The sequence below is a fragment of the Rahnella inusitata genome, assembly GCF_003263515.1.
Taxonomy (GTDB): domain Bacteria; phylum Pseudomonadota; class Gammaproteobacteria; order Enterobacterales; family Enterobacteriaceae; genus Rahnella; species Rahnella inusitata.
In genome coordinates this window covers 173,015-286,940 of the sequence record NZ_JYDE01000017.1, presented here as the reverse complement: position 1 = coordinate 286,940, position 113,926 = coordinate 173,015, and the positions used below count along the sequence as shown (strand labels likewise).

Genomic DNA, 113,926 nt, shown 5'->3' with positions numbered 1-113,926 from the left:
CCAGCTCAGCGATCAACGCGTTATCGACAATGAAAACTTCCGCGACCAGCTGGCTTGTGCGGATGTGATCGTCGCCAATAAAGCCGACGTGGCACAGCCGCAGGATCAGCAGGCGCTGGAGACGTGGTATCGGCTGAACGGCGGCGGACGTCAGTTGGTGATTGCGTCACAGGGTGCTGTCGACCCTGCCCTGCTCGATTTGCCGCGCCTTAATCAGGCACAACTGCCGGATGGCAAACATCATCATGCACACGCGGAAAAACGCGGACTGGCAGCACTGAGCCTGCCGGGAACGCAGCGCTGGCGTCGCGCAGTGAATCAGGGTGACGGCTATACCAGCTGTGGCTGGATTTTTGATGGCGACACGCAGTTTGATACCGCAGGCATTCTCGACTGGGCGCGTATGGCACCGGTTGACCGGGTGAAAGGCATTTTGCGCATAAAGGAAGGGACGCTGTTGATTAACCGCCAGGGAAACGATCTGCATATTGAGACAAAACCGGTGGCACCCTTGGACAGCAGAATCGAGCTGATTACACGAGATGTTGCGCAATGGAATGAACTCCAATCACTCTTGTTGAAGGTTCGTTTAAGTTGTAAGGATTAAGTTAACGCTGACTAATTTATTCATTACCCTGCTAAGTATAGGTTTTCATTTATGTGGCGCCGAAATATACCCGCAATCCTAATACTCAATGTATTAGGCGTTGCCCTGTTTTTATCCTATTACCTGCCAGCGAATCACGGTTTCTGGTTCCCGATTGATAAGTCGATTTTCTTCTTCTTCAATCAGCATCTGGCAACGGACCACTGGTTCCTGCATCTGGTAGCCGTGACCAATAACCGGGCTTTTGACAGCATTTCACTGCTGGCGATGGGTGCGCTGTATTTGTGTTTCTTCCTCAAACAAGATTCGCTGGGGCGCCGTCGTCTGGTCATTATTGGTTTTGTCATGCTGCTGACCGCTGTGGTGCTTAACCAACTCGGCCATTTACTGCCCGTTAGTCATAAAAGCCCGTCGCTGAGTTTCCCGGATGTTAACCGCGTGAGTAAACTGACCGGCATTCCGACCAAAGATGCGTCTTCGGACAGTTTCCCAGGCGACCACGGCATGATGCTGATTATTTTCTCGTGCTTTATGCTGCGCTATTTAAGCAAAGGCGCGTTTGCCGTTGCGGTGCTTATTACGATTATCTTCTCGTTGCCACGCGTGATGATTGGTGCGCACTGGTTCACGGATATCGCGGTCGGTTCAATGTCCGTTGTGCTGGTCGGCGCCAGCTGGTGGCTGATGACACCCGCCAGCGACATGCTGATTAACTGGCTGGAAAGAAAATTACCCGGTAATAAAAATCCCATTCAGAAAGCGTGATCTACTGATACATATCATTTTATTATGACCCGTCGACGTTTTGCTGTCTGGCGGGTCTTTTTTTAAGACAAATCCCAGATATACTTAGCTGAAATGTTAATCAGAAACCCGCCTGCGATGCGGTTTTAATCCAAATTAGCATAAAAATAAACCATCTTTTTTACATCTTTACTTACATAAGCTTACATCACAATTTCTTATAAAAAATCTCATAATACCTCTCGCAATCCCCTATTCATTACGGTAATCTCCAATTCGCCTGCATAGAAATGTGGCAAAAACACCCGGTTTGACGATAAAAACGTGCTCTGACGCACATTTTATCATTCAGGTGTTTGTCCCAACTGTGCGCGGCGGGTAGTCTCGCTTCGTTTGGCAATTTTAGTAACGATTTCATCGTTAAGGACAGCAAGGGATAACAACAATAATGGTCAAGTCTCAACCGTTTCTGAGATATATCACGCGGATAATTCCCGCGATTGGCGCAGCAATTATTCTCACTGCGTGTAGTGGTACACATTCTTCGAACACAGAAAACGCGCAAACTGATATGCGTGCAGTAAATGACAAAGACGGTCTTCTACTGCAAGCCTCTCAGGATGAATTCGAAGCAATGGTTCGCAGCGTCAACGTAAAATCCAAAATTATGGATCAGTATGCTGACTGGAAAGGCGTTCGTTATCGTTTAGGTGGTGACAGCAAGCGTGGTATCGATTGCTCAGCCTTCGTTCAGGTAACATTCCGCGAACAATTTGGTATGGATTTGCCTCGTTCAACGTATGAACAGGAAGAAAAGGGCAAGAAAATCCAGCGCACGAAACTGCGTCCGGGTGATCTGGTTCTGTTCCGCGCCGGCTCAACAGGCCGTCACGTCGGCATTTATTTAGGTAACGATCAGTTTGTTCATGCCTCCACCAGCAATGGTGTGATGATTTCAAATCTGAAAGAAACTTACTGGAATGCACGTTATCGTGAAGCAAGACGCGTATTGGCTAACGGTTAACCGTTACCCCATGATTTAGCTCTTGTTGTTCTATGCCAAGCGAATAAAAAAACGTCATCTTCGGATGGCGTTTTTTTATGCTCCGATTTTCCCTTTATCACTGCCCGTAATAAAAGACTGATGTTTTTTTGGCTGAGTTATACTTTGATTTCATCAGTCAGATAAAGGTTAACTCCCATGGGTTTAAAAGCGGCGCTGACGCACAGCGTATTGCCCAAACGCCGTTATTTAAAAAGAAGCCTTTTTTTCTCCGTCTTATTTTTTATTTTATTTACCCTCATCACTCTCAGCGTCATCAAAGCCAATAATATCCGCGAACAAAATGAGATTGCTAAAAGAACAGAGCAATTCAGCGCCCGCTATTTTCATCAGTTAACCGACAGTATGCGCAGGCTGGGCTTGCTCACCGCCGAACCCTGCGCGTCCGTTGCCCGCGAAATTAACCGGGACGCAGCGTTCAGCGTCGGTGTGCGGGACTTCCAGCTGGTGCGTGATGGCATGGTGTTCTGCTCGTCAGCCTCAGGTAATCAGAACGTTCCAGCCAATACCACGCTGCGTGAAATAGATTTCACCCAACCGATGGCCGTCAGTTTGCAGATGGGGACGGCCGCGGTGCCGAACCGCCCGGTGATCATCGTCTGGCAACGTAATCCTGGCTCCCCTGACGACGGCGTGATCGCCACGCTCGAACTGACGTTATCGCCATACATGCTATTTTCCCAGCCCGGTACGGGATATCGCGGATTTGCCCTGCTGGTCGGCAACGCGGCGCTGTTATCGACAGAAGAAGGATTAGTCTCACTCAACGAGTTGCCGCGCAGCAATTACACCGAGATCAAAGCAGGCGACTATCCTTTTACCATCCGCCTCTACTCCCCTTCCCTCACCGCCGACAATCTTCGTTTTACGCTGCTGGGCGGTCTGCTGCTGAGCATATTCGTCTGCACGCTGATTTATCACAGTTACCTCAATCGCCACAACGTGGAAAAAGAGATCCTGCGCGGGCTGAAAAACAAAGAATTTTTTGTGGAATATCAGCCGGTGATTGAATCACGCAGCATGAAGATTACCGGCGTCGAGGCATTGTTACGCTGGCAGCATCCGATTGAAGGTCGCATTCCTCCTGACCTGTTTATTGCCTATGCGGAAACCCAGGGGCTGATAGTCCAGCTGACCCAACATATGATGGCGTTAGTGGCTGCCGATGCGCATGAGCTGCAACGCGCATTTTCCGATAAAGCCAAGCTGAGCATCAATATTTCCCCGCATCACATGAACAAAGTCAGCTTTCATGATGATGTCCTGAACTTTGTCGAAGCGCTGCCGGAAAACGCGTTTCAGGTGGTTTTCGAAATCACCGAACGGGGAATGATTGATACCGAGGCGGCGATACGCGAGTTTAACTGGCTGCGTCGGCATAAAATTGAAATCGCCATTGATGATTTTGGCACCGGCCACAGCGCGTTAATTTATCTGGAAAAATTCACGCTCGATTATCTCAAAATCGACCGGGGTTTCGTCATGTCGATTGACCAGAAAACCCTGATCGCACCCGTACTGGATACCGTTCTCAGGCTGACCGAAGAGCTGAAGCTGAAAACCGTGGCCGAAGGCGTGGAAACGCACCAACAGGCCGACTATCTGCGCAATCACGGCGTCACCTACCTCCAGGGTTTTTTGTACAGCAAACCGCTGGGCATCACCGTTCTGATGGACTTCATTCGCGACTTCAACGAAAAAGAGGCGTGCTATCACATCTGAGCCGCCAACTGCTGCCCTTTGCGGCGCTATTTTTCTTTTAGGCGTCTGCAGCTGAATATGATAAAAAGGCCGAAATCAGGGAAGTCGCCGAAAACGGGCGCGTTACAAGGCCTTAGCCATAATTTATTCATCACTGAACGACAGCCCGCGCCTAAGCCGCAACTTGCTGTTGTCATCACAGGAGTGCAGATTCAGGATGTTTTCTCGCGTGATTGCCGCAGCATTGTGCCTGCTGAGCCTCGGGGCTCAGGCTGAAGTTATTCAGGACAGCTATGCGTTCGCGATTTTAGGCGAACCGAAATACGTGTCCAACTTCAGTAGTTTTGACTACGTCAATCCTGCCGCGCCTAAGGGCGGCCAGGTGACTCTCGCGGCCATCGGCACCTATGACAACTTCAACCGCTTCGCCTCCCGCGGCAATCCGGCCGTGCGTAGCGGATCGCTCTACGACAGCCTTTTCACCACCTCCAGCGATGAGATTGGCAGTTATTATCCGCTGATCGCCGATTCTGCGCGTTACGACAGCCAGTACCGCTGGGTGGAAGTGGATATCAATCCGCGTGCCCGTTTTAACGACAACAGCCCGATCACCGCCAGCGATGTTGCCTTCTCGTTTAAAAAATTCATGACCGAAGGCGTATCGCAGTTTCGCGTGGTGTACAAAGGCGTCGAAGTGAAAGCCATTTCGCGCCTCACCGTGCGCATCGAACTGCCGAAGCCGGACAAAGACATGATGCTCGGGCTGCTCGGTTTGCCGATCCTGCCGCAGGCGTTTTGGGAAAAACACAAATTCAACGAACCGCTCAATACCCCACCGTTGGGCAGCGGGCCTTATCGCATCAGCGATTACAAACTTGGCCAGTACATTACCTATTCCCGCGTGCCCGATTACTGGGCAGCTAATTTGCCGGTCAACCGTGGCCGGTATAATTTCGATACCATCCGCTACGACTATTACCTCGACGACAATGTGGCGCTTGAAGCCTTTAAGTCCGGCGCGTTTGATTTCCGCATGGAAACCTCACCGAAGAACTGGTCAACGCAGTATCAGGGCGGTAATTTCAGCAAAAACTTTATTGTGAAGGCCGATGAGGAAAATCAGGCAGCACAGGATACCCGCTGGCTGGCGTTCAATTTGCATCGTCCGCAGTTTGCCGACCGCAAAGTCCGCGAGGCCATAACGCTGGCTTTCGATTTTGACTGGATGAACAAAGCACTCTATTTCGGCGCCTATCAGCGCGTTGACAGTTATTTCCAAAACACGCAGTACGCCGCGAAAGACTACCCTGACTCAGCCGAACTGGCGTGGCTGGGGCCGCTGAAAGGTAAAGTACCGGCTGAAGTGTTCAGCAAACTGTATCAGCCGCCGCGCTCCGACGGCAGCGGTAACGACCGGATTAATCTGTTAAAAGCGACGCAACTTCTCAAAGAAGCAGGCTGGGAAGTGAAAAATCAGGTGCTGGTGAACGGTAAAACCGGCAAGCCTTTTACCTTCGAACTGCTGCTACCCAGTGGTGGAAATTCGCAGTACGTTCTGCCGTTCCAGCATAATCTGCAACGTCTGGGCATTAAAATGTCGATTCGCGAAGTCGACAGTTCCCAGTTCGTACGCCGTATGCGCCAGCGCGATTACGACATGATCCCGGCTGTTTATCCTGCCAATTCTTATCCGAGCAGCGATTTACAGATTTACTGGAACACCAAATATCTCGATTCGACCTACAACAAATCGGGTATCAGCGATCCGGCCATCGACAAACTGACCGAAGAGATCGCCGCTAATCAGGGCAATCCTGATGCACTGCTTTCCCTTGGCCATGCGCTTGATCGCGTACTGACGTGGAATATGGTGATGATCCCGATGTGGTACACCAACCACGAGCGTTATGCTTATTGGGATAAATTCTCGATGCCTGCCGTTGCGCCGTCTAACGGGATGGAGCTGGATACCTGGTGGTATGACATGAACCGGGCCGCCCGCTTACCTGCGGAACGCCGCTGAGGAGAACGCCGTGGCCGCCTATTTATTACGACGACTGCTTCTGGTGATCCCGACCCTGTGGGCTATCATCACCATCAACTTTTTTATCGTGCAGATAGCACCCGGTGGCCCGGTTGATCAGGCCATTGCGGCCATTGAGATGGGACATTCCAGCGGCCTGCCCGGCGCGGGCGGTAACTCTGGTAACGGCAAAGCCTCGCCGGGCGTTGCACAGTTTGGTGAAGGCCAGTACCGCGGCGCTCGCGGCCTGGATCCGGAAGTCATTGCTGAAATAACCCATCGCTTCGGTTTCGATAAACCGCTCCACGTCCGCTATTTCGAGATGCTGTCGAGCTATGTGCGCTTTGATTTTGGCGACAGTCTGTTTCGTGGCTCGTCGGTGATGGGGCTGGTGAAAAGCGCGCTGCCGGTGTCGGTAAGCATCGGCTTATGGAGCACGCTTATCATCTATCTGGTGTCGATCCCACTGGGTATCCGCAAAGCGGTGCGAAACGGCACCAAATTTGATATGTGGAGCAGCACCTTCATCATTATCGGCTATGCCGTGCCGTCATTCCTGTTCGCCATTTTACTGATCGTGTTATTCACCGGCGGCAGCTACCTCGATTGGTTCCCGCTGCGCGGCCTCACATCACCCAATTTCGATACCCTGCCGTGGTACGGTAAAGTCACCGATTATCTCTGGCATATCACGCTGCCAGTGCTGGCCACGGTGATTGGCGGCTTCGCGACGCTCACCATGCTGACCAAAAACTCGTTTATGGATGAAGTCGGCAAACAGTACGTAGTGACGGCGCGCGCCAAAGGCCTCAACGAGAAACAGATTCTGTACCGCCACGTTTTCCGTAACGCCATGCTGTTGGTAATCGCCGGTTTTCCGGCCACGTTTATCAGCATGTTTTTCACCGGTTCGTTGCTGATTGAAGTGATGTTCTCCTTGCAGGGCCTGGGATTGCTAGGCTACGACGCCATTGTGCAGCGCGATTTCCCGGTGATGTTTGGCACGTTATATGTCTTCACGCTGATTGGCCTGCTGCTCAACATCATCAGCGATATCACCTACACGCTGGTTGACCCGCGTATCGACTTCGAGGGACGCCACTGATGCCCTTACTTAAAGTAAGCACTGTGAATCAGGCGCGCTGGGCGCGTTTTTGCCATAACCGGCGCGGTTTCTGGTCGCTGTGGATTTTCCTGGTGATCTTCGTTCTGGCGCTGCTCTCCAACGTACTGGCCAACGATAAGCCGATTCTGGCACGCTATCAGGGCCACTGGTTTGTGCCTTTCATGGTTAACTACAGCGAAACCACCTTTGGCGGCGAACTGGAAACGCCTGCCGATTATCAGGATCCCTTTGTGCTCAACCAGCTGGAAGACCACGGCTGGGTTCTTTGGGCACCGATTCGCAGCAGCTTTAACTCCATCAACTTTGCCACCACGCAGCCCTTCCCCTCTCCACCTTCCGCGCAAAACTGGCTGGGCACCGACAGCAACGGGCACGACGTGCTGGCACAAATCCTTTACGGCCTGCGGATCTCGCTGTTTTTCGGCATTTTGCTGACGTTATTCTCATCGCTGATTGGTGTGACGGCCGGTGCCGCGCAGGGCTATTACGGCGGGCGAATTGATCTCATTGGACAGCGCTTTATCGAAGTGTGGTCAGGCATGCCTACGCTGTTTCTCATCATCATGCTGGCGAGCGTCGTGCAGCCCAATTTCTGGTGGTTGTTGCTGATAAGCGTACTTTCCGGCTGGATGATTCTGGTCGGCGTGGTGCGCGCGGAGTTCCTGCGTACCCGAAACTTTGATTACATCCGCGCGGCGCAGGCAATGGGCGTCAGCGATCGCGCCATTATGCTGCGACATATGCTGCCGAACGCGATGGTCGCCACGCTGACCTATCTGCCGTTTATTTTGTGCGGCTCGATTACCACGCTTGCCTCGCTGGATTTCCTCGGCTTTGGACTGCCGCTCGGTTCGCCTTCGCTCGGCACGTTGCTGATGGAAGGTAAAAACAATTTGCAGGCGCCGTGGCTGGGCATCAGCGCCTTTGTGGTGCTGGCCTCGCTGCTGTCACTGCTGATTTTCATTGGTGAAGCGGTTCGCGACGCCTTTAATCCGTCGGCTCAACACCATGAGGCGCGCTGAAATGACAGACACTCCTCTTTTACAGATCAAAAATCTCAGCGTGGCTTTCCGCCAGGGAAATCAGCTGCGCGAGGTGGTGAGCGACGTCACGCTGGATATCCGCGCCGGGGAAACACTGGCGCTGGTGGGTGAATCCGGCTCAGGCAAAAGTGTCACCGCGCTGTCGGTGCTGCGCCTGCTGCCCTCGCCGCCGGTGAGTTATCCGCAGGGCGAAATTCTGTTCAACGGAAAATCCTTGCTGCACGCCGATGAAACCACGCTGCGCGGTATTCGCGGCAACCAGATTTCGATGATATTTCAGGAGCCGATGGTTTCACTGAACCCGCTGCACACTCTTGAAAAACAGCTGGCCGAAGTGCTGATGTTACACCGCGGTCTGCGCGGTGAGGCGGCGCGCGGCGAGATTATCCGCTGTCTCGATCGCGTGGGTATTCGCCAGGCTGCCGCGCGGCTGAAAGATTTTCCGCATCAGCTCTCCGGCGGAGAACGCCAGCGCGTGATGATCGCCATGGCCGTCCTGACCCAACCCAAACTGCTGATTGCCGACGAGCCTACCACCGCGCTGGATGTTTCAGTGCAGGCGCAGATCCTCTCCTTGCTCGACGAACTGAAGCAGGAGATGGGCATGGCAATGCTGTTTATCACTCACAACCTGCGCATCGTGCGCCGTCTGGCAGATAATGTCGCGGTGATGCAGCACGGGCGTCTGGTGGAGCAGCAACCGCGCACCACGCTGTTTAGCCAGCCGCAGCACCCGTATACGCGCCAGTTATTGCTGGCCGAGCCACAGGGGCGTCCGCAGCCGCTTACGGGCGAACCGCCGATATTGCTTGAAGTGAAGAATCTGAACGTCGGGTTTCCGGTCAGACGCGGCTTTCTGCGCCGCACGGTCAGCGTCAAACACGCGGTGAATCAGATGAGTTTCCAGCTGCGTCGCGGGGAAAGCCTCGGCGTGGTAGGGGAATCCGGTTCGGGGAAAAGCACTACCGGGCTGGCGTTGCTGCGCCTGCTGAAATCACAAGGCGAAATCTGGTTTGACGGCCAGCCGTTGCACACTTTTTCACGCCAGCAAATGCTGCCCTTCCGCAGCCGGATTCAGGTGGTGTTTCAGGATCCGTTCTCGGCGCTGAACCCGCGATTTACCGTCGAACAAATCATCGCCGAAGGCCTGCTGGTTCATCGTAAAGTGACGCAAAAAGAGCGCGAACAGGCGGTGATCCGCGCCATGCAGGACGTGGGGTTGGATCCGCAAACCCGGCAGCGTTATCCGACCGAGTTTTCAGGCGGCCAGCGTCAGCGCATCGCCATCGCCCGCGCCCTGATTTTAGAGCCGGAAATGCTGATCCTTGATGAGCCGACGTCGTCGCTGGATAAATCGGTGCAAGCGCAAATTCTGGCGATCCTGAGCGAACTGCAACAACGTCGCAGCCTGACCTATTTGTTTATCAGTCATGATTTGCACGTCGTGCGGGCGCTGTGCCACCAGCTGATGGTGTTACAAAACGGAGAAGTCGTTGAACAAGGGGATTGTGAGCAAATTTTCACCGCGCCGCAACAGGCTTACACCCGCGAATTACTGGCCGCGTCTGATGCATTTGATACGCAGAAGGAATGAAACGAGACGCCTGACGCAGTGATCGTCAGGCTGTCAGAACGGATAAAGCGCGGTGATCGATTCGGCAATGGCCGCCCCGATATTCTTCAGGCAGCAGAGCGTGGCGCTTTCATCTTCGCGACGCACAAACAGACAAGGCTCGCCGTCGATTTCGACGATCGCCGCTTTCACCTGGATATCTTCCAGCGCGTTGGTCAGCTGATGCATCACCTGCCAGGCAAACTCACCCTCATGGCTCAACAATTTCAGGCCAATCAGATTGTTATCTTCTTCGTTGCCAGGCAGCGGAATCGGTTCAACTTTGATACCGGCAAAACCTGACATCCAGCGATAACTTTGCGGCAAACGATGTACTACCGAAAGTTGGATATTATTCACGGGATTCCCCAGACAATGATTCAAACAAATCATCTACAAATTCGTTACATCTATACCAGTTATAGACGACGGAATGTGCTTTTCCCAATTTACGCTCAAATAATTAACATTAAATTAACGCAATCAGTCATACATCCGTAATCTGTAACCCTTTTTAGTCCGCTCCCAATGGTTCTGAGAGCCAGATCTCATTTTGGCTTCTTTGTAACCTTTTCAGCCTTATTTAACAACCATTTTCATCATTAGCGGCTACTTTTTAACTTCTATTTCTTTACAATTAATATACAAATTACAGGGGGGTGAAAAAACCTTCACACCTAAAAACCCATAAAAATCAGGAAAGTGCTCCTTTTAACCGACGGCATATCCCCTGACCGCGTCACTAATTTCATAGTGAAATGAACCGGTTGGTTACACTTTTTATCGCGCCGCATCATACGTTAAAATCTGGATCTAATGTTAATAAATCCGCACAATTTGTTTGCACAAAACCCTCATTTTTGGCTTATCATCCGCATCGTTATTACTGATATAACCTGTCAGGATGAAAGACACCCGCCTTAACCTTCTGATAAATATCATAATGAGTCGTTGAATTACGCATTCCTGAGTCATTTGGCTCACACCCAACCCAGCGAGAAATGAGATGGAAAACGATCCTTCAATCAATGGAAACAATGCGACCGCGAATGGAACCGGTTTCAGTCGTCGCGAACTGCTGAAAGGTTTAACCTCAGCGATGGTCGCCACCACCCTGCTCGGCTTTCCCTTCCTGAGTCAGGCCGAAAAAGAAACCGCCACGCAGTCGCCGGTGATCTTCGGGCAGTTCTATCTGGTCTCACAGGCCATCACCGAACATAAAAATATCAGCGAAGGCTCTTCAGCCCAGATTTTTAACGCATTCCACCGCTCGCAGCCGGATTTCGCCGCACAGGTCAGTAAACTCCACGCGCTGGTCAGGCCGGGGCAATCCGCCAAAGCCTTGCAGGAAGCCGCGAAGCAAAACGGCCTGGGTGAACTGGTGACCAGCATCGTCACCGCGTGGTACACCGGCACTGTCGGTCATGGTACCGATTCCATTCTAATTTCTTATAAAGATGCCCTGATGTACCGCCCGGTAAGCGACGGCCTGATTGTGCCGACCTACTGCGGCAACGGTCCGCTGTACTTCACCGCCGCGCCACCCGACGCCGCGATGCCTGAATCAATGAACGCTGACCGTTTCACCAATACTTCTGAATCTGCTGATGTGAGCAAAGCCTGATGAAAAAACCCGAATTTACCGCAGACGGCGATGCGTCTGCTGATGTGATCGTTGTCGGTTCCGGCGTCGTGGGCGGCATGATTGCCGATCAACTGGTCAGCCAGGGATATTCTGTATTGGTGCTGGAAGCAGGTTTGCGTATCGAACGCGCGCAGGCAGTAGAAAACTGGCGCAATATGCCGTTTGAAAACCGCGCCGGCTCTGATTTTCAGGGGCTTTATCCGCAGTCAGAGAACGCCCCCGCACCGTTGTACTTCCCTGAAAATAACTATGTGCATCTGACAGGCCCGAGCGCGAGCAGCTTTAAACAGGGTTATCTGCGCACCGTCGGCGGCACCACCTGGCACTGGGCGGCGTCCTGCTGGCGTCACGTCCCTAACGATTTCAAAATGAAGACGTTGTACGGCGTGGGTCGAGACTGGCCGATTTCCTACGAGGAACTCGAACCCTATTACTGTCGCGCGGAAGAAGAAATCGGCGTAGCAGGTCCGAACGATCCTGCATTGCAATCCCCCGTGGAGCGCAGCAAACCTTACCCGATGGAACAGGTGCCTTACGGTTACGGCGATACCCGCTTTGCCGAAATCGTTAACCCGCATGGTTACCGCTCGGTGCCGATCCCGCAGGGCCGCAGCACGCGTCCGTGGAACGGTCGCCCGACCTGTTGTGGTAACAATAACTGCCAGCCAATTTGCCCGATCGGTGCGATGTATAATGGTATCGCCCACGTCGAACGTGCCGAAAACAAAGGCGCCGTGGTACTGGCCGAAGCCGTGGTTTACAAGATTGATACCGACGAAAACAACAATGTGACGGCGGTTCACTGGCTGGATAATCAGAAGAAATCACATAAGGCGACCGGCAAAGTCTTTGCACTGGCCTGTAACGGCATCGAAACCCCGCGTCTGCTGCTAATGGCTGCTAACGAAAAGAACCCGAACGGTATCGCCAACTCATCCGATCACGTTGGCCGTAACATGATGGATCACTCCGGCTTTCACTGTACTTTCATCGCTAAAGAGCCGCTGTGGATTGGCCGTGGCCCGGCGCAGAGCAGCTGTCTGGTCGGCCCGCGCGACGGGGATTTCCGCAAGGATTATTCCGCCAACAAGATGATCCTCAACAACATAAGCCGCGTGATCCCGGCAACGTCCAAAGCGTTGCAGATGGGTCTGGTGGGCAAAGAGCTGGATGAAGAAATCCGCCGCCGTTCTATCTTCGGCGTGGATTTATCCATCAGCCTGGAGCCTTTGCCGGATCCAAACAACCGCCTGACGCTTAGCACCACGCGCAAAGATCCACACGGCCTGCCGTGCCCGGATATTCATTACGACGTCGGCGATTATGTACGTAAAGGTGCGGAAGCGGCGCACAAGCAGCTGGAACATATCGGCTCGCTGTTTATGGCAGAAGAATTCAACATCACCACCAGCCTGAACGCCAACAACCACATCATGGGCGGCACCATCATGGGCAATGATCCAAAGGATTCCGTGGTCAACGGCGAATGCCGTGCGCACGACCATGCCAACCTGTGGCTGCCGGGCGGCGGGGCGATCCCGTCCTCCAGCGTGGTGAACAGTACGCTGACCATGGCCGCGCTCGGTCTGAAAGCAGCGGATGATATGGCGAAAAAACTGGCGGGTGCAGCATGAAGAAAATCCTTGTTGCCTGCCTGTTAAGTGCCTCACTGAGCGGATTCGCACTCGCGCAGGATAATCAGGCGGAGCTTATCCGCCAAGGGCAAGAGGTGGCGACTGCGGCCGACTGTCAGGCCTGTCACACCGCGCCGGAAGGCGGTAAAGCCTTTGCCGGTGGGTATGAAATCCACTCTCCGATGGGCACGATTTACACCACCAATATCACGCCGTCGAAACAGTTTGGTATCGGTAACTACACCGAAGAGCAGTTTGTCCGTGCGGTGCGCGAAGGGGTGCGTCCGGACGGCGCAAACCTCTATCCTGCCATGCCTTACACCTCTTACAGCCATATGAGCGATGCCGACATGCATGCGCTCTATGTCTATTTCAAAGAAGGTGTGAAGCCGGTCGAGCAGCCAAATACTGAAACCGCCCTGCCGTTCCCGTTCAACATGCGTATTGCGATGGCCGGCTGGAACATGATGTATCTCGACAGCACGCCGTTTAAACCGGATCCGACCAAAAGCGAGCAATGGAACCGTGGTGCGTATCTGGTGAACGGCGCCGGTCACTGTGATACCTGCCACACTCCGCGTAACCTGATGATGGGTTCCGTGACGGATAAACCACTGGCGGGCGGCATGGTCGGTCCGTGGTATGCACCGAACATCAGTTCTGATCCGGTGAGCGGCATCGGTAACTGGTCGCAGCCGCAGCTGGTGGAATACCTGAAAACCGGCAAAACTGCCGGGAAAAATCAGGCCGCCGGTGGCATGGCAGAAGCCGTGCAAAACAGTCTGCAATATATGTCTGATACCGATCTCAATGCCATCGCCTTCTACCTGAAAAACAGCACGCCGGTACGTGACCCGCGTGATACGCAGGCAGCGGATACCTTTGGTAAACCGGTCAATGTGGAAGACGGTCTGCGCGGCGCGCATCCGTACAACGCCAATCACACCATTGATAACGGTGCCGCGTTGTTTAGCGGCTACTGCGCCAGTTGCCACCAGCCGGACGGCTCAGGCAGCAAAAATCAGGCGTATCCGTCGTTGTTCAACAACACCGCCACCGGCATGGGTAATGCCTCCAACCTGATTTCCGCCATCCTTTACGGCGTAGATCGTCAGGTCGGTGACCATCACGTGCTGATGCCGAAATTTGGTGTGGGTTCGTACGTCGGCCAGCTCGACGATCAGCAAATCGCTGACATCTCCAACTATGTGTTGAAGAATTACGGCAACCCGACCATTGAGGTCAACGCGCAGGATGTCGCGGTGTTACGTGCAGGGGGACCGGTCACCCTGCTGGCACAGCTGCAACCGTTCATGGCTCCGGCGATGGTCGCGGGCGTAGTGATTCTGTTGGTGCTGATTTTCTGGCTCGGCAGAAGGCGTAAACACAAAGCGGCGTAATCTTCCGCCGCTGTGAAATGCAATGCAAAACGGCCCTGTCTGGGCCGTTTTTCTTAGTTTTCTACGTTTATTCAAGATACTGAGTCACCTGACCACTAAAGGGGACTTCCAGGCCATCAATACTTATTGATTGATTAAACTCAAACGTCACTTCTTCAGTATTTTCAGGAATAGCAGACCAGATAATCTGGCCATTATTATATATCCCTCCATTACTGACAGAGGTGACAGGAATTGGCGAACCATCAACATTTATCACAGGATCATTAAGGGTAAGTGAACCGGTATTTGGCACAGGGTCTATCTGTACATCCTGTGAATTTACATCCAAAAATGTTAAAGACTTCATTCCAGATAATGCAGATAAATCACTAATGCCATTATCCGATAACTCAAGTTGCTCTAACTGCATAAGACCCGAAAAGTTCGATATATCTGTCATTCTCGAACCCTGAAGATATAGATTTTTTAAGATTACCAAATTTTCAATGCCGGGACATGTGCGGATATTATTACTGCTCAGATTAAGGCTTTCTAAAGAAGTCATTTCTGAAATGAAATCACCGTAGGTTAAACTATTATTATTCAGATCCAGATCGTTAAGATGAGTAAGATTTTTCAGAGGAGAGCCCGTGGTAATGTGGTTTCCTCCTGCAGCAAGGCGCGTAAGTTGCGTCATGTTCACCAAAGGCTGTAAAGACGTTAACTGATTATATTCAACATTTAAATAAGTGACATTAATAAGATTTTCTGCACCTGTAATATCCGCAATACCCATTTCCGCACAGCTAATCTGACCCGTTAAACCCGCGAGCTCGGTATCTGTCAGAGGCATAGCAGGGAGTTTACCAAGATGATCATTCAGGCAAGCACGAAATTTATCATCGGGGACATTCACCACTTCAGTGGCCAGACTCCAACATGAATACAGTGAACTGCTGATAGTTAAAAGTAAAAAAGGCAGTAGTTTATTTTTAATGAACATATTAACCCTCCGGTTGACTTAAGTTATTTCACATCTAACAGCGCGTTCTCTGTTAGATTTTCAAAGTAACATAATCAAAAAGAGGAATAATTAGGTCAGAGACGTGTCATTACTGAGACAAAACCATTTGAAATAAATATATTTTAATAATTTTCATTCATTCAATAAATATATAACTGAACGGGAATGATATATAAACCATCAATCCCCGTTTCCAGTCATTATCCCCGTCCGACCAGTGGCATGGCACTCGCCATTACGGTCATTGTCAGAACGTTGGTATCGAGCGGTAATCCGCCCATAAACGCCACCGCTTCCCCGACGCGTTCCACCGGGATCACCGGCTCCTCAGCGATTTGCCCGTCGGCCTGCATTCTGCCCGCCAACGCCTTGTTACCCATGTCAGTCGCCGCATTTCCCACGTCGATTTGACCGCAGGCGATATTAAACGCGCGGCCATCAAGCGCCGTGGATTTGGTCAAGCCAGTGATCGCATGTTTGCTGGCGGTGTATGGGGCAGAATTCGGGCGCGGAGACTGCGCCGAAATCGATCCATTATTGATAATGCGCCCTCCCTGCGGCGACTGCTGTTTCATCAGTTTTACCGCCGCCTGAGTACACAAAAAAGTGCCTGTCAGATTGGTATTAATCACTGACAGCCAGTCTTCTACCGCAAGCTCTTCGATTGGCACATCTTTCACGTTATTACCGGCGTTATTGAACAACAGATCCAGCCTGCCGAAAGTTTGCTGAATTTCCGTAAACAGCGCCGCCACGGACTGCGGGTTGGTAACGTCAAGCTGCCGCGCCACCGCCTGCCCTTGCGCGAACTGTGCGACGGCCTGCTCCAGTTTTTGGATATTCCGTCCGGCCAGGATCACTGTGAATCCGGTGGCGGCCAGCGCCTTCGCGGCGCTTAACCCGATGCCGCTGCCACCGCCGGTGATGAGTGCAGTCTTATTCATCGTAACTCCTTATTAAACAGCCGCTAACATGCCGCCATCAATGAAAAGAAGATGCCCATTGACGAAGTCCGAGGCCTTGGAAGACAGATACACCGCACCGCCTACCAGCTCTTCCGGATTTCCCCAGCGCGCAGCCGGCGTACGTTTGCACAGCCAGTCGGAGAACTCTTTGTTATCCACCAGCGCCTGCGTCATGTCGGTTTTGAAATAGCCCGGCGCAATGCCGTTCACCTGAATATTGTAGCGCGCCAGCTCCACGCACATCCCGCGCGTCAGCATTTTCACCGCGCCTTTAGACGCAGCGTAAGGCGTGATGGTGTCGCGGCCCAACTCACTTTGCATTGAACCGATGTTGATGATTTTGCCACGCTCACGTTGGATCATATACCGCGCCACGGCCTGCGAAACGAGGAACACTGATTTCTGGTTCACGGCGATCACGTCGTCCCAGTCTTTTTCCGGAAACTCGGTAAACTTGTGACGGCGCTGGATCCCGGCGTTATTAATCAGCACGTCAATCGGTCCGATTTTGCTTTCGATATGGTCAATCGCCTGATTTACCGCCTGACTGTTGGTGACATCAAACGAGACGGCGTGAGCGATAAATCCTTCGGCGCGCAGTGCTTCCGCCGCTTTCTGTGTAGATTCAGTCTGTGTGCCGTTGACGATAATTTCGGCACCGTGCTGCGCCAGCCCTTTCGCCAGCAGGAAACCCAGACCGCGCGTGGAGCCGGTAACCAGTATCTTTTTATTATCCAGTGAGAAGAGATTTGTCATAGCGTTGGCCTTATGAGGGAAGCGGTTCCAGGAAGTTAGCCACACTACAACGTTTTAGGCGCGGGCAAACCGTGATGCAGATCACTTTGAAGGATGTTAAAAAACCCTGTTACCCCTGATGTGATCATCATCATTTTGATAACAATCTCCGGCGCTTTCTGTTTCAATATTCAGGTAACGTTATTGAGCAAAGCAGTCAGGAAAACCAGGACAAAAAGCATGAGAAACCAGCGCGTGACACTACAGGACATCGCCCAACTGGCGGATGTTACCAAGATGACGGTCAGCCGTTTTCTGCGCACGCCGGAAAAAGTGTCTCCTGAAACCCGCGAACGCATCACCAAAGTCATGGAAGAAGTCGGGTATCCGCTGGAAGAAGCGCGCGGGCCTGCCAAAGCGCCGCGCATCGGCATCCTGGTACCCTCGTTCAATAACCAGATTTTTTCCGATTTGCTGGCCGGTATTGAATCCGTCACCGCCGCGCAGGGCTACCAGACGCTGGTCGTTAATTACGATTACAGTAAAGAGCGCGAAGAAGAACACATCATCAACCTGCTGGGTTATCAGCTGGCGGGGCTGATCCTCACCGATTGCGTCCACACGCTGAAAGCCGATAAATACCTCAATGCCGCCGAAATTCCCGTCGCGCAGGTGATGGATCTGGATGATACACATGGCCGCATCGCCGTCGGTTTTGACAATCAGCAGGCCGGTTACGATATGGCAAATACCCTGCTCGCCAGCGGCAAAGAACATGTGGTGTATTTCGGGTCGATGTCTGACGCGCGCGACCAGAAACGCTATCAGGGTTACCGCCGTGCGATGGATGAACGCGGACTCACGCCGCTGCACATCACACCCAATAAAGTCTCTTCAGTGTCGATTGGCGCAGGCATGTTAGCGATGGCGCGTCAGCTGGATCCGCAGACTAACGCGATTTTATGTACCAACGATGATATTGCGGTAGGCGTGTTACAGGAATGCCTAAAACTCGGGATCCGTGTCCCGCAGGATATGGCAATTTCCGGCTTCCACGGGCTGGATATCGGCCTGGCGACCACGCCACTGCTGGCCAGTGTTATTACCCCGCGCTTCGAAATGGGCAAAGTGGTGGCCGAGATATTGCTTAAGAAAATCAAAAACCTGCCGACCATCGAACGCGTCGATTTACATTACCGGATCTCTCTTGGCGGCACCATTTAACGCGGCCTGCGCCCTTCTCTTCAGGGGTAAACATCCCTTGTCCCCTGCCCGAAGTGTGGCGCAGGATCACGTTACGGGTAACACCTTTTCTTAACATAATTCAACGTGACTCATGTCACGAAATACTTTCCTCAAAATGCTTTTATTAGGTCATCGCCGGATACAAGTACACAGAGGAAAGAATATGAATAATAAGATTCCTAAGGCCCGCTGGTTACGCGTCATTGCTCCCATTCTTATCGCCTGCATTATTTCGTTCATGGACAGGGTGAATATTAGTTTCGCCATGCCCGGCGGAATGGATGCCGAATTAGGCATTACCGCCTCGATGGCCGGACTGGCTGCGGGTATTTTCTTTATCGGTTATTTATTCCTGCAAGTCCCCGGCGGCAGCCTCGCCGTTCACGGCAGCGGTCGCAAATTTATCGCCTGCTCGCTGATTGCCTGGGCAATCATTTCCATCCTCACCGGCTTTATCACTAACCAGTACCAGCTGCTGTTCCTGCGCTTTGCGCTGGGCGTGGCGGAAGGCGGGATGCTGCCGGTGGTGCTGACCATGGTCAGCAACTGGTTCCCGGACAAAGAACGTGGCCGCGCCAATGCCTATGTACTGATGTTCGCACCGTTGGGCGGGATGATCACGGCTCCGCTGTCTGGCCTGATTCTGGACACGCTCGACTGGCGCTGGTTATTCATCATCGAAGGAGCATTGTCCTTTGTAGTGATGCTGTTCTGGTGGTTCACCATCAGCGATCGTCCTGAAGAAGCCAAATGGCTGTCTGAACGCGAACGCGATTATCTGGTGACGGAGCTGAACCGCGAACGCGACGCCCTGCGCGCACTGGCGCCGGTGAATAATGCGCCGCTGAAAGAGGTATTTCGCAACGGTTCTATCGTCAAACTGATCATCATTAACTTCTTCTATCAGACCGGGATTTACGGCTACACGCTGTGGCTGCCCACCATCCTGAAAAACCTGACCGGCGGCGACATGAGTTCAGTCGGCATGCTGGCCATCATTCCTTACGTGGGCACGATGCTGGGGATCCTGGCGATGTCGGTGTTGTCCGATAAAACCGGTAAACGCCGCATGTTCATCGCCCTGCCGCTGTGTGGATTCGCGGCCTGTCTGGCGGCGTCGGTGGCTTTTGGCCACAACATCATGGCGGCCTACGGTTTCCTGGTCGGTGCCGGTTTCTTCCTGCAGGCCGCCACCAGCGCCTTCTGGACCATTCCGGGCAAAGTCACCACGCCGGAAGTGGCCGGCAGTGCGCGCGGTGTGATTAACGGTCTGGGAAATCTGGGCGGTTTCTGCGGCCCATATCTGGTCGGCGTGCTGGTCAGTCTGTACGGTCAGAGCACGGCGATTTACGCCCTGGTCGCCTCGCTGCTGATTGCAGCTGCGGTCACCACGCTACTGCCGAAAGAGTGTGATATGGCGCTGATCCCCGGCGCTAAAGCCAAAGCGATGGCCGATGAATATGCCAGAGCCAAAGCGGCACGCAGGGTTCAGGGAGTTAAAGCGGAGATAGTGGGTTAACTATTAACGCATCCCTCTGCGATGGGAGAGGTCGGGAGGGGCAGAGCAGGCAAAATCTGAGTTAACGCCCCTCCCCTTCGCAGGGAGGGGCTGTACGGGCTCAGTTAACCGTCACTTTCGCCGGACGGCTGGCATACAGATACAGCAAGGTGGCCGCAATCACGCAAAACGCCATCGAGCCCACCATCGGCCAGGCGCTTTTCGCGGTAAACAACGAGAGGATTGAACCGATCGCCGCACCTGTACCGAAACGAATCGTTCCCGCCAGCGACGCTGCGGTGCCTGCCATATGCGGGAAATCATCCATGATCACCGCCATCGCATTGGACGTCACCATCGCAATTACGCCGACGTAACCTGCCACGCCCATCACCATCGCCCAGAACGGTAACCCGAGCAAACAGACCACCACCAGCCAGATGCCCATCACCAGCTGTACGAACAGGCCGAAGCGGAACATTTTCACCGCGCCCGCGCGGCGGACGTTGCGGCTGTTTATGATAGTCAGGATAACCAGCGCCACGATGTTCAGCGCAAAGTAAAAGCCGAAGTGCTGCGGCGAAACACCGTTAAGTTCGATATACACGAACGGACCGGCGCTGAGGAAGGAGAACATCCCGGCGAACGAGAAACCACTCGCCAGCATATAACTCAGCACGCGCTTATGGCGAAACAGCGACACGAAGTTGCCGATACTGGTGCGCAGATGGAATTTTTGTCTTCGCTCTTTGGGCAACGTTTCTTTGATGTATACCGCCACCAACGTAGCGGCAATCAGGGCAGCAATGGCCATCGCCCAGAAAATCGCGTGCCAGCTAAACAGCACCATCAGCACGCCGCCCAGCATTGGAGCGAGCAACGGCGCGACGGTCATCACCAGCACCACGAAAGACATCATTCGCGAGAACTCGTCTTTGGTGAACATATCGCGCATCAGCGCGTTGATCACCACGCTGGCAGCCGCAGCAGCTAACCCGTGCAGGAAGCGCATCCAGACCAGTTGCTCGACCGACTGCGCCATCGCACAGGCACCGGCCGCTACCGCAAAGATCATTACGCCCCAGAAAATGACCGGCTTACGTCCGAGGCTGTCCGCCATCGGCCCGTAAAACAGCTGCCCTATCGCAAAACCCAGCACGTACGCGCTGAGGGTCATTTGCACACTGCCCGCCGGAACACCATATTCCTGCGCGATCACGGGCATACTTGGCAGATACATATCGATAGCTAAAGGCATCAGCATCGATATCAATCCCAGAATGAAAATCAATCCAATATGGGATACCGGTTTTTCCTGCACGTTCACCACCCAATTAATAAGACAAAGTAAAACTATCGCCCAGGCATGCCAACGCTGGCAATTTCCTGCTCAGTTAAACGACGGTACTGACCCGGCTCTAAATCTTCATCCATCACGATCTCGCCGATACGCTCACGATGCAGCGCCACCACGTGGTTGCCCACCGCAGCAAACATGCGTTTCACCTGATGGTAACGGCCTTCGCTGATGGTCAGTCGCACAACACGCTCATCGATTTGCTCGAGCTGCGCCGGTTTGGTCAGAGAATCTTCGTTGTGCAGTTGCACGCCCGCTTCGAACTGCGCGGCGGTGTCATCAGCCAGCGGATTCTCGAGCGTCACCAGATAGGTTTTTTCGCACTGATGGCGAGGCGAGGTAACACGGTGCGACCACTGGCCGTCGTCGGTCATCAACACCAGACCAGTGGTGTCGATATCCAGGCGTCCTGCCGCATGCAGTTTGTACGCTACTGGCTCTTCGAGAAAATACAGCACGGTCGGATGATCGGGATCGTCCGTAGAACATACGTAGCCCTGCGGTTTGTTGAGCATGAAATAACGTGGACCGGTGATTTGATCCAGCACATTGCCGTCGAAGGCGACGACCTGCTCGGGGCTGATTTTCATCGCGCCGGTTTTGACGATGTCACCGTCAACGGTGACACGTTTATTGCGAAGCTCGCGCAGCACGAGCGCGCGGCTTACACCTAATTGCTGAGATAGAAACTTGTCCAGACGCATTGGATCGGCTTGCCTTACATGGCGATCTGAGTGACCGCGTTACTGATAAAACACAAGACCCCGCCGCCGCATTTAAGCAACTGACAGGGTTCAGGGTTGTTCGGTTCGTAATACTTTCAATTCGCAATAACTGCAAAACGTGATTATTACTTCGAGGGGGCAGACGCACTGCCGCATTGAGACAGAGAGTATAGCCGCGCTTAGCGGAGCATCCTAGAAGGAAAACATAAAAATAAGCAGGCTAAACATTCACGTCGGGTGATTTGATTGCTCATCGCCATCCGGCGGATTTCTTGGCATACTTCACCACTGTGGTTATTTACAGGAAAAAACCAAAAGGTGACTGGTAAACCGTGACTGCTTTTACACTCCGCCCCTATCAGCAAGATGCCGTGGATGCCACGCTGCGTCATTTCCGTCAGCACGATGAACCGGCGGTGATTGTGCTGCCCACAGGCGCCGGAAAAAGTCTGGTGATTGCCGAACTGGCCCGCGTGGCGCGTGGCCGCGTGCTGGTGCTGGCGCACGTCAAAGAACTGGTCGCGCAAAATCACAGCAAATATCTTTCCTACGGTCTGGAGGCGGACATCTTCGCCGCCGGGCTGAATCTTAAACAAAGCAGCGGCAAAGTGGTGTTTGGTAGCGTGCAGTCCGTCGCCCCCAATCTGGCGGCATTCAGCGGCGAGTTTTCCCTGCTGATTGTCGATGAATGCCACCGGATTTCCGACGACGATACCAGCCAGTACCAGCAAATCATCACCCACCTGAAAGCGCAGAACCCGCGCCTGCGGCTGCTCGGGCTGACGGCCACGCCCTATCGTCTCGGCAAAGGCTGGATTTATCAGTATCACCATCAGGGCATTGTGCGCGGCGACGCCAACAGCCTGTTCCGCGACTGTATTTATGAACTCCCGCTGCGTTACATGATCAAAAATGGCTTTCTGGTGCCGCCGGAGCGGCTGGACATGCCGGTGGTCAGCTACGATTTCAGCCGTTTACAGGCCAACAACAACGGGCTGTTCAGTGAAGCGGATCTCAACAACGAACTGCGCCAGCAAAAACGCATCACGCCGCACATCATCAGCCAGATTGTCGAATTCTCGCAGGATCGCAAAGGCGTCATGATCTTTGCCTCCACTGTCGAACACGCAGGGGAGATTTTCGGTCTGCTGCCAAAAGGCGAAGCGGCGCTTATCAGCGCACAAACCCATGCGGTCGAGCGTGACCGGCTGATCACCGCCTTTAAACAGCAGCAGTTACGCTATCTGGTGAACGTTTCAGTGCTGACCACCGGCTTCGATGCGCCGCACGTCGACCTGATAGCCATTTTGCGGCCAACCGAATCCGTCAGCCTGTACCAGCAAATTGTCGGACGCGGGCTGCGTCTCGCGCCGGGAAAAACTGACTGTCTGATCCTCGATTACGCCGGAAATCCGCATGACCTCTTTACACCGGAAGTCGGCAGCCATAAGCCTGCGGGCGATAACAAACCGGTGCAGGTGTTCTGCCCGGCCTGCGGCTTCGCCAATATCTTTTGGGGGAAAACCACTGAAGACGGCACGATTATCGAGCATTTTGGCCGCCGCTGTCAGGGTGTGCTGGAAGATGACGACGGCAACCGCGAGCAGTGTGATTTCCGCTTTCGCTTCAAAAGCTGCCCGCACTGCGGCGCAGAGAACGACATCGCCGCGCGCCGCTGCCATCAGTGTCAGGAAATTCTGGTCGATCCTGACGATATGCTCAAAGCCGCACTGCGCCTGAAGGATGCACTGGTACTACGCTGCGGCGGCATGAATCTTGAACACGGGCGCGACGATAAAGGCGAATGGCTGAAAATCACCTACTACGATGAAGATGGCGCAGACGTGTCCGAACGTTACCGGCTTAGCACGCCTGCCCAGCGAATGGCGTTTTTGCATAATTTCCTGCGACCGCATCAGCGCGCGCCGGGTGTACCGCTCGAATGGAACACCGCGGCGGATATCGTCGCGCAGCTGGTTTTGTTGCGGCACCCGGATTTTGTGGTTGCACGCATGAAAGGTCAGTTCTGGCAGGTGCGGGAAAAGATGTTTGATTACGAGGGGCGATACCGGCGTGCCAACGAGCTGCGCGGATAATATCCAGATAGGACTTTTAGTCCCACGGGTATTCCGGTATCATACCGCCCGCTTTCGCCATGTGTGGGAGCAGCAATACTCAACTCGTCACTCGGTCGCAGGTGGCGGGGCAAATTTATAAAGAAGTATTTCTTATAGAGAAACATACAATGTTCACTATCAATGTTGAATTACGTCCAGAAGCAGAGCAGGGCAAAGGTGCGAGCCGCCGCCTGCGTACAGAAAACAAATTCCCAGCTATCGTTTACGGTGGCTCAGCTGCTCCAGTTTCCATCAAACTGGACCATGATTCTGTAAAGAACATGGAAGTTAAAGCGGAGTTCTACTCTGAAACTATTACTTTGGTTATCGACGGTAAAGATACCCTGGTTAAAGTTCAGGCTGTACAGCGTCACCCGTTCAAGCCAAAACTGGCTCACATCGACTTCGTTCGCGTTTAATCGCTGATCGGGTTGTTGCGCATCGGGACGCCGTGCGAGAACAAATAAAAAACACCGCCCAGGCGGTGTTTTTTATTGGCTGCGATCCAGGTTCGCGCTGTGCTCCTCCCCTTCGCAGAGGAGGGAGTCGACCTGGCTATTTTCTCATTATTTATTTGCCGGATTTTCGCTGCAACTGATCCCGCAGATTCGGCGGTGTGCCTTTGATGGTCAGTGTGTCGGTCGCCGGATCCCAGAAAATACGTTCGCCCATCAGCATCGCATCAAAGTTGATAGTAAGACCGCCGCCGCTGCCAGCGAATTTGGTCAGCTGACGCAGCGTACTGCGATCTGCCGGGAAAGTTTCTTCCAGCTGATAGCCCTGCTCCTGGGTAAATTCTTTGAATTTCTTGTCATTCCACGGCGGCAGTTCTTCAGACAAATCATCCAGCGCGATCTCTTCGCCCGCCTGCAACTGCTCGTTGCAATAGGTATAAACCTGCTGACGGTAATTCTGACGCTCGTTTTTATCGAGCTGCGCTTCCGTACAGAAATCATCGACCGCCTGCAATAAGCCACGGTTCTGCGCTTTGGTGTCAAGCCCGACCCCGGCGCCAAGGAAATCCATGAAGAAATCAGAGACCTTGCGCCCTACCCGGCCTTTCAGGAAGGTCAGATAGCGGGTGGATTCCGGATTGGTTTCCCATTCGGTCAAATCGATACGCGCCACGATATCCGCATGGTTGATGTCGAGATAATGAATGCTGCTAACGTCCAGCTGTTCGTTGACGCGCATACTGCTGCGGCTGCTGAGCACTGCGACCAGCAAATATTCAACGGCTAAGAAGCGATAATGGCAGAACAGCACCACGCCGCCTTCGGCGAACGGATACTTCGCCAGTTCATCACGCAGGCGGCCGGTGGCGGCGCGGCTGAATGACAGGAAATCATCGTCCCCTTTGCGGCAGCTGCGTAACGCCTCTTTCAGCTCGCTGTCTTCGTTGAACAGACCATAGGCTTTGCTTTTTGCGCTATAAACGCGGTGCAGTTCAGCCATCATTTCGTCAACGGCAGCATTAGGCGTCAAAAGCGTATCGCGCAGCACAACATCCAGCGTTTGCTCATCGCGCTTGTTCAACTGGTGCAGAGCGATCTGCTCGATATCCAGACTCATGGGGACTTTCTCCTGTTTGAAATGCAGCCGTGTAAGAGGGGTTTGCCTGCGGAGCGTATTCAAACACTGAAGCGCCAAAGCCGCAACCACTCCCACTGCGGAAATACCGATTAATAGATGCGATCAATAACGCAACGTTATCTTCGTTATAAAAATGCGGAAAATGGGGGCGCGTTACGTTAAGATATTGGACTTTGTCAGATCAAGAAGCACATTACTCTATGGCACAATCATCCCGTTACAGTGACGAACACGTTGAACAACTCCTTTCCGAGCTGGCAACTGTTCTGGAAAAGCACCGCGCCCCAACCGATCTTTCTTTGATGGTTCTGGGCAATATGGTGACTAACCTTATCAATACCAGCGTCGCTCCTGCACAGCGCAAAGCGTTATCTCAGTCTTTCGCCAGTGCTCTGCAAGCGTCGATAAGAGAAGATAAAGCCCATTAATCCTTTACTTGCCCAAACCCTCTCATGGTGACAAATAGTCAGCGCTATCGCGAAAAAGTTTCCCAGATGATCAGCTGGGGCCACTGGTTCGCCCTGTTTAATATCCTGCTCATTCTTGGGCTAGGCAGCCGCTACCTGTTTGTTTCTGACTGGCCTTCCTCGCTGCAAGGTCGCATTTACGCGTTCGTCAGCTGGCTTGGGCATTTCAGTTTTATCGGTTTCTCCGCCTATCTGCTGATCATCTTCCCACTGACCTTTGTGGTGATGTCGCAACGTTTGTTGCGATTCCTTTCAGCGATACTGGCAACCGCCGGGCTCACGCTCCTGCTGGTTGATACCGAAGTCTTTACCCGCTTCCACCTGCACATTAATCCTGTGGTGTGGGAGCTGGTCGTCAATCCCGGACAGGGTGAGATGGCGCGCGACTGGCAGCTGATGTTTATCGCCTTGCCGGTGATTTTCCTGCTTGAAATGCTCTTTGGTACCTGGGCGTGGCAGAAGTTGCGCAGCCTGAACCGCCGCAATTTCGCCAAACCCATCGTCGTACTGTTTATCGTCAGCTTCTTTGCTTCGCACCTGATGTATATCTGGGCGGATGCCAATTTTTATCGTCCGATCACCATGCAGCGCTCGAATCTGCCACTGTCTTATCCAATGACGGCGCGTAAATTCCTTGAGAAGCACGGTCTGCTAAATGCTGCGGAGTACCAGAAGCGTCTTGTTGAGCAAGGGAATCCGGAAGCACTGGCCGTAGAGTATCCGCTGAACAACATCACGTTCAACGCCACCGGTACCAAATACAACCTGCTGATGGTCGTACTCGACGGCGTTCACACGTCCACGCTAAACCAGGATATGCCTGCGCTGACAGAATTCGCCAGAGAGAATGTCCGTTTCGGCCAGCATTTCAGTTCCGGCAACCGTGAAGATACCGGCCAGTTTGGTCTGTTCTACGGTATATCTCCGACTTATATGCCGGGCATTCTGGCGGCGCGAAAACCTTCGGCGCTGGTCACTTCTCTGGAACATCAGGGCTACGAATTTGGTTTGTTTGCCTCTGACGGCTTTGATAATCCGCTGTATCGTCAGGCACTGCTGACCGACTTTACGCTGCCCGCACCGGTCAAACAGACTGATGAACAGACGGTCGCCCAGTGGAGGCAGTGGTTGAACGTACGCGGCAACGGCCCGTGGTTCTCTTACGTCAATCTCAACGGTATCAGTTCCGCGCTGCGTCAGAACGGCGACAGCGTTCCGGTGGGCAACACCTTTATTCATCGTTATCAGCGCGGCGCGCAAAACGTTGATCAGCAAATCACGACTATCCTGCAATCGCTGAAAGAGCGCGGAGAACTGGATAAAACCGTGGTGGTCATCACCGCCTCGCACGGCATTGAATTCAACGAGAACGGCACATGGGGTTCAGGCAACACAATGAACCGCCAGCAAATGCAGGTTCCGCTGATCATTCACTGGCCGGGCACCCCGGCGCAGAATATTGACAAGCTGACGGCGCATGCGGATGTGATGACCACGCTCATGCAACGCCTGCTCCACGTGACAACCTCCCCCGCAGATTACTCGCAGGGCGAAGATTTGTTTGCCGCCAAACGCCGTCACAACTGGGTCACCACCAGCGATGAGGGTACGCTGGTCATCACCACGCCAACTCAGACGCTGGAACTGGAAAGCGACGGCGATTACCGTGCGTTCGATGAGAACGGTAAGCGCATTAAAGATCAAAAACCTGAGCTGAGCCTTCTGCTTCAGGTGCTGACCGACGAGAAACGCTTCCTCGCCAACTGATTTTTTTGCATAAAGTACATCGTTAAAAAAGGCCTTCACCGATCTGTCAGTGAAGGCCTTTTTGTTTTGTCAGTATGTGGATTAGAACCCCGCCCACCACAGCCTGGCTTTCATCCCCCAGTACGATGTCCAGCCGGTGGTCGTGCTGACCACTCTGCCTTTATCAATAATGACGAACGTCGGCGTCACGCCAACGTCCCACTGGGCGGAAAGCTCGCCGAGCGGGTCATTCACCACCGGCATCGCGATATTTTTCGCCGCCAGATACTGCCGGATTTTCACTTCATCGCCAGAACGCAGCGCCACGGAGAGAACGTTACCACCCTCTTCTGCCAGCGCCGCCACGTCTGGCGTGGTCATTTTGCATACCCCGCACCACGTTGCCCAGAAGTACACCAGCAGCGGTCGCTGCTGGCTTTGTTCAAGCAAAGTGATTTTCTGACCTTCGAGTAATTGTAATGGCTGACTGCCGAAATTAGCCGGTGCCTGAGGTCCGCGCAGGAAATCCATGGCGAACATTACGGCCACAATAATCAGCACCAGAATGCCCAGCTCACGCGCCCAGCGTTTAAGCTTTGTCATGCTTCACCTTTGCCAGCTGCTCCTTCACAAGTTTATTGAGATCGTCCCAGCTGATCGCGCCTGCCACCAGCTGATCGCCAATAATGGTGGCCGGTGTGCCCTGAATACCCAGCACTTCGGCGATTTCCACATTGGTTTTCAGTTCAAGATAACTGGCGGGCGTGACCGTGATTGGCGCAAGTCCCACGCTTTTCACTGCTTCCACCGCGCTGGCCTCGTCATGTGGCCCCTTTTTGGACATAAGACGCTGATGCACCGCCTGAAACTTTTCGGGATGCTGCTCCCAGACGGTCATCGCCGCGCGACCGGCAATGATCGAACTGGCCCCGCGAAACGGCAGCAGTTTGATGACCACGGATACGTCCGGATTTTCCTTCACCACCCGCTCCAGCAGCGGGTCGAACTGTTTGCAATACGGGCAGTTATAATCGGTAAACGACACAATGGTCAGCCGCGGATTTTTCGCGCCAAAGTGCGGCGTAGCGGGGTTGTTGAACAGCGTTTCCTCCGGCGTCATCGCCAGCACAGCCGGGGAAATTACCATCATTAATATCAGCATTAACATTTTCATTATTCAGCTCCGCGGGCTTTTTTCAGCCCTTGTAAAACGGCTTCACGGGTCAGCAGTGGCGATAAAATTTCGCCTTCCGGCTGGGACGGGCCATAAATTTGATTGAAAGGCACAGCGACGCTGCCGCGTTTTTGCAGAAATTCGGTGATGTTTCTCGACGGCAAACTCCAGTCACCGCGCAGGGCGACAACGTGATTTTCCGTTAGCGCTTTTTGCACGTCTTCACGCATCAGAACGTTATATTTATTGGCTTTACAGGTGACACACCAGTCAGCGGTGACATCCACAAATACCACTTTGTTCTGCGCCAGCGCGTCCTCAATTGCCTGTTCGGACAACGGTTGCCAGCGAATTTCATCCCGGCCAGATGGCTTGCCTGAGCTGAAAGTCAGACCAAAGAAAATGATCACCGCGACAATAAGCCCGCCCCCGGTCACCGCGGCCGTGCTGCGCACACCGTAGTGACGGGCAGAAGCAACTGTCAGTACCAGCAATAATAAGGCGGCGATGATAATAACCGTCTGAACAGAAAGGTGATTTTGCATCAAGCTAAGCAACCACAGGCAGGCGGCGAGCATCAGGAACCCGAGCGTCAGCCGTAGTCGCAGCATCCAGCGGCCAGGGCGCGGCAGACGCAGCGCCAGACCCGGCCACAGCGCAATCATCAGCCACGGCAGGCTCATGCCTGCCCCTAACATCAGGAAGACGCCCCACAGCACCGGCAGTGAAGCCGCCAGCGCAAAGGCCACGGCGGTACCGAGAAACGGCGCAGAGCAGGGCGTCGCCAGCAGGGTCGCAAACGCGCCCTCGGCAAAGTGACCGGCTAATCCGCCGCGTTTTTGCGTCGCTAAGCGGGTAGTCATGCGAGAAGGCAGATTGATTTCAAACAGGCCAAGCAAATTGGCGGTAAACAGCGCGGTGACCAGCACCATCAGCCCGATAAACCACGGGTTCTGAAACTGAATTCCCCATCCCAGCGTCTGATGAGTCAGGCGTAATACCGTCATCAGCAAAGCCAGCGCGAGTAACGAGGTAATAATTCCGGCGGAAGATGCCAGAAATTGTACGCGGACGCGTTGCCGGTCACGCTCTGCCACCTGCAAAATACTACCAAGTTTCATACCCAGGACCGGCAGCACGCACGGCATCAGATTGAGAATAAATCCTCCCGCCAGCGCCATCAGCGCAACCTGCCACAACGCGATCCCCTTTACGGACTGCGCAGGAAGTGCGCCGACCTTCAGGCTCATCTGCTGCGCAAGACCATTGTCGCTCAGCACGACACTGACGGTTTTACCGCTGAGTTCACCGGCATCATCGCCCCACTCATCGGTCACCGGCAGCGTCACCCGCAGCTGCTCACCCTCAACCTTCACCACCGGTTTACCAAACGCGCTGCCTTCCAGCGTATCAATAAACAGTTCAGGTTTTTGCCAGCCCTGAGCGCGGTGAGCGTCAATCTGCAAACTTCCGCTGCGATAACCCGCTGAAGCCTTATCCGTCAGCCCCTGCGCAATCGGTACCTTGCCCATCGCCACAGCAAACTCACGGGAAAAATCCTCGCTTTCCGTGGATTTACGCAGATCCAGACTGAAAGGATAATCGGTCAGGATGCAGACGTTGCTGCACACCGGTAACGTCAGCGTGCCGGAGAGCGTTTCCGGCGTTTTACCAGCGAACACCAGCGGCAAACTCACTTCGTCGTGATAGCCCTGGGTGGTGATACCGGCGACATCAAACCGCGACGGCGTCGGCCAGAACCAGGTGGCTGATTTGCCCACGGCGGCATTCTGCCAGCTGATCGAGGGTGCAATACCGCCCTCGCCCGGCGATCGCCAGTAGGTTTTCCAGCCCTTTTCCAGACTGACAGACAGCAGCAGCCGGGTGTGTTGCGCATTAGCGTCCGCAGGCTGAGCCTGCAAACGCACCTTCGCATGGGTATTTTGCGGACTTTGCAGCCAGCCGGAATCGGCCGCTGTCCCGGTATTCAGCCAGAGCATCAGAAAGCAGCCGAACGCCGCCCTGAATAAACTTCGCATAGATTTTCTCCAAAAATAAAAGATCACGTCCTGTTGAACAACGCAGACGTATTTTTATTCCCGGAAAACGCACAGCCGCAGATGTACCCGCAATCGCGGTACAGGCACGGCCTCGGGCAGAAGACAGCGAATGGCCGCCATGTTGCCCCGTGACAAAAAGGCCAGCAGCAGGCTCAGCGCCAGAAATGCAAATTCTAAGAGTAATGGCGGCACAGACAGCAGCGATTTGCTGGCCAGTTCGCAGGGGGTGGGAATAGACGAGAGGTCAGAAGGCAGTTCATTGAGCGCGGGTGAACCTGATTGCGTCACAGCGTCCTGCTTCAAAATGGCAGTCAACGCGTTCAGCCCGGCGATGCGCTGCGTCATACAAGTTAGTATGACAAGACATGCCAGGCAGAAAAAAATCAGTGCTGAACGCCGTTGTGTATTCACAGTTCCCTCATCTATATCCGCGCCATTCTAACTGGCAACAAAACATTCACAAGAGCCAGGGGCCGCGAATTACATGAATTTACGCTCAAAAAGGTGAAACTGATTCCAGTCCATCGGTGAAAAACAGCTAGAGCGCCCCGGTCAGTTACTGTATATTTAGCCAGTTAATAACATTGATAATAACGAGGAAAGTTATGCGGGTTGAACTGATTTTTGACAAACGGAACGTGTCCGGCATCCCTAATGCCAGTGAAAAAATTGAAGCCGAGCTGGCCAAACGCGTTCACCGGATGTTCCCGGATGCTGACGTGAAAGTGAAGCCGATGCAGGCTAACGGGCTGAACACCCACGGTGCCAGCAAGCAGGAACGTTCACAATTAAACCAAATGCTAGAGGAAATGTTCGAAGAAGCCGACGAATGGCTGTCAGTCGAATAAAAAACGGCGTTGTGGTTGCACTTGCTTACAAAGCGCAATTGAAATAAACAATCCATAGCTTGGGCTTAATATAAGATATTGGTGATATACGAAATTCATTATCAATCAGAGCGATGAGTCGCAATATAATGGGTACACACTGGATTGATTTTGTCCGGTTTTAGTGTTCCCGCGCACCTTCGCTTTTCGCTTCAAATGCGTCAATGACTTTGCGAAACCGCCATGCCACCGAGCTCAAAAAAATCCAGCGCCCAACCCCATTTTTACGCCAAGCGCTTTGCGCTGATTTGCCTCGGCATTGTCTGTTGCATGGCGCTTTTGCTTGGCCGGGTGGGCTATTTGCAACTGCTCAATCAGCCGATGCTGGAAAAAGAAGCCGACTCGCGCTCGCTGCGTTCCAACGTTATTCCCGCCGTGCGCGGGACGATATCCGACCGTAACGGCCATCCGCTGGCGTTAAGCGTCGCTTCCAAAGATATTGTCGCCGACCCCTTTCGCATTCTCGAATTGCACAGCGATCTGAACAGCCCGAAATGGCAGTATCTGGCCTCCGCGCTAAATATGCCGCTGTCACAATTACAGCAAACCATTAACAGCGATCCGCAGCGCCGCTTTGTGTATCTGGGCCGAAAAATTGAAGAAGGCATTGCCGATGATATCGGTCAGTTGCATCTGGGTGGCATCAGCAGCATCCATGACGACAGCCGTTACTATCCGATGAGCGAAGCGGCGGCCAATCTGGTCGGCGTGGTGGGCACCGATAACGAAGGTCTGAACGGTATCGAAAAAGGCTTCAACGCGCTGCTAGAAGGTAAACCGGGCATGCGCGAATACCGTCAGGATCGCCACGGTAACGTCATCGGCGTATTGAAAGAAGTCGCGCCACAGCAGCCACCGACCATCAACCTGAGCATCGACAGCTTTATGCAGTACGTTTTGTACTCGCGACTGCGCACCGGCGTATTGCTCAATCAGGCTGAATCTGGCGCAGCGGTACTGGTGGATGTGAACACCGGTGAAATTTTAGGCATGGCGTCGTTCCCGTCCTATAACCCGAACAACTACGCTGGCGTGGCGGTCAAAGACATGCGCAACGTCGCCATCAGCGACAGCTTCGAGCCGGGTTCAACCGTGAAACCGCTGGTGGTGATGGCCGGTCTGGCACGTAAGATGATCCGTCCTGACTCCGTACTTGATACCCATCCGTACACCGTCAACGGGCACCTGATAAGAGACGTCGGCCACTGGCCTGCGTTAACCATCACCGGCATTTTGCAGAAATCCAGTGATATTGCCGTCTCGCACATCGCGCTGGCGATGCCAGCCAACGTGCTGGTGCAGCTCTATCAGTCCTTCGGTTTAGGCAAAGCCACAGATTTAGGCATCGGCGGCGAGAGCAGCGGTTACTTCCCGGCGCACCGTGAGCGCTGGGCGGATATCGAACGCGCCACGTTCTCCTTCGGCTACGGCCTGCGCGTCACGCCGCTGCAAATCGCCCGCGAATACGCCACCATCGGTTCTGAAGGTATTTATCGCCCGCTGTCGATCACCAAAGTGACGCCTCCGGTTCTCGGCACCCGCATTATGTCCGCTGATGTAGTGCGCACCGTGATTCACATGATGGAAAGTGACGCCCTGCCCGGCGGCTCTGGCCTGAGTGCGGCGGTTCCCGGTTATCGGCTGGCTATCAAAACCGGTACCGCAGAAAAAATGGGCGCCAGCGGCAAATACGACGGCGGTTATATCAACTACACGGCTGGCGTCGCACCGGCGAGTAATCCGCGCGTGGCGCTGGTGGTCATGGTCAACAATCCGCAGGCAGGTAAACACTTCGGTGGCTCGGTGGCAGGCCCTATCTTCGGACAAATCATGGGTGAAGTGCTCAACCACATGAACATCGCCCCTGACGCGCTGGTGCCTGAAACGCCGCCAACCACCATCATCAACGGCGGGCAGAAGACCGATCTGGTGAGGCGTCCGGCGACTGAAGGGTAGATCTGCGTCACAAGTTCACTGGATTTGTGGGGGAAATAGGGTTAACGTTCGCGTGATTTGATTCCTGAAACTCAGTTTCAGGAAACTTGCAGATGATTTCCCTATGCTGGAGGAAGAGCTCAGGCTCTGATAAAAAACAATGAAACGCCTTTTTATCGTTTTGCTGGTCTTTGTTGTGGTGTGTCTGGCTGTTATTGCACTGAATATGCAGGGCAGTGGCCCCTGGTAACTGAGGTAGCTTATGCCAACGCGTAAGAACTTTATCATTCTGATCGTTCTTATTCTCGCCGGAATGGTACTTCTGGACGATGGCATTGCCCGGTTAATTCACTGGATCCTGTTACGCTAAATCATGGCCCCCCAGGCTGCACGCGCAGTTCTGCTCTGCGGGCCATTTTGTTCCCCACTTTCCTGAGCAACACCTGCAACGCCATCAGAGCGAAGTCGTGTATAATAGCGATATTCGACATTAATACAGACTGGTTATGGCTCAAGACATTCATCTCGCAATCGTCAGCGCACTCAGCAAATGGATCGAAGGCCACCTTGGCCGCGTGATCCACCTCGAAGAACTGGCTGAGTACTCAGGCTATTCGCTCTGGCACATGCAAAAACTGTTCAAGGAATCGACAGGCATTTCTCTGGGGAAGTACATCAGAGAACGTCGTCTGGCGAGCGCTGTCTATCAGCTGAGCAGCAGTGAAACACCGATTTTTGATATTGCGATGGATTTCGGATTCGGCTCGCAGTCGCATTTCACCTACATGTTCCGCAAGCGTTTCAACATTACGCCCCATGAATTCCGCCAAAACCCCGACATCAAACTCGATGTTTCTCCCCCGCTGCATTTGATCCACCAGAAATCAGCCTGAGGCTGTCAGAACCCCATGTCACTCAGGCCGGGATGCGTATCCGGCCTGCGCCCCAGCGGCCAGTGGAACTGGCGTTCACTTTCCTGAATCGGTAAATCGTTGATACAGGCGTGACGCGCAAACATCTGCCCCTGTTCGTTAAACTCCCAGTTTTCGTTACCAAAGCTGCGGAACCAGTTGCCGGAATCATCTTTCCATTCATAGGCAAAGCGCACCGCAATCCGCGCGCCGTCAAAGGCCCAAAGTTCTTTAATCAAACGGTATTCCAGTTCTTTCGCCCATTTGCGTTGTAAAAATGCGACGACGGCTTCCTGCCCCTCAACGAATTCGCTGCGGTTGCGCCAGCGGGTATCGGCTGAATAAACCTGACTGACCCGCTGTGGATCGCGGCTGTTCCACGCATCTTCGGCCAGACGGATTTTTTCGATGGCGCTTTCGCGGGTGAATGGCGGTAACGGTGGTTTGATTGACATACTGACCTCGGCTGTAGAAGAAAATACTCCCGACACAATAGCGGCGTTTAGCGGGGTTCTCACGCCAAATCGTGCCCATAAAAAAACGCGGCCACTGATGGCCGCGCTCTTTTACTGCTCATTCTTTACTGCACAATTCTAAACGCATTCTGTGTCTGAGAAAGGCACGCTTAGAACTGGTAAACCAGACCCACCGCCGTCACGTCATCGGTATTGATACCAGCGTTGTCGGTGAAGGTGCTGCTGTCGATCAGGTTGATTTTGTAGTCAACGTAGGCCGACATGTTTTTGTTGAAGTAATAGGTCGCACCCAGATCGACGAATTTGACCAGATCCTGATCCTGGTAGTTATTACCCAGACGGTCTGTGCCTAAATCTTTACCGCGAGTCTGGTTATACGCCACGAACGGACGCAGACCGAAGTCGAACTGGTAGCTGGCGTAGGCTTCGAATGCCTGAGACTCATTCGCATAACCGTAAGCTTCTGAATCGGTAGAACCGAAGCGGGAAGCGTTGTACGCCTGAGTGAACATTGCGGCCAGATAGACGTTGTTGGCGTCATATTTCAGGCCACCGGTATAGCCTTCGGCTTTTTTGCCGTCGCCCATGATCCCCGGTGCAGAGTTTTGCTCGTCAGTACGGTCAGAGTTGAAGAAGGCACCCGCCACGCTGACGCCAGCGCCAATATCGTAGCTCAGGGACATCCCGTAACCATCACCGTTCTGGGTCAGCACATCACGCGTACCCGGTTCACCGCCGCCGCTGTCGTTTTTACCCTGATATTGCAGGGCAAAGTGCAGGCCATCAACCATGCCGAAGAAGTTATCGTTACGGTAGGTCGCTACGCCGTTGGTACGCTGGAAGAGGAACTGGTCCGCGCCATAAGTGGATCCATCGAACTCTGGCTGCATGTCGGTCCACGCCGCGACGTCGTACAGCACGCCGTTGTTACGACCATAGTCAAATGAGCCCATATCACCAAATTTCAGACCGGCAAACCCATAACGGGTGAAGGCGCGATCGCCGTCGTCAGAGCTCTCAGCCTGGTTGGCCTGAACCTGATATTCCCACTGTCCATAGCCGGTCAGTTGGTCGGTTATCTGCGTTTCACCTTTGAAACCTAAACGAATGTAGCTCTGATCGCCGTCAGAACCGGCGTTGTTGGAAAAATAGTGTAAACCGTCAACCAGACCGTAAAGGTCCAGTTTGTTGCCATCTTTATTATAGACTTCTGCCGCACTTGCTGAGCCCGCCACTACTAATGCTGGGATCATGAGCGAGAGAACACGGAGTTTCATTTTATTTATCCTCGATAGGTGTCGAGCCGTGCCACTGAATGTAAAGTATCTTTTTTACTTTTTTACTGAGGTAAAACTTTTTTAATTTTTGGCCCGACATGGCAAATTCATTCTCTGGTTATAATTACTATTAATCCAGAGAGAAAATGCTACCAAGTTAGTTAAGACATTTCCTATATACAGTAAGATGTAACAAGATATTTAAAAACAGTAAATTTACCTCTATTTATCTATGTTAAAATAAAGCACGCAAAGCTAATTTTATACAATTACGTTTAAAATCAATAAAATAACTCAGATAGTTACCGCACTAACTGATAAAGCAAATCCTCAGCATTAATATATACTTCATCTCGCTATCATCATTATTTGTTATTGAATTACCCTCATTCCCCGTTTTGTGGAAACAACAGCCGACCCATTGTGGTCGGTTTTTTTTTGCTTTTTAAAATATGATTACGACAGGTGATATTACTTCGCAGTGGTTATTACACATATCGACATTACTCCTCCACAATTAATTCACGCTTTCTCCTTATTTCACACCCGCATTTTATTAATATCTGATATCTAAATGGCGGAATTAGAAAGGAAATAAAGCCTGATTATTAACCGATAAATTATGCAGGGTTTGTTCGTCACTCAGGAACGGATCCGGTAGTATAAGCAAAGTCAGAGCAATCTCGCTGATCTGCGCACTCAACAACGTTAGACTGCGTTGCCACGTTATACCTTCATTATCCGACAGTTCAGGCTTCATAACCGTTCAGGGAAACTCATGCCACAACAGGATCAGTCCGACAACATATCCAAAGCCAGAATGCTGCTGGCAACCCGCCGTTTTCTAAAACTCGACGAGTGGCTGTTGTCACTGATGCGTGGCTGGCAGAACCAGACTGACGATCTCAGCGTTTACGGCCTGCTGATGCACCCGGCGACGCTGTTTACCGGTACCGAATCCCCTCCGCTCAATCCGCTGGAAATTCTCAGCGACTGGGCGCAGCAATGCCCGCAGAGTTATCACGCCCACGTCTTACTCGGTATGGTCTGGCATGAAAATGCATGGCTTATCCGCCAGACGCAGGCCGGTCGGGAAGTGGAGGATCACCAGTGGCTGGGCGCGCAGTTGTGCTGCGACTACGCCGTTCTGGCTTTTTTACGCGCAATTAAATTGCATCAGCGCCCGACACACGCCTACCGCCATATGATGAATCTCAGCGGCGGCTTCGGCGAACCCTACTGGCTGAAATCCCTGTTCGCCGGTGAAATCCCATTACCCTTGCATGAAAAGTTTTCGATTCAGGGCAGTGAAATCTGGCAGGCTGGTGTCGCTCACCTCCACGCCCTCGGGTTTGAACCCGCCACGCACTGGCCGCAAAACTTGCCCGCCGCTTTACACGATACCCGCAAAGCCGGTGAAGAAGCGGTGGATCACTGGCTGCGCATGGCGATGTCGGTACGTCATGCCGACGTCGGCACCATGGAATCCTATTTGTTGTTCCATTCCGCCTTCTGGGGCGGCAGCGACGAGCAACAGATGCTGATTATCGACAGCCCGCTGTGTGCGGAATTCAGCGAAGAAGAACGCAATCAGTTTCGCGCGAATGCCCTTTGCGATGCGCTGTCTGGCGATATTGCCGATCGTGAATCGCCGCGTGCCCTCGAATTACAACAACGTCTGGCTGATTTACTCTCGCAATCTCTCGACCCCGACACACGCATCCGTTTGCTGGATCTGGCAGGTATTTGCATCGCCTACTGGCAGGATGACGATCAGGCCGGATTAGCCGTTTATCACGATCTGTTTGCCGTTTCAGCGCAGGCCATGCCGGGGCATTTCGCCACGATGTTTATCTCCCGCGCGGTGCTGGCGAACGGTAATGAAGAAGGTTTGCCGGTTCTTACGCAGCTTCTCACCCGCGCGCTCAGTCAGGCCAATAACCCGACGCTGGTGGCCTTTGCCGCCGCTGCGCTTCACTCGGGTTTATATGGATTACCGGCAAAACCGGAGTTGTGCAGCGGATTGATGGATCACGCGTGGTCGCTGATGCAGCAATCCGGCGACGAAAAACCCGCTAAAGATCTGGTCACGCTGGCGCACGATATGGCGATCAATGACGATCTGGACGCTGCGCATTTTCTGATGACCGAGATGGCCCGCCACGGCAGCGCCATCCATTGTTATGAGCTGTACTTTTTCTACCGCAATACCTGGCATCAGGACGTTCCGGCTCAGTATCACAATGATAGCAATGCGATGGATTGCGTGCTGAGCGCCGCGCGCTCCGGAATGGTGCCGGCGATGTTCACCTGTGCCAACGCCCTGCGTGAAGGTCTTGGCGGAGAGCCAGATTACGAACAGGCGATGCAGTGGTATCAGCGCGCGATGGACGCAGGGCATTTATCCGCCGCCTACTGGCGCGCCAGCTGCGCGCTGGATAACGGATCTGACGCCGAAAAACGTCAGGCTGCCGAACACTGGCTGCCGGAGATTTTGCACAACGCCGAACATCCGGATCGCGCCGAAGCCGCCTACACGCTGGGCATGGCCTGGCTGACCGGCACCGGTGTGAAGAAAAACCGCTACATCGCAGATCAGTTTATGGCGTTCGTACTGGAAATGAATCCCGAATCGGAGGCGGCCAGAAAGGTTCATGAAGAGCTTAACGGGTCGCTGAGAGCGCGGATGAATTTGTGGCAGGATAAGAGAAAAAGTGAGGGAAGCGATCCCACTCAGGTGTTTCGGCAGGAGCTGCTGCACTAGCGGCTTTAAAATCGACTTCAAGGTCAAAACCTTGGGTTGCCACCCAAACCGGCCTTAAGGACGGCTTATCGCCGCCGCCCTTAAGAATCCCGGACTCTTCAAAACACGTGCCATGCATCCCGGCTCTGTTTCAGCAGCCACAGTCATTGCCGCAGGGTTTTGCGCCACACGCGGGAGCTACAGAACACGTCCTTCGTTCCAGCGGCAGTGCATGTTTTAAAACACGTGGAGATTCCAAAGAGGGCCCGTCCTGGCCCTCTTTGGGCGGTTTCAGCACAGTAGGGTAAGTGATCGCTGTTCGTGAGAAACCGAAATATTTTCGATCCGACTTAGGCATCCAGGGTGCAGCGTTCTGCTGCACTCAAATCAATACCTTATACATCACACTCGTTGACTCCAGAATTCCCCCGGTCGACATCGCGTAATGCGGAATCATGCCACTCAGCGTAAAACCCTGATTTTCATAAAGTGTCTGCGCAGGGCTGCCGGTGACCGTGTCCAGCACCAGCAGCGTTTTGCCTGCTTCGCGCGCCAGCGTTTCAACCCGCTCCATCAACAGACGGGCGATGCCTTTACGGCGGCCATCCGGGTGCACCATCAGTTTCACCACATCCCCGCGATGTTCACCGTTAGCAGGCTGATCGACCACCAGTTGCACCGTTCCCACGATAATCCCGTCAAGGCGCGCCACCAGCAAACGCCGTTCTCCGCGCTCGAAAGCGGGCAACAGCTTTTGCCAGAACGCCTGCGCCTGCACAAATCCAAACGGCAGCACGAAACCAATACTCGCACCCAGCGCGACTGACTGCATCAGCGTCTCCGCCAGGGCATCGAGATCGGCTGCCGGTAGCACACCGCCCTGCACTTCACTGATCACTATTTCACTGCCGCTTTGCATAGCGTTACACCTTATTTCTGACTGAGATTAAGGACGGGAGATGACGATCGCATAACGCGCATCGGCCGGGCCCGGAACATAAAAGGAGGATGCGCCGTGAAGATGAAATCGCAGGCAATCGCCCGGTTCGAGCCGATAACAGCGCGAATCCAGCGTGAAATCCAGCAGGCCTTCCAACATCCAGATGTGCTGCTCCAGGCCGACAACCGGCGGGGAATCATAAACAATGGTGGCACCGGCTTTTAACCGGCCGGAAATCAGTTCAGCGCGAAAACCCGGTGCAGGCGCGGATACCGAGCGACGTTCGAAACCGGTTTCGCGATCATGCCAGACCGGTTGCAGGGCGGCGCGAATCAGCTCCGGCGGATTGTCTTCCAGCGCCATCAGCAGTCTTGACGTGGTCAGGCCATACGTTGCGCTCAGCTTTCCCAGTACCGACGCGGTCGGGCTGGTTTCCGCCCGTTCGATGCGCGACAGCGTGGCCCGGCTGATGCCGGTCCGCTGCGCCAGCTGTTCAAGCGACCAACCCTGCCCAATGCGTAATTCCGCCAGCCGTTCTGCCAGCCGTAAATCGTGGCTGTCCTGTTCGTCTTCCATTCCCGTTCCCTTACCCGAATTCTCAATACAGGGAAATTATCTCTAATCAGGGAAACTGGCAAGTTAAAATAATGTAATCCGTTAGTATTAGCTAAGTTGTACAAAAATAATAAAGTTGTACAACTTTGAGCCAAGACGCTAGAGTTAACATTAGTCTTATGAATATTTGGGTAGCGAATGTCACTTTACAGCATCGGCGAGGTTGCTCGCATTTGTGGTATCAATCCGGTCACGCTCCGTGCGTGGCAACGCCGTTACGGCCTGCTTAAACCGCAGCGCACAGAAGGCGGCCACCGGCTGTTTAATGACGACGATCTCGACACCATCCGCACCATTCTTGGCTGGATAGAACGCGGTATCCCGGTCGGTCAGGTCAAATCGCTGCTCGAAGGCAAAGTCGAGGCATTATCCGGCGACTGGTCAGAATCCGAGCACCGGCTGCTGACCGCGCTGCAAAAAGGCCAGAATCAGAAAGTGCGTCAGGTGATAACCGAACTGGGTCGCGAATATCCGGCCGCAGCGCTGGTCGATAATGTCTTCCGCCCGCTGCGTGCGCGCCTTAACCCCGGCGATCACCGCCTGCGTACCTTGCGCAGCCTGTTCGATGGCCTGGTGATTGAGCACGCGGTGATGTGCATGAACGCCGCCCGCAAACGGCCTGGCCTTCGGGCTGTGGTGCTGGGCTGGGGCGTCATTGACACCGCCGAACTGTGGCTGGAAGCGATAGTTCGTTGTGAAGAAGGGATGCAGGTGGAAGTTCTGCCCGCGCCGCTCGAAGATCCACATTTAGAAAATCTGTTGTGCGATCGGATTTATGTCTGGGCGGAAGGAAAACTGACGCAGATTGAGCGTTTACGTATGGCTCAGTGGGTGGAGCAAGGGCTCACGATCATTTTGCTTGGCAGCGCCTCGGTGTTGCTGGCAGCGGAGGCAGGTAGTCACGAGGAGGCAGAAGACGTTCCTTTCGATGATCCGACCATCGTCCCGTTACACAAATTTAAGGAAAAATAATGATTAAACATTTTCCTGAACCTCCCCTGCCCGCCGACGTATTGACACGACTCTGTGACTTTTATCGTCATCTGGACATGAGCCTGCTCCCGCAGCTGTCGCGCATCTATCATCCGCACGTGGTGTTTATCGATCCGGTATCACATTACGACGGCGTCGACGCGCTGGAGCGTTACTTCGCGCAGCTGCTCAAAAAAGTTAACTACTGCCGCTTTGATATTCAGCCTGCGCTGGTTCAGGGCGATGAAGCATCGTTATTCTGGCGGATGGAGTATTCCCATCCGTCATTGAAAAAAGGCCACGCGATGTCACTTAACGGCGCCAGCCATTTACGTCTGGCGGAAAACCGTATCATCTACCAGCGTGATTATTACGATCTCGGCGCGATGATTTACGAGCACGTCCCGATGCTCGGCGGTGCCGTCCGCGCCATTAAAGCCAGGTTGAAATAATGCGCCGCGTACTGATTACCGGTGCCAGTTCGGGTATCGGTCAGCAACTGGCGCAGGATTACGCCGATGAAGGCTGGGAAGTGACCGCCTGCGGGCGCGACGCCGCCAAACTTGACGCCGTGGCCGCGCACAGTCCTTTGATTATTCCGCTGCGTTTTGATATTACGGATTTGGATGAAACACGTCAGGCATTGCAGGGCGTGACAGCAGATTTAGTCATCCTCTGCGCCGGAACCTGTGAGTATCTGGATAATGGCGTGGTTGAGGCTGAAAAAGTCGCGCGGGTCATTAGTACCAATTTTATGGGGCCGGTGAACTGTCTCGATGCCCTGCTGCCGGGTTTAGCGGCGGGCAGCCGCGTCGCGCTGGTCGGTTCCACCGCCTCCTTGCTGCCGTTCCCGCGCGCTGAAGCTTACGGGGCATCCAAAGCGGCGCTGGCGTATTTCGCCCGTTCGCTGTCGGTCGACCTGATAGCGCGGGACATCCACGTTTCGCTGATCCAGCCGGGCTTTGTCGATACGCCCCTCACTTCACGCAATGACTTCCCGATGCCGATGATGGTGACCGTCAATCAGGCCTCGGCACATATTCGTAAAAAGCTGGCGCACGGTGCCAGTGAAATTGCCTTCCCGCCACTTTTTGCCCGCTTACTGAAGGTCGCCTCGCTGCTGCCGGTCAGCATTCAAAAATGGTTAAGCCGAAAAATGGTGAGATAAGATGACAACAAAAGTGGCTATCGTCGGCAGCGGTATTTCCGGTCTGAGCTGTGCGTGGTTACTGGCACAACGCCAGCCTGATGCAGAAATTACCGTATTTGAATCTGCGGAGACGCTGGGCGGACATACCGCCACGCAGGACGTGGTTTGCGACGGTAAAACGTACGCCATCGACACCGGTTTTATTGTCTATAACACCCGCACCTATCCCGGTTTCATCGCGTTGCTCAAAGAGCTGGGCATTGAAGGCACGCCGACTGAAATGAGTTTCTCGGTGCGCAACCCGGTGAGCGGGCTGGAGTATAACGGCCACTCGCTCAACAGCCTGTTTGCTCAGCGACGTAATTTCTTCAAACCGCAGTTCTGGCGGTTTATTAGGGAAATTTTGCGCTTTAACAAACTGTGCAAAGCGCGTCTGCTCAATGCGCACAATGACGAAGATACGCTGGCCGATTTGCTCGATCAGAACGGTTTCACGCCGTTTTTCGCCCTGCACTATGTATTACCGATGGGTGCGGCGATCTGGTCTTCTTCCCTGAGCGATATGGCGAATTTCCCTCTGTCGATGTTTCTGCGATTTTTCGACAACCATGGTCTGCTCGATGTGACGAACCGTCCGCAGTGGATGGTGGTGCCCGGCGGCTCGCGGGAATACATTCGCAAGATGCAGGAAAAGTTGCCGCGCCGCGTGACGCTGCGCACTAACACGCCGGTGACCAACATCACCCGCACCGCCAGCAACGTGACGCTTCACTCCACCACGCGCGGCGACGAATCCTTTGATCAGGTGATTTTCGCCTGCCATTCCGATCAGGCGCTGGCGATTTTGGGCGACAGCGCCACGACGCAAGAACGTGCCGTTCTCGGCGCACTGCCGTATCAGGCCAACGACGTTATCCTGCATACCGACACCCGTCTGCTGCCGCGTGAAAAACGCGCGTGGGCGAGCTGGAATTATCAGTTGCCCAATTCGCTGAAATCTTCCTCCCGTGCCGATATGCGCGATACCAGCCCGGCGCACACCCGCCGCGCCAGCGTGACCTATAACATGAATATTTTGCAGGGGCTGGAAGCACCGCAAACGTTCTGCGTTTCGCTCAATCCGCTCTCGCCGATTGATGAAAGCAAAGTGCTGTTCCGCGCAACCTACATGCATCCGGTGCTGAATCTGGCCAGCCATCACGCGCAACAGCAGCGTTTTCGCATCAATGGCCATCACCGTACCTGGTTTTGCGGCGCGTACTGGTACAACGGTTTTCATGAGGATGGCGTGAACAGCGCCCGCGACGTGGTCGAACAACTGGATTTGCAGCTGCAACGCGAAGCTGAACAACACACGCCTGCTGCGCTGGAAATGTCATGAACAGCACGCTGTACGTCGGCACGGTGCGCCATCGCCGGTTTACGCCGGTTGAGCATCGCTTCGACTACGACATTTTTATGCCGCTGATTGATCTCGACGAACTGGAGCAGTTGCCCGCCGTTGGCATCAAACTGGAAAGATTTTCCGCCGCCAGCTTTCGCCGCAAAGATTATCTCGGCGGCGGCGACATCAAAACCAAAGCACAGAACAGAATTGCCGAACTGACCGGGGAACGCCCTGATGGCCGCGTGATGTTGCTGTGCCAGCTGTGTTATTTCGGCTGTTATTTCAATCCGGTTAATTTTTACTACCTTTATGATAAGACCGGAGTTTTGCGCTGGATGCTGGCCGAGGTGCGTAATACGCCCTGGAACGAACGCCACACTTACGCCGTCGTCCCCGACGGCTCGCAGCCGGTGCCGAAAGCCTTTCATGTGTCGCCCTTCAATCCGATGGACATGGTCTATCACTGGCGGCTGACACCTCCCGGAAAAGAGTTACACATCACTATCGAAAATCACCGCAAAGAACGTGAATTCGATGCCGCTCTGTCGCTGAAGTCGCTCCCGCTCACCCGCGAGGCGCTGCGCAAGCAATTGTGGCGACTGCCCCTGATGACCGCAAAAACCGCCCTGACCATTTACTGGCAGGCCGTGAAACTGTGGCTGAAACGGGCACCGATTTATTCGCATCCTCCTGTTGATAAGGACTGACCATGAGCCAACCCGAAGTGCAACTCGCCCGCGATGGGGCGACTAACCGGCGCAGCAAGGCTGCACGCGCACTGATTCTCGGCGTTTTAAAACAGCTGCATGGTGCCGGTCTGACCCTGCAGGAAGCCGGTGAAAATGCCGTCTTTTTTGGTGACCCGGCCGCGCCGTTGCAGGGCGAAATCGAGGTACACAATCTGCGCGCCTACCGTCGTGTGTTACTCGGCGGCAGCATCGCCGCCGGGGAAAGTTACATTGACGGCGACTGGACGACGCCCAATCTGACCACCGTGCTGCAACTGCTGGCGGAAAACCTCAAGCTGGTCGATAAGCTCGAAGCCCGTCTGAGCTGGGTCACCGCGCCGGTCAACAGCCTGATCCACTTCTTTCGCCGCAACAGCCCGTCGCAGGCGCGCAAAAACATTTCTGCGCACTACGATCTCGGCAACGATTTTTATCAGGGCTTTCTCGATGAGAAGATGCTCTATTCTTCCGCCTGGTATCAGGAACCGCAGATGACGCTGGAGCAGGCTCAGGAAGCGAAAATGCGCCGTCTGTGCGATCAGTTGCAACTGCATGCGGGCGATCATTTGCTGGAAATCGGTACCGGCTGGGGTGCGATGGCAGAGTTCGCCGCGCGCGAATACGGCTGCCAGGTCACCACCACCACCATTTCCCGCGAGCAGTACGACTTTGCCTGTCAGCGCATCGAAAAAGCCGGTTTAACCGACCGCGTTACCGTACTGTTCGAAGACTATCGCGCCCTGCGCGGACAGTTCGACAAGCTGGTCTCCATCGAGATGATCGAAGCGGTCGGCAAGCGTTATCTCAAAACCTTCTTCAAACGCTGCAACGCCCTGCTCAAACCCAACGGACGCATGGCGATTCAGGCCATCACCATTGCCGATCAGCGTTACGCCTCGTACAGCCGCAACGTCGATTTCATTCAACGCTACGTGTTTCCCGGCGGTTTTCTGCCTTCCATCACCGCCATGAATGACACCATGACCCGCTGCACCGGGCTGGTGGTGCGCGATCTGTTCGATATCGGTTTCGACTATGCCCGCACCTTGCACGAATGGCGCGAACGCGTGCAGCGCTACTGGAACGCACAGCTCGATGGCGCACAGGACGAGCGTTTCCGTCGCCTGTGGCTGTTTTACCTGTGCTACTGCGAGGCCGGATTCCGCGCCCGCACCATCAGCACCGTCCAGCTGATTGCCGAGCGACGCGCATGAATTCCCTGCGCTTCTGGCTGCTGACGCTGGGCTTTGATGCCTGGTGGACGCTGGCCGTATGGGGGCGCGAGCGATTTATTGTGCTGCTGCTGATCAGCAGTTTTCTGATGCTGGCATTTACGCCGTCGCGTCGCCGTTTGTGGGTGGCGGCAGTGTGTTCGCTGGGCATTATTTTGGATTCGCTGTGGTGCATTCTCGGGCTGTTTGAATTCACCGGTTCGACCGGCGTTCCGCCGTGGATGATGGCGCTGTGGCTGGGGTTCAGCGCGTGGTGGCTGTGGCTTCTCGGGCATCTTCGCCTGACGTGGTACTGGCTGATTCCTCTCGGCGCGGTCAGCGGTCCGCTGGCGTATTACCTTGGTATGCGGCTCGGCGCGATGAACCTTCTGGCTTCACCGTCTTACGTCTGGCTGCTGATGGCCGCAGGCTGGGCGATTTTCCTGCCGCTCATCAGCCTGCCGGTTTTGCTCAACAGGAGAAAGCAATGAAAAGATGGCTAACCGTCGCACTGGCGCTGATGTTTTCATTCTCCGCCTTCGCCTCAACGCCCTGGGCGCAGTGGCAACAGGTTGGCCGCGCCACCCTGAGCTGGGGACCGTTCGAGGTCTACCACTCCTCATTACTGACACCCGACGGGAAATATGAGGCGCAGAAATGGCCCCAGGCGCTGTCCATTGAATATTTGCGCAGCATCGACAGTCAGGAACTGACCAAAGCCACCGAAGAGCAGTGGCAGAAACTGGGCATGGAAAGTGACGCGCAGAAGAACGGCTGGCTGGAGGCCGTCGGAAAAACCTGGCCGGACGTCAGCAACGGCAGCGAAATCGTTTTTTTGGCGACAAAATCCGGCGGTCAGTTTTACAGCCGTGCGGCCAACAGCGCGATAATTGCGCCGGTCGGTGAATCCTTCAGCCCTGAATTCCGCGACGCTTTTCTGGCGATCTGGCTCTCGCCCGCCACGCAGTATCCTGATTTACGCAGCAAGCTGATCGGCGCATCGGCGTCAGATTAACGTTAATCCGACCGGAGGTTTTATGACAGTTTCACACTCTGTTTTACGCAAAGGTTTTCTCGGTCTGATGGCGGCCTGCGTGCTGTTACTCACCAGTTGCAGCGCCGACATTAAAGATTACGCACAGACGCAGCCAAAGCTGGATATTTTCGCCTATTTCAAAGGTGACAGCGTGGCCTACGGCATGGTGCAGGATTACACCCACAAACAAACGCGGCGCTTCGCAGTGAAAATTCGCGGTGACGTGGTGGCCGATACGCTGACCCTGCACGAAGATTTTGTGTATGACGACGGCGAAAAACAAACCCGCGTCTGGCACATCCGCAAACTCGCCGATGGCACCTACACCGGCACCGCAGGCGATATCATCGGCACGGCAAAAGGTCAGTCGGCAGGCAACGCGTTTAACTGGAACTACGTGATGGACGTCAAATCAGGCGGCAGTACCTACCGCCTGACTTTCGACGACTGGATTTATCAGCAGGACGAACAGCATCTGTTTAACGTCACGTCGCTTAAAAAATTCGGCGTCGAAGTGGCGCGGGTCACGCTGTTCTTTGAGAAGAAGTAAAAGCTTATACCTTCACCTCTTTAATCACCGTCTTCCTGCGCCCGAAGACGAATTTGCCCAGCGTGACCAAGAGCACTGCGCACAGGATAATCCCTAACGCCACCCATTCAACCGGTGAAAGGGATTCTCCGGCAAAGCCGATGCCGAGCAGCACCGCGACAATCGGGTTCACGTAGGCGTAGCTGGTGGCAATGGCCGGACGCACGGTTTTCAAGAGGAACATGTAGGCGCTGATGGCAATCATCGAGCCGAACACAATCAGATACCCCAGTGCCAGGAAGCCGTGCAGCGAAGGCGTAGCGGTCAGATGCTCGCCGTTCAGTTGGCTGGCGATAAGCAGTACAACGCCGGCGACGATCATTTCCGCCGCACCCGCCATCAGGCCGACCGGTAAGGTCAGGCGCGAACTCCACACCGAACCGAATGCCCAGCTGAGAGATGCCAGCAAAATCAGCGCGGCGCCCCACGGGTTTCCTTCCAGATTGCTGCCGGTATTTAGCAACACAATGCCGAACAGGCCGATACCGACGCCGGTCCATTCCAGACGGCTGTTTGGCATGCCCCACAGACGGCTAAAGCACAGCGTAAACAGCGGTACGGTCGCCACCATCACCGCGGCAATACCCGATGGCACCTGCATATGTTCGGCGACGGTCACCAGCCCATTGCCCACCGACAGCAGTAAAATCCCCACTGCGGCGGCAGAAAGCCACTGTTTCAGGCCGGGAAATTTATGCCCGCGCAGCATCAGAAACGTAAACAGTACACATCCGGCGACGAAGAAACGCAGACCGGCCATCATCAGCGGCGGCCAGCTTTCCACCCCTACGCGGATCACAAAATAGGTAGAGCCCCAGATAAAATACAGCGCAAATAATGCAGCGATTAACGGCAACAGGGAACGCGAAGCAAAAGGCATAGGAGTAACTTATTAGCGTGATAACGAAGGCAGACAGTTAACGCTATTGCTCTGATTAACGGCAAGGAATTCTGTGCGATCGCGCTAAAATGTTGTTAAAAAGTGTCTGCATATGACAAAAAATGAAGAGACGCTGGAGGATAAAGTAGTCATCGCATGAATAGTATGTTGCCCGTAGCCGCAAAGGACTTATAATTCGGGGCTGATATTTTTGAGGTACAACACATGAATTCGCTTGGCAAAAAATTATTTATCGCGCTGTTTGGTCTGATGGCGATTGGCGCGATTGGTGGTGTGATGGTCGCGGGTTACGCCGTCGTCATTCAGGATGACGCCAAACCGGCAAACGATAACGACGCCCCTTCCGTCGTCCCTGCGCCGTCATCTTCCGCTTCCGCCAACTGATCACTCCACCGACCGCTGCTGCCAGCGATGTAACCAGCGGCTCCAGCGTTCGAACAGCATATCCACGCAAATCGCCAGCAGCGCGACAATCACCGCGCCCTGCAATACATAGGCAGTATTAAAGCCGCTCAGGCCGATAATAATTGGCGAGCCCAGGCTGGATGTGCCGACCGTCGAAGCGATCGCCGCCGTACCGATATTGATGATAACCGAGGTGCGGATCCCGGCGATAATAACCGGTGCCGCCAGCGGGATTTCCACTTTACGCAGCATCTGCCAGCGGCTCATCCCAACGCCCTGCGCTATCTCACGCGCCGAGGGAGAGACCGATTCAATACCGGCAATCGTCCCCTGTAAAATCGGCAGCAAGCCGTACAGCACCAGCGCAATAATCGCCGGTTTTTCGCTAAATCCCATGACCGGCACCGCCACGGCAAGCACCGCGACCGGCGGAAAGGTCTGCCCCATCGCCACCAGCGTTTCGACCAGTGAACGAAACTCTTTCCCCGCAGGGCGCGTGACGCCAACGCCCGCCGCCACACCGATCACCACCGCAATCAAGCTCGAGACCCCGACCAGCAACAGATGCGCCTGCACCAGCGAGGCAAAGCTTTCCTGCTGATAAACCGGGCGACTGAGCTCAGGAAACATCCAGTGAAATACCCCGCCGAGCGACGTCATGCCAAAGATGAGCGCCAGCAACACGGCAAAAAGCCAGGGTAAGGGATCGGTGATAAGCCGTCGAAAACCGTGTTTCATGCCTCGCTCCTTTGTGCGGTCAGATCGGCAAAATGCAGCACGCCGAGCGGCTGCCCATCCTCATCGACTACAGGCAGTTGCTGAACCTGCTGCGCGACAAATTTCGACAACGCCTGACTCAGGCTCATCGACGCCACCAATGGTTTTTGGCTGCCGTCGTAAAGCTCACCGTGGCGCGTACGCGATCCCACTTCCTGCAATGACAGCAAACGGATGCCCATATCGCTGCCGCCAAAGAAATCACGCACAAACGGCGTCGCCGGTTTGGTCAGCAATTCCAGCGGTGTGCCCTGCTGCACCACCTGCCCGTCGTTGAGCAGCACGATGCGGTCGGCCAGCGCCAGTGCCTCGTCGATATCGTGCGTCACCAGCACAATAGTGCGATGCGTCATTTTATGGATCCGCGCGACCTCTTCCTGCAACGTCGCGCGGGTCACCGGATCGAGTGCGCCAAAAGGTTCATCCATCAGCAGCACTTCCGGATCAGACGCCAGCGCGCGCGCCACACCGACACGCTGCTGTTGCCCGCCGGAAAGCTGATGCGGATAGCGATGACGGAACTGTCTGGGATCGAGATTGAGCAACTCCAGCAGTTCGGTCACACGGTCGCGGATTTTCGTTTTCGGCCATTTCAACAGCTGCGGTACGGTGGCGATATTCTCTTCCACTGTCCAGTGCGGGAACAGGCCGATCGACTGGATCGCGTACCCCATCCGGCGGCGTAAATCCTGCGCACGGAATTTTTCGATAGGTTCACCGGCGAAGAGAATCTCCCCGCGATCGTGCTCCACCAGCCGGTTGATCATTTTCAACGTGGTGGATTTACCCGAGCCGGAGGTGCCGATCAGCACCGTAAATTCGCCTTTGGCCATTTCCAGCGTCAGGTCACGCACGACCGCTTTTCCGGCAAAGTGTTTGCTTACCTGCTTGAAATGAATCATCTGCGTGAGGTTTCCAGTATTGAGACTGCGAATTTAAAGACGCTGTCGACGACAACGGCCATCAACACCGCCGGGATAACACCGAGCAGCACCAGATCCAGCGCGCTGCTGAGTAATCCCTGAAACATGATGGCACCCAGACCGCCCGCGCCTATCAGCGCCGCGACCATCGCCATACCCACGGTTTGCACCGCCACGATACGGATACCGGTGAGGATGACCGGCAAGGCGATGGGCAGCTGCACGCGCAAAAAAATCTGCCCGCGGTTCATGCCCATGCCGCGCGCCGATTCGATCACCGCTTCCGGCACCGACTCGAGTCCGGCGATAACGCCGCGCACCAGCGGCAACAGGGAATACAGCACCAGCGCGATAATCGCCGGTGCAAGCCCGATGCCGCTAATCCCATGCTCCGCCAGCCACGGCAGCGCGCGGGCGAGCCCGGCCAGCGGCGCGAGCAGCAAACCAAACAGCGCAATCGACGGCACGGTCTGAATGATATTGAGCACCGACAGCACCGGCCCGCGCCAGCGCGCTTTGCGATGACACAGTAATCCGACCGGCAGGCCGATGAGTACCGCGGGCACCAGCGTGCCCAACAGAATGCCCAGATGCTGCCATACCGCGTCGTTAAACACGTCAGAACGGTTATCGTATTCTTTTAACAACGAAAGTTCGGCCAGCTGGCCGTAGGCCAATAGCACCACCACCGGCAAAATCATCTGCACGTTAAGCACGATGCGCAGGCTGTGATTGCGGGTAAACCGGGAGATGGCGTCGGAGGCTATCAGCAGGCACAGCGCCGCCGCCGCCCAGAAGCCGCCGCCGAGGGACGTGCGCGCAATGCTGTCTTCATCGCCGCCGGTCAGCTGGACCGCACTGTGCCCGGCCAGCCACACCAGCGCGGTCAGCAGGATTTCCGCCAGCAGCATCACCAGCAGATGATTTTTGCCATAGAGCCGGACGAAAGCCGCCGCCAGCAATAACAGAGCAGGCAGTAAAATCAGCGCAAAGTAGCCGTGCAGCAGCGTTAATAAAGGAATGCCCTGCCCCGAGACCAGCCGGTTGGGCGCATGGCTGAGAAATGCCAGACCGTAACCGGCCAGCAACAGCAGCAAAACCAGCGTCAGTAAGACACGGTTTTTGACGAATGAGTGATGAGTCAAAACAGTACCTGAGTCCGGTGAGCACGATCCGAAGATCGTGCTCAGGGCGTCACTGCCCGATTATTTTTTAACGAAACCCTTTTCCTGCAAATACTTCGCCGCAACTTTCTTCGCATCCTGGCCGCCGACTGCGATTTTCGCATTCAGCGTTTGCAGCGTTTTGGTATCCAGTGATGCAAAGACAGGTTTGAGCAGCGTTGGGATGTTCGGATGCGCTTTCAGCGCCGCTTCACGAATGATAGGCGCTGGCGCGTAGATAGGCTGAACGCCTTGCGGATCTTCCAGCGTTTGCAGGCCAAGCGCCGCCACCGGGCCGTCAGTCCCGTAGGCCATTGCCGCATTCACGCCGGACGTTTTCTCCGCCGCGGCTTTAATGGTCACCGCAGTATCGCCGCCTGCTAATGACAGCAGCTGTGCCTGATTGAGCTTGAAACCGTAGGCATTTTCAAACGCCGGTAATGCATCCGGACGTTCGATAAATTCCGCCGACGCGGCCAGTTTGAAATCGCCGCCAGTGCTGATGTATTTGCCTAAGTCGGCCAGGGATTTCAGGCCATGGGCGCTCGCCACGTCGTTACGCACCGCGATGGTCCAGGTGTTATTGGCCGGAGACGGATCGAGCCAGACGATTTTATTCTGGTCGTAATCAAGCTTTTTGACTTTATCAAAACCGGCTTGTGCATTTTTCCAGGCGGGATCTTTATCGTCCGAGAAGAAGAATGCGCCGTTACCGGTGTATTCTGGGTAGATATCAATCTCACCGGCAGTGATCGCCCCGCGCACGACCTTGGTCGTCCCCAGTTGCAGTTTATTGGTGGTCTTGATGCCGTTGGCTTCCAGCACCTGAATGATGATGTTACCGAGCAGCGAGCCTTCGGTATCAATTTTCGAGCCGACGCGAACCGTGTCATCCGCTGCGTGCGCGGTGAAGCTCATCGCCGACAGCGCCAGCATTGCTGCGGTCAGCACCCGCATACGCCCTGTTAATGCAGTCATGGTCAGTCCTCTTTTTGATTTTTTTCGATTTATGTCGCCGGGCGACGGTCTTTCAAACTCGCTTTCATCAGTGAAAACAGCGTGCTAACAAGGATAGTTCAATTTTAGGTAAGAAGTCTGATGGTCAGCTATAAAAGCAGGAGATGCGGGCGGTGGGAAATGCGGATATGTGCGGAGCTAATCTGCGAAATGGATAATGCGGGCAACGCTGCGGGCGTATATCGCGCCCGGTCTTAGATCGCTTTGTTTTAAGTTATAGCCATTTGATTTCATTTCTCAGGTAATCAGGACTTGTGACGGGCATCACGTCGCCTCTATGCTGGTTTTTTTGTCAAAAAGCGTAAACACAATAATGTCTGATTCTATTGCGGCCTCAAATGCTGCTTCTTCAGGGAGCTTCAGCGCGGCGGATGCGGCGTCTGATCAACCGGTGGTGATTCGTTCCGCCTCCGATATTACTCAGTTAGTGAACCGCGGCGCTGCCAAACTGAGCGACGCGCGTGTCGTTATCGCCATTGCGCTGGGAGGCGTTTTCCTCGACGCCTATGACCTCGGTGCGCTGGCCTTCGGGATGAAAGATATTACCCGCCAGTTCGGGTTATCTCCTTCCGGCGCAGGATTTGTGGCGTCGGCGATCACCTTCGGGGCGATTGTCGGGGCGTTGCTGGGAGGCTATCTGACCGACAAAATTGGCCGCTACCGCGTATTCATGGCCGATATGTTCTTCTTCGTGATCGCCGCGCTGGCGTGTGCGTTTGCGCCGAACGAATGGGTGCTCGGCGGGTCACGATTTGTGATGGGACTGGGCGTGGGGATCGACCTGCCGGTGGCGATGGCGTTTCTGGCCGAGTTTTCCAAACTTCAGGGGCGCGGCAATAAAGCATCGCGCGTGGCGATGTGGTGCCCGACATGGTACGCGGCAATCAGTATTTCTTATCTGCTGGTTCTGTTGCTGTACGCCGTGCTGCCCGCCACGCACACCGACTGGCTGTGGCGTCTGATCCTCGGTTTCGGTGCGGTACCGGCGATTCTGATCATCGCTATCCGCCATCGTTACATGAACGAATCTCCGGTCTGGGCTGCCAATCAGGGAGATTTGCAGGGCGCGGCGGCGATTCTGCGCAAGTCCTACAATATCAATGCAGTAGTCGCGGACGATGCCGATAAAACGCCGCAGGTGAAAGTGCGTAAAGCCGCATGGCGTAATTACGGCACGCTTTTACAGGGGGTCTATCTGCGCCGCACCGTGCTGGCAACCGTCACTGCCGTGGCGTCATCATTTGCCTATAACGCTGTGGCATTCGGGCTACCGGTTATCCTGTCGAGTTTCCTTCAGCAGTCGATGATCAGCACTATCCTGTTCTCACTCGGTCTGAACCTGTGCTTCGCCTTTGTCGGCGGGCTGATTGCAGTGCGCTACGTGTCTAAATTCGGCGCGTGGAAGATGACTTACGCCGGTTACGCCTGCCAGCTGGTTGCGATGATCGGTCTGGCGGTCGTGGGCCGCCCTGCCGATGGTGGTGAAGCAGCCATCTCCATCGCGATGCTGGCACTGTTCCTGTTCGGTCAGGGCTTTGGTCCGGGCTCGCACACCATGACGTTCGCGTCGCTCAGCTATCCGACGTCGCTGCGCGGTATGGGGGTGGGTTTCAACCAGACGCTGATGCGCAGCTCTTCCACCCTGTCGCTGTTCCTCTTCCCTGTTTTATCCGCTGCGCTGGGAACCGGGGTGTTTTGGGTTATTGCACTGGCGCCGCTGGCGGGCTTAATCGTGCTGACGGCGATACGGTGGGAACCCTCGGGGTATGATGTGGATGCTGAGGATTTTCAACAGGAAAATAAACCGGGGGCAGCGGTTTAATCGCTTACACAAGGGCACATTCTGTTGTTTTGGATGTGCGGCAAAATCTTATGCTTGCTCCTCCCCCTGCTAAGGGGGGAGGTCTGTTAGCGCACGATAACGCTTTGTTTGGACCTTAATACCCCACACCAATCCTGACTTTGTCGCATCACACCACTGCGCCACGCGGAGCAAACACATATCCCACGCCATTTTCAATCAGCGCCGCCACCAGCTCGATGCCTCCGTTAGGCCTGGCCTGTGAAAATGCCAGCTCACTGTCGAATACCGGTGACACCCAAAACTGATTCACCCGATCCCCATACACTTTAGGCAGACGCATTTTATCGGCAGGACCGCACAGGGCGGAAGAAATGACATGGCCTTCAAAGCCCAGCGGGGCCATCGGCGACATCAGCGTATGGCCTTCACCCAGCCAGCTCAGGGTGGTCCAGGGCACCTGTGCGTAACCTGAAAGCGCGCTGGCCATCTGCACCGCGTGCTCCTCGCTCACATATTCTTTGCCGACGGAAAACGCCAGTTCGATACGGCGATGTTTGTCGGCGTCATCATTAAAAATAATGTCGATTTGCGGCATCGGACGGATACTCATGCCGACGGTGAAGAAATAATAATTCTCTTCATCTTCATGCTGGGAAATTGCCATCGGCGGCCAGCTGCCCTGATTGATCAGATAATATTTCACCGACGGGCCGTAACGGTCTTCATACGATTCCAGCAGACTGCGCTGAATTTTCGGCCATGGATTGCTGAATTCATTTTGCCAGTCGCGCCAGAACAGACGCGTCTTTTCCGCCAGTTCGCACTGCGTGTTGGTCGAGGCGGAGCCCAGCGGAAAGGTCAGCGGATTTTCTTTGATACATCCGGCGGAATAACACACCGAGTGATCGATATACAAACTCCAGCCGGGAATGACCGCCAGCAGCAAGCCCTGATACCACAACGCCGCACCATCATCGCTTTCATTCCATAAGATCTGAATCTGCGACGGATCCAGCGGCGCTTCGCCTTCCAGATTTCGACAATACTGCGCGGCAAGCATCGGCGAGATGCCGTGCTCCATCGCTTCATTGTCATCATGCAACGGCGCGGGCACCAGATTACGCACCCAGCAGGCGCGCATTTTCGGAAAACGGTCGCGCAAATCCTCACGGGCGAATATGTAGAAATACACCACGCGGTTGTCCTGCTCGACCAGCGCGGTCAGGGTTTGTTTGTCGTTGCTGACTTCAGCAACAATATCGGACTGGCGCATATGACCTCGGCAATATTAGGAAGCTTATTATTCCCTGTGATGGCCAGTGTAGAACGTATAAGCAATGACGATAACGGGCAATATTCCCAAAAATCCCCGATAAATCATCTAAACGCGCGCTTTTTTAGCAAAACGATACCGTTATCGACAATACAGCCGGAACAGCTGCGCCAGATAAGCCGCCATCGGTGTCAGTGTGGTATCACGTCGCTGAATGAGATAGAAGGTTGCCGTGGGCAGGGGCAGATCGAGATCAAGTGCCACCAGGCTCTGACCGATCACCGGATCGTTAATGACATCCACCGACAATACGCTAAGAAAATCCGTTTTGGCGATGAGACTGGTGCAGGACATAAACGTCTCGCAAATCACGCTGATGTTGGGCTCGGCGTCCATGTCGCGGAACACTTCGCTGAGCAATTTGTAATAACTTCCGCGTGGCGTCGGCAGCGTCCAGTCACAGTGCAACAACTCTTTCATCGAGCGCGCATTTTCCATCGGGTGACCGCGCCTTGCGACTACTCGATATTCTTTATCCATAAGTTTTTCATATAACAGTTCGTTATCAAAGGGGCCCTGATAATACGTATTCACCGTAAAATCCAGCTCGCCCTGACGCAGTTCGGGGATCATCGAAACCAGCTGACCTTCGGCGATACGCACCTTCATATTGGGGAATTCGCGGTGAAAGCGGTCGATCACTTCCGGCATAATAGTGCGCGCGATGCTGGCACCCACACCGATATTTACCCTCCCGCTGGTGGCGCCGAGGCGCTGGGCAATATCCTCCTGCGCCACGCGCAACTCCTCCAAAATCAGGCTGGCACGCTTAAAAAACGCTTCGCCACAATCAGTTAGCGTCACGCCCTGACGGCGGCGGACGAACAATCTCGCGCCAAGACTTTCTTCCAGCTCTTTAATCGATTTGGTCAGCGCGGGCTGTGAAAGCGCCATCACCCGGCTGGCCGCGCGAATACTGCCATGTCGCGCCACGGAAACAAACGCCCGCAGCTGATGCATTTTTATTTGTGATGGCATAAGTCTCTTTGATAACCCCTGATTATCACTAAGAAGATTTTGGCATCTTATATGCCCTGATTGCTTTATGTACATTGAAAATCACATAAGGCCAGTCGAGCCCCTTCCAGAGTGAGGTTTCCTCATTTCTGCCTCCCCCGCAGAAAGCCTGCATATCTGTAAAAAAAAGAGAGTCCGTGATGGTAAATGAGATTTCTGAACGTGTTGAACAGCTGTTCCCTGCCCTGCAACAACAACGTCGTGACCTGCATAAATATGCCGAATCCGGCTGGCTGGAATTCCGTACCTCCACGCTGGTTGCTGACCGGCTGGAAAAACTCGGTTACACGCTGAAGCTGGGTAAAGACGTGATCGACGCCGGTTCACGAATGGGGCTGCCCTCTGCCGCCGTTCTGGCAGAGCAAGAACAGCGTGCGCTGGAACAGGGGGCGATTGCCCGCTGGATGCCGCATTTCTCGGGCGGTTTCACCGGTATTGTCGCCACGCTGGAAACCGGTCACCCCGGCCCGGTGATGGGGTTTCGTGTGGACATGGACGCACTGGATTTATTCGAAGTACTCGAAGAAGAGCATCGCCCGTTCCGCGAAGGGTTTGCCTCAACCAATAACGGCATGATGCACGCCTGCGGTCACGACGGACACACCACTATCGGGCTGGGTCTGGCGGAAGTGCTGATGCAAATGCGCGACCGGCTTTGCGGCACTATCAAACTGATTTTCCAGCCTGCCGAAGAGGGCACGCGCGGCGCCAAATCGATGGTCGCAGCGGGCGTGGTCGATGACGTCGATTTCTTCACGGCGGTACACATCGGCACCGGCGTTCCGGCTAATCACATTGTTTGCGGCAACGACACCTTTATGGCGACCACCAAACTGGATGTGCAATTCACCGGCGTGGCATCGCATGCGGGCGGCAAGCCGGAAGAGGGCCGTAACGCCCTGCTGGCCGTAGCGCAGGCAACGCTCGGTTTACATGCTATTGCGCGCCACAGCGGCGGCAGCTCAAGGGTCAACGTCGGCGTGTTGCAGGCCGGTACTGGCCGAAATGTGATCGCGTCCAGCGCGATGATGAAAGTCGAAACGCGTGGTTCGACCAATGAGGTCAACGAATTCATTTATCAGCAGGCGCTGAAGGTAATTTCCGGCGCAGCGGAAATGCATCAGGTGAAATTCGACATCAAACTGATGGGCGCGGCACAGAGCAGTACGCCTACGGCAGCCTGGGTGAAATACATCCACCGTCAGGCGGAAAAACTCGGTGAGTTCGACACCATCATCGACCGTCAGGAAGGCGCGGCGGGTTCCGAGGACGCGACCTACATGATGGAACGCGTCAAGGCGCGCGGCGGCGAAGCCTCTTACGTGATTTTCGGCACCGACCTTAGCGCGGGTCATCACAATGAGCTGTTTGATTTCGACGAAAAAGTGATGGCGCAGGGCATCAAAACGCTGGCCGCGCTGGTGTTAAACATCGCTGAATTCGAAGGAGAAAAATGATGGCAGATCAGCATATCGTTAATTTCATCAACGACTTTATGGATAACCAGCAGCCGTCGCTGGCGCAAATCAGTGATGCCATCTGGGACACCCCGGAAACGCGCTTCGCCGAATCCGTTTCCTCAGCCTTACTGGCCGACAAACTCGAAGCCAGCGGATTTACGCTGGAGCGCGGCGTCGGCGGCATGGACACAGCATTTATCGCCAGTTTCGGCAGCGGTAAACCGGTTATCGCTCTGCTCGGCGAATTCGATGCGCTGGCCGGGCTTAGCCAGAAAGCCGGATGCGACAGCCCGCAGCCGCTGGTGGAAAACGGCAACGGCCACGGCTGCGGCCATAATCTGCTCGGCACCGCGGCGGTCGGCGGCGCACTGGCGGTAAAAGCCTGGATGGAGCGCGAAAATCTTGCTGGCACGGTACGCTTTTACGGCTGTCCGGGCGAAGAAGGCGGGTCAGGCAAAACCTTTATGGCGCGCGAAGGCTTGTTTGATGACGTCGATGCCGCGCTGACCTGGCACCCGGAAACCTACAGCGGCATGTTCAGCAACCAGACGCTGGCCAACATTCAGGCATCGTTCAGCTTTAAAGGCGTGTCCTCACACGCCGCCGCTGCGCCGCATCTTGGACGCAGCGCGCTCGATGCCCTGACGCTGATGAACACCGGCGCTAACTTCCTGCGTGAGCACATCATTCAGGAAGCGCGGTTGCATTACGCCATCACCAACGCGGGCGGAATTTCGCCGAACGTCGTACAAGCCGATGCCGAGGTGCTGTATCTGGTGCGCGCACCGCAGATGGATCAGGCGCAGGCGATTTTTGACCGCGTGGTGGATATTGCCAAAGGCGCGGCACTGATGACCGGCACCACCATGTCGATGCGCTTTGATAAAGCCTGTTCGAATTATGTGCCGAACCGCACGCTGGAAAGCGCGATGTATCAGTACGTGCAGGCCTTCGGCACGCCGCAATATACCGACGAAGAGCGGACGTTTGCGGCCTCGATTCATGCCACGCTGACGGAACACGACATCGATAACAATCTGCTGAATATCTCGCGCACCAGCGGCGCGGAAGGCATGCCGTTCGCCGAAACGCTGCGCACCTCGGCACTGACCGATGCCGTCGCACCTTACGCGCCGAACAACAATATTTTGTACGGCTCAACGGACGTCGGCGATGTCAGTTGGCTGGTGCCGACGGCGCAATGTTTCAGCCCGTGCTTTGCGGTCGGTTCGCCGCTGCACACCTGGCAAATAGTCTCTCAGGGGCGCACGTCCATCGCCCACAAAGGCATGTGCCTGGCGGCCAAAGTCATGTCCTCCACCGCCATCGCCCTGTTCACTCAGCCGGATTTGCTCGCCGCGTGCCAGAAAGAGCGCGACGCGTTGCGCATCCGTCGCCCTTATCACTGCCCTATCCCGGCCGGGGTAAAACCTTCGCCGTTGAAATAAATCTTTGGTAAGTCCACCGCTCCTCCGCGCCCCGTTCCGGCGTGGAGGAGCGGAATAAATATAAAAAAAGTCAACACAACAGAGGGTAAAACGATGAGTGTAGATGCACAGGAAAGCGGCCAAAGCCCGGGGGGATTTCTTCAGTGGGTTGAGCGTGTGGGGAATAAAATTCCTAACCCATTTTTGCTGTTTGTTTATCTGATTGCGGTGCTGATGATCGCCAGTGCGGTGATTTCATGGCTGAATATTACGGCGGTGAACCCCAGCAACGGTGAAATCATTCACGTTAAAAATCTGCTGAGTGTGGAAGGTATTCAGTGGATTTTGCCGAACGTCATCAAGAACTTCAGCGGGTTTACGCCGCTCGGCTCAATTCTGGCGCTGGTGATTGGCGCAGGTCTGGCAGAGCGCGTCGGGCTGCTGCAAAGCCTGATGTACAAAATGGCCTCGAAAGTCAGCGCCCGCTACGCCAGTTATATGGTGATTTTTATCGCCTTCTTCAGCCATATATCATCCGATGCGGCGCTGGTGGTGATGCCGCCGCTGGGTGCGCTGATTTTTCTCGCGGTCGGGCGTCATCCGGTCGCCGGTTTATTGGCGGCTATTGCGGGCGTCGGTTGCGGTTTTACGGCTAATTTACTGATTGTTACCACCGACGTGCTGCTGTCTGGCCTGAGTACCGAAGCGGCGAAAGCAATCAATCCGGCGGTGCAGGTCAGCGTGATCGACAACTGGTACTTTATGGCTGCTTCGGTGATTTTGCTGACTATTGTCGGGGCCGTCCTTACCGATAAATTCGTAGAACCGCGCCTGCCGGTGTACCACGGCGAGCGCAACGACGAGATGAAAAAACTGACACCGCTGCAAAATCGCGGGCTGATGGCGAGCGGTATCGCGGCGCTGGTGTTCATCGGGCTGGTGGCTTTGCTGGTGGTGCCGGAAGCGGCGCCGCTGCGCAATCCAAAAACCGGCGGCATCATCCCCTCGCCGTTTATTCAGGGCATTGTCCCGCTGATCATTTTGTTCTTCTTCGTGATTTCGGTGCCTTACGGCATGGTGACAAAACAGATCCGCAGCGCCAGCGACGTGCCGGATTTGCTGGTCGACCCGATGAAATCAATGGCTGGCTTTATCGTGATGATTTTTCCTCTCTCCCAGTTTGTGGCGTTTTTTAACTGGAGCAATATGGGGAAATTTATGGCGATCGGGCTGACGGACGTGCTGGAAAATCTCGGCATGACCGGTATTCCGGCGTTCCTCGGACTGATTTTCCTGTCGGCATTGCTGTGTATGTTTATCGCCAGCGGCTCGGCGATCTGGTCGATTCTCGCGCCGATTTTTGTGCCGATGTTTATGCTGCTCGGCTTCCATCCGGCGTTCGCACAGATTGTTTTTCGCGTCGCCGATTCCTCGGTGATCCCGCTGGCGCCGATGTCGCCGTTTGTGCCGCTGTTCCTCGGTTTCCTCCAGAGGTACAACAAAGAGGCGAAGCTCGGCACCTATTATTCGCTGGTGCTGCCGTATCCAATTGTGTTTTTCGTGGTGTGGTTGCTGATGCTGGTGGGCTGGTATCTGCTGGGTTTGCCGATAGGACCCGGCGTCTATCCGCATTTGTAACTGAATTACAAACGGCCCATCCGGCGCATGGCGCGGTGCCATGATCCGTTACGCACCGCCCAGCGCAATAAGCGCGCGATGCGGCGGGTACCAAAACGGACTAATTGGCGTTTCAACGGGGAAAGGGAAATCCCCAGCTGTTTTGACGCCCACTCAGGCAGAAGATCGACGCCCGCCTGAATCAGCAGGCGACCTGCCGGTTTCGCCAGACGGCTTGGCGCGGGCGCGTTTTGCAATAATCTCACCACTTCCAGTGTGCGCTCGTCACAGCGCAGCTGCGCACGCATCGCCTGAAAATAGGCTTCGACCGCCTTTACGTTGTCCGGCACGTTGGCAGAACCAAGACTTTCCGCCACCCGTGCGAATTCCTGATAATAGCGGTTTTGATCCGCCAGACTCAGCGCCGGGTTGCGATAACGCAGATGGGATTGCAGAAAACTGTAGGCTTCGGTGACATGCACCCAGACCAGTAAGTCCGGATCGCTGGCGGCATATGGCGTGCCGTACGCATCGGTGCCGGTCACCCGCAAATGAATGGATTTTACTTTTTCGATTAACGCATTGGCGTCGTTTATCGGCGCAAAAGTCGTGCCGGAGACAAACTGGCTGGTGCGTCGCAGCCGTCCCAGCGTGTCTTCGCGAAATGAGGAGTGATCCCAGACACCGGCCAGCGCCAGCGGGTGAAGCATCTGCAACAGCAACGCACTCACGCCGCCGCACAGCATAGAAGTGAAATCACCGTGAACCCGCCAGGTCACGCTTTCCGGGCCAAACAGCCCCGGATCACCTGCCGGTTTCTCAAAGTCTATACCGCCCAACGCCAGGCCCGAAATACTCAGCACCTGGCGTTCAATTTTACTTCTTAACAATGTTTTAATGCTCAACATCCGTCAGTGCGCGGCAGTGCTGACAACCGTTGCTCTGCTCAGCTGCGGCCAGATTTTCATCACGACATCAATCAGCTGATTCAGCTCGGCGGCAGTAGCACCGTCACGAGCCTGGACCGAGAAGCCCTGAATGGTGCAGGCGAGGTATTTCGCCAGCAACGCGCTGTCGGTAACCGCTGTCAGTTCGCCTGACTGTTTTCTCTTCTCAAAGAACTCGAACAATGAGCGTTCCTGAGAAAGATGGCGTGCGCGCAGCATTTCTGCGATATCCGCGGAGGATGAAGACATCCCGGATGAGGCGCTGATCATAAAGCAACCGCTCGGCGTATCGCAGTCAGTAAACAGTTCTGCGATAGCGCGCAGATACTGACCGATGGTTTCCTCGACGGACAAATCTGTTTTGCTCAATAAACATGAGCTCTTTTCGTAAAAGTTAGTCAGATAATGTTCAACGGCTGCGCGAAATAACCCTTCTTTGTTGCCAAATTCAGCATACAGCGTGGGAGCCTTGGCACCTGTGGCTTCGACCAAATCCGCTAATGACGTGGCCTCATAGCCGTGGCGCCAGAATAAATTCAAGGCCTTGCTCAGAGCAGTTCCACGGTCAAACTGTTTTGGGCGACCGCGACTTTTCCGGACCAAAGCCGTCTGTTCAGTGCTCATACACCCTCCTTCCATCACCATTGTGATTATGGTTGTTAAAACTTTTCGTTATAAATTTTCATGACAAAAATAACTTAACGATCATTATTAAAAATAGTTGCGCATAAGTCCAGCGGAGATTATCATTTAATTATCGAGCGATAAGAAAATCACTCAAACCCGCAAAGCTGCACAAGCTATAAGCGTTTTTACACGGTACAAACCCAGGACGTAACATCATGAGTAATCTTAAAATCCTTCTTGCAGTTCTGGCGTTAACCGCTGTCCCGGTTGCCAATGTTGCCGCACAGCAGGTTATCATGATGCCTTTACTGAGTCAGGAAGTGGCGATGGTCAATGTGACCGGGGACAGTAATTTCTGTAAACCCGGTACCTATGTGACTAAAAAAGTCTCACAAGGCCGTATCCCGACGTCTCCGACTCAGCCACCTGCACCTTCAACTTCTGGTCATCAGCCCGCTTCCATTTACTACTAAGGAAGACGGCTACCTGACGGAAGAATGTCAGCGCAGGGATCACGATAAGGCGGCTCTGGTCGCCTTATCTTTTAACGCCACACCCTCTTCTCTCTCTCCTTTAAGAAGATGCCCCAGTTTTAACATCCCCGCCAGTCAGAGCCAATCATTAACTTAGCGATCATTAATGATTCATTCAGCACAAAATTGGATAAGCGATGTTTTATTGGTTAGAGCTAATCATTTTAAAAACACAAAATTAACAGAACCAAAACAAACTCCTCATTTCATGTGACTCACGTCACAGCACAATAAGTTAACGCTCATTAAAAAAACATCTTGCACAAACCGTCGCCAACCTCTAACATTTACTTATCGAACGTTAACTAATAAAAAACGTTCACCCGAAAACTGAGGCTTCTGCATCAGACGCCCCAAACAAAAATGAACGACAGGAACAGACATCATGAAAACCATCGCAATGACCATCGCAGCACTGACACTCGCCACCGCTTCTTTCTCTACTCTGGCCGCGACTGAAGTTCAGTCCGCCCCGGCAGGTCAGCAAGTTGTCGGCACCATCAGTGCTTCTTCTAACGGCAGCCTGAGCACTTTGCAGTCAAAACTGAATGCTAAAGCAACAGAAGCCGGTGCAAGCTCATACCGCATCATCGGTGCTTCAGGTGAAAACCATCTTTACGGTACGGCTGAGCTGTACAAATAAGTATGAAGAACACGTTAGCGAAAGGTTCCGCACAATTAGTTAACGATTAGTAAATAAATTAGTTGCACAGAATGTGATCCAGGTCTAAGATTTAATTATCGAACGTTAACAAATAACGTCGGACCTAAAAATCATCTGCTGATAAACAGAATTAAAAGGAAGAAATCATGAAAAACATCACTATGACATTCGCTGCAATCGCCCTTGCTACCGCATCATTCTCGACTCTGGCCGCGACAGAAGTTCAGTCCGCACCAGCCGGTCAGCAAGCCATCGGTGTGGTCAGCGCGACCTCCGGTAACAGCCTGACCAGCCTGCAGAACAAACTGAGTGCAAAAGCCAGTGAAGCCGGTGCAAGTTCTTACCGCATCATCGGTGCTTCCGGTGACAACCATCTGTACGGTACTGCTGAGCTGTACAAATAAGCACGCAGGACGTAGCAACAAGGGTAAACAGCATTTAATTTATCAATTAATAAATTAAATGTTTGATCGGACAGAAGACAGCTTTGCACATTAAATGAACGTTGATGACAACGCCTGGCAAAGCTTCAAAACACGAATTGAGGAAATTATCATGAAAAATATCACTATGACTCTCGCCGCTCTTGCACTGGCAACCGCTTCATTCTCGACTCTGGCCGCGACAGAAGTTCAGTCCGCACCAGCCGGTCAGCAAGCGATTGGTGTCGTCAGCGCAACATCAGGTAACAGCCTGACCAGCCTGCAGAACAAACTGAGTGCAAAAGCCAGTGAAGCCGGTGCAAGTTCTTACCGCATTATTGGTGCTTCCGGTGACAACCATCTGTACGGTACTGCTGAGCTGTACAAATAAGTCCGGTTGGCAGTTTAAAGTAGTAAGCAGAAGAGGCGGCGTTTGCCGCCTTTTTCGTGTCTGCTGTTTAGAAAAACATCGACAAACTCTCGCAACCTCTTCTGTTTATGCTACATTTTTGTCTTCTCTTTCTAAAAAAGCCCCTTTCCCAATGTAATGATCCTCATCACTGACAGTTTTCTTTCTCCCTGTTGCCTGTGTGCAATGCGGGGTTTCTGTTATTTAAGATGAGAATCTCTCTTCATGAACACGTTACTTATTGCGCTTTTACGCGCATTGCGAAGTCATCGCTGGCTGCGGCTGCTGGGCTGTGCGTTTATTTTGTCGTCTCTGGGAAATGGCCTGACGCAGGTGGTCGTTTTTGGTCAACTGTTACGCTGGAGCGCCTCACCAGCGACACTGACTCTGGCGTACATGCTGGCGATGCTCCCAGGTTTTCTGGGCAGTCTGTGGGGGGAAACCTTATGCCGGAAAATATCCCCAATGAAAATCCTTATCCTTACCGAAGTGCTCGGCCTGCTGGCGCTGGCCATGCCGCTGTACGGTCTTCTTTCGCATAACATTCCGGCATTACTGGCCGTGCAATCAGCAGAAGCGTTATTTAACGGAATGAGTTATCCCGCTCTGACGCTGATATTTAAACGCGGATTACGCCCTGACGAACTGCCCGCCGCCACCGCAATGGAAACGCTAATTTTTGCCTCACAGGTTTTGCTGGGTACCGGCGCAGGCGTTTTGCTGTTTGATGTCCTTTCCCCCCTGAGTTTGCTCGCAATAGATGCGCTGAGTTTTGCAACATCCGCCGGATTACTTTTATGCACTACCGCCGTTTTTAAAACTTTGCATCAGCCAGATGATGCTCAACCGGGGGACGAAAAACTGCGCTGGCAGAATTTATCGCCTTTGCAACGGCGCAGCATTCTGCTTTTACCGGCACTCGCCGCCGTAGGCTCTCCGGCAATGGCACTTTTACCGGCGCTGGCTCAGGAAATCCGACCCGGCGCCGCGCCCGGTTTGGCACTGCCACTGCTCTTTGCACGCAGTCTCGGACAACTTTGCGGCCCGCTAATGCTCAGCGCTGACAAGCTCCGGCATTATTCTGGGAGTAACTGGCGATTGTTGTTATGTCTTGGTATTTTTCTCGGATGCTACTTTCTTTTACCCCTGTTCGCAAACTGGCCGGGTATCGGGCTGACGTTAGTATTCAGCGCGCATCTGGCTTCCAATATCGTGTTCGCTCTGGGCACTTTCAGTGTGCTGCGATATTTCCCCGGCGGTCAGGTGGCAACGGCCAGCGCAATGGCCTGGCGGGGACAAGTGCTAATCGCCGCAGTTGCGACAGGACTCGCCGGTTTACTGGCGCAGAATCTGGGTGCAGCGATAGCCCTGTACGGAGTTTCCCTTATGAGCCTGATGGGTGTGGCGGTGGTTCTTTGGCGTTATCGCTGGTAATTGAATAAAAAAGGCAGGGATCACTCCCTGCCTTTCATTCATCTGAACCCAATCAGTTCGCCGAGCTTTTCAGCTGGTTATCCTGCTGATACTGCTCCAGCGCCAGTTCAATCAGGCGGGTGATGAGAGAGCTGTAACTCAGGCCGCTGGCTGCCCACAGTTTCGGGTACATGCTGATATTGGTGAAACCCGGCAAGGTGTTGATTTCGTTGATCACTACGTCACCCTCTTCGGTCAGGAAAACATCGACGCGCGCCATACCGCGACATTCCAGAACCTGGAATGCCTGCAGGGCGATAGCACGGATGCGGTCATGCGTTTCCTGTGGCAAATCCGCAGGCACCGCAATTGATGCGCCAGATTCGTTGATGTACTTGGTCTCGTAAGAATAAAACTCATCATGCAGGATCACCTCGCCACACACGCTGGCCTGCGGATTGCCATTGCCCAGTACTGCGCATTCAATTTCACGGCCTTTGATCGCCGATTCCACCAGCACTTTGTGATCGAAACTGAACGCTTCATCCAGCGCACGCTGGTAAGCCGCTTCGTCGCTCACTTTGCTGACGCCAACCGAAGAGCCCTGATTAGCAGGCTTGATAAACAGCGGAGTGCCGAGTTTTTGTGAGACTTCTGCAAAGGTGTTTTTCTGACGGTTAGTGCGCGTCAGGCAGACGAATGGCGCAACAGATAAACCGGCGTCGCGCAGCAAACGCTTGGTGACATCTTTATCCATGCTGACCGCCGAGCCGAGCACGCCGGAGCCGACAAACGCGATGTTCGCCATACGCAGCAAGCCTTGCAATGAGCCATCTTCGCCGAGCGTGCCGTGTACAATCGGGAAAATAACATCCACCTGAGACAAGGCGCTGGCGCTGTGGGTTTCGATCAGCTGATTTTCGGTCTGGCCGGGGATCAGTGCGACCTGATTATTCGAGAGGTTCAGGGCAATCAGCGACGGATTCTCAGCATTAATCAGGTAGTTGCTGGCATCATTAATGTGCCATTCGCCCTTCTTATCGATCCCTAACAGCGTGACATCGAACCGCTGTTTATCAATGGCATCGACGATATTTTTCGCCGACTGCAACGACACTTCATGCTCTGCTGATTTACCGCCAAAAATAATGCCTACCCGTAATTTACTCACCTGCTGCTCCTTGCCGCCAGCGTGACGGCTGTCGGCGAAATGTTTCTGTTAACAAGAGATCTAGTCGACGACAAATAATTTCGCGCCCACCGGCGTCGATGAACGATGCGCTTCGGCGTTGTCCGCTACCTGATAACTCATGCCCGGCGAAAGCGTAAAGGTACGCCCGTCCTCCAGACGCGTGTGCAATTCCCCTTCCATGCAAAACAGCACGTGGCCTTTGCTGCACCAGTGATCCGCTTCATAACCGGCGGAATACTCCACAATGCGCACGCGTATATCGCCAAACTTTTGGGTACGCCACAGCGCCATTCCCACATCACCCGGATGTTGAGTCGGCGTGACCTCGCTCCAGTCCGTGGTGCAAAACGGAATCGCATCAAGCTTCATGAGTTTCTCATTGTCGGAAAAGAAGGAAAGCCAGCATAAAAGTGACCGCTAAATTTATCAATCGCTTGCTCAAACAAAAGCGTTGGAAAGAAAACTGCTGGCAGACGAAAAGTTACGTAAAGACGATTAATCTCAGAGACAGGCCACAGCCCGCGCGCCCTGCGGCCTGTGCGCAAGTGATAAAATTGCAGCAAAAGACTGTGTTGCGGAAGGTGTCTGTGCGACAGACTTCACATTTTATCGACTATGCTTATTGTTCGAATGAGACAGCGGAAACAAAACGCAGTAAGGCGTACGCACCTCAATTCCAACGCGCGGCTGATTTTTGAAAGCGGCGCGCCACAAAACAAGGAGCAACACATGCCATATCAAACGATAAATCCGTTCAATAACAAACTCATTAAAGAATACCAGACGCACAACGATAAGCAGGTTGAAGAAGCGCTGGCGACCGCGCATGCCCTGTATAAATCAGACTGGGCGCAAGGTGATATTCAGCAGCGTGTGAAAGTGCTGCATAAGCTTTCAGACATCATGTCGTCGCGCGTCGATGAACTGGCCAAAGTGGTCAGCGTCGAGATGGGTAAACTCATCGAGCAAAGCCGTGGCGAAGTGCAGATTTGTGCTGATATTGCGAAATTCTACGCCGAAAAAGCGGAAGAATTCCTCAAACCGGTGCCGTATAAGTCAGACCTTGGTGAAGCCTGGGTTGAGCACCATCCCATTGGCGTGATCATGGCCGTTGAGCCGTGGAACTTCCCGTTCTACCAGCTGATGCGTGTACTGGCGCCAAATCTGGCTTCCGGTAACAGCGTGATTGTAAAACACGCCAGCATCGTGCCGCACTGCGCGGAAACGTTCGAGAAACTGGTCGCCGAAGCCGGTGCGCCAAAAGGCACGTATACCAACCTGTTTATTTCACAAGATCAGGTGGCCACCATCATTGATGATGACCGCGTTCAGGGTGTCGCGCTGACCGGTTCGGAAAAAGCCGGTGCGATCGTAGCCGCCCGCGCCGCCGGTAAGCTGAAAAAATCCACGCTGGAACTGGGCGGGAACGACGTGTTTGCCGTACTCGATGATGCGGATATCGACAAAGCGGCGAAAGCCGGTGCGCAGGCGCGAGTCTCCAACGCCGGTCAGGTGTGTACTGCCGCCAAACGTTTCATCATTCATGAAAAAGTGGCCGATGAATTCCTTAAAAAATTCACCGAACACTTCAGGGCACTGAAGATGGGCGATCCGCTGGATAAATCCACCACGCTGGGGCCGTTGTCCTCTGCCGATGCGGTGAAAACATTGAGCAAGCAGGTTGACGATGCCGTGAAACACGGTGCCAAACTGCACTTTGGCGGTAAGAAAGTCTCAGACAATCCGGGTAACTTCTTCGAACCGACGATCCTGACCCACATTACCCGCGATAATCCGGCCTATTTCGAAGAGTTCTTCGGCCCGGTTGCGCAGGTTTATGTGGTGAAAAATGATGAGGAACTGGTGAAACTTGCCAATGACTCACACTACGGCCTCGGTGGTTCGGTCTTCACCAAAGATATGAACCGCGCCCGTAAACTGGCAAGCCAGATTGAAACCGGCATGGTGTACGTCAATTCACCGACAGACACCGCCGCCGAGTTGCCGTTCGGTGGGGTGAAACGCTCCGGTTTTGGCCGTGAGCTGTCAGATTTGGGGATCAAAGAGTTCGTGAACCAAAAACTGGTCGTGCTGGCCGCGAAGTCTTAATCCTCCGCTTTACTCCTCCCCTTGCAAAGGAGGAGGCTGGGAGGGGGTATTCTTAATTGATCCCCCTCCTTCCCCCTCTGTCATTCGTTTTATCGTCACCTCATTCCCCAAGCCTTGATTCACAACAAAGCGGCAGGCCTGCGTCCCTCTCTATAATCGAGGCCGTTTGTCTTCCCACTGGTGAATCACATGGCATATGAACTCAATCTCGACTGGCCAGCGTTTTTAGAAAAATACTGGCAGAAACAACCTGTTATCATTAAAAAAGCGTTCACAAATTTTGTCGATCCGATAACTCCGGATGAGTTAGCAGGCCTGGCGATGGAACCTGAGGTGGACAGCCGTCTGGTCAGCCATGCGAACGGTCTGTGGCAGGCGAGTAACGGACCTTTTGAACATTTCGATAATCTCGGTGAAACCGGCTGGTCCCTGCTGGCTCAGGCCGTTAACCATTGGCATGCACCCTCTGCCGAACTGGTTCGCCCGTTCCGTGTGTTGCCGGACTGGCGTCTTGATGACCTGATGATCTCTTATTCCGTCCCTGGCGGCGGTGTAGGTCCGCACATCGATCAGTACGATGTGTTTATCATTCAGGGGATGGGCAGCCGTCGCTGGCGCGTGGGTGATAAATTGCCTCTCAGGCAGTTCTGCCCGCATCCGGCACTGCTGCACGTTGAACCCTTTACGCCAATCATCGATGAAGATCTTGAGCCGGGCGACATTCTGTATATTCCGCCGGGCTTCCCGCACGACGGGTTTACCCATGAAACAGCGATGAACTATTCCGTCGGTTTCCGTGGCCCGAATACCCGTGATTTCATCAGCAGCTTTGCAGACTATGCATTGGAAAACGATCTGGGTGGCGACCACTACAGCGATCCGGATCTGACGCTTCGCGATCACGTTGGCAAAGTGGAAGAGTATGAGCTTGAGCGCGTACGCAACATGATGCACGAGCTCATCAATCAGCCGGAAGAGTTCAAACAATGGTTTGGGCGTTTCGCCACCACGCCACGTCATGAACTGGATATCGCCCCTGCTGAGCCGCCGTTTGAAGCCCATGAAATCGTCGATGCGCTGATGCAGGGCGACAGCCTGACGCGGCTGAGCGGCCTGCGCGTGCTAAACGTCGGTGGCCGTTTCTTCGTCAACAGCGAAGCACTTGAGACTGAAAATATCGCCGCCGCGGATGCGCTGTGCCGTTACACCCTTATCGGCAAGAAAGAGCTGGGAAATGCGTTGCAGGACCCGGAATTCATCGCCGTGCTCACCGAACTGGTGAATCAGGGTTACTGGTTTTTTGACGATTAATATTCAGGTCTGTTGATAACAATAAAGGCGGCACCCGATGGACGCCGCCTTTTTACTTTCTCTTTTACTTTCTATTGTTCACTCAGGCCGGTAAAGCTCGACCGGCGTTTTCGATTTGCGTTCTTCTGGCTCGAACAAATCAATTTCTTCGCCGTGAATGTATTTTGCCCGCAGCATCGCGGAGATCTTATCCATGGTCATCACGATCACGACCAGAATCAACGTGATAAACATCACCACATCCCAATTCCACAACCGCATGTTCTCCGCGTACACCAGACCAATCCCTCCCGCGCCGACAAAACCGAGCACAGCCGCTGAACGGGTATTGGACTCAATCTGATACAGCGAAAGCGCGAGAAATGTCGGGAAGGACTGGGTGAAGATGCCGAAACGATGGGTTTGCAGCGGCGATGCGCCCAGCGCCCGCAGGCCGCGGCTCGGCGAGCGCTCAACGGCTTCATGACCCTCGGCAAACAGCTTGCCGAGCAGCCCTAAATCCTGCATCACAATTGCCAGCACGCCCGCCAGCGGCCCCATGCCGACGGCGCGGACAAAAATCAGCCCCCAGATCGCCATATCCAGCCCGCGCAAAACGTCCAAAAGTCGGCGGATAATCAGCGAAACGGGTTTCAGCAGCGGCGTTGACATGACGTTGCGCGCAGCCAGAAATGACAGCGGCAACGCCAGGAAAGACGCGGTGATGGTTCCGGCAAATACGATCGCCAGCGTAATGGCAATCTGCGAAAAGTAGTATTTAAAAGGCCATTCGGACACGTTATGCCATACGAACATGCGCAGGAAATAGCGCCCGACTTCACGGGTGCCGCGCACCATATCGTGCCACGGAATGCCGAAATAGCTGAAGAAGTAGACGTAATACAGCGCGATGCCAATGGCCAGTATCGCCAGATAACGCAGATAGCGGCGCTGTGCGGCAAACAGGTGCGCGTGCTGCTGTTTCAGGCTGTTGACGATATGAGGTTCGAGCGCGTCGGTCAGCATCAGAAAGTGCCCTCCACCACGCGTTTGCGCAGTTTGCCTGAAAGATAATCCATCGCCGATACCACCAGAATAATCAGCAGCAAGGTCATGCTGACCTGATCGTAACGATCGAGTTTAATAGACGTCATCAGTTCCTGCCCGATGCCGCCGGCACCCACCAGCCCGAGGATAGTCGACTGGCGGAAATTAATTTCCAGTCGCATAAAGCTGTAAGACAGAAAAATCGGTTTGACCTGGGGCCACATGGCAAAGCGCATCCGCTGGAGGCGCCCGGCGCCGCAAGCACGCAGTCCGCGCACCGGTTTGTCCGAGGCAGTTTCAATGGATTCGTAGAACAGCTTGGTGAGGCTGCCGACGGTGTGTAACGTGAGCGCGATAAAGCCCGGAATAGCCCCGACACCAAACGCCATCACGCACATTACCGCCCAGGCCAGCTCCGGCATGGTGCGCAAGAATGCGACAAAGGTGCGGATACTGAATTTCAGCCATTTTGGGGAATCGGTATTATTAGCCGCGAGAAAGGCCAGCAGTACAGCCAGCGCGGTGGATAAAATTGTCGAGGAAAGCGCCAGCTGAATAGTTTCCCAAATCAGCGGCAGCTGAATATTTAGCCTGTAGCCCCAATAGGCGAACGAACCTTCCGTATGCCCGTCGGCGAATAATAAAGACCAGTGCAATACCGGCACCGTTTCGCGAATATAATCTAAGAAACTCGGTGCAGAGACAATAATGGTTTTAAGATTCAGCTCGGAAACATTGCCAGACCACAGATACAAGATCAGCATAATCCCGGACCAGATCAGCGCTTCCCGCTTTTGCTTACCGCGTATCTGTTGATAATAACGATTAAAGTCTTTATTCAAAATAATATTTCCGGTTAACAGATTATCATTATTCCTCCCCTGCGAAGGGGAAAATCAGGAGGGGGTATTAAAAACGACAATAATGATAAAAGTATTTGTTTTCTGAAGCGCCATTAATACCCCACTCCATCCCTCCCCTTTGCAGGGGAGGGAGATAAGGCTTAACGACCGCCTTTCGTCAGTTCGCGTTTCATATCAATAATCTGCTGATATTCCGCCAGTGACGTTTCACCGATATGCTGTTTACCGCCGACTGCTTTAACGAAGCAGGCGTGGTCTTCTTTGTCCAATTTCTTAATGGCAGAGACCAGCTTGGCTTTAAAGGCAGGTGGCAGATCGCTGCGCACTAAAATCGGGCCGTTAGGGATCAGCGGTGATTCCCAGATAATACGGATTTTCTTCATCAGATCCGGATGGTCCATGCGGATCATGCGGTTGAATGCGCCGGAGGTATAACCGGTTTCACGATCGCCTATCATTGATGCCCAGGTCACCGCACCTTCGAACTGGCCGTTAAGCACGCCCAGGATATCCTGCTCATGGCCGCCGGAGAAGGTCACGCTGGAGAAGAAGTTGTTATATTTGTTGTCAGTGGTGCCGCCAAATTCTTTCTTGAAAGTCTGGTTCGGGATCAGGTAACCGGAAGTGGAATCCGGGTCAGCGAAGCCGAATGATTTACCTTTCAGGTCAGACAATTTCTGGTAAGGACTGTCGGCTTTAACGACAACAACGGAATGATAACCGCGGGATTTGTCCGTATCGTCGATAACAATACCGACCAGGTCTACGGCTTTCGGGTTATTAATATAGACAGAGGCGAAAGACGAAGGTGACATGCTTAATACCATATCCACTTTCTTACCTAATAGCCCCTGAATAACACCGGAGTAATCAGAGGAATTACGCAGTTTGGTATCGACATTTAATTCTTTATCGAAGAAATCTTTGACGCACTGATTATCACCGATTTGCTGAGTGGCATTTTGCCCACCCAAAATACCCATGTTTAATTCTTTCGGTGCCTCTTCTGCCATGCTGTGCATTGCGGTAAAAGAACCTGCTACAAAGACTGCCAGACGTAATAACTTCTTCATGTAATGGTGACCTTGTGTAGATTGAGAGAAAGTAGAAATAAGGACTGCAAAATGAATAACGTTATATTTTAACTGTTCACCGCTTCGTGCTCTTCACCGTATAACTGATGCAGGATCCCGTCAGTTAACTGATCCGGATGACCATCGAAAATAATCTGCCCTTTGGCAATGCCAATGACGCGGGTGCAATAATCTTTCACCAGTTCGACTGAATGCAAATTCACCATTACCGCGATATTTTCTTCGCTGACTTTCTTCAGCGCATTCATGATGCGCAGGGTATTTTTCGGATCGAGCGAGGCGACGGGCTCATCGGCCAGCAGAATTTTCGGGTTTTGCATCAGCGCACGGCAAATCGCCACGCGCTGCATCTGACCGCCGGAAAGGTTTTCCGCCCGCTGTAACGCATGCGGCAACATGTGTAACCATTCGAGCAGTGAAATCGCGCGGGCGCGGTCTTCGTCGTCGAACTGGTTAAAGAAAGATTTGAACGTGGATGTATGGCTGAGACGCCCGAGCAGTACGTTGGTCAGCACATCAAGACGCGGTACAAGACAGAAATCCTGAAAAATCATGCCGCAGCCTGAGCGCCAGCGGCGCAGCGCTTTACCGGTCAGCCCCGCCAGTTCCTGCTGTTCACCGTTTTCGTAATGACACACCACACTGCCGTCAGTTAACGGAATGGTACCGTTGAGGACGTGCAACAGCGTGGATTTCCCCGCGCCGGAACGGCCAATGACCGCGACAAATTCACCGGCATGGAGATCAAAATTAATGTCATTCAGGACGCGCTGACCGGATTTATAGGATTTCACCAGACCTTTGACGTCGAGTACTTTGTTCAGATGCTGCGGTCCGGCCTGAGGATATTCAGCCTGTGCCAGCTTAAGTTGTGCCTGCGCCATGATGCTGTCTCTCGGTTGCTTTCATTATCTGGCGTTCATTAAGCGCGAGTTTTATGACACATCAATGACGATTTAATGGACAGCGCGTGACAAAAAGAGACGAGATTAAGTCTATGATGGGAGGGGCGCCAAATGCGCATCACGTCAAAAAAGGAAGATGAAATGGATAATCAGACACTCATCGCCGCATTGAAAGAGATTGCCGGCAGCCGCCATGTTCTCACCGGAGACAGTAACACCGAGCGCTACCGAAAAGGTTTTCGCTCAGGCGGCGGTAAAGCGCTGGCGGTGGTTTTCCCGCAAACGTTGCTGCAGCAGTGGCAACTACTGAAAGCCTGCATCGCCGCGGACAAAATTGTCATTATGCAGGCCGCTAATACCGGTCTCACCGAGGGCTCAACGCCCAGTGGCGAGGATTACGATCGCGATATTGTGATTTTCAGCACCCTGAAGCTGGATCAGATCCAGTTGCTCGACGGCGGCCATCAGGTTGTAGGTTTCCCTGGCAGCACGCTCTACAAACTGGAAAAAATGCTCAAGCCGTATCACCGCGAACCGCACTCGGTGATCGGTTCTTCGTGCATTGGTGCGTCTGTCGTCGGCGGGATCTGCAATAACTCGGGCGGTTCGCTGGTTAAGCGCGGCCCTGCCTATACCGAAATGGCGCTTTATGCACAGATCGATGAGCACGGCGAACTGCGGCTGATTAATCATCTGGGCATTAATCTGGGCGACACGCCGGAAGAGATCCTTAACCGTCTGGAAAGAGCCGACTATCACGAGGCCGACATTCAGCACGATCAGCGGCTGGCATCCGATCACGATTATGCAGAACGCGTGCGCGAAGTGGATGCCGATACGCCATCACGCTTTAACGCCGATGAGCGCCGGTTGTTTGAGGCCTCAGGCTGTGCCGGAAGGCTGGCAGTATTTGCAGTGCGTCTGGACACTTTCCCGGCCGAATCCCAGCAGCAAGTGTTTTATATCGGCACCAACGACACCGCCGTCCTGACCGAACTGCGCCGTCAAATCCTGCGTGATTTCACCAATCTGCCGGTGGCGGGCGAATATATGCATCGCGATATTTTTGACATCACCGAAGTCTACGGCAAAGACACGTTCATGATGATCGACAAACTCGGCACCGATAAAATGCCGGATATGTTTACCGCCAAAGGCAAGTTTGACGCGCACATCAGCAAAGTCCCTTTCCTGCCGAAAAACTTCAGTGACCGCGTGATGCAGTGCCTGAGTAAGGCCCTGCCCAATCATCTCCCGCCACGTATGAAACAGTACCGCGACCGCTTCGAACATCATCTGTTGCTGAAAATGTCCGGTCCAGGCATCGATGAAGCGCTCAGTTTTCTCACCCGTTTCTTCAGCGATGGCCAGGGGGATTTCTTTATCTGTTCTGCCGACGAAGGCAAGAAAGCGTTCCTGCACCGCTTTGCCGCAGCCGGTGCTGCCGTGCGTTATCACGCTGTGCATGAAAAAGAGGTGGAAGATATTCTGGCATTGGACATCGCACTGCGCCGCAACGACCGCGACTGGTTTGAGACGTTGCCGGAGGAGATTGACAATCAGCTGGTGGCAAAACTCTATTACGGGCATTTCATGTGCCACGTTTTCCATCAGGATTACATCGTCAAAAAAGGCGCTGACAGCAAAGCCCTGAAACACCGGATGTTAGAACTGCTTGATGCCAAAGGGGCAGAATATCCCGCCGAGCACAACGTCGGGCATCTCTATCTGGCGAAACCTCATCTGAAGGAATTCTACCGGCAGGCCGATCCGACCAACAGCTTCAATCCGGGGATCGGCAAAACCAGTAAACTCAGAAACTGGCGGGAGTAATTCGCTGGCCGTAATTACATTACTTTTCTCCCTCCCCTGCGAAGGGGAGGGAGAAAAACGACTTCATCTGCTAAAAGTTAAAATAACTTCGTTCCATAACCCCACATCAATACCGTCAGCGCGAGCAATAATTCGAGAACCAGAACCCCCATCGCCAGCGTTGAGCTGGAGAACAGGAAGCCTTCACGGTGGTCAATATTGAGGAAGTTAGGAATGCCCAGATACAGCAGATAACCGCTGTAACACAGGCCGATAATCCCAACGAACAGGCATAACCAGACCATCGGATACAGCGCGACAATACCGCTGAGGAACATCGGTGTGGCAACGTAGCCGGCGAACACGATACAACTATTTAGTGTCGGGCGGCTGTCATAGCGACGCGCCATCCAGTAGATAATCCGCCCCATCAGAGCGACAGCGCCGAGCATCAGAACATAAAAAATAACGGCGATATAAGATGCGGTGAACATGGAAACCAGCAGTTTCTGTCCGTCACCGAAATTCCAGCCAAGCTGTGTTGTACCAATAAAGGAACAGACAACCGGGATAAGTGCCATCAGAAGCACATGGTGTGAATACACATGTGAAACGGTTTCCCGTTCACGCTGGATTTGTTGCAGTTCGGGACCCGGATGGGACATCAGCCCCCAGACATGATTAACCATGAAACACCCCCTTGTACGCCGAAAGCCGCCTGCGGCGTGCGAAGATAAGCCTTCGGTAATGCCCGGATATCTTGTCTCGCAGGGGCACAGAGAAGGTGGCGACCTGTCTATATTATAGCCGTTATTGAAGACTCTGCTGATACAGCCAATCCCCCACGCAGAAGGATTGGCCATTTTCGGGCCTGTGAGAAATTTAATGGATGTAACGGGCTGCGGTAAACGTGACGCCCACCAACACCACCATAAGACTGACAATCCACTGGATCACCCGAATTAAACTCTGATTTTGCTTCATCGCGTTTTCAGCAAATATCGCGGGGATTTTTGTCACGGCTACGTCAAGAGCATTGAACCTTTCATCCATTCTGGCGAAACGCTGATCGATCTTCTCGAAACGTTGATCAATCTTCTCGAAACGTTGATCGATTTTTTCAAAGCGCGCCTCCACACGAACATTCATCTCCGTCACCACTTCCTTGATATGACATACCTGTTGTTCAAGCTTTCCAACGCGCAGATTCGTGTCGGTGACGACGTCAGTCAGCTGACCGAGCTGCTGTTCGACCTTCCCCATTCTGAGATTCAGGCTGGCGATTTCCTCGCCGTGTTTGATCCCTTGTTTTTCGATATTATTGATCTGGTTTTGCATTAACTTTCTCCTTTGCATTTTTCCCTTAGGTTCTTCCGGACAGACTGGCGCGCCAGGCAAATAGAGCATCGGATTGACGGGCGAGATATCCATTGTTCTGATTTGATACATGCGTTGTTATCCCTCACGTAAATTTCCCTGTTCAGACATCCTTAATCTGCTTGCAGTTTGCACTGTACAAAAACCCACCTCAAATCAATTTATTGCTCGTTTAAGACACGAATATTTATGTATCTATACCTGCGAAACTTGCATTGACCAAACCAATAAATATCAAATAAAAGAGCCCCTTACGGGGCTCTTTTACAGCTTCAGTTTAACGGTGAAAGTAGTTTAGTGATGCTGCGGGTTCTGCAACGCCATTGCACCGCCCTGAGTTTTACGCGCCTGCTTAACCTCTTCCTCACTGACGGCCGGAGCCTGATTGCCCCACGCGTTACGGATGTAGGTACTCACATCCGCCATCTGCCTGTCGGTCAGTTTCCAGCCAAATTCAGGCATGTCGGCACTGGTCGGATTGCTGGCCGTTGCCGCTCCCTGCCCGCCGTTCATCAGTACGTGCAGGATGTTGGTCGGTGCGCTGGCTTGCACCCCGTTGTTACCCTTCAGCGCCGGTACCATGTTGCGTACGCCTTCACCGGAATTCTGGTGACAGGCCGCGCAGTTATCCGCGTAGAGGGCCTTGCCACTGGCCATCGCCGGGCTGACCGCCAGCGGCGTCGACGCATCTTTGCTGCCAGGTAAACTTTTCAGGTAAACCGCAATGGCGTGCAGATCGGCATCCGACAGATGCTGAAGCGAGTTGGTCACCGCTTCGGCCATCGGCCCGGAAGCCACGGTGCGAGCGTTAGCCCCGGTTTTCAGGTACTGAACCACCTCGTCTGTTCCCCAGTCGCCGATGCCCTGACGGGTATTGCCGGTAATTTCCGGGGCGAACCAGCCCTGCAATTCACCGCCCTGCAAATGCACACCAAAGTTATCGCCGCCCAGCGGATTTTTCGCCGTGTGACACGACGTACAATGCCCCAGCCCTTCCACCAGATACGCGCCACGGTTCCACTCCGCCGACTGGGCCGGATCCGCTTTAAACGGTGCGGTATCGAGGAACAACAGGTTCCAGCCGAACATCATCAGGCGAATGTTATACGGGAACGGCAGGTCAGTTTTCGGGCCATCGTAATGCACCGCTGGCACCTGGTCCAGGTAGGCTTTAATGTCTTTCAGATCCTGATCGCTGACTTTGGCGTAAACGTTGTAAGGCATTGCCGGATAGAGATTTTCGCCGTTGATGCCCTTACCATTTCGCACTGCATTAATAAACTGCTGATCGGTCCACCCACCGATACCGGTTTCTTTATCCGGTGTGATGTTGGTGGCGTAAATCGTGCCAAATGGCGTGTTCAGGCCGTAACCACCGGCGAAAGGTTTACCGTCGCCCGGCGCGGTATGACAGGCAACGCAGTCACCGGCGAGCGCCAGATATTTACCCCGTTCGATAGCGGTTTTACCGGTCATCGCCGCCGCAGCCGGTGCCTGAAATTCTCCGGACTGAATCGAATTGTGGCCGATTTTGTAACCGACAAAACCCAGACCGCCAAGGGCGACCACGCCCACAAGAACCGCTAATTTTTTCTTCACGCTCATGATTAAACCCTCACCAGCGGACCCGGAGATTTCAGATACTGGGTTTTGATGGCTTCCGCAGCCCACAGCGTCAGCGCGCCCACAGTACCGGTCGGGTTGTATCCGCCGTTATTGGCGAAGGCCGATGCACCACACACAAAGACGTTATGCACATCCCAGCTTTGCAGATAGCGGTTTACGGCACTGGTTTTGGGATTGTCGCCCATGCACGCACCCCCGGTGGTGTGCGAAGAAAGATTGTCCATCGGCGAGAACGGTTTTGCCGTCGGTTCCTGACGCACAACTGTTTTCGCGCCCATCGCGTGAGCAATTTCTTCCGAACGGTCGGCCATGAATTTGCCGGAGCGTTTATCGTTTTCGATCCAGTCGAAGGTCACACGCAGCAACGGCTGGCCGTGGCGGTCCTTATAGTCCGGATCGAGATCGAGGAACACGTCGCGGTGCGGGTAACTGTTCCCCATGCAATAAACGTTGTTGTAGTTCTGATAGCTGTGTTTGACCGCTTTTTTCCAGTCTGCACCCCAGCGCGGCGTGCCCGGCGGTACGTTATTGGAATAGCCAATCGGACGACCATTGGTGGAATGCACCAGCGCCACGCCACCGCCGATGAAATCGTGACCGGTGTGATCAAAGTTGTCGCCGTTGAAATCGTCAATGGCCTGCGACAATGCACCGGCACCGATGAACGGATTCATCATTTCATCTTCGAAGAAGAAACCCGCGCCGGACACGGTCTGATAGGCATAGTTACGCCCCACCACGCCTTCGCCGGTTTTGTGATCGTAAGGCTGACCAATGCCGGAAAGCAGCATCAGACGCACGTTGTCCATCTGGTAAGCAGATATCACCACGATATCTGCCGGTTGCTCCCACACCACGCCGTCGCTGCCGATGAAGGTCACGCCGGTGGCGGTTTTGCCGTCGGCGGCTTTATTGACGCGCAGGACTTCGGATTCCGTGATCACCGTGAAGTTAGGGCGCTGCATGACCGCAGGCAAAATGCAGGCATTCGGGCTGCTCTTTGACCAGTTACCGCAGCCGAAGAACTCGCAGTAGCCGCAGTAGGTGCACGGCGCCATATTCACTCCCAGCGGGTTGGTATACGCGCCGGAAGTGTTGCCCGCCGGTACAGCAAACGGGTGATAGCCCATCTCACGAGTGGCTTTATCGAAAATCATCGACAGTTCGGTGCGCTTGAGCGGCGGCAGCGGATAATCGCGGCTGCGCGGGCCTTCGAACACGTTACCGCCTTCGATCTTCTGCCCTTTGATATTGCCCGCTTTACCGGATGTCCCGGCGTAGCGTTCAAATTTGTCGTAGAAAGGTTCGATGTCGTCATAGGTAACGCCCCAGTCCTGCACCTGCATTCCGTCGAGGAATTTCTCTTTGCCGTAGCGCTCCACCGTCTGGCTGTAGCTTTGGAAATCGTACGGCAGAAAACGCCAGGTCATGCCGTTCCAGTGGGTGCCCGCGCCGCCGACGTTCATGCCGAACTGATAGGTGTTGAATTCGCGCAGCGGCAGCGCCTGCTGGATAGGATTGTTACGAAACGTCAGGGTTTCCACCGCCGTCGGCTGCATGATCGCGCGGCGGCTGACGAAACGCAGCTCGTCAGTATCAATGGTGGTCGGGAAATCATTACTGGTGTCTCGCCAAGAGCCACGCTCAATCGCCACGACATTCAGCCCCGCCAGCGTCAGCTCATTCGCCATCAGCGATCCGGCCCATCCGAGGCCGACGATCACTGCATCGACCTTCTCACGTTTATTGCTCATCTTTCTTGTGCTCCTGAGGATCTAAAAATGCCCGTGCCGTTTACGGACGGCTTTTTATGATTTTTCGTTTCGGGTCAGCATACTGACGGGTTCGATGTGGAGATCTTCGCCACGACGGTCGATCACATCGCGGAAGTCATATTTCGCACCGGGAAAACCCAGCATCTTCCAGCTCGCCATGTCCTTGTTGCCGCCGTAAAGCGGATCGGAGAAGAACCCTTCGCGCATGTTTTGCACCAGCATGTTAAAGAACAGCTGACCGTTTACGCCGCTGAGCGGGATCTCGCCGGACTCGATGCGGCGCAGTAAATCATCCTGCTCAACGCCGCTCAGTTCAGTGAAGTTTTTTCCGCTGTTGCGAGCTTTGGCGACGTCATTCAGTGCCGCCAGACCGAGTTTGTAGCGCTCGGCAGGTGTGTCTTTATACTGCGGTCCCGCCTGTGGCAGACCATCCTGAATCACCGGGCCGAGACGGTAGGTCGTCACCGCGTTGCCGTAATCGCCACTCAGCTGGCGGTCAAGAAACACTGCGCAACCGGCCTCTTTACCGCCGATGCTCAGCTCATCGGCTGGAATGATACGGTCAGCCAGGGTTTCAATCAGGCTGACCTCATCCGGCGTGAAGAAGGTCCATTCCCCTGCAACGACGGGTTCTGGCGGGCGTACCGAGTGAACAATCCACGGCATACCGCCGGAAAAGATTTTGGCTTTGACCTTCAGCGCGGTGCTGAACAACAGCACGGCCATCGAGGTCAGAAAATGTCTGCGTTTCACGATAATTCTCCTTGTTAACGCACTGTGGCGGGGCGTACCCACAAAAGGGACGTGGGCTTTGAATATGTGACGGAGATTATACGAAGATGTTAGATGAAAGTAAGATATTTCGAACCGCATGGTTCATATTTTATTTGATGAATATCAATGCATTATGATTTTCGTAGTGAGTTAGCACACTAAGTAACAAATATTTACAGGCAAAACGCCCTCCCCAACACCTCAACAAACCGTTAACGTAAGGGCGAAGACTTTCCCCCGGAGGCCACCATGCGCATCACCTGTTTACACACGGCAGACAGCAATATTGCCGTTTTCGACAACGCCGCCCGCCAGCTGGGGCTTATGCATCATGAAATTACGCATCTCTCGCGCCCCGATTTACTCGCCGCGGCGGAACGTGCCGGAGGGCTGACGGCTGAACTGCGCCAGCAGACAGCGGAGTTGCTGGTGAATCTGGCGGCAAACGCCGACCGGGTATTGCTGACCTGCTCGACGCTCGGCGCGGCGGCTACGCTTGCCAACGAAAGCAGCGCCGCGCCGGTCTTGCGCGTGGATCAGGCGCTGGCGGCACAGGCGATGCAGACGCCGGGAAACATCGTGGTGCTCTGTGCAGTGGAAACCACGCTCAGCCCAACACGCACGCTGTTTGAGCAGGCAGAAAAGCATCCGCAGGCGGCCCTTGAGGTGCGTCTGGTAAACGGCGCGTGGGAGAAATTCAAACAGGGAAATCTGGCGGGATATTTACAGACCGTTGCCGCCGCCGCTGACGCGGCTTATCGTCAGGGCGCAAACTGCGTGGTATTGGCGCAGGCGTCGATGGCCGGTGCCGCAGAGCTGACACAAACCGGCGTGCCGCTGACCAGCCCGGCATGTGGCCTGCGCGCAGTAGTTGCCAAACCGGAGGCATAAGTTGCAGGCATCGGGCAGGCGAAAATCACAAGAGTGTCTATACTCAAGGTGAAATATCATTGGCTTAGCTGCGCGGGTCGGTGAAGGCTTAGAGTGAATTAAGGAAAAAATATGAAAATTATTCTGTGGATTATCGCCATTATCTTTATCGTCGGCTTACTGACCCTGACAGGGGTGTTTAAACTGATTTTCTGATTGTTGCGTCTGAAAAACTTTCCCTGCATAAATGAAAAGTCCGGCCTCTGCGCCGGACTTTTTCGTTTTGATAATGAACCGCGAACTAGTCCTGCGCTTCTTCCACGCTTGGCTGGGTTTTCTGCTGATCTTTCTGCTTACGGTAATTTTTCGCAATCTGCGGAACAGGCACGGTTTTGCCGGTTTCCATCCAGGTGCGCAGACGGTTGGCATCCGCAAAGGCGGTGAATTTCCCGAAGGCGTCCATCACGACCAATGTCACCGGTTTGCCATTAATGGTGGCGCGCATCGCCAGACAGTGTCCGGCGTCATCGGTATAGCCAGTCTTGGTCAACTGAATGCTCCACGACGGGTTCATGATCAGATGATTGGTATTTCGAAACGGCAAGGCATAAGCAGGATGGCTGAACACCGCAGTTTTTTCCGAAGTGGTGCTCAGTTCGCCAATCAGCGGATAACGCTGGGAGGCCAGCAGCAGACGGGTCAAATCACGTGCCGTCGAAACGTTGCGCGGCGACAAACCGGTCGGTTCGACGTAGCGGGTACGTGTCATCCCCAGAGATTTGGCCTTGGCATTCATGGCCTTAATGAACGCTGAATATCCGCCCGGATAATGCGCAGCCAGGCTGGCCGCCGCACGATTTTCTGAGGACATTAACGCCAGCTGGATCATCTGACGGCGGGTAATTTCACTGTTGAGTTTCACACGGGAGAACACGCCGCGCATTTCAGGGGTATTACTGATATCGATATTGATGACTTCATCCAGCGGCAGCTTCGCATCCAGCGTTACCATGGCGGTCATCAGTTTGGTCAGGGAGGCAATCGGCCTCACCTCATCAGGATTTCGGGAGTAAATCACTTCGTGGCTTTTAAGATCCACTACCATAGCACTGCCGGAAGCAATTTGAACAATCGGGGCGACAGCCTGCTCTTGCCTGGCAGCAAAGGCGGCGGGGGCAGACAACATGCCGGTGTTTAACGCGAGTAAGCTCAGAACTAGAAGACGGATTTTCACATGCATTGCTCTGTATTTAAGAAAGTTGTCATAAATTCATGTCGAAACAGCCGCCGAATTATAAGTTAGGTGAATAGTCTTAGCACTCGCAATTTGCATATGTATTTGTCACAAAGTCTGTCACACAAGCCCCGCAGACTCGGGTTTGGCGAGTAAGCGAGCACTTGCGTGACGAAGAAAGCCATACTCAGAAATTTACAGCGCCGGTTTCAGCTGACGGCTGTAATTGGCTGCTGCCCAGCGATATCCCTCCACTTCTTTTTTCACATGACCGAATCCCGGAAAGGCAATGTGTGCGGCCGCAATCCAGTAGCCCTGCTGCGCGGCGTCAGCGAGTACCCGCTCACGCGTTTTCACTGCCTGTGCCTGATCGACATCGAAGTGGATCGCCACTCTCGGCTCCGGCATTTGTACCGCTTCGGCGTGAATAATATCCCCCCAGAACACCATTTTCTGCCCGTCGCTTTCAAGCACATACAGCACGCTGCCCGGCGTATGCCCGGCGGCCGGTAGCGCCTGAATATCAGCAGTGATGCGCGACGGCGCGGTAAACGCCTGCACCAGACCGGCTTTGATCGCCGGTTCCATCGTCTGCTGTGATTCTTTAAAGGTGTGGCGCTGACTCTCTTCGACGTCGTTCATATGTGCCGGATTGAGCCAGAAATCGACATCTTTCTTTTCGACAAACACTTTGGCGTTAGGAAACGACGGTTTTCCTTTGAGCGACACGCCGCCGGAGTGATCGGCGTGAATATGGGTCAGCAGGACTTTATCGATACTTTCCGGCGGATAGCCCGCCGCACGCAGATTCTCAATCAGATGGCCGCCTTTATCGCCGAACAACTCCCCTGCGCCGGTATCAATCAAAACTCGCTCTTTACCGTTGTTTACCACAAAAGCATTGATGGAGGTTTCCGCATCCGGTGTCATGGAGGCTTCCGCCATGCGCTGCGTGAGTGCTTCAGGGGTAATATTCGTGAGCAATTTCTTGAGCGGCACCACCACGGTGCCATCGGACACCGCCGTGACTTCCACCTTTCCGACCATCATGCGGTAATAGCCGGGTGCCTGTTGATAGGTAAATCCGTCAGCGAATGCGCTGGCGCTGAGGGAAAGCAAACTGAAGAGGAAGAGTGCCGTTTTCATAATGTATTCTCCGAAGGTATCGCCTTGATTGACGCTTGCCCGCAGTATCCTGCCAACGTTATTATCAATCCAATTGATTGGAGTGATGATGACTATCAGAGAAAATGATTTTAACCGCATCGACCTGAATTTGCTGGTGGTGCTGGTGGTGTTATTTCGCGAACGCAGCGTCTCGCTGGCGGCGGAAAAACTGCATCTTGGCCAGCCTGCCGTCAGCGGTGCGCTGGCACGCCTGCGGGAAATGTTTGATGATCCGCTGTTTGTCCGCTCGGCGCGGGAAATGACGCCGACCCCGCGCGCACAAGCGCTGATAGAGAGCCTGCTCCCGTTGATGGAAAGCCTGCAGACCACACTTTTCCAGTCACCGGCGTTTGACCCGGCCACCGCCAATCATACGTTCACACTCGGTATGGCCGACTGGATTGAAATGTGGCTGATGCCAGATCTTCTGGCACAGCTGCGCAGGATTGCGCCGGGCTTGCGCATTAACGTGGTCGCTACCGATCCGTTTGCCGATACCGCACGGCTGGAGAAAGATGACCTGGATCTGGCGCTGTCGGTGGCGAAAGAGCGTCCCGCCTGGTTGCATCATCAAACGCTGACGACAATGGAATTTCGCGCCGTCTGGCACCCTAATCAGTTAGCGCTGACGTCACCGCTGACGCTGGACGAGTACATCCGTCCGGAGCATTTGCTGGTGACCTACCGATCGGCGACCACCAGCCAGCTGGATGAGAAACTGGCGCAAGTAGGCTTGCAGCGCTCGGTTCGCTACACCTCGCCCCACTTTTCTTCCCTGCCCTTTATTCTGCACACCACCCCCGCCATCACTACCGTTCCCGCCGGTCTGGCCGCCAGCTGGCTGAACTATTACGATCTTCGCGTCAGCGTGCTGCCGCTGGAACTGCCCGCGTTTGATGTCTCGCTGCTTTGGCACCGTCGCCGTGAAAAAGACCCGGCGCTGCAATGGCTGATCGGGGTGATTTGTGAACAGGTGAAGGCGTCAGAAAAGGATAAAAAAGGGAAGCTTAAACCAGCTCCCCTGTGAATCTGCGACTGTGATTTACTGATTTTCAATCAGGTAACCGATCTCCTGCCCGTACGAAAGTTCGAGCGTATTGCCGTCGGGGTCATCGAGAAAAGCCCAGTAGCCGACGGGTGCGCCGGAGTCGGTGGGTTCCTGACGCAGAACGCCTGCGGTGCGGGCTTCGGCCAGTTTGGCGTCCATCGCTTCTTTCGAGGCGCAGGCCACGCCGAGGTGGCCGAACGGGCCGAGTTGGGTATCTCTGGTTTCAGGGTCTTCGGCAAGAACGATGGCGAAATGGCGGGTCATATCACTCAGCCACGCGACGGGTCTGGCGCCCGTGCCCCGCTCTCCTCGCCGGTGGATGACTTTCATGTTGGCGAATTGCTGATAAAACGCGATGCTGGCATCAAGATTTTTAACGGCAAATGCAATATGGCTCAGGCCGATATCGTTGTTTTCCATGATACTTCTCCATTTTTAAGCGTTGCAGCGTGGAGAAGTCAGGGAGGGAAATCACCGGTTAATGCGTTCGGCGATGTCCTTCGACGTATTCAACACGCGCACTTCAGTAAATAACTCTGTCGCTTCGGCGTACTCTTTACGCAAATAGCCCAGCCACTGTTTGATGCGAGCGACGTGATACAAACCGGTATCGCCCTGCTTTTCCAGACGGGTGTACTTCTGCAAAAGCGTCATTACTTCCGGCCACGGCATCCGCGGTGCGTTGTACTTCACCATCCGGCTGAGATTGGGAATATTCAGCGCGCCGCGCCCGAGCATCACCGCATCACACCCGGTAATTTGCATGCAGGCCTGCGCACTGGCGTAATCCCAGATTTCACCGTTGGCGATCACCGGAATGCTCAGACGCTGACGGATTTCGCCAATCGCCTGCCAGTTAATCCGCTCCGCCTTATATCCGTCTTCTTTGGTGCGCCCATGCACGGCAAGCTCCGTCGCGCCGGCCTGTTGCACCGCATCGGCAATCTCAAAACTGCGATCGAGAGAATCCCAGCCCAGACGCACTTTCACCGTTACCGGCAGATGCGCGGGCACGGCGGCGCGCATAGCTTTCGCCCCCTGATAAATCAGCTCCGGATCTTTAAGTAATGTCGCGCCACCGCCGCTGCCGTTGACCATTTTCGACGGACAACCGCAGTTGAGATCAACGCCGTAAGAACCCAGTTCGACGGCGCGGGCGGCATTTTCGGCCAGCCATTCGGGATATTGCCCGAGCAGCTGCACGCGAACCCGTGTTCCGGAAGGCGTACGGCTGTCGTGATGTAATTCGGGGCACAGGCGATGGAAGACTTTGGCGGGCAGCAGTTGATCGACCACACGCACAAACTCAGTGATGCACAAATCGTAGTCGTTCACTTCGGTCAGAAGTTCACGAACCAGGGGATCAAGCACACCTTCCATCGGAGCCAGTAATACGCGCATTGCAGTTCAACCCTTAAAAATGACGCGCAAGAGTACCGCAAGGCCCGTCTTCCGGCAATTACCCCTGTGACAAATCACGGCTTAATGGCTTTTGGGTGGCACGTTGCGACTGACGCGCTTTCACCGAACGCCACGCAATCCACATTGCCAGGAAGGCCGGGATGGCAAACAGCAGGAACATCCAGAACGCGGCGCTCGACGCACCGGCATCCCCCTGATTTACCCCGGCAAAGTTCGCTACGGTGCCCGCTAAAGCGGCGCCCAGTGCGGCGGCAAAGGATTGCACCACGGTAATCGACGCCCCGGCTTTTTCGCGGTCTTCTTCCGGAGCCTGTTGCAGCACGCGGGTCAGCAGATGCGGCCAGCCGAGGCCGATTCCGAAACCGGCCAGCGTCAGCCCGAGCACCACGCCGCTGATGTTCAGCCACGGCATCCCGAAAGCGACCGGCACGGTAAACAGCAGTAACAGCAGACCGGCGGCGAGGATCAGCGGCCCGAAAACAATGGCATTGTCCGCGCGACGGCCCGTCCAGCCGGAGCTGGCAACTTCGCTGAGCGTCCAGCCCGCGGCGGCGGCGGCCGTAATGTATCCGGCGGCCAGTGGCGTCTGACCATGCAGATGTTGCAGCAGATAAGGAACAAACAGCTCACAGCCGAGGCCGATAATCAGCAGCGTCATCACCAGATATAAACCGTACAGCGGCGATGACGTCCGCAGCGCATTACGCGGCAGCAGGCGTACATCGGCGGTAAATTCGCGATGACGTAAAATCAGCATCATCACTACTGCAATCCCAAAACCGAGCAGATTGACAAGACCGGAGGTGGACAAACTTCCCGCCGAGACGACCAGCACCGCACCGGTCAGCAACGCCAGTTGCATCAACGGCAGCGGCTCTTCCGGCTGCTTGTCGCGCTGGGATTTAGGCAGCAGGCGCCAGACCCAAAAGCAGAAGAATGCGGTGACGGGCAGCAGCAAACCGAACGCCCAGCGCCACGCATGAAGTTCGGCGAAGATACCGCCGACAGCCGGGCCTACCAGCGTCGCGATACCCCACATCGCCGAAATCAGCGCCATGGCACGCGGCCAGAGCGATTCTTTAAACAGCAGATTGATCATCGCGTAGGAAAGCGCAAACAGGAACCCGCCGCCCAGCCCCTGCAATGCCCGCCCGAGCAGCAGCACCGGCATACTTGGCGCCGCAGTACAAATGGCGGCACCGGCAATGAAAATAGCCGCGGCGGTGAGGTAGCTGCCGCGCGGTCCGGCGCTGCGCATCAGCCGTGCAGAAAGCGCGGAGCCAAGAATGGAACAGACCACGTACAACGTGGTGTTCCACGCATACCACGCCAGTCCGCCGATATCCTGCACCACCGACGGCAAAATCGTGATCACGATGTAACTGTTAGTGGCATATAGCGCGACACCGGCGCTCAGAGTGATCGCACTCCCCCGGTTTTCCGCGTTGAATAAATCCTTCCACCCGCTCTGACTTTCCGACATTTCTCTTCATCCCTTTGGTTTGTTCTTTCTACGCATTGAAGCATGTTGTGGTTATGGTATGATTAAAACAAGAAATAACTTGGAATATATTTTACGTAATCTAGAACCCGGCGAGGCAATATGTCAAGCAGTGACTTGGAAAATAACCATGATGTCAGACAAAGCGTCGCTGAACGTATTCTGACGTTGCTCAAAACCCGCGGGCAATTGCAGGCCAGCGACGCCGGTCATCTGCTGGGCACCACCGGCGAGGCGGCACGTCAGCAGTTTGTGAAGCTGGCGAAAGAAGGTCTGGTGGAAGCCAAATCCGTGTCACAGGGCGTCGGACGACCGGCACAATTCTGGCAGCTTACCCCGCAGGGCCACGCGCACTTCCCCGATGCGCATGCCGATCTGACTGTACAGCTATTACAACTGATCCGCACTTCTTTGGGGGATTCGGCGCTGGAACAACTCATCATCTCACGGGAAAGCCTGACGCTGGAAAATTACCGGCAGGCGATGACGGGAGCTGATTCGCTGGAAGAACGGTTGCAAAGGTTGACGGAAATCCGCACCCGCGAAGGTTATATGGCTGACTGGAAAGCACAGGAGGACGGCAGCTATCTGCTGGTGGAAAACCACTGCCCGATTTGTGCGGCGGCAGCGACCTGCCAGGGCTTCTGCCGTGCGGAACGCGATGTGTTCAGCAATGTGCTGGATGCCCGCGTCGAACGCACCGAGCACATTTTGCAGGGCGCGCGCCGCTGCGCTTATGTCATCAGTCTTGAACCGTAAAAATTAGGCGAAAAAAAACCGCCGGTAAAGGCGGTTTAGTCTGGGACCGGGGGAGCTTACTTGTTGCCGCTGCCCGCAGGACCGCTGCGACGCTGGCCTGCATGAGCAGGACGCGCGCGGGCTGGACGGTTTTCACCGGTACCACGGTTTTCAGAAGTCCCGCTGCGCGCTGCACTGCTGCCGCCCGGACGCGGAGCGCCAGAACGTGGAGCACCGGTGCGCGGTGCGCCCGGACGCTGGCCCTGACGTGGAGCACCACGACCGCCGCCGCCGCCGCTACCCTGACGACCATTGATAATAGGCTCTGCTTTGATGCTTGGATCTGGCTCGTAACCCGGCAATGCAACGCGTGGAATTTCACGCTTAAGCAGACGCTCGATGTCACGCAGCAGTTTGTGTTCATCTACGCACACCAGAGAAACCGCTTCACCGGTCGCTTCTGCACGGCCAGTACGGCCGATACGGTGAACGTAATCTTCCGGTACGTTTGGCAGTTCGTAGTTCACGACGTGCGGCAGCATATCGATATCCAGACCGCGCGCGGCAATATCGGTCGCAACCAGTACGCGGACTGAACCGGCTTTGAAATCGGCCAGTGCACGGGTACGCGCGCCCTGACTTTTATTGCCGTGAATAGCGGCGGCGGTGATGCCGTCTTTATTCAGCTGCTCAGCCAGATGGTTCGCGCCGTGTTTGGTACGGTTGAACACCAGCACCTGTTTCCAGTCGCCTTCACCGATCATCTGGGACAGCAGTTCTCTTTTACGTTTTTTATCAACAAAGTGAACGGTCTGATCAATTTGCTCAGACGCGGTGTTGCGACGCGCGACTTCCACAGAAGCCGGGTTAGTCAGCAACTTGCTCGCCAGACCTTTGATCTCATCAGAGAAGGTCGCGGAGAACAGCAGATTCTGACGCTTGGCAGGCAGTTTCGCCAGCACGCGACGGATGTCGTGGATGAAGCCCATGTCGAGCATGCGGTCAGCTTCATCAAGCACTAAAATTTCAACCTGGGATAAATCAACAGCACGCTGATGTTCCAGATCAAGCAAACGGCCAGGCGTTGCGATCAGGACATCCACACCACCGCGCAGTTTCAACATCTGCGGGTTGATGCTCACACCGCCAAACACCACCATCGAACGTAAGGTCAGGTACTTGCTGTAAGCCTGAACGTTTTCGCCGATTTGTGCCGCAAGTTCGCGGGTTGGGGTCAGGATCAGCGCACGAACCGGGCGACGTCCTTTGAATTGCGCATTGGTATGGCTGAGCATATTCAGCAGCGGCAGGGTAAAACCAGCGGTTTTACCGGTACCGGTCTGCGCGCTCGCCATCAGGTCACGACCTTGCAACACGACAGGGATTGCCTGGCGTTGGATAGGCGTAGGTTCGCGATAGCCCTGTTCTTCAACAGCACGCAAAATTTCGGCACTTAAGCCGAGGGAATCAAATGACATATAAGGAAAAGCTCCAGTCCACTCTAACCCGAACGGGGTTCGGTGCAGTTTCAAGAGTGGATGATCAGACGAGGCAAATGAGGCATTACCACGAGGATTCGGCACAAACTGCAGTGCGCCAGTTGGGGCGATAATAGCACAGAACGCCGCTACGCGTGAAATTATCTCCTGTTGCCCTGTAACCAGTGATGACAATCACAGACGCGGGCGAAAAATTGTGACCGGATAATCTGCGGTCATAGTCCGAAACCTTGATACAGGATAATCAATTATAAACCTGATCAATACGTTCCCACTTTTTGCGTCCCACTGTGTAGATTCGCTTGCTATGCTTGCGGCAGCTCCCTCTTCACTCCATTAAGGCCATACCGCAGCGACATGGAAACCTGGAAAATCAATTTAATCTCCGTCTGGCTGGGGTGTTTTTTCACCGGCATGGCGATGAGTCAAATCCTGCCTTTTTTGCCTCTTTATATCGAACAGCTGGGCGTCACCGACCACGCATCACTCAGTTTGTGGTCCGGTCTGGTCTTTAGCGGCACATTTCTGGTTTCCGCCATTGTCGCGCCGTTATGGGGCAGCCTCGCGGATCGCAAAGGCCGCAAGTTAATGCTGCTGCGCGCGGCGCTCGGCATGGCGATCGTCATGATGTTACAAGGCTTTGCCACCAACGTCTGGCAGCTGTTCATTCTGCGCACGCTGATGGGATTAACCTCTGGTTATATCCCGAATGCCATGGCGCTGGTTGCCTCGCAGGTGCCGCGTGATAAAAGCGGCTGGGCGCTCGGCACGCTCTCGACCGGTCAGGTATCAGGGGTAATCATCGGCCCGCTGCTGGGCGGGTTCATGGCCGATCATCTCGGCTTGCGCACGGTGTTTTTCGTCACCAGCGGTATGTTGTTTATCAGCTTCCTCATCACTTTATTTCTGATCAAAGAGCGCGTGGTACCCGTCACCAAAGCCAACCGGCTCAGCGGCAAAGCGGTTTTCACTACGCTGCCCTATCCGTGGCTTATCGTCAGCCTGTTCGTGACCACCATGATGATTCAGCTGGCCAATGGATCCATCAGCCCGATCCTTACACTGTTCATCCGCGAACTCTCTTCGGACACCAGTAATATCGCCTTTATCAGCGGTGTGATCGCCGCCGTACCGGGTGTCTCGGCGCTCATGGCTGCGCCGAAACTCGGCAAACTCGGGGACCGCATCGGTGCGCACCGTATCCTCATCGCCGCGCTGGTCTTTTGCTTCATCCTGTTCTGCCTGATGGCGCTCATCAACACCCCGACCCAGCTCGGCATACTGCGGTTCATGCTCGGCTTCGGCGACGGCGCGCTGATGCCTGCCGTGCAGGCATTGCTGGTGAAATACAGCAGCGATCAGGTCACAGGCCGGATATTTGGTTACAACCAGTCGTTTATGTATCTGGGGAATGTCATCGGGCCATTGATAGGCTCAAGCGCCTCGGCGATGCTGGGGTTCCGCTGGGTGTTTATCGTCACGGCGATACTGGTGTTGTTTAACACGGTGCAGGTGTGGTGGAGTTTCCGGCAGGTGCCGACGGGGCGAATCAGGATCCCGTAGGATTTAGATTTCAGGAGGTCGCCCCATGCCCGGTAATGGCATAAAAAAAGGGCGCCTCTCAGCGCCCCTTTCAAATTTGCCATCAAAAACCCATTAACGGCGGTTACCAAAGATGCGTAACAGCATCAGGAACAGGTTGATGAAGTCCAGATACAACGTCAGCGCGCCCACAATCGAATATTTGCGGAAATTATCGCGGTCATCCGCCGACAACTGCGCACCCATATTTTTCAGCTTCTGGGTGTCATACGCGGTCAGACCGACGAAGATCAGCACGCCAGCATAAGAAATAATGTTCGCGAGGCCAGAGCTTTTCAGCCACATGTTGACCAGTGAAGCCAACACCAGACCGATCAACGCCATGAACAACATGCTGCCGATGCCGGTTAAATCACGCTTGGTCACGTAACCGTAAACACTCATCGCGCCGAACATACCGGCTGCAACAATGAACGTCCCGAAGATCGAGTCGCCGGTGTAAACCAGGAAAATGCTGGAAAGCGTCAGGCCGGTCAGCGCCGAATAGAGCATGAACAGACCGGTCGCGACCGTGCCGCTCAGGCGATTCACCATGCCGGAAATCACGAAGACCAGCGCCAGCTGCGCAATGATCAAACCGAAGAACGTAATCTGGCTGGAGAACACAAAGCTCATGATTTTTTCAGAGCCGGAAGCATACCAGGCGACAAATGCGGTCAGCAGCAAACCACAGAACATCCAGCCATAGACTTGCGCCATGTAGGCCTGAATGCCGGTATTCGCGCGTTCAACAATTGAACCGTTACTGCGTGGATATCGATCCATGATGATTACCTTATGCATGTAGGAAAAATGAGGCTAAAACAGCCTCCCGATCTTCTAAGCGTATCACAGATAATGCAAAAAGCATGGGAGGCTTGCGTGCGGTTGAACTGCGATTTACCAGCGCGCTGCCGCGTCTTTATCGCTGTCACGGGCATCCACCCAGCGGTCGCCCTCTTCCGTCGCTTCGCGCTTCCAGAAAGGCGCACGGGTTTTGAGGTGATCCATAATGAATTCAGTCGCTTCAAACGCCATTCCCCGGTGCGCGCTGGTAACGCCTACAAACACAATTTCATCGCCCGGATACATCGGCCCGACGCGGTGATACACCGAAACCCGTTGCAGCGGCCAGCGGGTACGGGCGTCGGCGACAATTTCCGCCAGCGCTTTCTCGGTCATGCCCGGATAGTGCTCCAGCGTTAATGCGCTGACGTGATTACCCAGATTGTGATTGCGCACTTTGCCGGTGAAGGTCACCACCGCGCCGTCGGCGTCGGACTGCGCCAGCCAGTTGTATTCATCGCCAACGCTGAACGGCGCGGCATCAACAATAATTTTGGTCTGATCCATCTCAGCCTCCGGTGACCGGCGGGAAGAACGCCACTTCGTCCCCCGCTTTCAGCGGATGCGCCATATCGGTCAGCGTCTGATTTACCGCCACCAGCAATTTGCCGGATTCCAGCGCCAGCGCCCAGCGGTCGCCACGCGCCGTCAGGGCGTTACGCAGACAGTCGACGGTAGGGAATTGCGCCGGTAATTGCAGCGCCGAGGTGCCAATAATTTCACGCACCTGCGCGAAGAATAAAATCTCGATCATGCTTCCGCCTTAAAATCGCCGGATTTCCCGCCGCTTTTTTGCAGCAGGCGGATCGGGCCAATCACCATGTCTTTCTGCACCGCTTTGCACATGTCGTAAATCGTCAGCGCGGCGACAGATGCTGCGGTCAGCGCTTCCATCTCGACGCCGGTTTTACCGCTCAGGCGGCAGAGGGATTCAATACGTACACGATTAAATTCTGGCTGCGCTTCAAGATTCACTTCCACCTTGGTCAGCAACAGCGGATGACACAGCGGGATCAGATCCCAGGTTTTCTTCGCTGCCTGAATACCAGCAATCCGCGCGGTCGCGAACACGTCACCCTTATGGTGATTACCGCCGATGATCATCGCCAGCGTGCTTTCGGCCATTTCAACAAAGGCTTCGGCACGGGCTTCACGAACGGTGTCGTCTTTACCGGAGACGTCCACCATGTGGGCGTCGCCGGAAGCATTAATATGAGTAAGTTCTGACATGCTTATTTCTTCAGATGTGGAGTGAAATTGCACGGACCCTGGCGGGCGTCAAGCTGGGCTTCAATAATGTTTTCCCAGGCCGTCTGGCATGCACGGGTGGAACCCGGCATGGCGAAAATCACGGTCTGATTGGCGATGCCAGCGATGGCACGCGACTGAATAGTCGAGGTACCGATATCTTCAAACGACACCATACGGAACAGTTCGCCAAACCCTTCGATTTCGCGGTCAAACAGCGGCTTCAGGGCTTCCGGCGTGTTGTTGCCAGCGTTAAAACCGGTGCCGCCATTAATCAAAATCGCCTGAATCTTTTCATCTGCAATCCACGCGGAAACTACTGCACGGATGCTGTAAATGCTTTCTTTCACGATGTGCTGCGCGACGACATGATGCCCGGCTTCAGTCGCCGCCTCTTTCAAGTAATGCCCGGAGGTATCTTCCGCGTCGGTACGGCGATTGGACACCGTCATGACAGCCACGGATAACGGCAAAAATTCTTTGCTGGCCTTGCTCATCAGTTTGCTCCTTAAACTATTGGGTGCCGGTTTCAGCCGCCGATAAACGACAGGTTCTGAGTAATACCGGTATTGCCTTCATGCAAGAAGTGAGTCTGTTTTTTACGGCTGAGTCCGCCCTGAATACGATCCATCAGGTCTTCCTGCTGCATATCGTCAGCCAGTAAATCGCGTAAAGGGATCCCATGCTCGCCGAACAGACACAAATGCAGATTGCCGATCGCTGACACGCGCAGGCGGTTGCAACTGGCGCAAAAGTCTTTTTCATAAGGCATGATCAGGCCGATTTCGCCGAGATAATCCGGATGACTGAACACCTGTGCCGGACCGTCACTGCGCGAACGAGTCTGCAACTGCCAGCCCTGACGCAACACCTGTTCGCGCAATACTTCGCCGGAGACGTGATGCTTGCGGAACAGATCGCCGCCGTCACCGGTTTCCATCAGTTCGATGAAACGCAGCTGAATCGGGCGAGTTTTGATCCAGTCGAGGAACGTGCCGAGGCTGGCGTGATTGACGTCGCGCATCAGCACGGTATTGACTTTCACCTTGCTGAAACCAGCGTCAAAGGCGGCATCAATACCTTCCATGACTTCACGGAATTTGTCCTGCCCGGTGATGGCATGAAACTGGCGGGCATCGAGGCTGTCGACGCTGACGTTGATATTGGTCAGCCCGGCATCGCGCCATTTGCTGATATCACGCGCCATGCGATAACCATTGGTGGTCACCGCCAGCGTTTTGATGGAGGGGTTTTCGCGCACGGCGGCGATGATCTCGCAGAAGTCGCGGCGCAGCGACGGTTCGCCACCGGTCAGGCGCACTTTTTCCGTTCCTAACTGAGCGAACGCGCGGCTGACCCGACGGATTTCATCGAGCGAGAGAAAGCTTTTATTGCTGTGTCCGTGCGGCTTATAGCCATCCGGCAGACAATAGGTGCAACGAAAATTGCACACGTCAGTGATCGACAGCCGCAGGTAATAAAACTTGCGGGCAAAAGCATCAGTAAGTTGAAGCACCTTTACACCTTTCCAAATACGGGAGATGCGGGCATTTCTGCCATGCACCCTGGTGACGTTCGTCACGGCCAGAGCACCATATTGTTTCTGTGGGACTATCGTCAGAAAGCAACTTAGGCGCAAAGGCTAGGAGTTGATTCATTTCTTTCTTTGCAGAAGCCATGAATTCGGGTAACGGCGCATATTCTAACGCCGCAAAGTCCGGATCGCCAAGGTGGTTTTTCGTTATGCATTTTGATATATAACGATTTTTCGATGCAAAACGCAGCATTTTCAACGATAAACGCGGCGATGTAGAAAAACTGTTTCAGGAAGGCTAATTGATAACATCCTGTTGCAAAATTAGGTAAAATCCCCGGATAAAATTTCAGCCTCCCGTGCTCCCCCGTCTTACAAGGAAACTTATGCGCAATCGTACTCTCGCTGACCTCGATCGGGTGGTGGCACTCGGCGGAGGCCACGGGCTTGGCCGCGTGATGTCTTCGCTCTCTTCGCTCGGGCCGCGTCTGACAGGCATTGTAACAACGACGGATAATGGCGGTTCAACCGGCCGCATCCGCCGTTCGGTGGGCGGCATCGCGTGGGGTGATATGCGCAACTGCCTGAACCAGCTGATCACTGAACCGAGCCTGGCCTCGGCGATGTTTGAATATCGCTTCAGCGGTCAGGGGGAACTGGACGGACACAACCTCGGAAACCTGATGCTGCGCGCACTGGATCACCTGACCGTGCGCCCGCTGGAAGCGATCAACCTGGTGCGCAGTCTGCTGAAAGTGGACGCGGAGCTGATCCCGATGTCCGAAGATCCGGTCGATCTCACGGCGATTGATGCGGACGGCGAACGTGTGCACGGCGAAGTGAATGTCGATAAGTTGCAGAAAATACCGCGCGAACTGCTGCTGGAGCCGCAGGTGCCCGCCACCCGCGAGGCGATCCAGGCGATTGCCGAAGCCAACCTGATCCTGATTGGCCCCGGCAGTTTTTACACCAGCCTGATGCCGCTGTTGCTGATGAACGATCTCACCACTGCCCTGCGCCGCAGCCGCGCGCACATTGTGTACATTGGCAATCTGGGGAAAGAGCTGAGCGTCGCCGCCGCCTCGCTGACCCTGGACAACAAACTGGACATGATTGAGAAACGCATTGGCCGCCGTGCCGATGCGGCGATCGTCGGGCCAAAAGTACAGGTCGGCAACAGCGCTGCTGAACATCTGATTATTCAGAGCCCGCTGGAAGCCAGCGATATTCCTTACCGCCATGACCGCGAAATGTTACGCATGGCGCTGGAAGAAGCGCTGCAAAAGATGAAGTAACATTCTGCTTCAAAACCTGCTTCATAAAATGACAAAGGCCGCACAATGCGGCCTTTGTCATTTTTGCGGGCAATGGCTTAAAGCCAGTCCGCCAGAATCTGCGCGGTGGTTTTCACCGTCAGCGGATTGCCCGGCACCGACAGCCCTTCCCAGACTTCGTTATGATGAGCGATGAGCTGCTGCGCGGTCACGTGGGTGCGGTTACCGGTGGTATGCGCATCCGACGCCACCGTCACCGCGTAGCCTTTGCTGGCCGCGACTTTGATGGTGGTATCGACACAATAATCGGTGGCGCAGCCGCAAATCGTAAAACGCGCGGTATCCAGTTCTTTGAGAACAGATTCCAGTGTCGTGCGGTAGAAGGAATCACAGGCGGTTTTGGTGACAGAGATTGCGCCTTCCGGGCGATGCAGCTCCGGTAAAATATCCCACAGCGCGCTGCCTTCGGTCATTTCTCCTTCGGCATGCTGAATGAAAATGACGCGCCCTGCCCGGTCGATCAGCTGATTGATCAGTGCAGCACGTCCGACACGATCATACCGTTCGGATTCAAACACACCATTTTGCATATCAACCACAATCAGTACGTTTTGCTCTGCCACAATCCTTTCCCTCCAAAATCACATCCAAAGAATGAAAAAAGCCCCGCATCACTTTACACAATGCGGAGCTTTTTCACAGGCTGATAACAATGAATTTATCAGGATGGATCGTCTTGTTTTTTCATCAACGGATGATCGTTCCACGGACTGTCGGCAGCCGGTTTGGCGGTGCTGACTTTTGGCTTTTGCGCTTTGACTTCAGACAGCGGCGTGCGGCGTTTGCTGCGGCTCATGTCCGGTCGCAGATGGCCTTCGATGAAATCCAGATACAGCGTTTCGACTTCCTTGCGCGCCCAGGGCGTACGGCGCAGGAATTTCAGGCTGGATTTCACGCTTGGATCGCTTTTGAAACAGTTGATGTTCACCTGCGAAGCCAGCGCCGGCCAGCCGAAGTTGTCCACCAGCGTTGTCAGCAGTTTTTCCAGCGTGACGCCGTGCAACGGATCTTTCGCCGCACCGGGGTTTTGTGGTGTATCAGTCATCAGCAAGCTCGCTCAACAAAATTCAGGGCGCGCAGTCTAGCACTTTTGTTCGCTGCTGACACCGCGCGCCTGAGGGTTTACGACACGGCGATAAACTGTTCGCGCAGGGCATGCAGTTCGTCGCGGGTATTGGCCGCCTCTTCAAACTCCAGATTCTGCGCATGCGCATACATCTTGCTTTCCAGCTCCTTGATGCGTTGCTCCAGCGCTTTTGGCGTAAGGGATTTGAAGGTCTGCGCCGCTTCTGCATCGCGCTTGTCTTTGTTCTTTTTGGTCTTAGGCTGACCCAGTTGCAGAATGTCGGAAATCTTTTTGTTCAGCCCCATCGGCGTGATGCCATTTTCGAGGTTGTACTGTTCCTGTTTGGCGCGGCGACGCTCGGTCTCTTCGATGGCTTTCGCCATAGATTTGGTGATCCGATCGCCGTACAAAATGGCTTTACCGTTGAGGTTACGCGCCGCACGGCCAATGGTCTGGATGAGCGAGCGTTCAGAACGCAGGAAGCCTTCTTTGTCCGCATCAAGAATAGCCACCAGCGACACTTCCGGCATATCCAGCCCTTCCCTGAGCAAGTTGATGCCGACCAGCACGTCGAATTCGCCAAGACGCAAATCGCGAATGATCTCCACGCGCTCCACGGTATCGATGTCAGAGTGCAGGTAACGTACCTTCTCGCCGTGTTCTTCCAGATACTCGGTCAAATCCTCAGCCATACGTTTGGTCAGCGTGGTGACCAGCACACGCTCGTTCACGGCAACGCGTTTGCGTATCTCCGACAGCAGGTCATCAACCTGAGTGGTCACCGGACGCACTTCAATTAGCGGATCGAGCAGACCGGTCGGACGCACCACCTGTTCCACCACATCGCCACCGGATTTTTCCATCTCGTAGGTGCCTGGCGTGGCGGAGACGTAAATACTCTGCGGCGCGGCGGCTTCGAATTCTTCAAAGCGCATCGGACGGTTATCGAGCGCTGACGGCAAACGGAAACCGTATTCCACCAGCGTTTCTTTGCGCGAGCGGTCACCTTTGTACATCCCGCCGATTTGCGGAATGGTGACGTGGGATTCATCGACAATCAGCAGGCCGTCGGCTGGCAGATAGTCAAACAGCGTTGGCGGCGGCTGGCCAGGGCCACGTCCGGACAGGTAGCGCGAATAGTTTTCGATGCCGGAGCAATAGCCCAGCTCGTTCATCATTTCCAGATCAAACTGCGTGCGCTGGCTGATGCGCTGTTCTTCCAGCAGTTTGTTATTGTCGAGCAGCACTTTGCGACGGTCGGCCAGTTCCACCTTAATATCTTCCATCGCCTGCACGATACGTTCGCGCGGGGTAACGTAGTGTGTTTTCGGGTAGATGGTGAAACGCGGCACTTCATGCTGAACCTGACCGGTCAGCGGATCAAACAGCGATAGCCGCTCGACTTCCTGATCGAACAGCTCAATGCGCACCGCCAGATCGTCCGATTCCGCCGGGAAAACGTCGATCACTTCACCGCGCACGCGGAATGTACTGCGCTGGAAAGCCTGATCGTTGCGGGCATATTGCAGCTCGGCCAGACGGCGCAGGATCGAACGTTGATCGATGATCATGCCCTTGGTCAGGTGCAACATCATTTTGAGATACAAATCCGGATCACCCAGACCGTAAATCGCCGATACCGACGCCACCACGATCACATCGCGGCGTTCCAGCAGGGCTTTAGTGGCAGAAAGACGCATTTGCTCGATGTGTTCGTTCACCGAGGCATCTTTTTCGATAAAAGTGTCCGAGCTCGGGACATACGCCTCAGGCTGGTAGTAATCGTAGTAAGAAACGAAGTATTCAACGGCGTTTTCCGGGAAGAACTCTTTCATCTCGCCGTACAACTGCGCCGCCAGGGTTTTGTTGGGCGCCAGCACCATCGTCGGACGGTTGAGATCAGCGATGACGTTCGCCACGGTAAAGGTTTTGCCAGAGCCGGTCACCCCAAGCAACGTCTGGTGCGCCAGACCGTTCTCCAGCCCTTCTTCCAGACGACGGATCGCCTCAGGCTGATCGCCTGACGGTTTAAATTCGGAATGCAGTTTGAACACTTTACTCATGACGGGCTACCTGACTGAAGAAGAAAACGCAAAAGACCATTGGCAAAAACAGGACCTGGGGCGGAGGATCAGTATGGAAGACTCCGCGTTTTTGCCACTGCTGATTTTTACCGCCCCTATATTACTGTATATAAAACCAGCCTCCAATGACTATTCATCACACAGTGTTTAACCGGTTGGCGTACCTGCACTTTTTTAGGTTATCGGGAAAAGCTTATTTTCACCATCAGATGACATTTATCACCGAAATTTATCCTCTGTTAACTTACTGACCACAGGTTGACGAAAACTGACACTGTCAGTGCGAACGAATTGCGGCCATATTGCTTTTAACTAACCCGTTGATAAAAAAGAACATCGCTAAAAAGCCGCGAATTCGGGCAAACCGAGCACAACCCGCGTCCCGTCTCGTCTGTAGCATCTTTTCTCACTCTCATGCACAAGGTTATCCACAGGAATAGTGGATAACTCACAGCACGCCGCATACAGCGGGAGTTGGTAAAAAACATCATTCGGGCTCCCGGAGCGACTTAGTGGTCTTTTTTAGTTATTTTTTATCTTTTTTATCTCCTTATATATGCCTATTTTGCCTAGATTTCAGCGTGGATGTTCCTTGCAAAAATTAATAAGGCCGTTCTAAAGGATCTCTGAACATTCGCGCACCGGATCCTTTGCACCAAAATCAGGGGGACCGGCACTGGCAAAGTGCAGCGCTATTCTCCATATGCACCGTGAGCGATATCAAAACCTGAGCAACGCTTATGAATAATCCGAAATCCCTGCCCCGAGTCGCGTTAACAGCCTGTTAACTTCTCTTTTTGCTGCACTTTATGAAACTTGGCCTGAGAGTTGCAAATTCCCTGCTGTGAGAGATTTTATGAAGCATTCCCCTGCAGAAGGCGTGAACAGTGGAATAAAAATGTCAGAAAAATGACAGTGGCCGTCAAAGTGATGTTCAGCGGAACGCTCCGTGAGCGAGGGAGGTCTGATGTTAAGTGTAAAATCGGTTAATCAGTATTACGGTCAAAAACATATCTTGTGGGATATCAATCTCGAACTTTACCGCGGGCAATGCACCGGTTTAATCGGGCGAAACGGCGTCGGTAAAACGACGCTGATTAACTGCATCATGGGGCATCTTCCGGTCAAGAGTGGCGCGATTTTCTGGCAGTCCGCTAATGAAGAACCGCAAAGTTTGCTCAATTTGCCGGTAGAAAGCCGGGCGCAAATGGGGATTGGCTACGTGCCACAAGGGCGGCAGATCTTTTCGCAGATGAGCGTTGATGAAAATCTGCAAATTGCCATGATGTCCAGCCGCAATATGACGCGTCGCGTGCCTGAGCAGGTCTACGACCTTTTTCCGGTACTTAAGGAGATGGGTTCCCGCAAGGCGGGTGAGCTTGATGAGAGTCAGCAACAGCAACTGGCGATCAGCCGGGCGCTGGTTCAGCAGCCGGAACTGCTGATCCTTGATGAGCCGACCGAACACACCAGCGCGGCCATGGCGGCGAATATGGGGAACATCATTCACCGGCTTAATCGCGATCTCGGCCTGACGCTGCTGCTGGTCGGCCATAAGCTGCCGTTTATCCGCAGCGTCGCTGACCGGTTCTGTCTGGTGGATGGCGGGCGAAACGTCGCGCAGGGCACACTGGCGCAGCTCGACGATACGCTGGTCAAAAACTATCTGACCTTCTGATGCCTGTTTTTGACGGTTTTAGTGACTCAGGCGGCCGAGATCGAGATATTGCCCAAGATTGACGTCCGGCCCGGCACTCAGGTACGGGATCTCGCCCAGCAGTGGCGCAGGCAGCATACGCGTGAGCGTATCCATGTAGGCCTGATGATGCTTCCCCGTTTCCTGAACGTCGTTGGCAATCCATCCCGCCAGCTGTAATCCGCTCTGCGTGATGGCCTGCGCGGTCAGCACGGCGTGATTGATGCAGCCAAGGCGCATTCCGACCACCAGCACCACCGGTAACTGCTCGGCAACCACCCAGTCAGCAAAGGTGAATTCTGCGGTCAGCGGCGTATACCAGCCCCCCGCGCCTTCCACCACCACCCAGTCCGCCAGCGGTTCGAGATGCCGCAGCCCTGCCGATAATACCGCCGGGTCGATCGGGCATTTTTCCAGTTCGCTGACGATGTGCGGCGAGGTCGGTTCGATAAAGGTGCACGGATTCACTTCGTCATAGCGCAACCCTACGGTGCTGAACGCCTGCAATGCCAGCGCGTCGCTGTTGCGTGGCCCTTCGGCAGTCATTTCACTGCCGGATGCCACCGGTTTGTATCCGGCGGTGGTATGCCCGGCGCGCGCGGCAGCCTGTAAAAAAGCAGTGGTCGAGACGGTTTTACCGACTTCGGTATCGGTGCCGGTAATAAAATATTTTTTCATTTTTTGTCGTTAAGTGCCTGGTGTTGGTTTGGCCGCCTCCCCTGCGCAAGGAGTGGCGCTTTTTAACGCGGGATCAGTTCTTCCACCTGCAAAATGCCGTAGACCATCCGGTAGTTAAGCGGCAGGATGCCGTCGCGGCGGACGTAATGTTTTTCCAGCAATTGCAGGCGTTCGCGCCCGCCCAGTCCGCCGATGCGACCATTTTTAATGTGCGTTGCACCGATGCCTTTGAGGGATCGCATCAGCGACATCACGTCGGGGAATTCGGCGATGTGATCGCTGAAAGTGACTTCATGGCGATACGGCGCGCAGGCTTCGGCGATTTTGTCCGGCGTCAGGAATTTGTTCACGTGGCGGCGCCCGTCGACTTTCATCCAGGCGGCGGCCAGTTCGTTGAGCGAACCTTCAGCCAGCGTGGAGAAAATCACCAGCCCGCCGTTGCGGGTGACGCGGTGCATTTCTTCCAGCGCGCGCGGCAACGCATTGCACCACTGCACGGCCAGATTGCTGAAACAGATGTCGATGGAGTTGTCGGCGAACGGCAAACGCTCGATATCACCGGGCACATACTCGTCGGCAGAATCCAGCTCGCGGGCACGCGTTAACATGCCCTCGGAGAGATCCAGCGCGATGACATGATTGCCCTGCGCCCGCCAGTGACGGCTAAAATAGCCGGTGCCACAGCCCGCATCCACCACGGTGTTTTTCACGCCGTCAAGCTCATGCATTTTCAGATACGGCGCGGCGAGAGAGAGTAATTCCTCCCCGACATCGCGCTGCAATTGCGCGGCATTTTCATAACTGATGGCGGCGCGACTGAACGCATCGGCCACCGCTTGTTTATTCACTAATTCAGTGACTGCACCCATGAAGGGACTCCAGCAAAAAATCGATATCTTCCGGCCTGTGCGCTGCCGTCAGGGTGATACGCAACCGCGCACTGCCCGGCGGCACCGTCGGTGGACGGATGGCGCTGACCCACAACCCGCGTTCGCGCAACCTTGCCGCCAGATCCAACGCGGGCTGATTTTCACCCACAATAACGGGCTGGATCGCGGTCTGTGAACCGGTCAGCCGGTAAGGCAATCCGGCGGCACCCGCGCGAAAACGGGCAATATTGGCAGCCAGTTTATCACGCAGACCGTCGTCTTGCTGGATCCGCGCCAGCGAGGCCTGCAGGGCGCAGACCTGCGCGGCGGGCATCGCGGTGCTGTAAATCAGATGGCGGGCGAACTGCAATAAATAGTCGGCGGTTGCGTCATCGCACAACACCGCCGCTCCGCTGCATCCGAACGCTTTGCCAAACGTCACCACCAGCAGCTCCGGGCGGACGCCCTGCTGCCAGCAACTGCCGCGCCCCTGTTCACCCGTCACCCCGACGCCGTGGGCATCGTCGACCATCAGCCAGCTGCCGTGCGCCTGCGACAAACGGTGCAAATCGGCAAGCGGCGCGGCATCACCGTCCATGCTGAATACCCCTTCGGTCACGACCAGCGTCTCACCGGTCACCGGTTTTTCCAGCAGCCCTTGCAGAGAATCCGGCTGATTGTGATGAAAACGCCGCAGCTGCGACGGTGCGTGCGCAGCGGCTTCCAGCAAAGACGCGTGGCTGAGTTTATCCGCCAGCACGCGGTCTTCGCTTTGCATCAGCGCCGCCAGAATCGCCTGATTGGCCGCAAAGCCGGAGATAAACAGCAGCGCGCGCGGATATCCCTGCCACGCGGCCAGTTGCTCCTCAAACTCAGCGTGTGCATCGCTGTAACCGGTAACGTGCCCGGAACCGCCGCTGCCCACGCCATATTTTTGCGCGCCCTGCTGCCACGCGGCGATCACCGCAGCGTCCTGACTCAGGCCGAGATAATCGTTACCCGAAAAATTCAGATAACGCAGGTCGCCCTGAGTCAGAAAGCGCGCGCTGCCGCCACGGTTAGGCTGACGCACGCGAAACGCGGCGGCCTGTTTACGGGCGGAGATCGCGGCATCGATCCGCGTTTGCCAGCTCATCGGTCAGACGGCGGCGTTGTAGAATTGCGGCGTATCGGCGTGAACCAGCTGTTCGGCCAGCGCGGCCTGCTGCTGGTTATCGCCCATTTCCGTTTCGAACACCTGTGGATTGAGGCCGAGTTTGCCGAAAAGAATCAGATCTTTGTCTTCCGCCGGGTTGGGTGTGGTCAGCAGTTTGCAACCGTAGAAGATCGAGTTGGCACCGGCCATAAAGCACATCGCCTGGGTCTGCTCGCTCATCTGCTCGCGGCCTGCGGAGAGGCGCACGTAAGATTGCGGCATCATGATGCGCGCCACGGCAATGGTGCGGATAAAATCGAAAGGATCGACGTCGTCGTTATCCGCCAGCGGTGTGCCTTTGACCTTCACCAGCATGTTGATGGGCACGCTTTCCGGCGGCACCGGCAGATTCGCCAGCTGCATCAGTAAACCGGCACGGTCTTTGACCGTTTCGCCAAGGCCGACAATGCCGCCTGAGCAGACTTTAATGCCCGCGCCGCGCACCTCCGCCAGCGTATCGAGACGTTCCTGATAGCTGCGGGTGGTGATGATGCTGCCGTAAAATTCCGGCGAGGTATCGAGGTTATGGTTGTAGAAATCCAGCCCGGCGGAGGCCAGACGCTGCGCCTGCGTGGTGTTCAGTGAACCGAGCGTCATGCAGGTTTCCATTCCCATCTCTTTCACGCCCTGCACCATCTGCTCGAGGTAGGGCATGTCACGGTCATGCGGGTTTTTCCACGCCGCGCCCATGCAGAAACGGGTCGAACCGGCGGCTTTCGCCTGACGCGCCGATTCCAGCACCTGTTCAACTTCCATCAGACGTTCGGACTCCAGCCCGGTTTTGTAACGGGAACTCTGCGGGCAATATTTACAGTCTTCCGGACAGGCACCGGTTTTGATCGACAGCAGCGTACTGACCTGAACCTGGCGCGGATCAAAGTGCTGACGGTGGATCTGCTGAGCTTCGAACATCAGCTCAAGGAAAGGTTTGTTAAACAGTGCCTGAGTCTTCTCAAGCGTCCATTGGGTGCGGGTGGTCATCGCGACAACTCCAAAATAAATGTTTCGTGAACGTTTTTATGGTCGGTATACTGTCAACCATTCTCGATTCGTTTTAGTTTACGGTCAACGATAATTATATTTTTTAGTTTACAACTTTGCACCCGCAGGAATCTTTTATGACCCCCGCCGATCTCGAGTTCGACCAGCGCCATATCTGGCATCCCTACACCTCCATGACCAAACCGCTGCCCGCGTATCCGGTCGAATCGGCCTGTGGCGTGATGTTGCATCTCGCTGATGGCCGCCAGCTGGTGGACGGCATGTCCTCGTGGTGGGCGGCGATCCACGGTTACAACCACCCGCAGCTGAATCAGGCGGCGGTCGAGCAAATCGGCAAAATGTCGCACGTCATGTTCGGCGGGATCACCCATCCTTCGGCCATTGCGCTGTCACGACGTCTGGTGGAGATGACCCCTGCCGGGCTGGAATGCGTGTTTCTGGCTGATTCCGGTTCGGTCGCGGTGGAAGTCGCACTGAAAATGGCGATGCAGTACTGGCAGGCGCGCGGCGAGAAACGTCAGACGCTGCTGACGCTGCGCAACGGCTATCACGGCGATACCTTCGGCGCGATGTCGGTATGCGATCCGCAAAATTCGATGCACAGTTTGTATCAGGGCTATCTGCCGCAGCATCTGTTTGCCGATGCGCCGCAAAGCCGTTTCGGCGGGGGATGGGATGAAGCGGATATCGCGCCGTTCGCCCGCTTGCTGGAAGAGAATCACCGCAAAATTGCCGCCGTGATTTTAGAGCCCGTGGTGCAGGGCGCGGGCGGAATGCGGATTTATCATCCGACTTACCTCAAGCGGGTACGCGAGCTGTGCGATGACTTCGGTGTACTGCTGATTGCCGATGAAATCGCCACCGGATTTGGCCGCACCGGCAAGCTGTTTGCCTGCGACCATGCGGGAATTTCACCGGATATTCTCTGCCTCGGCAAGGCCCTGACCGGCGGCTACATGACGCTTTCCGCTACCCTGACCACCCGCCACGTGGCGGAAGTCATCAGCAACGGCGAGGCCGGATGCTTCATGCACGGGCCAACCTTTATGGGCAACCCGCTGGCCTGCGCGGTTGCCGACGCCAGCCTGCGCTTACTCTCGGAAAACCGCTGGCAGGCACAGGTGTTTAGCATCGAAAAGCAGCTGAAAACCGAACTGGAGCCGCTGGCGGAACACCCGGCGGTGGCGGACGTGCGCGTGCTGGGCGCGATTGGTGTGATGGAAATGCGTGAGCCGGTGAACATGGCGCAGTTGCAGAAACACTTCGTCGCCGAAGGCGTGTGGATCCGCCCGTTCGGCAAGCTGATTTATCTGATGCCGCCGTACATCATTTCGCCCGCCGAACTGAGCCAGTTGACCGGCGCGATGGCCAGTGCGCTCCGCGCGTTGTACTGATCCGGGCTTAATTACACCGCGCTGACCAGGCGATGTGACGTTGAAAGCAGCGCGCTCAGCTTTTCACGGCTGAGCCGCGCTTCTTCGGTGAGATAGTCAATTGCCACCGTCAGCGCGGGCGTCGGATTTTCCGGATACAACAGCGTATAAGCCGCGCCGCTGGCCACGCACAGCGGGAATGGCGCGATCACCCTCCCCGCCTGCAAATCATCTTCGATCAGTGTCAGATCGCCAATCGCCACGCCATAACCCTGCAACGCCGAGTTGATCGCCAGATCCAGCGTATCAAAATGCTGCGATTTGGCTGAAGGCAGGCTCTGCACGCCCTCTTCGCGCAACCACATCAGCCAGTCGCGGCGATCCCGCGTCGGGTGCAGCAGGGTTTTATCCGCTAACTCACTCACGTCCGTGCGCCCGTTGTGCCGAGGCAAAAAGTCCGGCGTACACACCGGCGTCAGCACTTCATCAAACAAATGATGCGCGCGCCGCTGGGATTCAGGGGGGCGACCAAAAATTACCGCCGCATCAAAATGCTCATTGCTGAAATCCACACCGTGCGCAATGGACGCCGTTAACTCGATGCGCATATCAGGCCGGTCGTTTTGCAGCTGGATAACCCGCGGCAACAGCCAGCGCATCGAACAGGTCGGGCATTTGATGCGCAGCGTGTCCGGGTGCGAACCGACGCGTTTTAGCGCCTCGCCCATCAGCGCCAGCGCCTGTTGCACCGGCGGTAACAGCTGTGCGCCTCGCGGAGTCAGGGTCAGCCCGCGAGCCTGGCGTAAAAACAACGGATAGCCCAGCGACATTTCCAGCCCGGTTATCTGCCGGCTGACCGCGCCCTGCGTGATGTGCAGCAGCGTCGCGGCGTGCGTCAGATTGAGCGTCTGCGCCACCACGGCAAAGGTTTTCAGCACATTGAGTGACGGTAAATTCAGGGCATTCAGATGGGACAACTCGGAAGAAAGGGCCACATTCACCTCGGTTAAATCGTCATTAAGCCATGACCTGTGATCATGCCGAGTATGACAAATTTTCTATTGTCGGCACAGGGGAACTGTTGCTTAATCGTTGAACACCCGTTTTAACCCGCTTATGGCCGTCTGGCCTGATTTATTGGGAAGCCTGCTATGAAAAGCGCACTGTTACCGCAGTCAAAATTACCCGACGTCGGCACCACGATTTTCACCGTGATTGGCCAGCTGAGCGCCGAGCACAATGCCCTGAACCTGTCACAGGGCGCGCCGAATTTCTCCTGTCAGCCGTCACTTATCGACAGCGTGACTAAAGCCATGCGCGAAGGTCATAACCAGTATGCGCCAATGAGCGGCGTGGCGGCACTGCGCCATGCGCTGTCGGCCAAAGTCGATGCGCTCTACGGCTGCCATTACGATGCCGACGCCGAAGTCACGGTGATGGCCAGCGCCAGCGAAGGGCTGTATTCCGCCATCAGCGCGCTGGTGCATCCGGGCGATGAGGTGATTTACTTCGAACCCTCGTTTGACAGCTACGCGCCGATTGTCCGCTTGCAGGGCGCGAAGCCGGTGGCGATTGCGCTGTCGATGGATGATTTCAGCATCGACTGGGATCAGGTGGCGAGCGCCATTAACAGCCGCACGCGGATGATCATCATCAACAGCCCGCACAACCCGACCGGCGCGATCTTTACCGATTTCGACATCGAACGTCTGACCGCGCTGACCGAAAACACCGACATCATCATTTTGTCCGATGAAGTGTACGAACACGTGGTGTTCGACGGCGAACGCCATGAGAGCATGGCCTGCCATCCGCAGCTGGCCGAGCGCAGCGTGATTGTGTCGTCATTTGGCAAAACCTATCACGTCACCGGCTGGCGCGTGGGTTACTGCCTTGCGCCCGCTGAACTGATGAGTGAAATCCGCAAAGTGCATCAGTTTATGATGTTCTCCGCCGATACGCCGATGCAGGTCGCCTTCGCCGAAGCGATGGCCGATCCGCAAAGTTATCTCGGCCTGGCGGATTTTTATCAGCAAAAACGTGATTTACTGGCCGATGCGCTCAGTGAATCCCGGTTTGAATTACTGCCCAGCCGTGGCAGCTTCTTTATGCTGGCGCGTTTTAGCCATTTCAGCCCGCTATCCGACGACGAATTTGTGCTGAGTCTGATCCGTGATCATCAGATAGCCACCATTCCGCTGTCGGCGTTTTACAGCAATAACAAACCTACAGGGCTTATCCGCCTGAGTTTCGCAAAAGATAACGACACGCTGTATGAAGGCGCCCGCCGTCTGTGTCGCGTCTGAGCCTTTTCACTGACTTTTATCTGTCAACATAACGCTGGGGAAGTGTGAATAATGAAAAAATTGAAAATCGCATTGCTGTTAGGCTGCGCTGTGGCCTCCTTTTCCGCACTGGCCGACGGTTCTGCGCTGAAGTTTGGTCTGGAAGCACAGTACCCGCCGTTTGAATCTAAGAGTGCCACCGGCGAATTACAGGGTTTTGATATCGATCTGGGCAATGCCGTCTGCGCCGCCGCCAGCCTGAAATGCGACTGGGTGGATACCTCATTCGACAGCCTGATTGCAGGATTGCAGGCACGTAAATTTGACGCCATTAACTCGGCCATGAACGTCACTGAGAAACGCCGTCAGGCGATTGATTTCACCGACGTGATTTACCGCGTCCCGAGCAAACTTATCGCCAAAAAAGATTCCGGCCTGCTGCCTGATGTGGCGTCGCTCAAAGGTAAACATATCGGCGTATTGCAAGGCTCGATTCAGGAAAGTTACGCCCAGGCCCACTGGGCACCGAAAGGCGTCGATGTCGTCTCGTATCAGGATCAAAACCAAGTCTATCTGGATCTCTCCTCCGGCCGCCTCGACGGTACTTTAGTGCTGGCACCGGCCGGTCAGACCGGTTTCCTGTCGCGGCCTGACGGTAAAGATTACGGATTTGTCGGCGACGCAGTGCGTGACGATAAAATCCTCGGCAGCGGCATCGCCTTCGGCCTGCGCAAAGGTGATACAGCCACCAAAGAAAAACTCGATAAAGCCATCGCGAAGGTTAAGCAGGAAGGCACCGTGAAAACGCTGTCGAAGAAATACTTCGGGGATATTGATGTGAGTGTGAAGTAAAAGATCGCGCCATCTCACCCTTTTTAAAGAAGTTACTGAGTTGGTTTGCTTTGCTCCTCCCCCTGCGAAGGGGGAGGAGCAAACCAGATACCCCTCAGCCGCAGATCTCAACGTTCCCTCAGTGATTCCTTCACCTTATTCAATGGTTTAATCAGATAATCCAGCACACTTTTCTGACCGGTTTTGATATCCACATTAGCCACCATCCCCGGTACGATCGGGAACTGACGACCGGCTTTGTTGGTCAGGAAGGCTTTGTCGGTGCGCACGTAAACCCGGTAATAGTACTGATCGCGCTTCACTTCATCCTGCAAAGTGTCCGGCGATACGCCTTCGACTTTGCCCTCGAGATCGCCATAAATCGACGAATCGTAGGCCGATATTTTCACCGTGGCCGGTAAACCCGGACGGATATAGGCAATGTCACGCGGGTTGATGCGGGTTTCGATCAGCAACTGGTCTTCGATAGGAACGATTTCCATCAGCTTGCCGCCAGGTTGTAACACGCCGCCGACGGTGGAGACCTGAATGTCTTTGACGATGCCATGCACCGGCGAATACAGCTCTGAGCGCGTCACCTGATCTTCCTTGCCGGCCATTACCTGCATTTCCGCATCCAGATCGGCGTTGTTTTTCACCTGCTCCTCGCGCGCGCGCACTGCATACTGGTTAATCGCATCGTCGATTTTTCCGCGCAGTTCGCTGGCCTGACGTTTCAGGCGGATCACTTCCACCTGCCCCGCCGCGCCTTTGGCCACCAGCGGCTGTGTCATATTGATTTCGTCGTTCACCAGTTTCAGTGACTGCTGGAGATTGCTGACTGTTTCATCGCGGTTCTGCTTGCGCGACAAATAGAGCTGACGCTCACGCGCCACCAGTTCCGGCGATTTCATGGTTTCCAGGCTAAATTTGAGCGGCGCGCCGGTCAGCTCGGCGCTCAGGCGCTCGGAGGAGGCGCGCAGCGTGCGCACCCGCGATGCCGCTTCACCGAAGTTGGACCGCGATCGGGTCGGATCAAGCTGCGCCAGCAGCTGTCCGCGATTGACCACCGAGCCTTCCTGTACCAGCAGTTTTAAAATCACGCCGCCGTCGAGGGAGTCTATCTGCTGCGCTTTGCTCGATGGCGTTACTTTGCCGGTACCGACCGTCACTTCATCGAGCACCGCGAACCGGGCCCAGATGAAGAAGATCAGCAGGCTGGCGAGCGATGCCCAGATAATCCACGAGACTTTGCGACCTTCGGCTTCCAGCTCATCATGCAATGTCAAATGTGCCATGCGGTGTCCTCAGCAGCTCAGGCTGCGCCTTGTCGGTTGTCAGTGGCTGCCGCAACGGCAGGTACAGGCGTATTGCTGGCGGCGGTCGCCAGAATTTTGTCGCGCGGCCCGTCGGCCACGACGCGACCGTTGTCCATCACCACAATTCTGTCCACCAGCTTGAGCAGCGCCGGACGGTGCGTCACGACGATGAGCGTCCGTCCCACCAGCCAGGTATGCAGCTGGCGGATCACGTACTCTTCCAGCGCTTCATCCATCGACGCCGTCGGTTCATCAAGCAGCACCACCTGCGGATTACGCAGGATCAAGCGGCTCAGCATCACCATTTGCCGCTGGCCGCCGGAAAGCCCGCGCCCGCCTTCATTAATCACTTTATCGAGGCTGGAGGCGTCGGCCTGCACCATCGACAGCGCGCCGCTGATGCGCAGCGCCTGCAACATTTCCTGATCGCTGGCGTGCGGATAACCGAGCATCAGGTTCTGCCGCAGCGTGCCGAAGAACAGGCGCGAATCCTGCGACAGATAGCCGAGCTGGCGGCGAATATCGGCCGGTTCGACTTTGGTCATGTCCACGCCGTCGATCAGGATTTTCCCCTGCGACGGGCTGGCCTGGCCTGAGAGCAGTTTCAGCAGCGTGGATTTCCCCGCGCCGACTTTGCCAA

General features: G+C 54.5%; 109 protein-coding genes, 1 pseudogene and 1 riboswitch (2 of these 111 cut by a window edge). Of the genes and pseudogenes, 53 read left to right on the top strand and 57 right to left on the bottom strand.

Features of this window, described 5'->3' with window-relative positions; translation table 11 throughout:
• The 8 genes from TU92_RS11180 to yejF form a co-directional block, all read left to right on the top strand.
• A protein-coding gene (locus TU92_RS11180) for a CobW family GTP-binding protein (protein ID WP_112167150.1) crosses the window boundary here: on the top strand, positions 1-607 show its 3' portion. Its footprint begins 377 nt before the window's first position; only the last 607 of its 984 coding nucleotides appear in the window; the start codon falls outside the window, past its left edge; it ends in the stop codon at positions 605-607.
• A gap of 51 nt (positions 608-658) precedes the next feature.
• Positions 659-1,372 carry a phosphatase PAP2 family protein gene (locus tag TU92_RS11175; protein WP_112167148.1) on the top strand — a complete coding sequence of 238 codons (714 nt, stop codon included), beginning with the start codon at positions 659-661 and terminating at the stop codon, positions 1,370-1,372.
• A gap of 427 nt (positions 1,373-1,799) precedes the next feature.
• Entirely contained in the window at positions 1,800-2,375 is a 576-nt protein-coding gene (gene mepS / locus TU92_RS11170; RefSeq protein ID WP_112167147.1) for a bifunctional murein DD-endopeptidase/murein LD-carboxypeptidase, read from the top strand.
• A 177-nt stretch (positions 2,376-2,552) separates the two neighbouring features.
• Positions 2,553-4,136 carry a cyclic di-GMP phosphodiesterase gene (locus tag TU92_RS11165; protein ID WP_112167145.1) on the top strand — a complete coding sequence of 528 codons (1,584 nt, stop codon included), beginning with the start codon at positions 2,553-2,555 and terminating at the stop codon, positions 4,134-4,136.
• Positions 4,137-4,332: 196 nt separating this feature from the next.
• A complete protein-coding gene (locus TU92_RS11160; protein WP_112167143.1) occupies positions 4,333-6,138 on the top strand; it encodes an extracellular solute-binding protein in 1,806 nt (601 codons plus the stop codon).
• Between the two features lie 10 nt (positions 6,139-6,148).
• The gene (locus tag TU92_RS11155) at positions 6,149-7,243 is read left to right on the top strand and encodes a microcin C ABC transporter permease YejB (protein WP_112167141.1); all 1,095 of its coding nucleotides are present in this window, start codon (positions 6,149-6,151) and stop codon (positions 7,241-7,243) included.
• Positions 7,243-8,286, top strand: a complete 1,044-nt coding sequence (locus tag TU92_RS11150) for an ABC transporter permease (RefSeq protein WP_112167139.1) — start codon at positions 7,243-7,245, stop codon at positions 8,284-8,286. The genes TU92_RS11155 and TU92_RS11150 overlap by 1 nt, the downstream gene beginning before the upstream one ends.
• A gap of 1 nt (position 8,287) precedes the next feature.
• Positions 8,288-9,901 carry a microcin C ABC transporter ATP-binding protein YejF gene (yejF, locus tag TU92_RS11145; protein WP_112167137.1) on the top strand — a complete coding sequence of 538 codons (1,614 nt, stop codon included), beginning with the start codon at positions 8,288-8,290 and terminating at the stop codon, positions 9,899-9,901.
• 33 nt (positions 9,902-9,934) lie between these two features.
• On the opposite strand, the gene TU92_RS11140 is transcribed toward yejF, so the two are convergent.
• Positions 9,935-10,279, bottom strand: coding sequence for a YejG family protein (locus tag TU92_RS11140; protein ID WP_112167136.1), 345 nt, complete (start codon positions 10,277-10,279; stop codon positions 9,935-9,937).
• A gap of 646 nt (positions 10,280-10,925) precedes the next feature.
• On the opposite strand from TU92_RS11140, the gene TU92_RS11135 reads away from it, so the two are divergent.
• The 3 genes from TU92_RS11135 to TU92_RS11125 are packed head-to-tail and all read left to right on the top strand — an operon-like array spanning position 10,926 to position 14,598.
• Positions 10,926-11,543 (top strand): sorbitol dehydrogenase family protein, encoded by a 618-nt coding sequence (locus tag TU92_RS11135; RefSeq protein WP_112167134.1) that lies wholly within the window; start codon positions 10,926-10,928, stop codon positions 11,541-11,543.
• Entirely contained in the window at positions 11,543-13,198 is a 1,656-nt protein-coding gene (locus tag TU92_RS11130) for a GMC family oxidoreductase (protein ID WP_112167132.1), read from the top strand. The genes TU92_RS11135 and TU92_RS11130 overlap by 1 nt, the downstream gene beginning before the upstream one ends.
• Positions 13,195-14,598, top strand: a complete 1,404-nt coding sequence (locus TU92_RS11125; RefSeq protein ID WP_112167130.1) for a cytochrome c — start codon at positions 13,195-13,197, stop codon at positions 14,596-14,598. Before TU92_RS11130 ends, TU92_RS11125 begins: the two co-directional genes overlap by 4 nt.
• Before the next feature lie 67 nt (positions 14,599-14,665).
• Here TU92_RS11125 and TU92_RS11120 read toward each other — a convergent pair whose 3' ends face one another.
• From TU92_RS11120 to idnO, 3 genes are all read right to left on the bottom strand, one after another.
• Positions 14,666-15,583 carry an Ig-like domain-containing protein gene (locus TU92_RS11120; RefSeq protein ID WP_112167128.1) on the bottom strand — a complete coding sequence of 306 codons (918 nt, stop codon included), beginning with the start codon at positions 15,581-15,583 and terminating at the stop codon, positions 14,666-14,668.
• 221 nt (positions 15,584-15,804) lie between these two features.
• Complete coding sequence (locus tag TU92_RS11115) at positions 15,805-16,548, bottom strand: SDR family oxidoreductase (protein ID WP_112167126.1); 744 nt, start codon at positions 16,546-16,548, stop codon at positions 15,805-15,807.
• A 12-nt stretch (positions 16,549-16,560) separates the two neighbouring features.
• On the bottom strand, positions 16,561-17,325 hold the full coding sequence (idnO, locus tag TU92_RS11110) for a gluconate 5-dehydrogenase (protein WP_112167124.1): 765 nt from the start codon (positions 17,323-17,325) through the stop codon (positions 16,561-16,563).
• Between the two features lie 219 nt (positions 17,326-17,544).
• Here idnO and TU92_RS11105 point away from each other — a divergent pair, with 219 nt between their 5' ends.
• Both TU92_RS11105 and TU92_RS11100 read left to right on the top strand, forming a co-directional pair.
• Positions 17,545-18,528: a LacI family DNA-binding transcriptional regulator gene (locus TU92_RS11105; RefSeq protein WP_112167122.1), complete on the top strand. Its 984-nt coding sequence runs from the start codon at positions 17,545-17,547 to the stop codon at positions 18,526-18,528.
• A 184-nt stretch (positions 18,529-18,712) separates the two neighbouring features.
• The gene (locus TU92_RS11100; RefSeq protein WP_112167120.1) at positions 18,713-20,068 is read left to right on the top strand and encodes an MFS transporter; all 1,356 of its coding nucleotides are present in this window, start codon (positions 18,713-18,715) and stop codon (positions 20,066-20,068) included.
• Positions 20,069-20,168: 100 nt separating this feature from the next.
• Here TU92_RS11100 and TU92_RS11095 read toward each other — a convergent pair whose 3' ends face one another.
• Positions 20,169-21,368: a Bcr/CflA family multidrug efflux MFS transporter gene (locus TU92_RS11095; protein ID WP_112167402.1), complete on the bottom strand. Its 1,200-nt coding sequence runs from the start codon at positions 21,366-21,368 to the stop codon at positions 20,169-20,171.
• A gap of 32 nt (positions 21,369-21,400) precedes the next feature.
• On the bottom strand, positions 21,401-22,108 hold the full coding sequence (gene rsuA / locus TU92_RS11090; protein ID WP_112167118.1) for a 16S rRNA pseudouridine(516) synthase RsuA: 708 nt from the start codon (positions 22,106-22,108) through the stop codon (positions 21,401-21,403).
• A gap of 353 nt (positions 22,109-22,461) precedes the next feature.
• Between rsuA and radD the strand changes: the two genes are divergently transcribed.
• A complete protein-coding gene (radD, locus tag TU92_RS11085) occupies positions 22,462-24,225 on the top strand; it encodes a DNA repair helicase RadD (RefSeq protein ID WP_112167117.1) in 1,764 nt (587 codons plus the stop codon).
• Positions 24,226-24,374: 149 nt separating this feature from the next.
• Positions 24,375-24,665, top strand: coding sequence for a 50S ribosomal protein L25 (gene rplY / locus TU92_RS11080; RefSeq protein WP_112167115.1), 291 nt, complete (start codon positions 24,375-24,377; stop codon positions 24,663-24,665).
• Positions 24,666-24,816: 151 nt separating this feature from the next.
• Here rplY and yejK read toward each other — a convergent pair whose 3' ends face one another.
• Complete coding sequence (yejK, locus tag TU92_RS11075; RefSeq protein WP_112167113.1) at positions 24,817-25,818, bottom strand: nucleoid-associated protein YejK; 1,002 nt, start codon at positions 25,816-25,818, stop codon at positions 24,817-24,819.
• A gap of 221 nt (positions 25,819-26,039) precedes the next feature.
• Between yejK and TU92_RS11070 the strand changes: the two genes are divergently transcribed.
• Both TU92_RS11070 and yejM read left to right on the top strand, forming a co-directional pair.
• Positions 26,040-26,267 carry a YejL family protein gene (locus tag TU92_RS11070; RefSeq protein WP_112167111.1) on the top strand — a complete coding sequence of 76 codons (228 nt, stop codon included), beginning with the start codon at positions 26,040-26,042 and terminating at the stop codon, positions 26,265-26,267.
• 24 nt (positions 26,268-26,291) lie between these two features.
• Positions 26,292-28,073: an LPS biosynthesis-modulating metalloenzyme YejM gene (gene yejM / locus TU92_RS11065; protein WP_112167109.1), complete on the top strand. Its 1,782-nt coding sequence runs from the start codon at positions 26,292-26,294 to the stop codon at positions 28,071-28,073.
• Positions 28,074-28,154: 81 nt separating this feature from the next.
• On the opposite strand, the gene TU92_RS11060 is transcribed toward yejM, so the two are convergent.
• Genes TU92_RS11060 through TU92_RS11045 form a run of 4 tightly spaced genes read right to left on the bottom strand, consistent with a single transcriptional unit; the run spans position 28,155 to position 31,631 of the window.
• Positions 28,155-28,655, bottom strand: coding sequence for a protein disulfide oxidoreductase (locus tag TU92_RS11060; protein ID WP_112167107.1), 501 nt, complete (start codon positions 28,653-28,655; stop codon positions 28,155-28,157).
• A complete protein-coding gene (locus TU92_RS11055; protein WP_112167105.1) occupies positions 28,642-29,226 on the bottom strand; it encodes a DsbA family protein in 585 nt (194 codons plus the stop codon). The genes TU92_RS11060 and TU92_RS11055 overlap by 14 nt, the downstream gene beginning before the upstream one ends.
• Complete coding sequence (locus TU92_RS11050) at positions 29,226-31,265, bottom strand: protein-disulfide reductase DsbD family protein (RefSeq protein WP_112167103.1); 2,040 nt, start codon at positions 31,263-31,265, stop codon at positions 29,226-29,228. The genes TU92_RS11055 and TU92_RS11050 overlap by 1 nt, the downstream gene beginning before the upstream one ends.
• Positions 31,266-31,319: 54 nt before the next feature.
• Positions 31,320-31,631: a copper resistance protein gene (locus TU92_RS11045; protein WP_244207706.1), complete on the bottom strand. Its 312-nt coding sequence runs from the start codon at positions 31,629-31,631 to the stop codon at positions 31,320-31,322.
• 260 nt (positions 31,632-31,891) lie between these two features.
• Between TU92_RS11045 and TU92_RS11040 the strand changes: the two genes are divergently transcribed.
• The 3 genes from TU92_RS11040 to TU92_RS11030 all read left to right on the top strand — a co-directional run bounded on the left by TU92_RS11040 (position 31,892) and on the right by TU92_RS11030 (position 35,001).
• Positions 31,892-32,134 carry a DinI family protein gene (locus TU92_RS11040; RefSeq protein WP_112167099.1) on the top strand — a complete coding sequence of 81 codons (243 nt, stop codon included), beginning with the start codon at positions 31,892-31,894 and terminating at the stop codon, positions 32,132-32,134.
• A 222-nt stretch (positions 32,135-32,356) separates the two neighbouring features.
• The gene (locus TU92_RS11035; RefSeq protein ID WP_112167092.1) at positions 32,357-34,129 is read left to right on the top strand and encodes a penicillin-binding transpeptidase domain-containing protein; all 1,773 of its coding nucleotides are present in this window, start codon (positions 32,357-32,359) and stop codon (positions 34,127-34,129) included.
• Between the two features lie 485 nt (positions 34,130-34,614).
• The gene (locus TU92_RS11030) at positions 34,615-35,001 is read left to right on the top strand and encodes a helix-turn-helix domain-containing protein (RefSeq protein ID WP_056778417.1); all 387 of its coding nucleotides are present in this window, start codon (positions 34,615-34,617) and stop codon (positions 34,999-35,001) included.
• A 5-nt stretch (positions 35,002-35,006) separates the two neighbouring features.
• Here TU92_RS11030 and TU92_RS11025 read toward each other — a convergent pair whose 3' ends face one another.
• Both TU92_RS11025 and ompC read right to left on the bottom strand, forming a co-directional pair.
• Entirely contained in the window at positions 35,007-35,474 is a 468-nt protein-coding gene (locus tag TU92_RS11025) for a nuclear transport factor 2 family protein (RefSeq protein WP_112167091.1), read from the bottom strand.
• Between the two features lie 170 nt (positions 35,475-35,644).
• Positions 35,645-36,772 (bottom strand): porin OmpC, encoded by a 1,128-nt coding sequence (gene ompC / locus TU92_RS11020; protein WP_112167089.1) that lies wholly within the window; start codon positions 36,770-36,772, stop codon positions 35,645-35,647.
• A gap of 778 nt (positions 36,773-37,550) precedes the next feature.
• Here ompC and TU92_RS11015 point away from each other — a divergent pair.
• On the top strand, positions 37,551-39,536 hold the full coding sequence (locus TU92_RS11015) for a DUF4034 domain-containing protein (protein ID WP_112167087.1): 1,986 nt from the start codon (positions 37,551-37,553) through the stop codon (positions 39,534-39,536).
• Positions 39,537-39,897: 361 nt separating this feature from the next.
• Here the strand turns inward: TU92_RS11015 and TU92_RS11010 are convergent, their stop codons facing one another.
• Together TU92_RS11010 and TU92_RS11005 are read right to left on the bottom strand one after the other, a co-directional pair.
• Positions 39,898-40,434, bottom strand: coding sequence for a GNAT family N-acetyltransferase (locus TU92_RS11010; protein ID WP_112167085.1), 537 nt, complete (start codon positions 40,432-40,434; stop codon positions 39,898-39,900).
• Positions 40,435-40,461: 27 nt separating this feature from the next.
• Positions 40,462-41,031, bottom strand: a complete 570-nt coding sequence (locus TU92_RS11005; RefSeq protein ID WP_112167084.1) for a helix-turn-helix domain-containing protein — start codon at positions 41,029-41,031, stop codon at positions 40,462-40,464.
• Between the two features lie 177 nt (positions 41,032-41,208).
• Here TU92_RS11005 and TU92_RS11000 point away from each other — a divergent pair, with 177 nt between their 5' ends.
• The 9 genes from TU92_RS11000 (at position 41,209) to TU92_RS10960 (ending at position 48,104) form a co-directional block, all read left to right on the top strand.
• Positions 41,209-42,042 carry a MerR family transcriptional regulator gene (locus TU92_RS11000; protein ID WP_112167082.1) on the top strand — a complete coding sequence of 278 codons (834 nt, stop codon included), beginning with the start codon at positions 41,209-41,211 and terminating at the stop codon, positions 42,040-42,042.
• On the top strand, positions 42,042-42,494 hold the full coding sequence (locus TU92_RS10995) for a nuclear transport factor 2 family protein (RefSeq protein WP_112167080.1): 453 nt from the start codon (positions 42,042-42,044) through the stop codon (positions 42,492-42,494). Before TU92_RS11000 ends, TU92_RS10995 begins: the two co-directional genes overlap by 1 nt.
• Entirely contained in the window at positions 42,494-43,210 is a 717-nt protein-coding gene (locus TU92_RS10990; protein WP_112167078.1) for an SDR family NAD(P)-dependent oxidoreductase, read from the top strand. Before TU92_RS10995 ends, TU92_RS10990 begins: the two co-directional genes overlap by 1 nt.
• A 1-nt stretch (position 43,211) precedes the next feature.
• Positions 43,212-44,573: an NAD(P)/FAD-dependent oxidoreductase gene (locus TU92_RS10985; RefSeq protein ID WP_112167075.1), complete on the top strand. Its 1,362-nt coding sequence runs from the start codon at positions 43,212-43,214 to the stop codon at positions 44,571-44,573.
• A complete protein-coding gene (locus tag TU92_RS10980) occupies positions 44,570-45,286 on the top strand; it encodes a DUF1365 domain-containing protein (RefSeq protein WP_112167073.1) in 717 nt (238 codons plus the stop codon). The genes TU92_RS10985 and TU92_RS10980 overlap by 4 nt, the downstream gene beginning before the upstream one ends.
• A gap of 2 nt (positions 45,287-45,288) precedes the next feature.
• A complete protein-coding gene (locus tag TU92_RS10975) occupies positions 45,289-46,521 on the top strand; it encodes an SAM-dependent methyltransferase (protein ID WP_112167071.1) in 1,233 nt (410 codons plus the stop codon).
• The gene (locus TU92_RS10970; protein ID WP_112167069.1) at positions 46,518-47,009 is read left to right on the top strand and encodes a DUF2878 domain-containing protein; all 492 of its coding nucleotides are present in this window, start codon (positions 46,518-46,520) and stop codon (positions 47,007-47,009) included. The genes TU92_RS10975 and TU92_RS10970 overlap by 4 nt, the downstream gene beginning before the upstream one ends.
• Positions 47,006-47,533, top strand: coding sequence for a chalcone isomerase family protein (locus tag TU92_RS10965; RefSeq protein WP_112167067.1), 528 nt, complete (start codon positions 47,006-47,008; stop codon positions 47,531-47,533). Before TU92_RS10970 ends, TU92_RS10965 begins: the two co-directional genes overlap by 4 nt.
• 67 nt (positions 47,534-47,600) lie before the next feature.
• Positions 47,601-48,104, top strand: coding sequence for a DUF3833 domain-containing protein (locus TU92_RS10960; protein ID WP_413534410.1), 504 nt, complete (start codon positions 47,601-47,603; stop codon positions 48,102-48,104).
• A 4-nt stretch (positions 48,105-48,108) separates the two neighbouring features.
• Here the strand turns inward: TU92_RS10960 and yedA are convergent, their stop codons facing one another.
• The gene (yedA, locus tag TU92_RS10955; RefSeq protein ID WP_112167063.1) at positions 48,109-49,023 is read right to left on the bottom strand and encodes a drug/metabolite exporter YedA; all 915 of its coding nucleotides are present in this window, start codon (positions 49,021-49,023) and stop codon (positions 48,109-48,111) included.
• A gap of 225 nt (positions 49,024-49,248) precedes the next feature.
• Between yedA and TU92_RS22575 the strand changes: the two are divergent.
• A pseudogene (locus tag TU92_RS22575) lies at positions 49,249-49,350 on the top strand (hypothetical protein); the annotation flags it as partial.
• Positions 49,351-49,428: 78 nt separating this feature from the next.
• On the opposite strand, the gene TU92_RS10945 reads toward TU92_RS22575, so the two are convergent.
• From TU92_RS10945 to osmF, 4 genes are read right to left on the bottom strand one after another with little or no spacing between them, the layout of a single operon-like run.
• Complete coding sequence (locus tag TU92_RS10945) at positions 49,429-50,187, bottom strand: ABC transporter permease (protein WP_112167060.1); 759 nt, start codon at positions 50,185-50,187, stop codon at positions 49,429-49,431.
• A complete protein-coding gene (locus TU92_RS10940) occupies positions 50,184-51,128 on the bottom strand; it encodes an ABC transporter ATP-binding protein (RefSeq protein ID WP_112167058.1) in 945 nt (314 codons plus the stop codon). Before TU92_RS10940 ends, TU92_RS10945 begins: the two co-directional genes overlap by 4 nt.
• Complete coding sequence (locus TU92_RS10935) at positions 51,125-52,294, bottom strand: ABC transporter permease (RefSeq protein WP_112167056.1); 1,170 nt, start codon at positions 52,292-52,294, stop codon at positions 51,125-51,127. The genes TU92_RS10940 and TU92_RS10935 overlap by 4 nt, the downstream gene beginning before the upstream one ends.
• A gap of 60 nt (positions 52,295-52,354) precedes the next feature.
• Entirely contained in the window at positions 52,355-53,269 is a 915-nt protein-coding gene (gene osmF, locus TU92_RS10930; protein ID WP_244207726.1) for a glycine betaine ABC transporter substrate-binding protein OsmF, read from the bottom strand.
• A gap of 373 nt (positions 53,270-53,642) precedes the next feature.
• Here osmF and TU92_RS10925 point away from each other — a divergent pair, with 373 nt between their 5' ends.
• Positions 53,643-55,151 carry an MFS transporter gene (locus TU92_RS10925; protein ID WP_112167400.1) on the top strand — a complete coding sequence of 503 codons (1,509 nt, stop codon included), beginning with the start codon at positions 53,643-53,645 and terminating at the stop codon, positions 55,149-55,151.
• 148 nt (positions 55,152-55,299) lie between these two features.
• Here the strand turns inward: TU92_RS10925 and TU92_RS10920 are convergent, their stop codons facing one another.
• Positions 55,300-56,406: a suppressor of fused domain protein gene (locus tag TU92_RS10920; protein ID WP_112167052.1), complete on the bottom strand. Its 1,107-nt coding sequence runs from the start codon at positions 56,404-56,406 to the stop codon at positions 55,300-55,302.
• 141 nt (positions 56,407-56,547) lie between these two features.
• Positions 56,548-57,444, bottom strand: coding sequence for a LysR family transcriptional regulator (locus TU92_RS10915; RefSeq protein WP_112167050.1), 897 nt, complete (start codon positions 57,442-57,444; stop codon positions 56,548-56,550).
• Positions 57,445-57,623: 179 nt separating this feature from the next.
• On the opposite strand from TU92_RS10915, the gene TU92_RS10910 reads away from it, so the two are divergent.
• From TU92_RS10910 to abgT, 3 genes are all read left to right on the top strand, one after another.
• On the top strand, positions 57,624-58,940 hold the full coding sequence (locus TU92_RS10910) for a M20 family metallo-hydrolase (protein ID WP_112167048.1): 1,317 nt from the start codon (positions 57,624-57,626) through the stop codon (positions 58,938-58,940).
• On the top strand, positions 58,940-60,391 hold the full coding sequence (locus TU92_RS10905) for a M20 family metallopeptidase (protein ID WP_112167046.1): 1,452 nt from the start codon (positions 58,940-58,942) through the stop codon (positions 60,389-60,391). The genes TU92_RS10910 and TU92_RS10905 overlap by 1 nt, the downstream gene beginning before the upstream one ends.
• A 93-nt stretch (positions 60,392-60,484) precedes the next feature.
• Positions 60,485-62,008 carry a p-aminobenzoyl-glutamate transporter gene (gene abgT / locus TU92_RS10900; protein ID WP_112167044.1) on the top strand — a complete coding sequence of 508 codons (1,524 nt, stop codon included), beginning with the start codon at positions 60,485-60,487 and terminating at the stop codon, positions 62,006-62,008.
• Positions 62,009-62,013: 5 nt separating this feature from the next.
• Here the strand turns inward: abgT and TU92_RS10895 are convergent, their stop codons facing one another.
• Both TU92_RS10895 and TU92_RS10890 read right to left on the bottom strand, forming a co-directional pair.
• On the bottom strand, positions 62,014-62,895 hold the full coding sequence (locus TU92_RS10895) for an oxygenase MpaB family protein (protein ID WP_112167042.1): 882 nt from the start codon (positions 62,893-62,895) through the stop codon (positions 62,014-62,016).
• Between the two features lie 3 nt (positions 62,896-62,898).
• Positions 62,899-63,558, bottom strand: coding sequence for a TetR/AcrR family transcriptional regulator (locus TU92_RS10890; protein ID WP_112167040.1), 660 nt, complete (start codon positions 63,556-63,558; stop codon positions 62,899-62,901).
• 218 nt (positions 63,559-63,776) lie between these two features.
• Between TU92_RS10890 and TU92_RS10885 the strand changes: the two genes are divergently transcribed.
• The 5 genes from TU92_RS10885 to TU92_RS10865 all read left to right on the top strand — a co-directional run bounded on the left by TU92_RS10885 (position 63,777) and on the right by TU92_RS10865 (position 67,023).
• Complete coding sequence (locus TU92_RS10885) at positions 63,777-64,034, top strand: hypothetical protein (RefSeq protein WP_112167038.1); 258 nt, start codon at positions 63,777-63,779, stop codon at positions 64,032-64,034.
• Positions 64,035-64,479: 445 nt separating this feature from the next.
• A complete protein-coding gene (bhsA, locus tag TU92_RS10880; RefSeq protein WP_112167036.1) occupies positions 64,480-64,737 on the top strand; it encodes a multiple stress resistance protein BhsA in 258 nt (85 codons plus the stop codon).
• A 167-nt stretch (positions 64,738-64,904) separates the two neighbouring features.
• Complete coding sequence (gene bhsA, locus TU92_RS10875) at positions 64,905-65,162, top strand: multiple stress resistance protein BhsA (RefSeq protein WP_112167034.1); 258 nt, start codon at positions 64,905-64,907, stop codon at positions 65,160-65,162.
• A gap of 151 nt (positions 65,163-65,313) precedes the next feature.
• Complete coding sequence (bhsA, locus tag TU92_RS10870) at positions 65,314-65,571, top strand: multiple stress resistance protein BhsA (protein ID WP_112167397.1); 258 nt, start codon at positions 65,314-65,316, stop codon at positions 65,569-65,571.
• A gap of 243 nt (positions 65,572-65,814) precedes the next feature.
• The gene (locus TU92_RS10865) at positions 65,815-67,023 is read left to right on the top strand and encodes an MFS transporter (protein WP_112167032.1); all 1,209 of its coding nucleotides are present in this window, start codon (positions 65,815-65,817) and stop codon (positions 67,021-67,023) included.
• 52 nt (positions 67,024-67,075) lie between these two features.
• Here TU92_RS10865 and ddlA read toward each other — a convergent pair whose 3' ends face one another.
• Together ddlA and TU92_RS10855 are read right to left on the bottom strand one after the other, a co-directional pair.
• The gene (ddlA, locus tag TU92_RS10860; protein WP_112167030.1) at positions 67,076-68,173 is read right to left on the bottom strand and encodes a D-alanine--D-alanine ligase; all 1,098 of its coding nucleotides are present in this window, start codon (positions 68,171-68,173) and stop codon (positions 67,076-67,078) included.
• Positions 68,174-68,233: 60 nt separating this feature from the next.
• Positions 68,234-68,563, bottom strand: a complete 330-nt coding sequence (locus TU92_RS10855) for a DHCW motif cupin fold protein (RefSeq protein WP_112167028.1) — start codon at positions 68,561-68,563, stop codon at positions 68,234-68,236.
• 360 nt (positions 68,564-68,923) lie between these two features.
• Between TU92_RS10855 and TU92_RS10845 the strand changes: the two genes are divergently transcribed.
• Together TU92_RS10845 and TU92_RS10840 are read left to right on the top strand one after the other, a co-directional pair.
• Positions 68,924-70,303 carry an NAD-dependent succinate-semialdehyde dehydrogenase gene (locus TU92_RS10845; RefSeq protein WP_112167024.1) on the top strand — a complete coding sequence of 460 codons (1,380 nt, stop codon included), beginning with the start codon at positions 68,924-68,926 and terminating at the stop codon, positions 70,301-70,303.
• Between the two features lie 189 nt (positions 70,304-70,492).
• On the top strand, positions 70,493-71,614 hold the full coding sequence (locus TU92_RS10840) for a ribosomal protein uL16 3-hydroxylase (RefSeq protein WP_112167022.1): 1,122 nt from the start codon (positions 70,493-70,495) through the stop codon (positions 71,612-71,614).
• 78 nt (positions 71,615-71,692) lie between these two features.
• Here the strand turns inward: TU92_RS10840 and phnE (TU92_RS10835) are convergent, their stop codons facing one another.
• The 4 genes from phnE (TU92_RS10835) to phnC form a co-directional block, all read right to left on the bottom strand.
• Positions 71,693-72,619 carry a phosphonate ABC transporter, permease protein PhnE gene (phnE, locus tag TU92_RS10835; RefSeq protein ID WP_112167020.1) on the bottom strand — a complete coding sequence of 309 codons (927 nt, stop codon included), beginning with the start codon at positions 72,617-72,619 and terminating at the stop codon, positions 71,693-71,695.
• Positions 72,619-73,482, bottom strand: coding sequence for a phosphonate ABC transporter, permease protein PhnE (gene phnE, locus TU92_RS10830; RefSeq protein ID WP_112167018.1), 864 nt, complete (start codon positions 73,480-73,482; stop codon positions 72,619-72,621). The genes phnE (TU92_RS10835) and phnE (TU92_RS10830) overlap by 1 nt, the downstream gene beginning before the upstream one ends.
• A 161-nt stretch (positions 73,483-73,643) precedes the next feature.
• Positions 73,644-74,576, bottom strand: a complete 933-nt coding sequence (gene phnD / locus TU92_RS10825) for a phosphonate ABC transporter substrate-binding protein (protein ID WP_112167016.1) — start codon at positions 74,574-74,576, stop codon at positions 73,644-73,646.
• Between the two features lie 68 nt (positions 74,577-74,644).
• The gene (gene phnC / locus TU92_RS10820) at positions 74,645-75,481 is read right to left on the bottom strand and encodes a phosphonate ABC transporter ATP-binding protein (protein ID WP_112167014.1); all 837 of its coding nucleotides are present in this window, start codon (positions 75,479-75,481) and stop codon (positions 74,645-74,647) included.
• 162 nt (positions 75,482-75,643) lie between these two features.
• Here phnC and dld point away from each other — a divergent pair, with 162 nt between their 5' ends.
• On the top strand, positions 75,644-77,335 hold the full coding sequence (gene dld / locus TU92_RS10815; RefSeq protein WP_112167395.1) for a D-lactate dehydrogenase: 1,692 nt from the start codon (positions 75,644-75,646) through the stop codon (positions 77,333-77,335).
• A gap of 77 nt (positions 77,336-77,412) precedes the next feature.
• Here dld and TU92_RS10810 read toward each other — a convergent pair whose 3' ends face one another.
• The 5 genes from TU92_RS10810 to TU92_RS10790 form a co-directional block, all read right to left on the bottom strand.
• Complete coding sequence (locus TU92_RS10810; protein WP_112167012.1) at positions 77,413-78,003, bottom strand: Yip1 family protein; 591 nt, start codon at positions 78,001-78,003, stop codon at positions 77,413-77,415.
• A gap of 193 nt (positions 78,004-78,196) precedes the next feature.
• Positions 78,197-78,763 (bottom strand): hypothetical protein, encoded by a 567-nt coding sequence (locus tag TU92_RS10805; protein WP_112167010.1) that lies wholly within the window; start codon positions 78,761-78,763, stop codon positions 78,197-78,199.
• Positions 78,764-78,985: 222 nt separating this feature from the next.
• Positions 78,986-80,296: a c-type cytochrome gene (locus TU92_RS10800; protein ID WP_112167008.1), complete on the bottom strand. Its 1,311-nt coding sequence runs from the start codon at positions 80,294-80,296 to the stop codon at positions 78,986-78,988.
• A 2-nt stretch (positions 80,297-80,298) separates the two neighbouring features.
• Positions 80,299-82,071: a GMC family oxidoreductase gene (locus TU92_RS10795; protein WP_112167006.1), complete on the bottom strand. Its 1,773-nt coding sequence runs from the start codon at positions 82,069-82,071 to the stop codon at positions 80,299-80,301.
• Positions 82,072-82,125: 54 nt separating this feature from the next.
• Positions 82,126-82,845, bottom strand: coding sequence for a gluconate 2-dehydrogenase subunit 3 family protein (locus TU92_RS10790; protein ID WP_112167004.1), 720 nt, complete (start codon positions 82,843-82,845; stop codon positions 82,126-82,128).
• 270 nt (positions 82,846-83,115) lie between these two features.
• On the opposite strand from TU92_RS10790, the gene TU92_RS10785 reads away from it, so the two are divergent.
• Positions 83,116-83,757, top strand: a complete 642-nt coding sequence (locus tag TU92_RS10785; RefSeq protein ID WP_112167002.1) for an aspartate/glutamate racemase family protein — start codon at positions 83,116-83,118, stop codon at positions 83,755-83,757.
• A gap of 111 nt (positions 83,758-83,868) precedes the next feature.
• Positions 83,869-83,952 carry a small membrane protein YohP gene (locus TU92_RS22660; protein ID WP_019105993.1) on the top strand — a complete coding sequence of 28 codons (84 nt, stop codon included), beginning with the start codon at positions 83,869-83,871 and terminating at the stop codon, positions 83,950-83,952.
• Positions 83,953-84,037: 85 nt separating this feature from the next.
• On the opposite strand, the gene pbpG is transcribed toward TU92_RS22660, so the two are convergent.
• Together pbpG and TU92_RS10775 are read right to left on the bottom strand one after the other, a co-directional pair.
• Entirely contained in the window at positions 84,038-84,976 is a 939-nt protein-coding gene (gene pbpG, locus TU92_RS10780) for a D-alanyl-D-alanine endopeptidase (protein WP_167457453.1), read from the bottom strand.
• Positions 84,977-85,165: 189 nt separating this feature from the next.
• Positions 85,166-86,116 carry an MBL fold metallo-hydrolase gene (locus tag TU92_RS10775; protein WP_112166999.1) on the bottom strand — a complete coding sequence of 317 codons (951 nt, stop codon included), beginning with the start codon at positions 86,114-86,116 and terminating at the stop codon, positions 85,166-85,168.
• 88 nt (positions 86,117-86,204) lie between these two features.
• Here TU92_RS10775 and TU92_RS10770 point away from each other — a divergent pair, with 88 nt between their 5' ends.
• Positions 86,205-87,164, top strand: coding sequence for a LysR family transcriptional regulator (locus TU92_RS10770; RefSeq protein ID WP_112166997.1), 960 nt, complete (start codon positions 86,205-86,207; stop codon positions 87,162-87,164).
• A gap of 15 nt (positions 87,165-87,179) precedes the next feature.
• On the opposite strand, the gene TU92_RS10765 is transcribed toward TU92_RS10770, so the two are convergent.
• From TU92_RS10765 to TU92_RS10755, 3 genes are read right to left on the bottom strand one after another with little or no spacing between them, the layout of a single operon-like run.
• A complete protein-coding gene (locus TU92_RS10765) occupies positions 87,180-87,605 on the bottom strand; it encodes a VOC family protein (protein ID WP_112166995.1) in 426 nt (141 codons plus the stop codon).
• A 51-nt stretch (positions 87,606-87,656) separates the two neighbouring features.
• Positions 87,657-88,586: a tRNA dihydrouridine(16) synthase DusC gene (dusC, locus tag TU92_RS10760; RefSeq protein WP_112166993.1), complete on the bottom strand. Its 930-nt coding sequence runs from the start codon at positions 88,584-88,586 to the stop codon at positions 87,657-87,659.
• A 58-nt stretch (positions 88,587-88,644) separates the two neighbouring features.
• Positions 88,645-90,090, bottom strand: a complete 1,446-nt coding sequence (locus TU92_RS10755; RefSeq protein WP_112166991.1) for an MFS transporter — start codon at positions 90,088-90,090, stop codon at positions 88,645-88,647.
• 120 nt (positions 90,091-90,210) lie between these two features.
• Here TU92_RS10755 and TU92_RS10750 point away from each other — a divergent pair, with 120 nt between their 5' ends.
• On the top strand, positions 90,211-90,867 hold the full coding sequence (locus TU92_RS10750) for a helix-turn-helix transcriptional regulator (protein ID WP_112166989.1): 657 nt from the start codon (positions 90,211-90,213) through the stop codon (positions 90,865-90,867).
• Between the two features lie 56 nt (positions 90,868-90,923).
• On the opposite strand, the gene rhlE is transcribed toward TU92_RS10750, so the two are convergent.
• Positions 90,924-92,324, bottom strand: a complete 1,401-nt coding sequence (gene rhlE, locus TU92_RS10745; protein ID WP_112166987.1) for an ATP-dependent RNA helicase RhlE — start codon at positions 92,322-92,324, stop codon at positions 90,924-90,926.
• 378 nt (positions 92,325-92,702) lie between these two features.
• Here rhlE and mdtG point away from each other — a divergent pair, with 378 nt between their 5' ends.
• Positions 92,703-93,908 (top strand): multidrug efflux MFS transporter MdtG, encoded by a 1,206-nt coding sequence (gene mdtG, locus TU92_RS10740; protein WP_112166985.1) that lies wholly within the window; start codon positions 92,703-92,705, stop codon positions 93,906-93,908.
• A 93-nt stretch (positions 93,909-94,001) separates the two neighbouring features.
• On the opposite strand, the gene TU92_RS10735 is transcribed toward mdtG, so the two are convergent.
• The 6 genes from TU92_RS10735 to moaA form a co-directional block, all read right to left on the bottom strand.
• Positions 94,002-94,712 (bottom strand): Bax inhibitor-1/YccA family protein, encoded by a 711-nt coding sequence (locus TU92_RS10735; protein WP_013576373.1) that lies wholly within the window; start codon positions 94,710-94,712, stop codon positions 94,002-94,004.
• 114 nt (positions 94,713-94,826) lie between these two features.
• Complete coding sequence (gene moaE, locus TU92_RS10730; RefSeq protein ID WP_112166982.1) at positions 94,827-95,279, bottom strand: molybdopterin synthase catalytic subunit MoaE; 453 nt, start codon at positions 95,277-95,279, stop codon at positions 94,827-94,829.
• 1 nt (position 95,280) lies between these two features.
• Positions 95,281-95,526, bottom strand: a complete 246-nt coding sequence (gene moaD / locus TU92_RS10725) for a molybdopterin synthase sulfur carrier subunit (protein WP_112166980.1) — start codon at positions 95,524-95,526, stop codon at positions 95,281-95,283.
• Positions 95,523-96,002 carry a cyclic pyranopterin monophosphate synthase MoaC gene (moaC, locus tag TU92_RS10720; RefSeq protein ID WP_112166978.1) on the bottom strand — a complete coding sequence of 160 codons (480 nt, stop codon included), beginning with the start codon at positions 96,000-96,002 and terminating at the stop codon, positions 95,523-95,525. Before moaC ends, moaD begins: the two co-directional genes overlap by 4 nt.
• Positions 96,003-96,004: 2 nt before the next feature.
• Positions 96,005-96,517 carry a molybdenum cofactor biosynthesis protein B gene (gene moaB / locus TU92_RS10715; protein ID WP_112166976.1) on the bottom strand — a complete coding sequence of 171 codons (513 nt, stop codon included), beginning with the start codon at positions 96,515-96,517 and terminating at the stop codon, positions 96,005-96,007.
• Positions 96,518-96,549: 32 nt separating this feature from the next.
• Positions 96,550-97,536 carry a GTP 3',8-cyclase MoaA gene (gene moaA, locus TU92_RS10710; RefSeq protein ID WP_112166974.1) on the bottom strand — a complete coding sequence of 329 codons (987 nt, stop codon included), beginning with the start codon at positions 97,534-97,536 and terminating at the stop codon, positions 96,550-96,552.
• A riboswitch (molybdenum cofactor riboswitch) is annotated at positions 97,526-97,681 on the bottom strand. (Overlaps the previous gene by 11 nt.)
• 259 nt (positions 97,682-97,940) lie before the next feature.
• Here moaA and TU92_RS10705 point away from each other — a divergent pair.
• Positions 97,941-98,849: a gluconeogenesis factor YvcK family protein gene (locus TU92_RS10705; RefSeq protein WP_112166973.1), complete on the top strand. Its 909-nt coding sequence runs from the start codon at positions 97,941-97,943 to the stop codon at positions 98,847-98,849.
• A gap of 77 nt (positions 98,850-98,926) precedes the next feature.
• Here TU92_RS10705 and TU92_RS10700 read toward each other — a convergent pair whose 3' ends face one another.
• From TU92_RS10700 to uvrB, 3 genes are all read right to left on the bottom strand, one after another.
• On the bottom strand, positions 98,927-99,451 hold the full coding sequence (locus TU92_RS10700; protein ID WP_112166971.1) for an isochorismatase family protein: 525 nt from the start codon (positions 99,449-99,451) through the stop codon (positions 98,927-98,929).
• Positions 99,452-99,549: 98 nt separating this feature from the next.
• Positions 99,550-99,933, bottom strand: coding sequence for a VF530 family protein (locus TU92_RS10695; RefSeq protein WP_112166969.1), 384 nt, complete (start codon positions 99,931-99,933; stop codon positions 99,550-99,552).
• A gap of 77 nt (positions 99,934-100,010) precedes the next feature.
• The gene (gene uvrB / locus TU92_RS10690; protein ID WP_112166967.1) at positions 100,011-102,017 is read right to left on the bottom strand and encodes an excinuclease ABC subunit UvrB; all 2,007 of its coding nucleotides are present in this window, start codon (positions 102,015-102,017) and stop codon (positions 100,011-100,013) included.
• Between the two features lie 988 nt (positions 102,018-103,005).
• Between uvrB and TU92_RS10685 the strand changes: the two genes are divergently transcribed.
• Entirely contained in the window at positions 103,006-103,716 is a 711-nt protein-coding gene (locus TU92_RS10685) for an ABC transporter ATP-binding protein (protein ID WP_112166965.1), read from the top strand.
• A gap of 18 nt (positions 103,717-103,734) precedes the next feature.
• On the opposite strand, the gene bioD is transcribed toward TU92_RS10685, so the two are convergent.
• The 4 genes from bioD to bioB form a co-directional block, all read right to left on the bottom strand.
• Positions 103,735-104,412 carry a dethiobiotin synthase gene (gene bioD / locus TU92_RS10680; protein ID WP_112166963.1) on the bottom strand — a complete coding sequence of 226 codons (678 nt, stop codon included), beginning with the start codon at positions 104,410-104,412 and terminating at the stop codon, positions 103,735-103,737.
• A 62-nt stretch (positions 104,413-104,474) separates the two neighbouring features.
• Positions 104,475-105,281, bottom strand: a complete 807-nt coding sequence (bioC, locus tag TU92_RS10675) for a malonyl-ACP O-methyltransferase BioC (protein ID WP_112166961.1) — start codon at positions 105,279-105,281, stop codon at positions 104,475-104,477.
• Positions 105,265-106,416 carry an 8-amino-7-oxononanoate synthase gene (bioF, locus tag TU92_RS10670; protein ID WP_112166959.1) on the bottom strand — a complete coding sequence of 384 codons (1,152 nt, stop codon included), beginning with the start codon at positions 106,414-106,416 and terminating at the stop codon, positions 105,265-105,267. The genes bioC and bioF overlap by 17 nt, the downstream gene beginning before the upstream one ends.
• A 3-nt stretch (positions 106,417-106,419) precedes the next feature.
• Positions 106,420-107,457 carry a biotin synthase BioB gene (gene bioB, locus TU92_RS10665; protein WP_112166958.1) on the bottom strand — a complete coding sequence of 346 codons (1,038 nt, stop codon included), beginning with the start codon at positions 107,455-107,457 and terminating at the stop codon, positions 106,420-106,422.
• Positions 107,458-107,594: 137 nt separating this feature from the next.
• Between bioB and bioA the strand changes: the two genes are divergently transcribed.
• Positions 107,595-108,872: an adenosylmethionine--8-amino-7-oxononanoate transaminase gene (bioA, locus tag TU92_RS10660; protein WP_112166957.1), complete on the top strand. Its 1,278-nt coding sequence runs from the start codon at positions 107,595-107,597 to the stop codon at positions 108,870-108,872.
• Positions 108,873-108,883: 11 nt separating this feature from the next.
• Here the strand turns inward: bioA and TU92_RS10655 are convergent, their stop codons facing one another.
• Positions 108,884-109,846, bottom strand: a complete 963-nt coding sequence (locus TU92_RS10655; protein WP_112166956.1) for a LysR substrate-binding domain-containing protein — start codon at positions 109,844-109,846, stop codon at positions 108,884-108,886.
• 156 nt (positions 109,847-110,002) lie between these two features.
• Between TU92_RS10655 and TU92_RS10650 the strand changes: the two genes are divergently transcribed.
• Both TU92_RS10650 and TU92_RS10645 read left to right on the top strand, forming a co-directional pair.
• Complete coding sequence (locus TU92_RS10650) at positions 110,003-111,157, top strand: methionine aminotransferase (protein WP_112166955.1); 1,155 nt, start codon at positions 110,003-110,005, stop codon at positions 111,155-111,157.
• 51 nt (positions 111,158-111,208) lie between these two features.
• A complete protein-coding gene (locus TU92_RS10645; RefSeq protein WP_112166954.1) occupies positions 111,209-111,988 on the top strand; it encodes an ABC transporter substrate-binding protein in 780 nt (259 codons plus the stop codon).
• A gap of 107 nt (positions 111,989-112,095) precedes the next feature.
• On the opposite strand, the gene TU92_RS10640 is transcribed toward TU92_RS10645, so the two are convergent.
• Positions 112,096-113,265, bottom strand: coding sequence for a beta-barrel domain-containing protein (locus tag TU92_RS10640; RefSeq protein WP_112166953.1), 1,170 nt, complete (start codon positions 113,263-113,265; stop codon positions 112,096-112,098).
• A gap of 17 nt (positions 113,266-113,282) precedes the next feature.
• Positions 113,283-113,926: the final stretch of a type I secretion system permease/ATPase gene (locus TU92_RS10635; RefSeq protein ID WP_112166952.1), read on the bottom strand. 1,534 nt of this gene lie beyond the right edge of the window; 644 of the gene's 2,178 nt are visible here — the last part of the coding sequence; its start codon lies off the right edge, out of view — the gene reads right to left on this strand; its stop codon occupies positions 113,283-113,285.

Excerpts from the sequence above, each read along its gene's own strand:
- TU92_RS11175 (WP_112167148.1), top strand. The coding sequence starts at position 659 with ATGTGGCGCCGAAATATACCCGCAATCCTAATACTCAATGTATTAGGC.
- mepS (WP_112167147.1), top strand. The coding sequence starts at position 1,800 with ATGGTCAAGTCTCAACCGTTTCTGAGATATATCACGCGGATAATTCCC.
- TU92_RS11165 (WP_112167145.1), top strand. The coding sequence starts at position 2,553 with ATGGGTTTAAAAGCGGCGCTGACGCACAGCGTATTGCCCAAACGCCGT.
- TU92_RS11160 (WP_112167143.1), top strand. The coding sequence starts at position 4,333 with ATGTTTTCTCGCGTGATTGCCGCAGCATTGTGCCTGCTGAGCCTCGGG.
- TU92_RS11150 (WP_112167139.1), top strand. The coding sequence starts at position 7,243 with ATGCCCTTACTTAAAGTAAGCACTGTGAATCAGGCGCGCTGGGCGCGT.
- yejF (WP_112167137.1), top strand. The coding sequence starts at position 8,288 with ATGACAGACACTCCTCTTTTACAGATCAAAAATCTCAGCGTGGCTTTC.
- TU92_RS11135 (WP_112167134.1), top strand. The coding sequence starts at position 10,926 with ATGGAAAACGATCCTTCAATCAATGGAAACAATGCGACCGCGAATGGA.
- TU92_RS11130 (WP_112167132.1), top strand. The coding sequence starts at position 11,543 with ATGAAAAAACCCGAATTTACCGCAGACGGCGATGCGTCTGCTGATGTG.
- TU92_RS11125 (WP_112167130.1), top strand. The coding sequence starts at position 13,195 with ATGAAGAAAATCCTTGTTGCCTGCCTGTTAAGTGCCTCACTGAGCGGA.
- TU92_RS11120 (WP_112167128.1), bottom strand. The coding sequence starts at position 15,583 with ATGTTCATTAAAAATAAACTACTGCCTTTTTTACTTTTAACTATCAGC.
- TU92_RS11115 (WP_112167126.1), bottom strand. The coding sequence starts at position 16,548 with ATGAATAAGACTGCACTCATCACCGGCGGTGGCAGCGGCATCGGGTTA.
- idnO (WP_112167124.1), bottom strand. The coding sequence starts at position 17,325 with ATGACAAATCTCTTCTCACTGGATAATAAAAAGATACTGGTTACCGGC.
- TU92_RS11105 (WP_112167122.1), top strand. The coding sequence starts at position 17,545 with ATGAGAAACCAGCGCGTGACACTACAGGACATCGCCCAACTGGCGGAT.
- TU92_RS11100 (WP_112167120.1), top strand. The coding sequence starts at position 18,713 with ATGAATAATAAGATTCCTAAGGCCCGCTGGTTACGCGTCATTGCTCCC.
- rsuA (WP_112167118.1), bottom strand. The coding sequence starts at position 22,108 with ATGCGTCTGGACAAGTTTCTATCTCAGCAATTAGGTGTAAGCCGCGCG.
- rplY (WP_112167115.1), top strand. The coding sequence starts at position 24,375 with ATGTTCACTATCAATGTTGAATTACGTCCAGAAGCAGAGCAGGGCAAA.
- yejK (WP_112167113.1), bottom strand. The coding sequence starts at position 25,818 with ATGAGTCTGGATATCGAGCAGATCGCTCTGCACCAGTTGAACAAGCGC.
- TU92_RS11070 (WP_112167111.1), top strand. The coding sequence starts at position 26,040 with ATGGCACAATCATCCCGTTACAGTGACGAACACGTTGAACAACTCCTT.
- yejM (WP_112167109.1), top strand. The coding sequence starts at position 26,292 with ATGGTGACAAATAGTCAGCGCTATCGCGAAAAAGTTTCCCAGATGATC.
- TU92_RS11060 (WP_112167107.1), bottom strand. The coding sequence starts at position 28,655 with ATGACAAAGCTTAAACGCTGGGCGCGTGAGCTGGGCATTCTGGTGCTG.
- TU92_RS11055 (WP_112167105.1), bottom strand. The coding sequence starts at position 29,226 with ATGAAAATGTTAATGCTGATATTAATGATGGTAATTTCCCCGGCTGTG.
- TU92_RS11050 (WP_112167103.1), bottom strand. The coding sequence starts at position 31,265 with ATGCGAAGTTTATTCAGGGCGGCGTTCGGCTGCTTTCTGATGCTCTGG.
- TU92_RS11045 (WP_244207706.1), bottom strand. The coding sequence starts at position 31,631 with ATGACGCAGCGCATCGCCGGGCTGAACGCGTTGACTGCCATTTTGAAG.
- TU92_RS11040 (WP_112167099.1), top strand. The coding sequence starts at position 31,892 with ATGCGGGTTGAACTGATTTTTGACAAACGGAACGTGTCCGGCATCCCT.
- TU92_RS11035 (WP_112167092.1), top strand. The coding sequence starts at position 32,357 with ATGCCACCGAGCTCAAAAAAATCCAGCGCCCAACCCCATTTTTACGCC.
- TU92_RS11030 (WP_056778417.1), top strand. The coding sequence starts at position 34,615 with ATGGCTCAAGACATTCATCTCGCAATCGTCAGCGCACTCAGCAAATGG.
- TU92_RS11025 (WP_112167091.1), bottom strand. The coding sequence starts at position 35,474 with ATGTCAATCAAACCACCGTTACCGCCATTCACCCGCGAAAGCGCCATC.
- ompC (WP_112167089.1), bottom strand. The coding sequence starts at position 36,772 with ATGAAACTCCGTGTTCTCTCGCTCATGATCCCAGCATTAGTAGTGGCG.
- TU92_RS11015 (WP_112167087.1), top strand. The coding sequence starts at position 37,551 with ATGCCACAACAGGATCAGTCCGACAACATATCCAAAGCCAGAATGCTG.
- TU92_RS11010 (WP_112167085.1), bottom strand. The coding sequence starts at position 40,434 with ATGCAAAGCGGCAGTGAAATAGTGATCAGTGAAGTGCAGGGCGGTGTG.
- TU92_RS11005 (WP_112167084.1), bottom strand. The coding sequence starts at position 41,031 with ATGGAAGACGAACAGGACAGCCACGATTTACGGCTGGCAGAACGGCTG.
- TU92_RS11000 (WP_112167082.1), top strand. The coding sequence starts at position 41,209 with ATGTCACTTTACAGCATCGGCGAGGTTGCTCGCATTTGTGGTATCAAT.
- TU92_RS10995 (WP_112167080.1), top strand. The coding sequence starts at position 42,042 with ATGATTAAACATTTTCCTGAACCTCCCCTGCCCGCCGACGTATTGACA.
- TU92_RS10990 (WP_112167078.1), top strand. The coding sequence starts at position 42,494 with ATGCGCCGCGTACTGATTACCGGTGCCAGTTCGGGTATCGGTCAGCAA.
- TU92_RS10985 (WP_112167075.1), top strand. The coding sequence starts at position 43,212 with ATGACAACAAAAGTGGCTATCGTCGGCAGCGGTATTTCCGGTCTGAGC.
- TU92_RS10980 (WP_112167073.1), top strand. The coding sequence starts at position 44,570 with ATGAACAGCACGCTGTACGTCGGCACGGTGCGCCATCGCCGGTTTACG.
- TU92_RS10975 (WP_112167071.1), top strand. The coding sequence starts at position 45,289 with ATGAGCCAACCCGAAGTGCAACTCGCCCGCGATGGGGCGACTAACCGG.
- TU92_RS10970 (WP_112167069.1), top strand. The coding sequence starts at position 46,518 with ATGAATTCCCTGCGCTTCTGGCTGCTGACGCTGGGCTTTGATGCCTGG.
- TU92_RS10965 (WP_112167067.1), top strand. The coding sequence starts at position 47,006 with ATGAAAAGATGGCTAACCGTCGCACTGGCGCTGATGTTTTCATTCTCC.
- TU92_RS10960 (WP_413534410.1), top strand. The coding sequence starts at position 47,601 with ATGGCGGCCTGCGTGCTGTTACTCACCAGTTGCAGCGCCGACATTAAA.
- yedA (WP_112167063.1), bottom strand. The coding sequence starts at position 49,023 with ATGCCTTTTGCTTCGCGTTCCCTGTTGCCGTTAATCGCTGCATTATTT.
- TU92_RS10945 (WP_112167060.1), bottom strand. The coding sequence starts at position 50,187 with ATGAAACACGGTTTTCGACGGCTTATCACCGATCCCTTACCCTGGCTT.
- TU92_RS10940 (WP_112167058.1), bottom strand. The coding sequence starts at position 51,128 with ATGATTCATTTCAAGCAGGTAAGCAAACACTTTGCCGGAAAAGCGGTC.
- osmF (WP_244207726.1), bottom strand. The coding sequence starts at position 53,269 with ATGCGGGTGCTGACCGCAGCAATGCTGGCGCTGTCGGCGATGAGCTTC.
- TU92_RS10925 (WP_112167400.1), top strand. The coding sequence starts at position 53,643 with ATGTCTGATTCTATTGCGGCCTCAAATGCTGCTTCTTCAGGGAGCTTC.
- TU92_RS10920 (WP_112167052.1), bottom strand. The coding sequence starts at position 56,406 with ATGCGCCAGTCCGATATTGTTGCTGAAGTCAGCAACGACAAACAAACC.
- TU92_RS10915 (WP_112167050.1), bottom strand. The coding sequence starts at position 57,444 with ATGCCATCACAAATAAAAATGCATCAGCTGCGGGCGTTTGTTTCCGTG.
- TU92_RS10910 (WP_112167048.1), top strand. The coding sequence starts at position 57,624 with ATGGTAAATGAGATTTCTGAACGTGTTGAACAGCTGTTCCCTGCCCTG.
- TU92_RS10905 (WP_112167046.1), top strand. The coding sequence starts at position 58,940 with ATGGCAGATCAGCATATCGTTAATTTCATCAACGACTTTATGGATAAC.
- abgT (WP_112167044.1), top strand. The coding sequence starts at position 60,485 with ATGAGTGTAGATGCACAGGAAAGCGGCCAAAGCCCGGGGGGATTTCTT.
- TU92_RS10895 (WP_112167042.1), bottom strand. The coding sequence starts at position 62,895 with ATGTTGAGCATTAAAACATTGTTAAGAAGTAAAATTGAACGCCAGGTG.
- TU92_RS10890 (WP_112167040.1), bottom strand. The coding sequence starts at position 63,558 with ATGAGCACTGAACAGACGGCTTTGGTCCGGAAAAGTCGCGGTCGCCCA.
- TU92_RS10885 (WP_112167038.1), top strand. The coding sequence starts at position 63,777 with ATGAGTAATCTTAAAATCCTTCTTGCAGTTCTGGCGTTAACCGCTGTC.
- bhsA (WP_112167036.1), top strand. The coding sequence starts at position 64,480 with ATGAAAACCATCGCAATGACCATCGCAGCACTGACACTCGCCACCGCT.
- bhsA (WP_112167034.1), top strand. The coding sequence starts at position 64,905 with ATGAAAAACATCACTATGACATTCGCTGCAATCGCCCTTGCTACCGCA.
- bhsA (WP_112167397.1), top strand. The coding sequence starts at position 65,314 with ATGAAAAATATCACTATGACTCTCGCCGCTCTTGCACTGGCAACCGCT.
- TU92_RS10865 (WP_112167032.1), top strand. The coding sequence starts at position 65,815 with ATGAACACGTTACTTATTGCGCTTTTACGCGCATTGCGAAGTCATCGC.
- TU92_RS10855 (WP_112167028.1), bottom strand. The coding sequence starts at position 68,563 with ATGAAGCTTGATGCGATTCCGTTTTGCACCACGGACTGGAGCGAGGTC.
- TU92_RS10845 (WP_112167024.1), top strand. The coding sequence starts at position 68,924 with ATGCCATATCAAACGATAAATCCGTTCAATAACAAACTCATTAAAGAA.
- TU92_RS10840 (WP_112167022.1), top strand. The coding sequence starts at position 70,493 with ATGGCATATGAACTCAATCTCGACTGGCCAGCGTTTTTAGAAAAATAC.
- phnE (WP_112167020.1), bottom strand. The coding sequence starts at position 72,619 with ATGCTGACCGACGCGCTCGAACCTCATATCGTCAACAGCCTGAAACAG.
- phnD (WP_112167016.1), bottom strand. The coding sequence starts at position 74,576 with ATGAAGAAGTTATTACGTCTGGCAGTCTTTGTAGCAGGTTCTTTTACC.
- phnC (WP_112167014.1), bottom strand. The coding sequence starts at position 75,481 with ATGGCGCAGGCACAACTTAAGCTGGCACAGGCTGAATATCCTCAGGCC.
- dld (WP_112167395.1), top strand. The coding sequence starts at position 75,644 with ATGGATAATCAGACACTCATCGCCGCATTGAAAGAGATTGCCGGCAGC.
- TU92_RS10810 (WP_112167012.1), bottom strand. The coding sequence starts at position 78,003 with ATGGTTAATCATGTCTGGGGGCTGATGTCCCATCCGGGTCCCGAACTG.
- TU92_RS10805 (WP_112167010.1), bottom strand. The coding sequence starts at position 78,763 with ATGTATCAAATCAGAACAATGGATATCTCGCCCGTCAATCCGATGCTC.
- TU92_RS10800 (WP_112167008.1), bottom strand. The coding sequence starts at position 80,296 with ATGAGCGTGAAGAAAAAATTAGCGGTTCTTGTGGGCGTGGTCGCCCTT.
- TU92_RS10795 (WP_112167006.1), bottom strand. The coding sequence starts at position 82,071 with ATGAGCAATAAACGTGAGAAGGTCGATGCAGTGATCGTCGGCCTCGGA.
- TU92_RS10785 (WP_112167002.1), top strand. The coding sequence starts at position 83,116 with ATGCGCATCACCTGTTTACACACGGCAGACAGCAATATTGCCGTTTTC.
- TU92_RS22660 (WP_019105993.1), top strand. The coding sequence starts at position 83,869 with ATGAAAATTATTCTGTGGATTATCGCCATTATCTTTATCGTCGGCTTA.
- pbpG (WP_167457453.1), bottom strand. The coding sequence starts at position 84,976 with ATGCATGTGAAAATCCGTCTTCTAGTTCTGAGCTTACTCGCGTTAAAC.
- TU92_RS10775 (WP_112166999.1), bottom strand. The coding sequence starts at position 86,116 with ATGAAAACGGCACTCTTCCTCTTCAGTTTGCTTTCCCTCAGCGCCAGC.
- TU92_RS10770 (WP_112166997.1), top strand. The coding sequence starts at position 86,205 with ATGACTATCAGAGAAAATGATTTTAACCGCATCGACCTGAATTTGCTG.
- TU92_RS10765 (WP_112166995.1), bottom strand. The coding sequence starts at position 87,605 with ATGGAAAACAACGATATCGGCCTGAGCCATATTGCATTTGCCGTTAAA.
- dusC (WP_112166993.1), bottom strand. The coding sequence starts at position 88,586 with ATGCGCGTATTACTGGCTCCGATGGAAGGTGTGCTTGATCCCCTGGTT.
- TU92_RS10755 (WP_112166991.1), bottom strand. The coding sequence starts at position 90,090 with ATGTCGGAAAGTCAGAGCGGGTGGAAGGATTTATTCAACGCGGAAAAC.
- TU92_RS10750 (WP_112166989.1), top strand. The coding sequence starts at position 90,211 with ATGTCAAGCAGTGACTTGGAAAATAACCATGATGTCAGACAAAGCGTC.
- rhlE (WP_112166987.1), bottom strand. The coding sequence starts at position 92,324 with ATGTCATTTGATTCCCTCGGCTTAAGTGCCGAAATTTTGCGTGCTGTT.
- mdtG (WP_112166985.1), top strand. The coding sequence starts at position 92,703 with ATGGAAACCTGGAAAATCAATTTAATCTCCGTCTGGCTGGGGTGTTTT.
- TU92_RS10735 (WP_013576373.1), bottom strand. The coding sequence starts at position 94,712 with ATGGATCGATATCCACGCAGTAACGGTTCAATTGTTGAACGCGCGAAT.
- moaE (WP_112166982.1), bottom strand. The coding sequence starts at position 95,279 with ATGGATCAGACCAAAATTATTGTTGATGCCGCGCCGTTCAGCGTTGGC.
- moaD (WP_112166980.1), bottom strand. The coding sequence starts at position 95,526 with ATGATCGAGATTTTATTCTTCGCGCAGGTGCGTGAAATTATTGGCACC.
- moaC (WP_112166978.1), bottom strand. The coding sequence starts at position 96,002 with ATGTCAGAACTTACTCATATTAATGCTTCCGGCGACGCCCACATGGTG.
- moaB (WP_112166976.1), bottom strand. The coding sequence starts at position 96,517 with ATGAGCAAGGCCAGCAAAGAATTTTTGCCGTTATCCGTGGCTGTCATG.
- TU92_RS10705 (WP_112166973.1), top strand. The coding sequence starts at position 97,941 with ATGCGCAATCGTACTCTCGCTGACCTCGATCGGGTGGTGGCACTCGGC.
- TU92_RS10695 (WP_112166969.1), bottom strand. The coding sequence starts at position 99,933 with ATGACTGATACACCACAAAACCCCGGTGCGGCGAAAGATCCGTTGCAC.
- uvrB (WP_112166967.1), bottom strand. The coding sequence starts at position 102,017 with ATGAGTAAAGTGTTCAAACTGCATTCCGAATTTAAACCGTCAGGCGAT.
- TU92_RS10685 (WP_112166965.1), top strand. The coding sequence starts at position 103,006 with ATGTTAAGTGTAAAATCGGTTAATCAGTATTACGGTCAAAAACATATC.
- bioD (WP_112166963.1), bottom strand. The coding sequence starts at position 104,412 with ATGAAAAAATATTTTATTACCGGCACCGATACCGAAGTCGGTAAAACC.
- bioC (WP_112166961.1), bottom strand. The coding sequence starts at position 105,281 with ATGGGTGCAGTCACTGAATTAGTGAATAAACAAGCGGTGGCCGATGCG.
- bioF (WP_112166959.1), bottom strand. The coding sequence starts at position 106,416 with ATGAGCTGGCAAACGCGGATCGATGCCGCGATCTCCGCCCGTAAACAG.
- bioB (WP_112166958.1), bottom strand. The coding sequence starts at position 107,457 with ATGACCACCCGCACCCAATGGACGCTTGAGAAGACTCAGGCACTGTTT.
- bioA (WP_112166957.1), top strand. The coding sequence starts at position 107,595 with ATGACCCCCGCCGATCTCGAGTTCGACCAGCGCCATATCTGGCATCCC.
- TU92_RS10650 (WP_112166955.1), top strand. The coding sequence starts at position 110,003 with ATGAAAAGCGCACTGTTACCGCAGTCAAAATTACCCGACGTCGGCACC.
- TU92_RS10645 (WP_112166954.1), top strand. The coding sequence starts at position 111,209 with ATGAAAAAATTGAAAATCGCATTGCTGTTAGGCTGCGCTGTGGCCTCC.
- TU92_RS10640 (WP_112166953.1), bottom strand. The coding sequence starts at position 113,265 with ATGGCACATTTGACATTGCATGATGAGCTGGAAGCCGAAGGTCGCAAA.